Here is a 115,343-nt window from a genome sequence, read left to right on the forward strand (position 1 = left end):
GTATCAATGGTTTGCACGGCTGCCATCATCGGGGCGGGAGCCATTAATGGCTCCCCTACAGCAGGGGGTCAGATATTCTGCCGTAGGGGCGGGATTTATTCCGCCCGTATCAATGGTTTGCACGGCCGCCGCCATCGGGGCGGGAGCCATTAATGGCTCCCCTACAGCAGGGGGGTCAGATATTCTGCCGTAGGGGCGGGATTTATTCCGCCCGTATCAATGGTTTGCACGGCCGCCGCCATCGGGGCGGGAGCCATTAATGGCTCCCCTACAGCAGGGGGTCAGATATTCTGCCGTAGGGGCGGGATTTATTCCGCCCGTATCAATGGTTTGCACGGCTGCCATCATCGGGGCGGGAGCCATTAATGGCTCCCCTACAGCAGGGGGGTCAGATATTCTGCCGTAGGGGCGGGATTTATTCCGCCCGTATCAATGGCTTGCACTGCCGCCATCATCGGGGCGGGAGCCATTAATGGCTCCCCTACGGCAGGGGGGCAGATATTCCGCCCGTATCAATGGCCTGCACCGCTGCCGCCATCGGGGCGGCAGCCATTAATGGCTCCCCTACAGCAGGGGGGTCAGATATTCTGCCGTAGGGGCGGGATTTATTCCGCCCGTATCAATGGTTTGCACGGCCGCCGCCATCGGGGCGGCAGCCATTAATGGCCCCCGACACCAGGGGGCAGATATTCCCCTGTCGGGGCGACATTGATGCCGCCCGCCTTTCTGCGCTGCGCCAGAAACATGATCTCTTCTCCATAATAAATAAAACATCATTTCATTTTTATTGAATTAACATCCCATCATGCCTATTATTTGGTTATCCGCCCGTACAACAATTGCGGCAGCACGTTTAACCTGAATGAATCTGAGAGGCATCGACATGCAAGTTCGTCAAAGCATACACAGCGAGCACGCAAAACAGCTCGACACATCAGCATTACGTGATCAATTCCTTATCGACAACATCTTTGTTGCCGATAACTACACCATGACCTACAGCCATATCGACCGCATTATCATCGGCGGTGTTATGCCGCTGGCGAACAGCGTCACTATCGGTAGTGAAGTCGGTAAACAGCTGGGGGTCAGCTACTTCCTTGAACGTCGTGAACTCGGTGTGATTAATATCGGTGGACCCGGACTGATTGAAGTTGATGGCAAAACCTGGGAAATCGGCCATCAGCAGGCGCTGTATGTCGGTATGGGCGCGCAATCGGTGGTGTTTAAAAGCGCCAGTGCCGCGCAACCGGCAAAATTTTATTACAACAGCGCCCCCGCACACACCCACTATCCCGATACCAAAATCACCCTCGAAGAAGCGGTCACCGCTACCCTGGGCGATGCCGCCACCAGCAACCGCCGCACCATTAACAAGTTTATCGTGCCGGATGTGCTGCCAACCTGTCAGCTGACCATGGGTCTGACCAAACTGGATGAAGGCAGTCTGTGGAATACCATGCCGTGCCATACCCATGAGCGCCGGATGGAAGTCTATTTCTACTTTGATATGGATCATGACACTGCGGTGTTCCATATGATGGGGCAACCACAGGAGACCCGCCATTTACTGGTCCATAACGAACAGGCGGTCATCTCCCCAAGCTGGTCAATTCATGCCGGCGTCGGCACCAAACGTTATACCTTTATCTGGGGCATGGTCGGCGAAAATCAGGTATTTGATGATATGGACCACGTAAAAGTGAGCGAGTTACGTTAACCCCCGCGACCAGTGAATGCTGGTGAGATGGTTGAAGACAAAGAGAGCGAATATGATCCTTAATGCATTTAATCTGGAAGGCAAAGTAGCGCTGATCACCGGCTGTAATACCGGTTTAGGTCAGGGAATGGCCATCGGTCTCGCGGAAGCGGGCTGCGATATTATTGGCGTCAACCGCAGCGGTGCCGATGATACCCCAGCCCGGGTGGAAGCCCTCGGCCGCCGTTTTCATGCTATTGATGCCGACCTGATGGACAGCGCCAGCGTACCGCAGGTGGTGTCACAGGCGGTAGCCGCCTTTGGCCGCATCGATATTCTGGTGAATAACGCCGGTATTATCCGTCGTGCCGATGCGCTGGAATTCAGCGAGCAGGACTGGGATGACGTGATGAACATTAACAGTAAAACGGTGTTCTTCCTGTCACAGGCGGTGGCGCGTCAGTTCATTAAACAGGGTCAGGGTGGGAAAATCATTAATATCGCCTCAATGCTCTCTTACCAGGGCGGGATCCGCGTGCCCTCTTATACCGCCTCCAAAAGTGCGGTAATGGGGTTAACCCGCCTGATGGCCAATGAATGGGCGCCGTATAACATTAATGTTAACGCTATCGCTCCCGGCTATATGGCCACCAACAATACAGAACAGTTACGCCAGGATGGCGACCGCAGCCAGGAGATCCTCGGACGTATCCCGGCCGCCCGCTGGGGCAAACCAGAAGATATGAAAGGTCCGGTGGTGTTTCTCGCCTCACCAGCGTCCGACTATGTTAATGGTTATACCCTGGCCGTGGATGGTGGCTGGCTGGCGCGCTAGGCACGTTTGCGATGGGCAGCCTGCTGCTGCCCATCGCTTTAACGCGGGCAAAAAATTCATCCTTAGTTACAGCGTCACATATTTAATCTACTGGTTATATCCCCTATACTGGATGCATTGACAGTTATGCAGCCAGGTTACCCCGATGACGGCCGAAGGCCATATTATTTTTGCCATCGCCAGCGCGATTTTTGCCAAGCGTGCCGAGCTGACGCCAGAACTGGCGGGCGGCGACTGGTGGCATATTGTGCCGGCCGCGCTGCTTACCTGCCTGCTGCCGGATATTGACCATCCTAAATCCGTGCTGGGACAGCGCCTGAAATGGATCTCGCTACCGGTGGCGCGCGCCTTTGGCCATCGCGGATTCACCCACAGTCTGCTGGCGGTGCTGGCCGGACTGGCGCTGTTTCAGATTAATGTTCCTGCGGACGGGCCGCTGCCGGCGGATGCGCTGCAGGGTATGGTGCTGGGCTATCTCAGTCATATTGTCGCCGATATGCTGACTCCGGCCGGCGTGCCGCTGTTATGGCCATGCCGCTGGCGTTTTCGCCTGCCGATCCTTAATAGTCAGAAAGGCAATCAACTGGAGCGCGCGCTATGCATGACACTGGTGGCCTGTTCAATGTGGTTCTCACCGCAAACGCCGCATTTTGGTGCAAATGGCTGGCCTGCCCAGCTCATTAATTCGGTGCAAAGCCATATCGGCCGGGCAATAAATAAACAACCTGTACAATAAAAAGACAAATAACATCATAAGGTTATAATCAATTCCTTTTGAATATAATGCTGCACCATCATCAACTGCTAACATGCGTCACGATAATGGTTTTTACGCGATTCAAAATATCGCTTTATAGCCTGCATGCAGAATACCCAACTGCCAGGCCTTTCACCGGAGAAATGGGATGAATTTGCCCCTGATTCTGAATATCGTGGCGTTTGTCGCCCTGCTATTACTTCTGGCGCGTACCCGCCGTACAAACTGGAGTTTGTCAAAAAAAGTCCTTACTGGCCTGCTGCTTGGCGTGGTGTTTGGCCTCGCGCTGCAACTGATCTATGGCGAAAACTCTGCCGTAGTGAAAGAGTCGATCGGCTGGTTCAACATCGTCGGAAATGGCTATGTGCAATTACTGCAGATGATCGTAATGCCGCTGGTATTCGCTTCGATTCTCAGTGCCGTCGCCCGCCTGCATAACGCGTCCTCGCTGGGAAAAATCAGCGTACTGACCATTGGCGTATTGCTGTTTACTACCGCCATTGCCGCACTGGTTGGCGTGTTTGTCACCCAGCTGTTTGGCCTGACCGCCGAAGGCCTGGTGCAGGGCGCGCAGGAAAGCGCGCGCCTCGCCGCCATTCAGAGTAACTATGTTGGCAAAGTGGCGGATTTAACCGTGCCACAGCTGCTGCTCTCCTTTGTCCCGAAGAATCCGTTTGCCGATCTGACCGGCGCCAACCCGACCTCAATTATTAGCGTGGTTATTTTCGCCGCCTTCCTTGGCGTTGCCGCACTGCAGCTGTTAAAAGATGATCAGGTAAAAGGCCAGCGGGTGCTGACAGCAATCGACACCCTGCAGTCGTGGGTGATGAAGCTGGTACGTCTGATTATGAAACTGACTCCCTATGGCGTACTGGCATTGATGACGAAAGTTGTCGCCGGTTCTAACCTGCAGGACATCATTAAACTGGGGGGCTTTGTCGTGGCCTCTTACCTCGGGCTGGCGATAATGTTCGCGGTTCATGCTCTGCTGCTGTCGGTCAATGGCATCAATCCGCTGCGCTTCTTCCGTAAAGCCTGGCCGGTGCTCACTTTCGCCTTTACCAGCCGCTCCAGCGCCGCCAGCATTCCGCTAAGTGTGGAAACGCAAACCCGTCGTTTAGGGGTACCGGAATCTGTCGCCAGTTTCTCTGCCTCTTTTGGCGCCACTATTGGCCAGAATGGCTGTGCCGGCCTCTACCCAACCATGCTGGCAGTGATGGTTGCGCCAACCATGGGTATTAATCCGCTGGATCCGTTATGGATCGCTACCCTGGTCGGTATCGTCACCCTGAGCTCGGCCGGTGTCGCCGGTGTCGGCGGTGGGGCGACCTTTGCTGCGCTGATTGTGCTGCCGGCGATGGGACTGCCGGTGACCCTGGTGGCGCTGCTGATCTCCATTGAGCCGCTGATCGATATGGGCCGCACCGCACTGAACGTCAATGGTTCGATGACCGCCGGTTCGCTGACCAGTCGCTGGCTAAACCTGACCGATAAGAAAATACTGAATAGCGACCAGCACGCTGAACTGTCTCATCAGTAATCGATTAAAGGCCGGGAATTCCGGCCTTTTCCTTTCCCGGTAATAATTCCTTACAGCCTTCCTCTCCCCTCGCATCCTGATTATTCACCGCCATTTGCCGCATATCCCTACAAGTTACCGGCGTATCTCTCTCACTGTTCTATAGTTAAGGATGCCTAATCACGACATCAACGGGAGCAAGATAAAATGTCGAAAGAAACAGATAACAAGGAGCTGAGCCATAATGCACCGGCAACAGGCCCTGAGTCGGCAAAACCCGGACTTGATTCTCTGGCACCTGAAGATGGTTCACATCAGCCAACAGCCGAACCCAGCGCCCCCGGCAAACAGCCGACGGCGCCAGGTAGCCTGAAATCGCCTGATACGCATAATGCAAAACTCGATCAGCTTGACGCCCATCGGAAAGGCGGTGAAAACTTTCCGCTGACCACCAACCAGGGCACGCGCATTGCTAACGACCAAAATTCGTTGCGCGCCGGGACGCGCGGTCCGACGCTGCTGGAAGATTTTATCCTGCGCGAGAAAATCACCCATTTTGACCACGAGCGCATCCCCGAACGTATTGTGCATGCCCGTGGCTCCGCCGCTCATGGCTACTTTCAACCCTACCGCGCCATGACCGATATCACTAAAGCGGACTTTCTGCGCGATCCTGACACCGTGACGCCGGTATTTGTGCGCTTCTCTACCGTACAGGGCGGTGCCGGTTCAGCCGATACCGTGCGTGATATTCGCGGTTTCGCCACCAAATTCTATACCCAGGAAGGGGTATTTGACCTGGTAGGAAATAACACCCCGGTATTCTTTATTCAGGATGCGCATAAGTTCCCCGATTTTGTCCATGCGGTGAAACCGGAGCCCCACAATGAAATTCCCCAGGGCGCCAGTGCGCACGACACTTTCTGGGATTACGTCTCGCTGCAGCCGGAAACCCTGCACAATGTCATCTGGGCGATGTCCGATCGGGGTATTCCTCGCAGTTACCGCACCATGGAGGGCTTTGGCATTCACACCTTCCGCATGATAAACGCCGAAGGTAAAGGCACTTTTGTCCGTTTCCACTGGAAACCAGTGGCAGGTAAAGCCTCGCTGCTATGGGATGAGTCGCAGAAACTCACCGGTCGTGATCCCGATTTTCATCGCCGCGATCTCTGGGAAGCGATTGAAGCCGGTGATTTCCCGGAATATGAACTGGGTGTGCAGCTGGTAGCGGAAGAGGATGAATTTAAGTTCGATTTTGACCTGTTGGATGCCACCAAACTGATCCCGGAAGAGCTGGTGCCGGTAGAGCTGATTGGCAAAATGGTGCTGAACCGCAACCCGGATAACTTTTTCGCCGAAACCGAGCAGGTGGCCTTCCATCCGGGCCATATTGTCCCCGGTCTTGATTTCTCCAACGATCCCCTCCTTCAGGGACGTCTGTTCTCCTATACCGATACCCAGATTAGCCGCCTCGGCGGACCAAACTTCCATGAAATCCCGATTAACCGCCCGGTCTGCCCGTACCATAATTTCCAGCGCGGCGGTATGCATCGACAGGATATCGATACCAATCCGGCAAATTATGAGCCGAACTCTATCAACGATAACTGGCCGCGCGAAACGCCGCCGGCGCCGCATCGCGGTGGTTTTGAAAGTTACCAGGAACGCATTGAAGGGCATAAAGTGCGTGAACGCAGCCCGTCCTTTGGTGAATACTATTCGCAGCCGCGCCTGTTCTGGCTCAGCCAGACCCCGGTGGAGCAACAACATATTATTGATGCTTTCTCCTTTGAACTGAGCAAGCTGTCGCGGGCCTATATCCGCGAGCGGGTAGTTGATCATCTGGTACGTATCGATATTTCGCTGGCCCATGCGGTGGCGGAAAACCTGGGCATTGCGCTGTCAGATGAAAAATTACATACCGCGCCGCCGAAGGACGTCAATGGTCTGAAAAAAGATGCCAGCCTGAGTCTTTACGCCGTACCAAGCGGCAATATCAAGGGACGGCAGGTGGCTTTGCTGGTTAGTGACGGCGTTAAATCGGCAGATGTGCTGGCAATCCTGCAGGAACTGAAGGCCAGGGGGGTGCACGCCAAACTGCTGGCCTCCCATATGGGCCAGGTGCGCGCTGATGATGCTTCGGTGCTGGCGGTAGATGCCACTTTTAGTGGTCTGCCTTCACTGACTTTTGATGCGGTAATTGTGCCTGATGGCAATATTGACGCGCTGTTGCTGAGTGGCGATGCCCGTTATTACCTGCTGGAAGCCTATAAGCACCTGAAGGTGATCGGCCTGAGCGGTGACGCGCGACGTTTTAAAGCGCAGTTCGGCCTCGCCGATGATGAGCAGGAGGAAGGAATCATTGAAGACAGCAAAGCGGAAGGGGTATTTATGAGCGAGTTTTTCTCCGCCCTCGCCGCCCACCGTATCTGGTCTCGCAGCCAGAAAGCGCTGACGGTTCCGGCTTAGTCCGGGCGCAGCTCTGCTACCTGTGGCCGGTTAATCCGGCCATTTTTTCGCCTGCCGATCCCGCTGAAAACTGCACGATGCCGGTGGATAATGGCGGAACAGTCAGAATAACGTTAAGCGCTGTAAGCATTGAATAACAGGCATCAGTAACACCTTGTGTTTTTTGCGCTGCGGGATAATGTGAGCTCAGTATATGCAGGAGTCGTTATATGAAAAAGATCATCGCTTCATTACTGGCCTTAACGTTAATCAGCCCGCTGGTCGCCAGCGCCAATCCAGGCGGCTGGGGCCCCGGTGGTCCGGGACCTGGCTGGCACGGCGGTCACGGCGGACCAGGCCCGTTAAACTTTCTGCCCTCTGCCGCTGAAGCAGTATTGATTGGTGGCTTAACCTACTATCTGCTGAACGGTAGTTACTACCAGCGTCAGGGTGACACCTATGTGGTGGTGGATCGCCCACCGGTGGATCGTTCCCCGGCGCCGATGCACGCGCTGGATTACAATGGCGAACGCTTCTATGTCGCGGATGGCCACTACTATCGCCGCGATATTTCCGGCGACTATCTTGAAGTACCGCGTCCACCGGGATTATAACCGGCAAAAACCTCGGGAGCAGTATCGCTCCCGGGGTTACCATCTGCCTCCGGGTCAAATTATCCGGACATCCCTGTCATCCTCCAGTGTTACACCACTCAGCATATCTTCCCGACCACCGCGTAGTAAGACTCGACACCGCTGACGTCAACCGTGAAGTTTTTATAGCCGCTGCTACTGGTTGTCGTGCCCAACAGGCCACCACCCGCTGCCGCTGACCTGTATGCTCCGACACACACACCGGATACCGCCTGCCCGTCCCGGGTAACCCTGAAGCGGTAAGTTGCCGTTACCGGGGCGATGGTGGTATTACTGACAAATTGCCACTCCAGACTCAGCGGCGACTGGGCTGCCGGGTTCACGGTAATCTGCACCGATAACGGATCCGGAGCCTTTTCGGTACTGGTTGCGGGTTGGGTGACGATGACAGTGGCGCTACCTGCGCTAGCGAATGTCAGCACTCCGCCGCTGTCCACCGCCACGACATTACTGTCACTGGAGCTGAACACCTTATCCGCCGTGTTACCGCCGTTAATGGCCAATGTCTGCGGCCCGGCCCCCACGGTGACACTGATATCCCCCGGCCCCTGCAACGGTTGCGGAGTGGCCAGGTCTACCGTGACTGTGATGGTCGTCTGCTGCCCCATAAAGTTGCTGCTCTGTTGCTCGCCAACATTGATTATCACCGAACCCGCCGCGAACGCGGTAAGGTTGCCCGCGTTGTCCACACGAACTTTTGCCGTGTCCTGCGAACTGAAGAACCGGCTACCGCCATTTCCGCCGCTGATACTAATTTGCGCCGTTTGTCCCACGGTCATTTGCACATCCTGAGCCACTAACGGCGTACCGGCAACGCGGAAGATATTCACCGGAATGGATAACGGAACAGGTGCTTTATGGCTGCTGGTCGCCTGCTCGTTAACGATGAGGGTTGCTTCTCCGACATTGTGGAACGTCATCTTACCTTCAGCGTTGATGCTCACCACATCGCTGTTATCAGAGGTAAAGGTTCTGGTACCGCCGTTACCGCCGCCGATAGTCAGTGTTCGTGGGGCATCACCATAGTACGCATCAATATATTCCGGGCCGCTTAACTGCGTGGCATCGTTCAGCTCTACCGCCACCGAAAATGAAGTCTGCTGTGCGAGATAGTTGGTGCTCGGCTGCTGTGTCACCGTAATGGGCGCGGCCCCGGTGGCGGACGCGATCAGCTGACCGTTATTATCCACACTGACGATGGCGGCGGCAGAGGAACGATAGCTTAACGCCCCGTCATTGCCGCCCTGCAAAGTAATCTGCCGGGTGTCGCCGACTTTCAGTTGCAGATCCGGCGCCGACAGCGGTGAACCGGCAATCGCTTTCACTTCAACCGGGATCTTCAACTCATCCGGCGCCTCCTGCTGCTCCGTGGCCTGCTGGCTGACGCTAATGGTAGCCTGACCCGCGTTGATAAAAGAAACTTCACCCGCGGCATTTACCCCGGCCACCGCGGGATTATCAGAAGCGTAATTTAGCGTCCCGCCGTTACCCCCGCCGATGACCAGCAGCTGCGAAGGCGCCAGATAATCCGCAGTCAGCTTGTCAGGTCCGGTTAGCTGTGTGGCCTGCTGGCGTTCAACCCGCACCTGCAGCGTGACAGATTGCGCCAGGTAATGTTCGCCTGCCGCCTCGGTAACGGTGATTTGTACCCCCGCGTCGCCGCTAACACGGTGCGCGGTCACCCTACCCTGATCATCGACAGTCACCAGCGTCGAATCTGCGGAACGGTAGCTTAGGGTACCGCCATTACCGCCACTGACGCTGAGCGGCTGCGATTGATTAACTTTCAGCTGCATATCCTGCACCGTTAGCGCATTCCCCGCCGCTGGCGTCACTTTGACCGCAATATGCAAATCGCCCGGCGCATTTTCCGTCTCCGTCGGCGGCTGACTCACAATGACGCTGGCGCTGCCGACGTTACCAAAGGTCAGTTCGCCGTGGGAATCGACAGCAACCACATCGGGATGAGTTGACCGGTATAATTTATTGCCACTGTTACCGCCGCTGATGGCTAAACGCAGTGGCGGGTTGCCGTAGCTGACCTGCACGCTGTCCGGCCCCTGTAATGCGGAGACATTCTGACGCGCCAGTTCAAGGGTCAACTCCTCTGAAGCATCGCCGTCTTCCAGCGCGACCTTAACCTGCCAGAAGCCGCTACCAAATTCCGCCGGAGCGGCCAGTTCCATCACGGAAATACCCGCGTCACTGGTTACTGAGTGTCCCGCTGGCTGGCCATTGCTGCTCCAGTTGAGACGGCGCCCGCCAATCCCCAGCTGGCTGGGCTCAGTTAAGCTGGCGATTAGCCGCAACGGCCCGCTGCCGACTGTCACCGGCGAGGTATTGCTGGCGCTGTTAAGCGCCAGTGTCGGCTGCGCGATGCTCACGCTAAAGCTCAGGGATTGCTGCTCATTGCGGTCCGGCGCGCTGGCGTCGGTTGCACGTAAGGTCGCGATCACATCGTCGCGGCCTGCGTGAGTGATATTTTCATAGAGTACCTGTGCGGTGCCGCTCGCATCGGTACGCGACTGACTAACCGCCAGCTTACCGGGCCCGTTCGCATCCTGACGCCACCAGACGGTACGATCGGCCAGTGGCCGTCCCTGTTCATCCCGCGCCCGCACAGTGAATAACAGGCTGCCTGCGCTACCCGGCGTGAATTTCACCTCATGCTGGCCGACAGCCACGCCCCCTTGCTGTGGTACGAATTCCAGCGCATCCAGCCGCTGTACCGGCCCGGCAATTTGCGCCTCTGCCGGCGCACCTTTAAAGTGACTAACGCTGACTGGCGTCACCTGGAACACCAGGGTTTTATCAAGATCGGCGGCAGTCACCGTGTAACGATCGCCCTGCGCCACAGGCTGCGTCATATCATCAGCGTGGAACCAGCGCTGTAGCGTCGCCCCCTCCTTTTCACCGCCATTGGCATGATAGGTATAACGGCCGGTTAATTCGCTGCCGATCAGCGCACTGCCGTCAATCGCCACATCGCTGGCTGAAGGGGCGAAATCGCCTGGCAATACGGTTAAACGATAACTGGCGTTGCTGACCGGCAGGTGGTCAGAGGCGCTGACAAAGGTCGCGGCTGAGATGGTCGCCTCGCCGATAGTTAGCGGCGTTACGCGGCCACTGGCGCTATCCACGCGTGCCACCGATGCGTCACTGCTGTGGTAACGGGTAACGGCCGCCGCGGTGCCTTTCACCGCATGCGTAAAGGGAGCGCTACCCGCTTTGGCGCGCATCACGGATGGGTCAAAGTAGATTTGCCAGCTCTTCGGCTGCTCTTTATAAGCCAGAACCACCCGGTTGTTACGCTGCACAAAATCGGTACGTGACTGCATCAGAGATGGCATGGCGCTGGCGCGCGCGGGATCCAGCATTTCGGCCAGCGTACGGCCAAACTCCCAATGTAAATCCAGCCCGACTTTAACGTCATGCTGCCGGTTACTAACGAAACTCTGCTCTTCGTGGAGACTGAGTAGCGGAATCGGCTGCCAGGTCACCCCGACGTTTACCCCGTACGGGTTTTTGCTGGCTTGTTTACGACTGCCATACACATCGACTTTGTCGCCATACCACTGGAACAGGCCAGCTTTGACGGCAAAATGGTCATCAGGCGCCGCCTGCAGGTTAATATCCCAGCCGCGCGCCGCGCGCTCATAGAGATCGTAACGCAGGCTGTCGCTAAACGGCGCCTCGTCACTCTGGCGCCAGCCGCTGACGGGGGTGTAGTAATTCACCGAGGTATGGATCCGCTGGCTGTCCAGCTCCAGTCCCACCCCCAGCCGGCGGTGCTGACGCGTCAGATCCTGGTCATAGAACATATTGCCGCCAAACATCAGATCGGGACTGAGCAGATGACGCCAGCCCAGCCCCAGATTGATGGTATTGCTGTCGCCCCAGCGATGAGCGCTGAACTGGGTAAATAGCGTATCGTCCTCGCCGTTATAGAGGGGCAGCAGGTAATCGAGGCCAGCATCACTCGTCCGCTGCTTCAGCCCGGCGTCCAGCGTTACGCGTGCACGGCCGCCGGCATAATTAAGCCAGGACTCTATTTCGGCCGTCGCCGCCTGATTAACCATGCTGTTCGCCTGATTCAGCGCCGAGTCACTGGCCCCCTGCCGCTGTGCCGATTGCCAGAAGCCATTCATCCACTGGCGCAACTTCCCGGCGCGCGGTGAAGCCTCCAGCGACTCGTCATTCATTTTCGGCGTGGGGACAATCACCCACTGACCACGTAAGTCCGCCAGTTGCGCGGCGGTTTTTACTGGTTGGTTAAGATTGACCAGCTGAGAAACGGAGAGCTTGTAGCGCCAGGCAAATGACTGCACCTCTTCCGTTTTCGCTATCTGTACTAAATCCACGGCCGGATAAAGATGGGTGGTGGCATTCACATCCGGCAACAGCAGCCATTCGTTCAGCTGCAAATCATAACGCCGGGCCATCTGCTGCTGCCAGTCCGCCAGATCGGCGATCTCTAACGCCAGATCATGCTGTAACGCCTGCCAGCTGTTATCCTGCGGTTTTGGCATCAGGACATAATGTTTATCCTGCGTCGCACGCGCGGTTTTCTTTTCCGCCGCGTCAGCCGCGCGACTGCTCGCTGGCAACGAAATAATAATAATTAATAATAATATCCATTGTATCAGCGCCAATCCCTTATGCGGGTTCTGCTGCTGTTTGCGGAAAGTGTTATGTGCCGTCATCATGCGCTTAATCACCAATCAGAAAATAAAATTCAAACTGGTGAAAGATTAATCATCCGGCGAATGGCATGCTATGCATGGGACGGTATATTTCCCTGATCTTTCCCTGATAATAATATCAACTCTGTCAGCATACAGGTTGAAATGTCAAGAAGCGTAATGATTAAATCACTTAACGATTGCGCCGGTAACGTCTATTTATTACTGCACATTAATATCCAGTTATCATTCATCATAATTAGCCAGGATTTCGCATTGAGCTTTTTAAACAACATCATTATCGGTTCACCTTTCGCGCTAAATACCACGTTCTGGCTACCCAATTTATCCGCTGGCGAAATATCAACGGAAGCCACCCGACCACTAACCACATTATTATTTTGCGTGACCTGATTCAGCGTCAGGGTACGTCTGATGATGGTGGTTTGCTGATTTTCATCGCGCTTCAGACCATACAGACTGATTTTGTTGCTGTCCGGCCACCAGCTGATACTGCCATTCAATGTGTAGCGCTGATGATTGTCGTCGATAAACTGGCCATCGCTAATGGTACTGGTACAGGGCGTCTGCGGGACGCTGGCTCTCAGATACTGATGATAAAAGATAAACGCCAGCACCAACCCGGTTAGCGCACAACCGATTAATACAGCGAGAGATTTTGATACTGACATTGATTATTGACCTTCACAATTTCACTCTTACATCTGGCAATCCAGATTCCGGGACCGTTTTCAGCAATGTAGATATGGCGCAGCGTGTTATCCGGCATGCCCAGCAGCATTTGTAGCATATCAGGCGCCAACAACTGGTTACGGCTGGCGTGGATCGCCACGCCCTGCACCACACGCTCGGCCGGGAAATTTTCCGCTTTCGGCAGCCACAGCATCACCAGTAGCGGCGGCAACACCAGCAGCAGCGGTGCGAGCAGCCACCACCACCGGCGGCTGCCCGCCAGCGGCCTGGTGGGCGGTATATCATCACTGACCGGCAGCACGGCAACCTGCTGCGCTGGCGCATTCAGGTGGCTGGCGGCATCCATCGCAGCATCGGTTGTGACATCCTCTGCGGGTGGCTCGTGACCCTGCGCCGGCAGCTCTGCGTCGGGCGCCGGGACTGGCGCTAACGGCTCTTCATCCGGCCGCAAATAAATGATGCCGTAGCGTGGTAAGGTTTTAATTACCGTCCCCGGCAGGTTAGCTTTTTGCAATTTACGTCGTAGCATTTTGACCAGCTGGTGGTAGCTGGATTCGCCGACAATGGTGCCGTTATTAAGCCAGATCTGCTGCAGGATATTCTCTTTACTTCCCTTCCCCTCGAGCACGATTTCCAGCAGCTTTTTTTCGCTCGGAGACAGGTAAATATCCTCACAATCACCTGCTTTTAAGCAGGAAAGTTCAGGATAAAAATCCACCTGAGAGGATAAGGCAATGCGTTTTGCGATCACAAACTATTCCTATAAACAGGAGTTTTGGCAGATAACGAGGTTAACAGTAAATAAGAATATTAATAAGTAAGCTAATCATTAGAAGTGGTCTAAATACCGCACCTCTCAGGATAACTTCAGGAAGTTATAATAACCCAGCGCTGTTTTTACCTGCTCCCTCATATAACACTCATAACTTTATCATGATAAAAAATATTTATCTCCTGCCGCAATTGTAAATCAGCCACAACAGAGAATAAAGTTGTGCTGAATAGAGAGATTTCTCGCAAATTAAAAATCAATGCCGCTGGCGGAAAAGGATAAAAAAAGTCCGGAACAGTGTGCGTTCCGGACTTTTATAACTTACAGGCAACCCATGGCTGCGCGTTAACTGACTGGCATAAAGGCTATCGGTTGATAACTGACCTGCCCGTCGTCGCCTGGCTGGCGATTACTGCGCAGCTTGTGGATCGGTGTCGTAATCTTTACAGCTCTGGAAGCCGTAATTCATTACGCGACCGGTATCGTTGTAGCTGACAAAATAGGTTTGTACCTTACCGTCACGCTGGCCGAGCACATAAGTCTGACAGGTGCCGCGGGCATGCACCATGGTGATCTCAGTAGAAGGAGCACCGGCAACCTGGCGGACCTGCTCACGGGTCATGCCCTTTTTCACATCCTGCACCACCGGTTTGGTGACGTAGCTTTCCGCACGATCATAGGCGGTACAACCTGACAACACAGCCAGAGCCACAGCAGCACCAATAAATCCCGTTACTTTAGTCATCATGTTATTCCTCATTTATTATCCATGTGAGCTTAAGTCTGGGATATAAATGCTGATTTATCAAATTTATGGCCGCGTTTAGTCAATTTTAGGACTCCGCTGATACAGCCTTTCGCCGTTGCATCACTTTTGCCAGGAAAAGTGTGGGAATCGTCTGCGACATTCGTATAATGCTGCAATGAGAATGAACGCTCACACTCAAAATTTAACGACCCGCAGCCTGCCGCCGGCAGGCCCATATTGGTTCCCGGGAGGTAATGATGGATCCACAACCGAGTGCGCGGGATCTCCGGCATCGTCAGCGCCAGGATGAAATTATCACCGCGGCGCGCCGCTGCTTTCGCCAGTACGGCTTTCATGCCGCCAGCATGGCGCAACTCGCCAGTGAAGCGCAGCTCAGCGTCGGGCAGATCTACCGCTACTTCATCAATAAAGACGCCATTATCGAAGAGATAGTGAAGCGCATCATCGATCAACGGATGGTGGAAATCAGCAACAGCACCCATACGCCCAAGTTGCCCGCGTTGCTGGCGTGGCGCAAGGTGGCCGACGAAAACGACGAGGCGCTAATGCTGGAAGTCGCGGCGGAAGCCACGCGCAACCCGCGCGTCGCCAGCATGCTGGCAGAGGCGGACAACCGCACCTTTAATCACGCGCTGCAAACCCTGCAGCAGGAACACCCGCAGTTTAGCGAGGAAAAAATCCGCGCCTGCGTGGAAGTATTAGCGGTGATGGTCGAAGGCACCGCTTTTCGTCGTCTGACGCCACAGAAAGCGTCAGCGGAACGGCTCTATCTGATTTATCAACAATTACTTAAACAACTATTAGAGACAGAGGATAAATGACACCTGCACATGCCAATCGCATCGCCTATGCGATTACACTCGGCCTGCTGGCGGCGCTTGGCCCGTTATGTACTGACCTGTATTTACCCGCGCTGCCCGAGCTGGCGCGCGACCTGCATACCTCCACCGCCACCGCCCAGCTCAGCCTGACCGCTGGCCTGCTGGGGCTTGGCGCCGGTCAGCTGATTTTTGGCCCGATGAGTGATAAATATGGCCGTATTCGCCCGTTATTACTGTCGCTGGTACTGATGTTGATCGCCTCGATCGGCTGTGCTCTGGCCCAGGATATCCATCAGTTGCTGATGGCGCGCCTGTTTCAGGGGCTGTCCGGCGCTGGCGGCGCGGTACTGTCACGGGCCATTGCCCGCGATATGTATAACGGTCATGACCTGACGCGCTTTTTTGCGCTGCTGATGCTGGTCAATGGGTTAGCGCCGATCGGCGCGCCGGTTCTCGGCGGCGTGATGATGACGTTCCTCGACTGGCGCGGGCTATTTATGGTGCTGGCGTTAATTGCCCTGCTGCTGCTGGTGCTGTCGCGCGTCAAACTGCAGGAGACGCTGCCGCAGCCGAAGCGTAATCAGGGCAGCCTGTTCTCAGCATGGGCGGCGCTGGGCCAGGTGATCCGCCACCGTCGCTTTATGGGGTTCTGCCTGACGCAGGGCTTTATGATGGCCGGTATGTTTGCCTATATCGGCGCCTCGCCATTTGTATTGCAGGAGCTGTATGGCATGTCGCCGCAGGGATTCAGCCTGTGCTTCGCCGCCAATGGCGTCGGTCTGATTATCGCTTCGCAAATCAGCGCCCGCCTCTGCCCGCTGTGGGGTGAATATCGGGTGTTGAAAGGCGGGCTGGTGCTGGCGTTTATCGCCTCTGGCTGTCTGTTGCTGGCGGGTATCAGCGGCGCGCCGCTGCCGGTCGTGTTAGTGGCTCTGTTCTTCTGTGTCGCCAGTAATGCGATTATCGCCACGACCGCATCATCGCTGGCGATGCAGAGCCAGGGTCATCGTGCCGGCAGCGCCTCGGCGGTGATTGGCGTCACCATGTTTAGCCTCGGAGGGATCAGCGTACCGGTAACCGGTATTGGCGGCACCTCGGTGCTGACCATGACGATGACCATCTTTAGTTGTTATCTGCTGGCGATCATCATGTTTACTCTGCTGGCGAAAAAACCGAAAACTGCCTGATTTAACAGCGTTTGACGCGAAACACCACCGATTGTTTCTTGTCGTTTGGCGTTATGCGCGTTAGCTTAACAGAATACGATTTCGCAACTGGCCATCAGGCAACTGACTTGAGGAGAGGTTCATGGCACTGCAGCAAGAAATTATCGCAGCACTTGGCGTTAAGCCGGTAATCGACGCACAGCAGGAGATCCGCACCAGCGTTGAATTTCTGAAGTCCTATCTGAAGACCTATCCGTTTATTAAATCCTTAGTGTTGGGTTTAAGCGGCGGTCAGGACTCGACGCTGACCGGCAAACTGTGTCAGACCGCGATTAGCGAACTGCGTGAAGAGAGTGGCGATCGGGGTTATCAGTTTATCGCGGTGCGTTTACCCTATGGCGTACAGGCGGATGAACAGGATTGCCAGGACGCCATCGACTTTATCCAGCCCGATCGCGTGTTGACGGTGAATATTAAAGAAGCGGTGCTGGCCAGCGAGAAAGCGTTGCTGGATGCCGGCGTGACTCTGTCCGATTATATTCGCGGCAATGAAAAAGCGCGTGAAAGGATGAAGGCGCAGTACAGTATCGCCGGGATGAACGCTGGTGTGGTGGTCGGGACCGACCACGCGGCAGAAGCCGTCACCGGTTTCTTTACCAAGTACGGCGATGGCGGCACGGATATCAACCCGATTTTCCGCCTGAATAAAGGCCAGGGGAAAATGCTGCTGAAAACCCTCGGTTGCCCGGAACATCTTTACCTGAAACACCCGACCGCCGACCTTGAAGACGACCGCCCGGGTCTGCAGGATGAAGTGGCGCTGGGTGTGACCTACCAGCTGATCGATCGGTATCTGGAAGGCAAAACGGTAGATGAAGGCAGCGCCAAAATTATCGAAGGCTGGTATCTGAAAACCGAGCACAAACGTCGTCCACCGATTACAGTGTTTGACGATTTCTGGAAAAAATAACCCCCCGCTCATCGCCGGGCGGCCATGCGCCGCCCGTTTTTTAACGGAATATCATGTCATCTGCATCGCAACGCGCAACGCTGATGGGACTGCTGGCGATTGTGCTCTGGAGTACTTCAGTCGGTATGATCCGCAGTATCAGCGAACTTTTGGGCGCCACCGGCGGCGCGGCCCTGCTGTATAGCACCAGCGCACTGTTTCTCTGCGTTGCGCGCGGCGTGCCGAAAATCCGTCAGTTCCCGCCGGTCTATCTCTGGTTTGGCGGCCTGCTGTTTGTCAGCTACGAAATCTGTCTGGCGCTGGCGATTGGTTTAGCCAACAGCCGTAGCCAGTCGCTGGAACTCGGCATGATCAACTATCTGTGGCCCTGCCTGACTATTCTGCTCGCCATCCCACTGAATCAGCAGCAGTATCGCCCGTGGCTGTGGCCAGGTCTGGCGCTGTCGCTGCTGGGGATTATCTGGGTGATGAAAGGCGACAGTGCCTGGACGCCGACTCTGTTGTGGCACAATATTCTGTCCAACCCGCTGGCTTACGGCCTGGCCTTTACCGCCGCGCTGTTGTGGGGGCTGTATAACAATATCACCAAACGTTATGCCGGTGGCAAAAGCGGCGTTACGCTGTTTTTTATTGTCACCGCGCTGGTGCTGTGGCTGAAGTTTGCCCTCACTCAGACGCCCGTGCCGCTGCAATTTTCACCACGCGCGCTGATCGAGGTGCTGTTTATGGGGGCATCAACTGCCATTGCCTATTCGGCATGGAACAGCGGTATTCAGCACGGGAATCTGACGCTGCTGGCCACCGCGTCCTACTTCACTCCGGTGCTTTCCACCCTGCTGGCGGCGTTGTGGCTACAGCTTACCCCCTCAGTAAGTTTCTGGCAGGGGGTGGCGATGGTGACCAGCGGCTCGCTGATTTGCTGGCTGGCGACACGCAATCTGCCGTAAGCGGTAAACGTTAACCATTTTCTTCTATCCCGTCGCGGTTCTGTTCTCCCGTTGGGAAAGCATTAATGCCGCCCGTACCAATGGTTTGCACTGCTGCCGCCATCGGACGGGAGCCATTAATGGTTCCCCTACAGCAGGGTTTCAGATATCCCCCTGCAGGGACGGCATTTATGCCACCATTACGTTGGTGGAGATTGGGATTCAAGAATGGCCTGCACATCATTAACCATCACGGCCAGCTTCGGGCCAACCTCATTCATCAGAAAATCCAGCGTCAGAAAATCAGCAATACCACCACAGTTAAATGCGACAACACGGCCACTATCCCGCAGACGTAATGGAACGCCCACCGCTCTGATATGAGGATGCCAGGTGCGATCATTGATGCAAAAACCCTGTTCCGCATAAAGGCTAAGATTATCCTCTATTTGCTGATGAATAATCGCCGCATCGGGAATGGTCGGCAGCAGTTCATTGAGCAGCTTGTCGCGCTGCGGTTTATCAAGTCCGGCCAGATAAGCGTTACCCATGGCAGTACGTTCAATAGGTGACACCGAGCCAATATCCTGACGTAGAGAGAGGTGATCCTGCGCACCTTCCATCGCAACTTGCACCATAGTCCCCCCCTGACGAATGCCAATGCCAACTGGCGTGCGGGCACTCACTGCAAGTTCGAGCATCAGTGGCCGGGCAACATGACTGACCATATCGGATGCCATCGCAAGATAACCCAGCGACAGACAGGCATTTCCTAAACGATACTTGCCATATTCCGGTAAATACTCCATGTAGTTTAATTGTTCCAGCGTATAACAAAGACGCGAAACCACTGCATTTGATAAACCTGAAAGTTTGGCCAAATCAGTAGTTCCCAGTGTTGACCCATTAGTCAGGAAACGCAGCAGTGACAACCCCCGAGCCAGTGCCGAAATAAATTGGCGGTCAACAGACTCATCATTTAACTCTATCTCGGGCGATACCTGAGATCGCTTCCTCATTCGATGTCTCCTTCATTAATCAGTAGCCCTGCATAAAGCACTTTTCGCCGGGATATATTTAGGGTTAATTTACCATGTCATGCAGTGCCGCAGCCAATTATCAGCAACGGCACAGGGTTTAATCATCAGACTGCTGATGAACAAACAACTGACCCTTTTCGCCGATCAGTACAAAAATCAGCGCCAGGATGCTGCTAACAAGGAATCCAACTGCCAGCGGCATCACCGTGCCATTAAATGCCATGCCAATTGCTCCCCCTGCAAGACCACCAATAATGGTTTGTAAGAACCCCAATACTGATGATGCGGTACCGGATATATGCCCCAGTGAGACCATCGCCAGGGCGTTGAAATTGGCGGTTATCAAACCAAACTGCAGCATCGTCAGCGTATAAAACAGCACGAACGCAGCGAAGGGTAAATCGCCCAACAGCGTGGCAATAACCCAAATTAAACTGACGAGAATAAAACCCATCATGGCGCCATGAGACAAGCGCGTCATGCCATAGCGGCGCACCATTTTTGCATTAAGCCACGATGAGGCAGCCATCACCAGGGCGAAGGCGGCGAACACCAGCGGAAACCCGTTGCCCAGTTGATAGATACCCGTAAGAATCTGCTGTGATGAATTAATAAAGCCGTAAAGTGCGCCAAGCAGAAAAGATACCGCCAGTGCATAGCAGACAGAAGCCCGGTGGGTTAGCACGATAATAAATGCCGCGCTGATATCACTGAATTTAAGCGTTCGGCGCTTGATGATCGGCAGAGTTTCAGGCAGATACCTCATCACTAAAAAGGTGACGCCCAGTGCATAGACCGCAATAGCGGCAAAGATTATCCGCCATTCGCCCAGTACCAGGAGCAATTGCCCGACTCCGGGGGCGATAACCGGGACAATCATAAATACCATCATCACCAGAGAGAGGATTTCCGCCATTTTCCGCCCACCATAGGCGTCACGAATTATCGACAGCGTGATCACACGGGATGCCGCTGCGCCTATCCCCTGGATAAAACGGAACAGCAACAGCAGGGTAAAATCTGGCGAGATCATTATCACCAGAGCACTTAAAATATAGATAACCATTCCGGCGATTAGCGGATATTTACGACCAAAACGGTCGGATAGCGGGCCGAAGAATAACTGTGCGATCCCCATCCCCAACAAATAAGCAGTAATCACCCATTGACGTTGATTTTCATTGGTGACATTCAGGCTTTCACCTATTTGCTGTAGTCCGGGCAGCATAATGTCAATGGAAACCGCATTAATGGCGATAAGGAGTGCCATGATGACAATAAATGTTTTTCGCGCGGGAAGAGATAAGTTATCTGAATAATGTTCTTTTATTGCCATATTCATTCTGGCGTTCTCTTAAAAGGATATCGCCAGGAGACGCGAATAATACGCGACGCCCGGCGTTATTTTTGCTGTGACGACTCCACCATTATTGGCGATAGCGACGCTGTAACCAATAACTGGCTAGTGCAGTTAATACCATGGTCGTTGCCATTAAAATAAATGAGGCCGCGGCGCCGAAAGGCCAGTTACCCAACTGGAACTGATCGTAAACCAATGGCGCCATGGTCTTAAACTGAGGACCTCCCAGCAGAACCGGTGTGGCATAAGCATTCATTGCCATAATGAACACCATTATTGTTCCGGTAACAATACCCGGTAATGATAATGGCCAGATAACACGCCAGAAGGTCTTCCACGGGCCCGCCCCCAGACTCAGTGCAGCTTCATCTATCGACCGGTCAATGCTTTCCAGCACACTTTGTAACGTCAATACCATAAACGGCAGATTAATGGATATCAGCCCGGCCACGACCGCCCCTTCGGAATACATCATTTCCAGTGGTTGAACTATCACTCCCAGCGACATAAGGATGCTGTTTAGCATGCCTTTATTCCCCAGCAAGGTCATCCAGCCTGCCGCTCTCACCGCATTGCCGACAAAAAGAGGTAATACAATCAGCAGAATCAATAAATTTTTAAAACGTGAGCGAGTGCGCGCCAACACAAATGCCAGCGGAAAGCCGACAATAAGACAGGCTATCGTGCACCAAAGCGCTACCCTTAAGGTACGAAAAAGCACGGTTCGGTAATAAGGGTCAGCAATAAACTTAATATAATTTTCACCCGAGAGTACGGCATCAATTAAACCGTTTGGCGAATAATGCTCAAGGCTGTAACGAAACAAAATCAAACCCGGAATTAATAACCCGGCCAGTACAATTAACGTTGCCGGGCCGATAAGAATACTGACCGAAAATGTCTGGCTTCGGCTCTTCTTACGGACCTTATTACTGTCGAGTACATTTTCTACCGTCATTGCTGAAACTCCAGTCTGTTAATCCCCGATCTGTGAGATGGGTTTATTTATGCTTTAAAAACTTTGTCCCACCAATCGCGCAGCGGCATCTCATTTTCGGTCAGATAAGCGTAATCAAGATCGAGCAGTGCTTCTAACTCCTGGGTGCTAAAACCAATACGTTTATTTAATTCTTCCAGAATATTGGCATTGGTCACTGTCGGCGGATAACCCAATGTCGTGGCAAAACCATTTTGCACGGCTGGGTCCAGTGATGCATTGAGAAAATCCCAGGCGCCATCTTTATTTGGTGCGTTTTTCGGTACACACCATCCCAGGACAAACTTAAGGGCACCTTCTGCCGGGGTGGAGGACTCCACATTAATACCCGCGTTTTTCCACTGTACTGCGCGCGCTTTCCACATAATGCCAATAGAAATTTCTTCAGACTTGAGCGCCTGAGCAAAGGCTTCGTTACTTGGATAGATGCGTACTCCCGCCTTCCGCAACTCCATCAGCAATTTCTTACCCGGTTCAAGGTCATTGAGTTTGCCGCCAGCCGCCAGCGAAGCGGCAGACATGACGTAATGATGCTGGATATCAATCAGGCCAAGCTTATTACCATGTTTGGCATTCAGTACATCTTTATAACTTTGCGGCTTTTCCACCAGTTTAGGGTTATAGAGCGGGACTGCGGCAGTAAAGCCGGTGGCAACGCCAAAGGGGTAGCGCATAGAAGGCAGCAAATTCACCGCATTAGGTAATCGATCATAATCGATTTTTGCCAGCACGCCGGCCTGGCTCATTTGATACCAGAAAAGTGCCGGTAATGCCTGGACATCGGTAGTACCGCGCGGTAAGCGAGAGCCGGCCACCACTTTACTTCGGCGATCAAGATCTGTACCAATATCATGGACGCTGGACCAGCCCGCGGGATTGAAAATTGGCTTCTCAATATACTCATTAATCAGACGTTCATAATCTCCGCCTGAAGTCCCCACCACAATGCGACCACGGGATTTGGCCCAGGCCGGCATGGTTGAGAGAAAGGCCGTAGCGGCAGCGACCTGCAGCACACGACGACGGCTAATGCTGGTATCGAGACTCTTGTTGCTCATTCTTTACACCCCATGTTAAAAGTTACCCCCTGGCCGGGAGAAGGGAGCAGCATTAAGATGCGCTGCGATCCGGATCTGAAAATACACGGGCCGATGCGGCGGACCAGCCGACAAAAACTTTGTCACCGATTTGCGGTATGCCCGCCTCAGCGCGATTGGGAATTTGTGCAATGACCTGTTCATCGCCGGCAAGTTGGATATGGATATCCAGTAGCCCCCCTAAGTAGGAGACAAAAGAGACCTCCCCCGGGAAAACATTTTCCAATCCTTCAGGAGGACGGCTGTCAACAATGATGCGTTCCGGACGCAGTGACAGCAGGGCCGGACCAAACAGCACTTTTTCCAGTTCGGCGCACTGAATTTGCAGACCACCGCGAGTTAAAAACTGGCCGGCGTCCCTGGCGGTGCCATGCAGAAATGAGCTACGACCCACAAAACTGGCGACGAAACTGTCCGTGGGACGCTCATAGAGATCGCGTTGTGTGCCAACCTGGCGGACTTCGCCATCACGCATCACCACCAGCCGGTCAGCCATCGTCAACGCTTCTTCCTGATCGTGGGTAACCATCACTGTCGTAATGCCCATTTTGCGTTGCAGTTCCCGTATCTCAACCCGGACTTCAAGACGCAACTTAGCATCCAGGTTGGAAAGCGGTTCATCAAGCAGCAGCACATCGGGGCGGAACACCAGCGCGCGCGCCAGCGCCACGCGCTGTTGCTGTCCGCCTGACATTTGCCTTGGCATCCGGTCCCCCATCCCGCCGAGACGGACCAAACGCAGCGCTTCTTCTACCTTTGGCGCGATATCACTTTTGCTGATATGGCGCATTTCCAGGCCAAATGCGACATTTTGCGCCACGCTAAGATGAGGAAATAATGCATAATTCTGGAAAACCAATCCGGTATCCCGTTTCCATGGCGGCAGATTGGTCATATCACGCCCACCGATATGTACAGATCCCTCGGTAGGTTCAACAAAACCCGCGATCATGCGCATGGTGGTTGTTTTGCCACAACCTGAAGGCCCAAGTAGTGCAACGAACTCACCATCCTCTACCGACAGTGAAAGATTGCGCGTTGCATAGAAATCGCCATAACGTTTTGTAATGCTGCTTAAATCTAACTGTGCCATTGTATTAAACCACCCGACTAATTTTCACATAACGGTCAGTCACCAGCATCGCAACAGCCACGACCAGAATCTGTAAAACAGATACGGCAGCGATAGTCGGATCCAGTTTCCACTGAAGATACTGCAAGGTTGCAATTGGCAACGTGGTACTGCCTGGCCCAATAAGAAACAGGCTCATTTCAAGATTGGTAAATGAGTTTACGAAACTAAACATCCCGGCCGCGACAATACCCGGTAAAATTGCTGGCAACGTAATACGGCGAAACGTCACCCAGCGGTTGGCGCCTAAGTTCTGTGCAGCTTCTTCAATGCGCGTATCGAACCCACTTAGCGCAGTAGCAACCAGGCGAACAGTCCAGGGGATTACTATCAATACATGACCAAAAATAAGCCCGCCCATTGATCCAATGACCGGAATCCTGCCGTCAGTGGCGATTTCAATCTGTACCTGAAATACATAAAATGCCGTACCAAGCACCACGCCGGGTACCAGAAGGGGTAACAGCAACAGATTATTCAACAATCCACGCCCGATAAATTTGTAACGAATCAGACACATAGCAGCTGGAACCCCAACAATCAGACCGATAAATGTCGCAATCAGGCCAACCTGAAGACTTAATATAAAACCGTCCATGAACTGCTGATTATTTGCAATTTCAGCGTACCAGCGAAAGGAGTATCCTTCCGGCGGGAAGGAGGGGATTTCCTGCTGATAAAAAGAAAGCCAGGCGACAAAAATTAACGGTGTTAATATATAGAGCAGACTAATGGCAGCCATAAGATTTAACATCCAGCGCCCTGTTCTGCGCCGATTAAAAAACACCTTACGCGAAGCTTTACTATTGGAATCTGAGCTATAACCGTTCGGTACATGGGTCTGTCTTGCTGTATTCATCCGACTGATATCCCCTTTCAATAAAAACCCTGTATTAGTTGCAGGCTGACGAACCATCATCTGCAGGCAAGCTATTCCTTTCTGTTGGTCTCAGGTTAAGATATTTACGACACCATCCTGACGTTATTTTTTTGAAAAAAGCATTACGTTCAACACACATCGTTACAATGCGTAAAACCAGCTCCTTCACTATTCCCTGCCCGCAGATACTCCACTGCCCCCTGCTCAGGATGGCCATGCTGGTCATTAAATCCACCTCCATTTAGTTCACGGTACTCGGCGCTCTCATCAGACTCTGCCGGGTAGCTGAATACAACAATTCAAGATGTGGAATTAATTTCCGCATACTTTTAAAACGCAATCAAGCTTTTTCCTGAGTAATGAGATATAAAAATCTTATGCACCACAATGACGCTTCACTATCAATCTGGTGCGCATTTATGGTGCAAGACGTTGGCAGGGATTTTGTCAGGGTTTAACAAACTGACACGCAAAAAAAAATACACATATCACATGCAGCCATTGAGATATGTAATATCATGATGCAATTGATTTATAATATAGAACTTGTAGGAAAACGGCTTTTATATTTATTGCTAAATGAAAAACACCCTAATATATTACTCATCACGAAAATAATCAGGCGCTATCTTCTTATAGTCAACTTTATTCGGCATCGTAGGCAGAAGCGCATTTTGGCGAATATCGAGTGTACCCAAACTGGCAGTATTTTCCACTCGCTATCCGCATCTGATCATTCATCTCTGAGTATCTGAAAGATATGCAAACCTTGTCAGAGATGAAATCGACGTTGATCATAGATTGTGGTTTTATGCAAAGATGCCGGTTCCGGTTTTTATTCTTCGTCCATAAAATGAACATCAGTTCCAGGGCATTTAGTCCCGTTTCAGGCCAGAATATTCGCCTGGCTGATTTGAACAATATTATGGCTATTTTGTGCAATGACGCCGGTAGCTGCCATCGGGTAAAGTGACGCTATTGCTGGTCATAATCTTCTCTGCCACTACGCTGGCCAGCACGATCTCACTTTTATTCCGGAGGATTTATGCAGCTGGACCTTACCCACTTTCCTGTTGTCTGGATGAAACTGGCTGAATCAGCAGAGGCATCCGCAGCTGAATCGCCATTTAGCGCGTTTGAATCTCTGCTCGACCGCCAGACACCTTTTGTTTTCATCAATGATGAAGGTCTTGATGTTAAACCACATAATCACTCGAAGGAGGAGATGCAGAGGGTCGCGCAATGGCGAAAAGATCATCGACAGGCATTAAAGCGCTATGTCAGCGGTGCTATTTATATTGAGCCAGATAGTCACAAGCGGCTGGCCGTGACAGATTTTGCCATAACCTATGAAAAATTTTGGGGATATGAGATGTTTGTCGTTGCCAGCCGGGAAGAGGCGCTTGCGCTGGCGAATAAACTGCTGTCACTCGCCGGCAGCGTTTAACTACTCTGGCGAAATATAAAATAAACAAAAGGACAGTAAGTCCTTTTGTTTTCTGTCAATAATCAGAATGAATAGTTCAGCGCAACCCAGTAACGTCGTCCATCTTCAGTGTAACCAAAATCATCATAGCGAATTTTTTTATCGAGAAGATTTGACACGCCAGTTTTAATATCTATGTTTTTGGATACCAGGTAATCGGCGCCAAGATCAAACATAGTATAAGCTGGTGCTTCCACCGGGAGAATCGTCGCCATAGTGCCACCGACATTATCACTATCCTTTCCGCGAATATTCATAGTGAACCATGTTTTTAATTTTTCACTATACTGATAATTTAGTGTGCTGTTAAATTGATTTTTCGGCAATTTTGTTAATGGCTTACCTTCATTCTCCCCTGACTGTTGCTTAGAATAAGTATATGTATAGTTATTGGTAATATCAATCTTATCTGTTATCGGGAAAGCAAGCGTCGCCTCCACTCCCCGCGTCACGGCCTTACCAATATTCTGATAGGTTAATGGGTAACCACCATAAATATTGGGTACCGATTCACACTGACTTTCCGGGCAGGAGATGGTGCTAATTTTATCCTTAAACTGATTGTTAAATAAGGTTAGCCCTGCCGTCAGCCCCTCGTCATTGTTGTACAAAATACCAATTTCCTGAGTAAGGGATTTTTCAGGTTTCAGTGCGGCGTTACCATAGACATTCCCCAGATAAGAAACGGTACCAAAATTGGGCGAGGTTTCGGTGATATCTGGCGCCTTAAAACCACTACTTACTCCACCTTTCAACGTCCAGTTATCTGCCAGCCCCCAGACGCCATAAACCCTTGGACTCCAGTGATTGCCAAATTGGTTATCATTATCGAACCTCACTCCAGAGGTCAGAGTGAAGTCTTCGGTTGCCATCCAGCTATCTTCAATAAAAAGGGATTTCTCGGTCCTCTCTATATCCGTAAGGCTGGATAGCTGGTTCGAAACACCATCATGCAGTTTTTTAAAACTCAATTCACCGCCAAAAGTTAAAATATGGCTGCCAATGTTTGATGAAAGTGAGGACCGCATATTCAGATTCTTTAGCCAGATATCCTGTGAGGCGATAGTGTAATCTTCACTCTGGATATAAGATTCGGTTTTCCCAATATCCCAGTAACCGATATGATTTATCGAGAAACGGTTAACTTCAGCTTTTTTTCTGTAATCCGAAGGGCAACCTGAGTAATAAGTGCATTCCGGACTAATTGACTTATCTACCGTCGATGTAATGTCCTGCTGCGTATGGTTGGCGGTAAAACTCACTTCCTGCTTATCATTAGGCGTAAAGGCGATTTTTCCGGTTATATTATCTCTTTTACTGCCACGGTATCCGTTGTAGATATCATCTTCATCGCGTTTGGAATAGTTACCGTAAGCCTGCATCGAAAGGACTTTATCAATTAACGGACCGGTGACAAAAAAGTCATTCTGAAAAATATCCCCGGAGGCATGATGTTCCTGCATGGTATAATTAGTGCCAACAGTTCCCTGCCAGTTATTGGCATTCTTACGGGTGATAATATTAATCACACCGCCAATCGCATCAGAACCGTAAAGTGAGGACATCGGTCCACGGATAACTTCAATATGATCAATGGCTGAGGCGGGTGGGATCCAGGCATTCATTTGCCCATAACCATCAAATAAACGACTGCTATCTCTGGAGTCAATCCGCATGCCATCAATCAGGTACAGCGTATATTCCGATCCCATTCCGCGAATGTTTATTTCTTTATGATCGCCACCGATAGTGGTGGTGACGCCGGACGTCCCGGTAAGCAGATCGGCAATATCACGGTAAGGTTTTTTGTTGATTTCTTCATGCGAGACGGAGGTAACAGAGGCCGGAGCCTTGTCGGTGGACTTATCCACACCACTTGCACTGGCTGAAACAATTAAAGTGTCATCTTTTTTTTCTGCGTCATTAGCAATACCGCTGCCGCTAGTCGACGCGGCAACAGCATAAGTTCCGATAATCAGTGAGGTGACGGCTCCCAGCCGTAAGGCTAACGATAAATTTGCTAAGCCTTTTTTTTTATACGATATGCTTTCTGACATGATAATGATACTCATTAACTATTAAAGTGCAAATAATGTAAATTTATCTGCAAGCTTTAACATTGTTCATTTCTGCCAGAATGATTCTCATTTCGGCCAAAACACCCTTCATACCCCGCCGTGGCTGAATTGCGAAATAAACTGACAGTTTTTCGCAATGTCGCACCAACTTCGTGAAGTTAGACTGGCGCTCGCAATAATTCTAAAGCCGGACCGGAGTCCGTTTTAGTTAACAGCCAGACCGGCTATTTACGAGGAATAACTATGTTTTCAGGCGCGACATGTAGCCATTTACTGCGGCTCTTTTTATCTGCAACACGGGGAACACCCGACAACGGTGAGCATGTATGAATATCCCTAATCACCGCCAGATGAAACCTGTTGCAATCAGCATCATCGGGCTTATCGTAATCTTCAGTCTATTATACGTCTGGCGAAACGCGCGCAGCGCCAACGCTGAACATCAGCCCATGCCCCCGATCCCCGTCTCGACTGTCCGTGCAGAACGCCGCAATGTGGCAGAAGAGTTGCAAGCGGTAGGCAGCCTGCAGGCAGTGCGCGAAGTACTATTAGCGCCCGATACCGCCGGACGCGTCACGGGTATTAACTTCCATGCTGGCGAGTTTGTTAAAGAAGGTGAGGTGCTGGTTCAGCTCTATGATGCCCCTGAACAGGCAGACCGGGCCGCAGCCATGGCGAAAGCGAACCTCGCCCAATTGCAGTTGCAGCGGACGCAAAAGTTGGTGCCCACGGGAGCTGAATCGCGTGAACAACTCGATCAACGCAAAGCGGAAGCCGATCAGGCCATTGCAGCAGTGCGGCAACTTGACGCCCGCATTCAACAAAAAAGCATTCAGGCTTCATTTTCCGGGCAGCTGGGTATCCGTCGCATCAATCCCGGACAGTATTTGAATGCCGGAGATGCCATCGCCACCCTCACCCAGCTTGATCCGCTGTATGTCAATTTCACGCTGCCGCAACAGGAATTGTCGCAGATCACGACAGGTGCGCCAGTGCAAGTGTCAGTGGATGCCATGCCAGGCCAGTTTTTTACCGCCAAAGTCAGTGCCATTGAGCCGCGCATCGACAACGAAACCCGCAACGTGACCATCCAGGCGTTGCTGCCTAATCCCAATGGGCTGTTAAAGTCCGGTATGTACGTAACAACCCGGTTGGCGCTGCCTGCTACCCATAACACTATCGTCCTGCCGCTTACCGCCATCGAGACCTCAGCCTCCGGCGATAGTGTCATCCTGGTGCAAAATTCTGATACGCAGGGGATCGGCAAAACAGTGGCCGTTCCGGTGATGACGGGCCGTCGGCTGGGTGAAAACGTGATGGTTACACAAGGTGTGCAGCCTGGAGATATTGTGGTTACCGCTGGTCAGAACCGTCTACCGCCCGGCGCAACCGTGAAAATCAGCAGCACCGTTCCATTGTCTGGCGGGATGTCAGTACCGGCGGCTGATACTTCCTCCATCATGGCTAAGTAAGGATATGACACGATGAATTTCACCGATGTTTTTATTCGCCGTCCTATTCTTGCACTGGTAGTGAGCCTGCTGATCCTGCTGATGGGTATCACCGCCGTGTCACTGTTACCTGTACGTCAATATCCTTATCTTGAAAATGCAACCATCAGCATCAGTACCACGCTGCCTGGCGCTACCCAGGACGTGATGCAGGGTTTTGTGACCACGCCAATCGCCCAATCCATCGCCACAGCCAGCGGTATTGAGTACCTCAGTTCTACTACCACCCAGGGTAAGAGCGAGATTAAAGCCCGCCTGGTACTCAACGCTAACGCTGACCGCGCCATGACGGAAATCCTCGCCAAAGTGCAGCAGGTTAAGTATCAGTTACCCACGGGAGTCACCGATCCGGTTATCAGCAAGCTGACAGAGGGCAGTACCGGGGTGCAATACGTCGCGTTCTACAGCAAAACGCTATCTATCCCGCAGGTAACTGATTTCGCAACACGTGTTGCACAACCGATGTTTACCGGCATCCCCGGCGTTTCCTCCGCCAATATTCTGAGCGGTCAGAATCTGGCGATGCGTATCTGGATCGACCCGGTGCGACTGGCTGCGCGCCATCTGTCGGCTGGCGATATTGCCGCCGCGCTGCGCGCAAATAATGTACAGTCAGCCCCCGGGCAACTTAAAAGCACGCTGACTGTGACCAACATCAGTGCCGCAACCGATCTGCGCGATGTCGCGGACTTCCGAAAAATGGTGATCAAATCCAGTGCCGAAGGCGGCGTGGTGCGGCTTTCTGATATTGCCACCGTGGAAATCGGTGGTCAAAACTACAACAGCGCCTCGTTTGCCACCGGCGTGCCGGCGATATTTATCGAAATTCAGCCGACACCGGATGGCAACCCTATTGATATTGTCCGCAAGGCTCAGGCATTGATTCCTGAGATCCGTGAAATGGCTCCCCCGGGGCTAACCGTCGCCCCCAACTATAATGTCGCAACCTTTGTAAACGCTTCAATTGAGGAGGTGAAGCACACACTGGTTGAGGCCATATTGATCGTCATTGTGGTGATTTTCCTGTTCCTTGGCACCTTCCGCGCGGTGATTATTCCTGTCGTCACTATCCCGCTTTCCCTGGTGGGTACCGCTGCCCTGATGCTGGCCTGTGGCTTCTCGATCAATCTGCTGACGTTATTGGCGATGGTGCTGGCCATCGGTTTAGTGGTGGACGATGCCATCGTCGTGGTAGAGAACATCCATCGCCATATCGAAGAGGGCCTGACACCGGTACGCGCGGCTTTACTGGGTGCAAGGGAGATCGTCGGACCGGTAATTGCCATGACTATCACCCTGGCGGCAGTCTATGCGCCGATTGGCATGATGGGTGGGCTGACCGGGGCGCTGTTTAAGGAATTTGCATTCACGCTGGCGGGTTCAGTGATTGTCTCAGGCGTGGTGGCGTTAACACTTTCGCCGGTGATGAGTTCGATGTTACTTAACGCCAGGCAGAGCGAGGGGAAACTGGCAAAAATTGTCGAACACTATATGGAGGGAGTGACGGCGCGGTACTCCCGGCTTCTGGCCCGCACCCTTGCCGCACGTGGTGCGGTGCTACTGACCGGCGGCGTAGTGCTGGCCGCCATTGTGGTGTTGTTCAGCGGCACGCGCCACGAACTGGCGCCAATGGAAGATCAGGGCATCGTACTTGCCATTACTAAGGCACCACAATACGCGGGCGTGAACTATAGCGTGCATTATGCCGAACAGATCGAGAAAGTGTTTGAGTCGATCCCGGAGTTTGACAGCAGCTTCATCCATATAGGCGATTATAGCGGCGGCCAGAATAAAATGATCGGCGGCGCGATCCTCAAGGATTGGTCCGAGCGTAAAAGGTCAGCCACTGAAATCCAGGGACAAATCCAGGCCGCTGGCGGCGCGATTGATGGCGAAACGGTCACCGCTGTTCAGATGCCGCCTCTGCCAGGTTCCAGCGGCGGCTTGCCGGTGCAGATGGTATTACGCTCGCCAGATGACTTCAAAACGCTGTATGAGACCGGTGAAAAACTCAAGAATGCAGCTTATGCCAGCGGGCTGTTCCTCTATGTGCAGAATGATTTGTCATACGATGGGACGCAGGCACATATCAGCATCGACAATGTCCGAGCCAGCGAAATGGGCGTCTCCATGCAATCCATCGCCGATACGCTGGCGGTGCTGGTCGGCGAAAATTATGTTAATCGCTTTAATTTTCACGACCGTTCTTATGACGTGATCCCGCAGGTGCGTGGCAGTGATCGCATGACGCCGGAAGATCTGGGGCGTTTCTACGTTAAAGCAACTTCCGGCACACTGGTCCCGCTGTCGACGGTGACGCATGTCAGGATACGCCCGCAGGCCAACCAGCTCACCCAATTCGGACAGATGAACTCCACCACGCTGGAAATGCTGCCAGCGCCAGGCGTGAGTATGGGCGAAGCCATAGCGTTCCTGCAGGCCCAGACATTGCCACCCGGAACCAGTGTGGACTGGCTGAGCGACAGTCGTCAGTTTGTGCAGGAAGGGAATCGCCTGATGGTATCATTTGGTTTCGCGCTGGTGGTCATTTTTCTGGTACTGGCCGCGCAGTTTGAAAGCTTGCGTGATCCGCTGGTGATTCTGGTCACCGTGCCACTCGCCGTCTGCGGTGCACTGGTACCGCTATGGCTGGGCTACGCAACGCTTAATATCTATACGCAAATCGGACTGGTCACCCTGATCGGACTGATTTCCAAGCACGGCATCCTGATGGTCACGTTCGCCAACCATATCCAGCATCATGAGAATCTGAGTCGTATCAAAGCGATTGAGAAAGCGGCAGCGGTGCGAATGCGCCCCATTCTGATGACGACAGCGGCGATGGTTGCCGGGCTCTTACCACTGCTATTTGCCGACGGCGCAGGTTCGGCCAGTCGTTTCTCGATCGGTATTGTGGTGGTCATGGGCATGTTAGTCGGCACCTTCTTCACTTTGTTTGTGCTGCCGACCATCTATAGCTTTATCGCCAGGGATCACCGGATGGCGGCAGAAAGCCCCCTCACCCGCGAACTTGCCACCGCGGAGGCTCCCAATGTTGAACTCTAAGCCCTCTTCGCCCTGTGCCAACGCCACAGACACTCACCAGCCACGCACGCTGTATTCGCGACTGCTTACACCGGTTCTGTCCATCGCCGTCACGATTTTCGTTACTGGTTGCGCAAGTGGTCCCGCTTATCACGCTCCGGTTTTGCCGGAAACCGCAGGCGGCCCTTTTGTCAGCAAGTCGCCACAATCGGACACCACCACTCCGCTGCCAGCAGACTGGTGGAGGCTATACAACGATACTACGCTTAATAAGCTGGTTCCTGAGGCGCTTAAAGCCAATACCAATCTGCGTGTAGCGCTGGCAAATCTTGACCGTACGCGAGCTATTTATGGTGAAGCGCGCGGCGGCTTACTCCCTGCTACTCATCTGTCGGGCGGGACAGGATATGGCCGGGATCAAACCAGCTGGACCGGGACTGGCCAGGCCCCAACACAATGGAGTAACAGTGGCGGACTTGGTATCTCTTACGAGCTTGACCTGTTTGGTCGGGTCAGACGCGATATCGAAGCCGCGCGCGCTGACACCGATGCTGTTACCGCCGCCTGGCAAACCGCCAGAGTGGTGGTGGTCGCAGAGACAACAAGGGCCTACGTTGACGCCTGTAGTTACGGCGAATCCATCGACGTCGCTCGCTCTTCAATAGAGCAGGCCCGACACAGTTTCAACCTTATCAGCAGTCTGGCATTGGCAGGTTCCGCATCACATCTGGATGTCGAAAGAGCTGGCGTAACCCTGGCTCAGGCCGAAGCCGCCTTACCACCATTGCAAAGCCAACGGGATGTCGCGCTATTTGAACTGGCGGCGATCATGGGCCGTACGCCTTCACAAGTCCCGGCGGCGGCAAAGGCGTGCAATAAAGCGCCTGAGCCAGCGGCGGCGTTACCCATCGGCGACGGCACCGCGCTGCTGCGCCGGAGGCCTGATATCCGACAGGCTGAACGCCAACTGGCAGCCGACACCGCCCGTATCGGTGTGGCTATTGCCGATCTCTATCCGCGCGTAACACTTGGCGCTACAGGAAACTACCTGCAAAACGACTATCTGAAAGGCGATCGCAGCTGGTCTTTTTCTCTCGGCCCGCTGATTTCGTGGAGTTTCCCCAATACGGTGGCGGCCCGCAGTCGTATCGCCCAGGCCAGGGCACAAAGTGCAGCATCGTTAGCCAGCTTCGATGGCACCGTACTTAATGCGCTGAAGGAGTCAGAGCAGGCATTGAGCACTTATAGCATGATGATGCAACAACGTAAGGCGTTGCTGGAAGCACGGAACCGTGCCGAAATCGCATTTCTACTGGCGGAACAGCGTTACCAGGCCGGGTCCATCAGCTATCTCGATGTGATCGTCGCACAAAACAGCCTTACTGATACGAAATCGCAGGTCGCCACGGCTGACCAGCGGCTAGGTTCCGCCCGAGTGAGCGTGTTTAAGGCGCTGGGCGGCGGATGGGAAGAGACGAGTTCATCTTATTAAACCGGATACCGGCGCAAGGAAATTTATCCTTCGTTGCGTCGGTTTCCCTCAATAACAATCAGCAACAACATCCAGAAACTGAAAGGAACCAGATACGCGCTGGTTGCTGGATCGGATTCACAGGTAAGTAAAATGCCAACTTTTAACGTATCCCGGCTGAATACGGGTAAGCTTAAGCCCACTGTAGCGAGACGATCTGTCCTGACAGCTCTGCAGCAGGTTGCACCACGTTGCCTTGATGCACGCCAGTTGTATCGTATCCTCAATTCACAATTTGAGCGGCTGGCACAAGCTACGATCTATCGGGTATTGAATGATTTGTGGGGTGCCGGCTTGCTGATCCGCACGGAAGGCACCCGAGGCCGTGCTCTCTTTGCATTCAAGCCTGACCGACAAGACCATCAGAAAGATACCCTGCGTTGTCACTGTGGTGAAAAACTGGTTTTTATCGAGGACGGGGTGTTACGCGATCGACTGCTGTTTCTTGCCAGTCGGGAGGGGTTTAAACAGGACAGCAGCGCTGTGTTTACTATCACCATCATTTGTGCGCAATGTCCACATGCCTGAGAATTAACAGTCAGGCAGTTTAAAACCACCTGACTGTTGATAATAGGGATTATGCGATTGCCCGCACCACGCCACCGTCAACCCGCAGCGCCGCGCCTGTCGTGGCTGATGCCTGCTCGCTACAGATATAGGTAATCATGGCGGCTACCTCATCGGGTGTGGAGAAACGTTGAAGTATCGAAGAGGGTCGGGCTGTCGCAAAGAACGCTTGCTCAATGGATGCGGCATCGACACCACGGCTGGCCGCCATCTCCGCGACCATGGCGCCAACCCCTTCCGAAGCGGTGGGGCCAGGCAACACACTATTTACCGTTACGCCCGTACCCGCAAGCGTTTCCGCAAGCCCACGCGCCACGGCAAGCTGTGCTGTTTTGGTCATGCCGTAGTGGATCATTTCAGCGGGGATCTGCAACGCTGATTCGCTCGAAACAAATACGATGCGTCCCCAGTTGCGTGAACGCATGTTCTGTACATAATGACGTGAAAGCCGAACCCCGCTTAAGACATTAACCTCAAAAAAACGCAGCCAATCGGCGTCAGAGATCTGTTCAAAAGGGCTGACCTCAAAGATACCCAAATTGTTAACTAACACGTCGATATCCGGCAACGTGGTTATCAACGCATCGCAACCTGCGCCACAACTCAGGTCGGCGGCGATTCCGCTGATGGCGATGTCAGGGAATTCAGCTTTTAGTGCTGCCACGGCACTATCGACACGCGTTTGCGTCCGCCCATTAATCGTAACAGACGCCCCTTCAGCAGCCAGGGCACGAGCGGTTGCCAGACCGATACCGGCCGTTGACCCTGTCACAAGTACGCGTTTTTCTCTTAATCCAAGATCCATAAACTTTCCCCGCTGTATTGGCTAAATATCCAATCTACCGCTCTCTGGCTGATGCGGATAGCGATAACCGGCCAGAACATTATCTGATCCAGACGAATTCGCTTAATCCGGCTAACGGTGAGAACGCCGAACGGGTTATCCCCTCAAAAGGCGTATTAATCAGCAAGAATAATACCAGGAACATGATCATATTCACTGGCGGCTGCGCTACTCATCCGTTCAAAAAGGTATTTCGCTGGTGGCTTGCCGACGGTTTTGCGAAACATGGTGATAAAACCACTGGCGTTCTCGTAGCCAAGCTCCAGCGCTACCGTCTGCACACTCACCCCTTTCATAAGAAGCTGCAGGGAAAGGATGACATGCAGCTGCCGACGCCAGCGACCAAAACTCATGCCAATTTCCTGTAACAGCAGCCTGCTCATACTCCGCTCGCTCATGCCAATACGGCAGGACCATTCGCCCAGAGAGGTTTTTTCAGTGGGGTTAGCCAAAAGCATTTCTGAGAGTCGACGGAGCCGATGATCATGCGGCATTGGCAGATGGAGATCTTCCACCGGGGCAGCGGATAGCTCATCCAGTAAAGTTGCGACCAGCCGGCCTTCCCGGCCATCTTGCTCGTATAGCGCAGGTAAACCCGCCACTTTAAGTAGTAACTCGCGTAATAACGGTGATACCGAAATAGTACAGCAACTTTTTGGCAGGTCTGGTGCCGCTTCCGGTTCAACAAACAGGCAATAACATTCTGTTTCTCCGGAACCTCGCGCCGAGTGCGGCAAATCGCCCGGTATCCAAACTGCACATTGCGGCGGAACAATCCACACCCCATCTTCAATTATACAATTCAGCATACCGCGCACCGAATAAATCAATTGGGCTTTACGGTGCTGGTGCTTGTCCTGCTCCCAATCCTTAGACGCCATTGAAGCACTCAGTACTGCCACCGGTCGGAGAATACTGTCGACATCATAAAGCTCAACCGAATCTCGGGTGGATACTTGTGGCATTATTTTTTGCACCTCAGAGGACAAGACATTCGCAGTGGCTGTAATGAAAACCATTATGATTATATTTCGCAATAACGTCCAGTATCGTCACATTGATTACGCTTCATCTGGAATGCTGCCATCTGATGGGCGGGTAACCTCTCAAAAACGTGGGGTAGTGATGCAGATTGCGACAGGTACAGACCTCGCAGCGGTCATGGTCTTCCTTTTCGCCGCCTCAAATTAATTGGTGCCCAACCTGACAAAGCTACTGCAGAGTGGCATGCTCTTCCCTGTCTGGCGCCCGGATGGTTTCTTTTCTCACGGCCAGGTTGCCTGCCGGTGAGAATAACGTCGGTTGACGGGCGAATGAGGATACAGATTAAGTTCTTCTGTCGTCAGATCGGTCATTTTCATGATATTCACTGGTGGCAGCGCTTCATAACGAGAAAATAAATGTACGTCGGAGAAACCGATAGCTATCAACGGCAATTTTGCCGCTGTTATTGTTAGTCAGGCAGGTGCTGCTGGCACGCAATAGGAATTCACTGTCCGGAGCAGACCGGGTGCCTCAGGATGTACACTCCCCCTGAGGCAGCCGCCGCTCAGCTTAGCGACTCATGGTCATATTCAGGGCATCTATCGAGGTTTGTAGTCCGGCCTCAACACTCATGGTCAGGTCTTCCATCTCCAGCGAGACATAACCGTCATAGCCAGTCATGCGCAGAACAGAGAAAAATTCCTTCCACCATTGCAAATCCTGACCGCAGCCAACAGCGACATAATTCCACGTACGCGATTTGGTGGCAGTGACCGGTTGATATTCCATTAATCCATCAATATCGGCCAGACCCCGTTCAATTCGGGCATCTTTACCATGCACATGATAGATCGCGCCTTCAAGTTTGCGCACGGCGGCAATCGGATCGGCGCCCATCGCAATCAGGTGCGAAGGATCGAGATTCATACCAATCATGTCACCCACGGCGTTGCGCAGTCGCAGCAGTGTGGCAGGGTTATACACCAGCTGGCTTGGGAATTCCTCAATAGCGATTTTTTCGATACCATGTTGTTTCGCATGCGCAACGAACGTCTTCCACCAGGGAATGGCGACCTCGTTCCACTGATAATCAATCACGCCAGGCATATAATCTGGCCAGGAGACTGTCGAGGTGATCCAATTGGGTACTTTATCTTCCGGACCGCCACCTGGCAGCCCACTCATCATTACAATCTTCTTCACCCCCAGCTTGCCAGCCAGCTCAATCGCCTGATAGCTACTGCGCGTATGCTTCTCGCCCAGTACACCAGGCGCAAGCGGATTACCGGAACAGTTCAGCGCGACAATTTCAATATCCCGCTGATGCAATTCGGCACGAAATCTGGCCAATTTATCAGCGGAGGCCAGCAATTCTTCAGTTTTTACATGCGGGCAGGGAGACCAGCCTCCGGCCGTCATCTCAACGCCAGAAATACCATAGTTTTTTACTTTATCCAGCATCTCAGGAAACGGTAGATCTGCTAATACATCAGTACATAATGCAAGTTTCATAATACATCCTTCATTAATTTTATTTAATCCGGTTACCGTTTATGGCGACTATTGCTTTGCAAACTGTTCAATAAATTCTGTTTTATCTTTAGCCCTGGCGAGCAAAGTCGTTTTCACTTCATCGCCCAGCAGATCGGCAATCTCTGCCACAACCTGAATGTGTTCATCATATTTCGCCGCCACGGCGATAACGATAAAAGCCACCTTGCCATCCCCCCAACTGACACCATCAGGGAATTGAAATATCTGAAAACCTGTCCGGATAATCAGTCCAATGTCTTCTTTCGCGCAATGCGGCAAAGCAATACCAGCACCAAGCCAGGTCGATACGCTTTGCTCGCGGCGTATCATCGCCTGGAAAAAACTTTGCTGTACATAACCGCTCTGTATCAGGGCATCAGCGGCAATCTGTATTGCCGCCGTTTTATTTACTGCCTGGCACCGCAGAAAAATATTATCTTCTGACAAATTCAACATGGTTTTCTCCTGTTCGCGTATGGGATAACATGATGACCTTAGTGCTTGGATAAAACATTATCTGATACATCGTTATGAGTAGAGTGCCGGACGTGAAGGAATAGTGACGTTATGTTTTAAACCATCCTGCAGTGAAGCCAGTCCGGCATCACAGACCAGGGCGACGATATAACCATCCCAGGATGAGGGACCCGATATTTCTCTACCATTGTTGATACAATCAACAAAATTTTGTACTTCCCGATCATAGGCGGTGGCAAAACGCTCCATACAGGATGCTGCGATGTGCCTGCTGGCGCCCGCTAAGGAACGGGTTACCGTTAATGCCTGCTCAGTCAATGCAGTAATGGCATTTTCTCCGATCACCTCACAGCGAATGTCATAACCATAATTGCAGTTGACAAATAATTCATCATCTATACGCACCCCCGATTCCGTTTCAAATATGATAATAAGCGGATCCTGTAAATGCGCGCAGGCGCGGCTGGTTTTTTTTCGTGGTTTATCAACCCGAACTGAGACAATATTTTCGTTTAGCAGAAAGCGAATAATATCAATCTCGTGGGTAGCCGAATCATTTACGGCCATTTCAAGAGTATAGTTTTCAGGCACCGAGGGGTTACGGTGCGCGCAATGCATCAATAAAATCTCGCCTAATTCACCTTTATCGATAGTTTCTTTCAATGCCAGGTAGCCCGGGTCGAAACGGCGCATAAAACCTAGCTGCAGCAGCCGTTTACCATACTTCGCTTCGGCCTGAATAATTTCTCTTGATTCCGCCGCCGTCGGCGTCAGGGGTTTTTCGCAGAACACAGGTTTTCCGGCATTAAATGCCGCCAGAATTTGCTCTTTATGTGCCGGTCCGATCGAACAAATAAAAACAGCATCGACCAGTTCAGAATTAATCATCTGACTGGCATCATAGAAGGCTGTCGCGCCATATTCTTCAGCGACAGCATTAGCCACAGCCTGATTGATATCACATACGGCAGTAACATTTGCATTGGCGATAACATCACGGAACCGTTTAAGATGATCCCGTCCAATCATGCCCAGACCTATTAATCCGATATTCACAGTCATTTTCTTGCCCTCGCAAAATTATTTTAAAAACGAAATTTATTCTCTATCTGTTCCAGTGTCATTCCACGGGTTTCAGGTAAATATTTAATTAGTAGTATCAGCATTATTACGTTAGTCACCGCAAAAAATCCAAATGTCATTCCACCGCCATAATGGTTGAGCAACCATGGAAATATCAACTGAATGATAAAATCAAAAATCCACAATCCACATACGGCAATCCCCATACCCAGACCACGCATTTTCAGTGGATAGATTTCTGCCAGCATCAGCCAGAATACCGGAGCTATCCATCCCTGCATAAAGACTAAAAAAAGGAGCATCAGTGCCAGAATAATATAACTTGCGCCAGAAAAATCGCCATGAAGTCCCGCCACCCCATTAATGGTCTCGGTATGAAAGAAGCATTTAAATGATAAACCGATCAATACCAGACTGATGGTGACCCCTGCCTGACCGGTAAAAAACATTTTTCGGCGCGAATGTTTGCCGATAAGCGCCATTCCCAGTATTGTTGCAAGGATCGAGACTATGCCATTCGCCACAGCCCCGGTGACAGCCGCAGCATCGCCCAGACCGGTAGATTTTAGTACCGTCGGGGCATAATACATAATGGTATTAACTCCTGTGACACGGGTTGCAAGAACAATCATCAAACCGATGAGAATAAGCTGAATCACCCATTTTTTCTTCAACTCAGAAAAAATATTCAGTTTCTCCGCATCCATTTTAATGATTTGTTTAATTTCTTTGATTTCATGATCGACTTCTTCTGGCAGACGCAATGTCTTCAGCACTTTTATCGCTTTATCAGTCTCCCCCCGGCGCATAAAAAAGCGTGGCGACTCCGGCATCATCAACATGCCGATCCACAACAGGGCTCCAGGTAGCGCCGGCAGTGCTAGCATTATCCGCCAGCTATGAGACATATCAGGATACAGGTTAACAATCGCCGCATTAACCGAATAGGCAAGAAACTGTCCGGTGACAATCATCAACTCATTCACCGTCACCAGTCGTTCACGCTGATCGGCTCTGGCAAGTTCAGAAATATAGATAGGAACCGTGACAGAGGCACAGCCTACCGCCAGTCCCAGCATAAAACGCGCGACAATCATTGAGGGAACATCCCATGCAATCGCGGTGCCCAGTGCCCCAAAGATAAATATTGCCGCCACCCAAAGAAGATTTTTCCGCCGCCCCTGTTTATCAGAGAGATACCCGCCAAATAATGATCCTATCGCAGCGCCAAATAACAAAAAAGAAGTAATCATTCCTTCCTGAGCTGGGCTGAGATTAAAATCGTACTTCATGAAAATTAGCGCACCAGAGATAACTCCGGTGTCATAACCGAAACACAAACCACCTATAGTCGATATGGTGGTGATCAACTTCATTCGCTGAGGATTCTGCAGGTTAGTTTTACTATACATATCTGGCTATCCATCTGGTTGTAAGGGTAAAGGAACATGGCGCTTTAGCCGTTATGCGTTGTATTCGTCCTTATTGAGATGCCTGGAATTTTTACTTGTAGCGATATAATCAGAAACCTAATTAACAGATATTTTTTATGGCTAGTTAATTACTTCTCTAGCCGCCCGGTAAAAATCCGGTTTTTATGAACAAGCCAACAGCTGAAATAAAGTTGTCATCTGCTGTTGTGGCAAAGATATAGCAATACGAAACGAAAATACCACACATGGATAAATTAGAAATTTCACACCGTGGCATGGATCAAAAATTTAACAAAAATACACTCAATTTAGTGACAAACATCTCAACTTCATTTAAAAACATTGACAAAGCAAGAATGGAGATATTCAAAAAAATAGCTAAAAAACACGTTTCACCAAAAAAAACCAACCATTCCATAATAAATAAAAGTCATATTTAATAATGAGTTAAAAGATAAATGTACTCTGTGATACACAGCGAAATGAGAGCAAATGCCAATGTTTACACCATCCATACCCGTCGCCGTGATAGGGCATTTTGATGATAAAAATTAACTAAGAGGAAATGTTATGGTTAGTCTGCGGAAAAAAATAACCCGGCCGTAAATTGGAACGAATTTTGCAATTCTGCAACTGATAGTCGATGATATTTCGCTAGTGTGTTTTTTATACACCATAAAATGTGATGGTGATCAAATTTGTGCTTGCGCTGGTTTGTAACATAACAACAATCGGGAGATTAACCTGCATGGAAATCATAAAGAAACTAAAAATCAGTGTGTTATAGTTTATAAAAAAGCAAATTTGATGACTACGTCAGGCCGCAATGATGCAAGAATACGATCACATTACTGGAGACATCATGCTTACATACTGTGTTAATGAACATCCTGATTCTGTCGGTTTTGAGAATGGCTACCGCCCCAGACTTATGTTTATTTGTAAAGCTGAGGGGGAAGAAGCCGCAATACCCCGTGTGATGCACAAGCATGATGAGCGGTTCGAGCTAATGTTTATTGTTAAAGGAAGTGGCACTTACAATATTGACGGGCGCGGCTATCAGATTAAGCAGGGTGATCTGATGTTGTTCAATGTGGGCATTCTGCACGATGAAAACCCGCATCCCAGCGATGATCTTCTGATCTTCAGTTGTGGCGTTGAACAACTTAAGTTTGAAGGATTACCCACAAATTTTCTCTGCCCACGGTCACAGGTAGCCGTAATGCCTGCGGGTGATTTTTATGAGGAAATTTGTCATATTTTTTATCAGATGTGGCACCATGTAAGCAGTGAAAGGCCTTATGCAGCGGAAATTGGTAATAGTTTATTGAGTGTACTGCTCCTGCTTTGCCGTAATATCTGGATTGAAAATAAGCAACTTTGTGAGACTCCAGCGGTATTACTTGGCCAGCGCATCAAGGATTTTATAGACGAGCATTATAAAGATGATATCGCACTGACATCGATCACTACGGCGCTTAATATAAATCGTTTTTACCTTGCACATGTTTTTAAATCGTATTCCGGATACTCACCAAAACAGTATCAGACCAGAAGAAGAATCGGTGAAGCGCAGTCTTTGCTATTAAGCACCCGTTTAGGAGTAACTGAGGTTGCTAATGCAGTAGGCTATGACAATGTGAATAATTTCCATCGTATATTTCAGAATATGATCGGCATTCCACCTGCACGCTATAAAAAGTTCTGGCTGACAGGTTACATAAAGAACTAAATTTATTTAGCCTGTAAACTAGCAAAAATCGATACCAGCCTTATTTATAAGGCTGTGGAATTCTATTATTTTAAGGATCTGAAATGAATATTAACAAGTCATTACTGGATTACAAAAAAAATTCAGCTGAACGTTTTGCGAAAAAGAATAACGACCAAAAGTCAGAGTTATATGGTGGCGACCATGCAGAGTAACGGCCAATATAATGCCCGCTATGTTTATAGCTTATGTTGTATCGCCACACTCGGCGGTGTGATGTTCGGTTATTCCACCGGGGTTATCTCTGGCACCGTGGATTCGATTAAAACTTATTTCCAGCTGGATCCATCACAAACCGGCTGGGTAGTTTCCAGTATTTTCGTTGGCTGTATTTTAGGTTCGCTGGCCGCAGGCCGGCTGGCTGATAAATATGGTCGTAAACCGGTATTGCTTTTGGCCACGCTGGCTTTTGCACTGTCAGCGGTCGGCTCGACTTTTGCCAACTCATTTACCATTTTTTCCGCAGCTCGCATCATTGCCGGACTGGGTATCGGCCTTGCCGGCACAGTTGCTCCAATGTACATGGGAGAAATTTCCCCGGCCAGGATCAGAGGGAAAGCATCGGGAATATTTAATCTTTCTCTGGTTGGCTCCCAGACCACAGTATTTCTGGTCAATTATTTGATTGGCCGCGGGATGTCGGAAGTCTGGCTGGTAGATGAAGGCTGGCGCTGGATGATGGGAGCGCAATTTGTGCCAGTCTTGCTGATGCTGTTTTGTACCCTGATTCTGCCAGAATCGCCGCAATGGTGTATCAATAACCAGCGTGTTGACCAGGGAATACGGGTACTGAAAAAAATCTATCCTGCTCTCAATCCGAATGAGGCAGAGCAGATTTTCTCTGTGCGTAAGGAAACCGGTGATTCCGCCAGTGGACATGGCAAGCTCGGCTATATTCTGCGCACCCCGGTATTACGTTACGCGCTAATTGTCGGCTGTAGTATTGCCATATTGCAGCAATTTACCGGTGCCAGTATCGTGATGTACTACGCACCGCTGATCCTGCAGACCGGCGAGATGAGCAAAGATACCGTGTTATTCCAGACTATCTTTATCGGTTTGCTCAACGCTATGGGCTCTTTTATCGCCATGAACCTGTTTGACCGTTTTGGCCGACTGCCGGTGATGAAAGCAGGTACTGTTGGTTCAATAGTCGCTCTGTTGCTGCTTTCCTGGAGTATGCTCAACCAGCAAAATGGGTATCTCGCCATTTTCTCCGCACTGATATTTATGGTGACCTTCGCTATCAGTTGGGGTGCCGGGTGCTGGGTGCTGATTTCTGAAATTTTCCCACCGCGAATTAAGGGGTATGCCATGGGCATCGCCGTAAGTTTGATGTGGATATTTAATTTCCTGGTGACCCAGTTCTTCCCCATGCTCAATGAGATTCCATCGTTGCAACAGGCATTTCATGGTGCATTCTCCTTCTGGATTTTTGCGGCGCTTAATCTGTTTTGCCTGTTTTTTCTTATTCGTTTCGTACCGGAAACCCGCGGCGTCGCGCTCGATGATATCGAACAGCTACTCGCCCACCGGTTGAGTAAACACCCCTCAGATACCCCCGCTACTGTGGCTTCGCCAGTAGCCCCCAACAGAGTCAGAGGTAAATCATGATTAAAGCACTGCATGGCATTTCCACCCACTATTGTAATGTGGTAACCGAGGCACGAATCGCGGCGGAGACCGGTTACGATGGGTTGGAATTTCTACACTATAAATTGCTGCGCTATCTTGCTAACGGTGGCAGCACCAACGCGCTTAAAAAAGTGGTCAGTGGATATGGATTGCAAACAGCCTGCCTCAATGCGTTGATCGATATTGAGCGCCATCAAAGTGTTGAAAAACAAACGATGCTTAGCGAAGCATTACAACTGACGCAGATTGCAGCTGAACTTGAGTGTCCCACGATTCAGATTCTTGCGCAGCATGGTATAGACCATCTGCCTGAGGCACAGATCCTCGACATCATGACGGAGAATATCTCGACCATCGCCGATATCGGCCAGCAATATGGTGTCCGCTATCAAATTGAAGTCATTGCACATACCAAATTTAATACCATGGAACAGGCGCTGGAAGTCATACGCCGGATTGGCAAACCTAATGTCGGTCTGGTTATCGACTTCTGGCATCTCTATGCCACCGGTAAAACCCGCCCGGAAGATGTTGCCGCACTCGATCCGGCATTAATTTTTGGTGTTCATTTTTGCGATGGACGTAAACCTGTGGCTGACGAAAAATGGCAAGAGACCGTGCTGCGCGCGTATATGCCTGGTGAGGGCAATATTGATATCCAGGCCTGGACCGATGCCGTTAAATCGACCGGTTTTGATGGTGTCTGGTCAGCTGAACTCTTTAGCCCGACATGTTGGGAGATGGATCATTTGACCCTGGCGCGTCAGGTTATAGAGAATATGAGCAGCTATACCGGCTGACCGTGGTGATGCCGGTAAGTTGGCAGTTTACTTACCGGCTCGCCAGAAAACCCTGCATTATGCAGGGTTGGTTGCTACAGGAACTGAGATTTTAAATTATATTCAGTTTACCAGAGCTGAAAGTGAATCCAGTGCCTCTTTATAACTTATATCTTTTCTGAACAAGCCCGCGGTTCCAAGGACAAAGTACTCCACTTTACCGGCCAGTCGCGCAACAACCTGTGGTGAAATGGCGCCGTCTATCGCTATCCGGGTCTGATACCCTTTTCTGCGGATCAACTCATGAATACGATCGATCTTATCAACTGAACCATCAATAAACGCCTGGCCGGCATATCCTGGATTGACCGACATAACCAGCACCACATCAGTCACATCCAGAATTTCTTCCAGAGCAGATACCGGCGTGCCAGGATTAAGCGCCACGCCAGACTTCGCGCCAGCGTGACGAATATTTGACAGGGTGCGATGGAGATGGGCGGGCGCTTCGGCATGAACGTAAATAATCTCACAGCCCAACCGGGCAAAGGACTCAATATACGGGTCCGGATTTGACAACATCAGATGAACATCGTAGGGAATTTTAGCCAGCTTTGAAATGGCCTTAATATCTTCCAGACCAAGGGCAAAATTAGGCACGAAGTGTCCGTCCATCACATCCAGATGGAACATATCTGCCCCACCCTTTTCAAGCGCATCAATTTCTTCGGCAAGCCGCGAGAAGTCGATACACATCATCGAGGGGCAGAACTTAGCCATGATGCACCTCATTTTCCAGAGCGGTAATCATGTCGATACGGGTCTGATGACGTTCCCCCTGAAATGCGGCGTTCAGCCATTCATCAACGATCATTTTTGCCAGTTCACTACCCACAACCCGCGACCCAAACGCGAGGATATTGGTATTGTTGTGCTCACGCGAGAGCTTAGCAGAGTATGGCTCACTACAAACCACCGCCCTGATACCGGGCACTTTATTGGCAGTAATGGAGATACCCACACCTGAACCGCAGATCAGGATGCCCAGCTCAGCCTCACCGCTACTGACTGATTCTGCAACCGCTTTACCGTAAATCGGATAGTTAGTACGCTCGGTGCTGTTCGCTCCTTTATCAATGACCTGGATGCCCTTGCTCTCCAGGTGGTGAATGATTTCTGGTTTCAGTAGCAGACCAACATGATCACAACCAACAGCAATTTTCATTTTTCTCTCCACGGGTAATAGCCAGATTCGATAAGCCATGTGCTGGTTTCAACGTTTGGCGTGCGTTATGACCACTGGTCTGATTTATCAACAGCAAACGCTTCACACCTCTTATCGCTTATGTGAAGTTATGGTCAGCCAATATGGCTTTAGCCCTAACGCCACTGTCTCTCACGCCCATTATATTCACATATTTATATTTATGTGTGAAGTTTTTTGTTGATATTAAAAAATGCAAAGTCAGCAATATCACTAAAAAAACAAATAACACAATGATTTAAAACAAAAATTTACAACAGAAAAAACCAGATAAAACTTCACCCTTTCCAGTGATATCACAACAAATTCACACCATGTGAAGTTGACCCCTGTAAAGTATTAAGTGAATATGGATGCCAGACTGATTAACCATGAGAGTACAAAATGACCGATTTTTTTCCTGAACAGGAAGGCGAGAGTGTGCTGGCAACGGGGGCGAAGATCCGTATGTCCCTTTCGTCACTCAACAACAAAGAACGAAGTATTGCCGACTGGCTGCTGATTAAAGGAAATCTGTCGCAGGGAATCAGTATCAGGGAAGCGGCAACAGCGCTAGGTGTTTCTGAACCGATGATAGTCAAAGTTGCCAAGAAGCTGGGTTACTCAGGCTTCCGTGAGCTACGCAGCGCCTTGCTGGCTTACTTTGATGTTCTTCCGTTTGAAAAAGAAGAAGAAATCTCTGAGCATGATAACCTTTCTGTCGTAATGGAGAAGGTATTTACCAACTCCATTCAGGCTCTGAAGGAAGCACAATCTGTAGCAGATGTGAATGTCATCAATCAGGCGGCCAGCCTGCTACATCAGGCGCAGCACGTGGTGTTACTCGGGGTCGGCGGCTCGGCCTCTGTCTGTCAGGATTTCGAACATAAATTGCTGAGGATAGGGATTCACAGCCATACTTACAGTGATTTTCACCTTATGCTGATGGTGGCCTGCCAGCTTGGCGAAGGGGACGTGATGGTAGTCATCTCCCAGTCAGGCGATACGCGGGAATTGCTAAATGCCGTGGAAATAGCCCGCAAACGTGGGGTTCGCATTATCTGTATCACTAATGACGACCGCTCACCGCTTTCACAATCATCCGATCTTTCCATTTTCAGCCCGGCCAGAAGCGGGCCACTCCTTGGACAAAATGCCGTCGCGCGCGTTATTCAGTTAAACCTGCTGGACACGCTGTTTATTGCACTTATATTGCAAGATTATCAAACACTTAATCAAAACCTTCAGCGAGGAATTAGTGTCGTGGAACCTCTGCATGCTAAAAATAAATCGTAGACCTGCTGCGGGCTGCTCAGACAGCCCAGTCATTCATGAAATAAATTAAATTCGTTAATGACCATTAATCCCTGAAGATACAAAAATAAAATAACAATATGTTTTTAAACAATTTTATTTTTTAATTACTCATAACATGATCTTCATCACACCATAATACTTCACATAATATTATTTTTATGTAAAGTTATGCGACATAAGGTTTTACTTGCTAACTGATTTTTTTCTCAATCACGGCAGGTAAATCCACTACAGCTCATGTGATGAAGGGGATTCAGAAATGGTTATGCGGTTGATTTCGAGTAACAACAGTGAAATACAGAAAATGTCAGCGACTCAGCTTAAGGAGTCAATTTTCGCCTCAGAAGGCCGGGTGATTATGGGGCAGCAGCATGTAATGCTGAATACGGGGCTGATTGATGGCGTAACCAATGCTGAAATTCAGGCTGCTTTTGGGGCAGATATGGTAATGCTGAACGGCTATGACACCATCAACCCGCAGAAAAACCGGGGCCTGACCCAAATGAGCCATGGCGTTCTGGCCGATAAGCCCTACAGCATTGAACAGATAAAACAATGGGCGGGGATCCCGGTAGGTATCTACCTGGAATGTCCGGCTGTTGACGGCCAGGTAGCAGGTGACCGATATGTGGTGATCAATGCCGGACGTATCGCCAGTGAAGAGAATCTGATTCGTATCCGTGAAACCGGCGCAAACTTTGTGGTCCTGGGCGGCAACCCGTCTTCCGGCACCACACTCAGCACCATCACAGAAGCAACCCGACTGGCTAAGAAGGTTCTGGGGGATGAGGTACTGATCTGTGCGGGTAAGTGGGAAGATGGCACACTGGAGAAAGTCCTTGCCGACCCGTTAAGCAGTCGTCCGTCAACCGAGATTATCCGTGAGCTGATTGATGCCGGCGCCGATGTTATTACCTTACCTGCACCAGGTTCGCGACACGGCATTACCGTGGATCACGTCAGGGAATGCGTTGAGTTTACCCATACGTATAAACCCGGAACCCTGGCCCTCTCATTTCTGAACAGTTCTGTCGAAGGTGCCGATCCGGATACTATCCGCCTTATCGCTTTGATGATGAAGCAGACCGGTGCAGATATTCATGCCATCGGTGACGGCGGCTATGCCGGTACCGCCATGCCGGAAAATATTTACCAGCTGGCGATCTCCATTAAAGGTAAACGTCACACAATAAAACGCATGGCCGGACGTAACCGTTAATCAAATTTTTTTCGCCCGTAATCATTTATTGCGGGCACACCCCCATATAAACCTTATATAAAAACAGGATTCATTATGGATACTGAAAAAACAGCTCAGCAAATTCTGGCTTCGATAGGTGGGGAGGCCAATATAAGCAGTCTGGTACATTGCGCCACCAGGTTGCGTTTTAAACTTAAAGATACCAGCAGCGCAGACAAAGCTATTACAACGGATATTGACGGTGTTATCAGTGTTGTTGAAAGTGGCGGACAATATCAGGTCATTATCGGAAACCGCGTCAGTGAAGTATTTAACGCCATTCAGAGCCTGCTACAACATTCTGATGAAACAGCAAATAACAACACGCGGGAAACGTCTCAAAGCGAACAGAAAGAAACGTTATTTTCCAGAACGGTTGATATTATTTCTGGTATTTTCACCCCCTTCCTTGGCGCGCTTGCTGCCTCAGGTATCCTCAAAGGGATGCTGCTGATGCTAAGCTCACTTGGCTGGATGTCAAAAGAAAGTGGTGCTTATGTTATCTGGTTCGCTGCGGCTGATAGTATTTTCTATTTTCTTCCGATCGCCATTGCCATCACTTCAGCGAAAAAATTTGCTGCAAATATCTTTGTGGCACTTTCCGTAGCAGGGGCTCTGGTCTACCCGACACTGATTGCAATGTTTAATGATAAGGCTGCACTGGACTTCTTCGCTATCCCGGTGATACTGATGCGCTATACCTCGTCGGTTATCCCGATCATCTTTTCTGTATGGTTGCTCTCGCTGCTTGAACGTTTCCTCAATCGTATTCTGCATGACAGCATTCGCAACTTTATCAATCCGCTTATCTGTCTGATGGTTATTGTCCCTGTCACCCTGATAGCGATTGGTCCGCTGGGTACCTGGCTCAGTCTTGGGCTGGCGCAAGGCTATGAATATATTTATAACCTAAGTCCGATGGTGGCGGGTGTTGTGACCGGTATTGGCTGGCAATATCTGGTGATATTTGGGCTGCATTGGGCTTTTGTTCCGATTATGTACAACAATATCTCGGTTCATGGCTACGATACGCTGAAGCCGCTATTTGCCCCGTCAAACTTTGCCCAGGCAGGTGCAGCGTTTGGTGTCTTTCTCAAAACGAAGAACCCGAAGATCAAGCAAATTGCCGGCCCTGCTACCGTTACCGGTCTGTTCGGTATTGTTGAACCGATTATTTATGGTATCAGCCTGCGTTATAAGAAACCGTTCCTGTGGGCAACGATTGGCGGGGGCATTGGTGGAGGCATCTGCGGTTTCATCGGTGCGACTTCATTAGCCCCTGGCATTCCAGGACTGGCGTCTTTGCCTATTTTTTATGGCCCTGCCTTTACTGGATTTATTTTCTCCATTATTTTTTCATTTATTTTCACGGCGGTTATGACCTATACATTTGGCTTTAATGACAATATGGAAAAAGAAATGTTGTCTGATAATAAAAACAAAAAAGAAAACCAAATAAATAATCAACCAAAACTGTCTCACTAAATAACAGATTACCCCCCCTCTCTTTAAATAAAGAGAGGGATGGCATGTTGTACCTGAATGTTACCTTTTAAATTATTCGGAAAGCATCATGAAAAAAACAAATAAACACCAGCACCTTTTTCCTATTATTATAATGTCAACATTACTCTCTGCTGGCACATCAGCTGCAGAAAACCAGCAAAATACCTGGAGTAATCGCGTACTCGGTTATGATAAACCGGTAACGGAGCCTTTGCTGGGTGATATGTGGGGAGTAAGGCGTGATCTGAAAGAACATGGATTTACTTTTCGTCTGGCTTATCTTACTGAAAGTGCATATAACCTCGCTGGCGGTTATAACAAGGACAAACATTATGCTTTTGTCGATGATACCGCGCTGACTTTTACTCAGGATCTGGAAATGTATACCGGGATTCCTGATGCCAAAATCGATGGCAATATCGTCAACCGCAATCATGATGATGACCTGACGTCAGAACGTCTGATCGATAGCCGTATACCGCGTAATGACCAGGCGCAGGAAGCGGCAAATGGTGGGCAATCGGTTACGCGACTTGGCTGGCTTACCTTCAGCCGAACCTTTCTCGACAGAAAACTCAGCTGGCGAACAGGGCTGATAAATAAAAATCAGGACTTTGACCTTATTGTTAACTGTGATTTCCAGTTAATCAGCCTGTGCGGCGGCAAATCGGCCAAGTCCGGTCTGTGGTATAACTGGAACGTACATACATGGGGAACGGCTTTTCAGTATAAAATCACGCCTGAAGTGACATTCAAAACCGGCATTCTGGAATATAACCCAACCGCCAACCAGAGAAGTCATGCCTGGAGCTGGTCAACAACAGGCAGTAAAGGTGTTCTTCTTCCGGTAGAACTTCTCTGGCGAACCACGAAAATAAACGGCTTATCGGGTGCGTATAATATCGGCGTTTTATTCACCAATGGTGAACGAACGGATCTTTATGAAGGACGCAGCCAGGAAAGCGGTGTCAACGATCCGGACGGATATAAAACCCATGATAACTCATGGTATCTCTATTCATCGGTTAATCAGCAACTGACGACTGTCGGCAACGATAGGAATCGCGGACTGAGTTTTTCTAACAGCTTCGGGCTGGCCGACCAAAGAACCATGTATTTTAAATATGTTAACTCAAGCGCCCTACGCTATCGCGGCCTGTTCGAATCCAGACCTGATGATATGCTGGCCTTCGGCGTAACCTGGATCGAACCCAGCGAGCATTTTATACGCCGGCAAAATGAAAAAAACCTGGTTAACGGCATTAGTGATACCAGTAATTCTTTATGGGCGCCGGTACCACAGCGCAGCCTGTCTTACTCGCTTTACTACAGAATCCAGGCCACGCCATGGCTGGCGATACAGCCCGAACTACAGTACTGGTACCATCCTTCAGGATTAACCGAAACACAGGACGCGTTAGTGGGAGCAATCAAGACTACGATAACCTTCTGAGCCATGTGGTGTGCTTCTGGAAAGCTGCGTTGAACAACTGGAATTGCTGAAAATCTGCGACATCAGTTATTCCAGCTCGTGCCGTGATGATATCCGTCCGTATCGCCACCTTCAGGTCCGGGGCCAATTGAGATCCCGGTTAATGGCAGCTGCGATGACTGGTGCTATGGGCTAACCCACCGCACCAGCCTTCGCGCCATGTTTGGTGGTGAAGAGGTGCATTCTATCTGGCACGATGGGGATAAATACGTACTGGAATGGGAGTGCGGAGATCTGTATATCCGCCCCGGGCTGGATTTACGCACCCGCGAAATGGTTATTATTGCCTCCTGCGCGACGCTGGGTACGACCGGCATTCCTGCCGTCATATTTTTTACTGCCGGGCAGTGTTCACCATTACAGGGAAAAAATTGCTACCATCGGATGTACTGATCAACGGAAAACTGGTCATTGCGGGGTAGACTTGATAAATTGCTCCAGCATCTCTTTCAGCATCTGTGCTTCCGCAGTGCCATAGGCATTTTCCATTTTTCCCTGATTCGCCGTAACCAGACTATTCTGATCCCGCAAAACGCTGCGTCCTTTGTCGCTGATATACAGGCGTACTTTGCGACGATCGATTTCATCCGGGACTCGATATACCAGCGCTTCAGCTACCATTTTGTCCAGCATCTTGGTCAGTGTTGGCATATTCTGCATCAATTCTTCAGATAACTGGCGCATCGTCGGCCCATCAAAATCAGAGATAAATTTTAGTGCACGCCAGTGCTCAAGTGTTATCCCGTCCATAGACAACTGCCGGTTTACATGCCGGTTGGCCTGTACCAGTAAATGGGCGAGATATTCATTGAGCGGTTTGTCCGACATCTGGTTGCATCATTAAATAGGGGGGAGACTGGCGGAAATGTTAGCACTACATCTGTTTTAAATCATCCAAAGAAAGCAGTTTCGCCATCAGAAGTTTGCACGTTTCTTGCATTAAATCTCCATCCTCATCGTGAGTTAACGTCATGCAAACACAGACTGATTTAACAAATGATAATGCCTTGCTCTGGTTACGCGCACGCCCTGTAGCGTCGGGTGGCAGATACTCGCGAATGACAAACACCGGAAAAACCGTAACAGATATAAGGCCAGCAAAACCATTGCGCATCGGGTTACTGGTGCCCTTTCATGGCTCGGATGCTATCTGGGGCCCCTCCTGTCAGTACAGTGCTGTACTGGCTGCCGCAGAGATAAACCGCAGTTCTGAGCTTCAAATCGAACTATTTGCCGCAGATGCCGGTGGCGATCCACAGCAGGTGGTCGCCCGAAGCTGGCAGCTGTTCAAAGAACATCAGGTTGATGTGCTGGTAGGTGTTCACCTTTCGAGCGTACGCGTCGCCCTGCGTGAAGCCTTCGCGGGGATTATTCCGTATGTATTTGCTCCGTTGTATGAAGGCGGTGAGAACACGCCGGGCGTCTATGCCATAGGAGAAACCCCACACCAGCAGTTCCCCGCAGCAATATACTGGATGATGAAAAATCTTAAAGCTCAGCGATGGTTTATTGTCGGCAATGATTACATCTGGCCAAGAGCCTCTCATGATGCTGTCAGAAACATCATTCAGCGCAATAATGGGGAAATTGTTGGGGAGGATTATCTCGGCTTAGGTCAGACCAATATCGGGCAGGTCATTAATAATATTAAAAAATCCAACCCGGACATTGTCTTTGTTTCACTGGTCGGAACTGACTGTGTGCTATTTAATCGGGCCTTTGCTAAATCGGGTTTATCGGGTCGTGTGCTGCGCCTGTCCGGTTCTATCGAGGAGAATATCCTGATGGGCATTGGTTCCGGACACAATCATAATCTTTATTGTGCCGCCAGTTACTTCAACTCACTGGATACCGCCGAAAACCGCCACTTTATGAATCAATATCGTGCAGCCTTTGGTCAACATGCACCAGTACAGAGCGTGTTGAGTCAGTCTTGTTACGAAGCCATCCATTTTTTCTCAGCACTGGTCAAACGCGCAGGTGGATTATCTCTTTCTTCACTAAATTCAGCTTATGAAGGTCTGCGCTATCAAAGTGTGCGCGGACACCAGCAGGTGGTTCAGGGTTGTCTGACACCGACCATCTATCTGGCGAAGGCCCGAGACCTGCATTTTGAGATTGTCCAGGCACTGCCTCCTTTGCCTGGATGATATAATTACAAATATTATATTTGAAAAGTGAAATATAACTTGGTAAATTTTTCTCTCAGGGTGCTGAAGCCCGTCACTTGCATGGGAGAAGAAAAATACGATGGCAATTTCACGGCGTTCTTTACTAAAAAGTAGTATGGCTACCCTTGCGGTAGCACCATTTATAAGCCTGACCGGACGGACTCTGGCGGCGGAGCCAATAAAAGTTGCGGCCATTTTTGATCAGTCTGGTGGGCTGGATATTTACGGTCTTCCCACTATGCAATGTGTTGAACAGGCAGTGGATGACCTGAATGATCAGGGGGGACTGCTTGGACGTCCGGTAGAACTGATTAAATATGATCCGCAATCCAATATTCAGTACTACACCCAGTTTGCAACTCAGGCGGCGACACGCGATCGCGTTGCGGTGGTTTTTGGCGGCATTACCAGCGCCTCACGTGAAGCTATCCGCCCTATTCTCCATCGTTATCAGACTCCTTACTTCTATCCTTCGCTGTACGAAGGCGGAGTTTGTGACAGAAACTGTTTCGCCGTCGGTACCACACCGGCTCAAACGGTATCGCGCATTATTCCTTATGCCATTAAAAATTTTGGCAAGAAAATCTATATCATTGCGGCCGATTACAATTTTGGTCATATCTCCAGTGACTGGGTAAAAAAATATACTCAGGATGCTGGTGGCACAGTGGTTGCTAACGATTATTTTCCCCTCGACGTCACCGAGTTCGGTGCAACGATCAAAAAAATCCAGAATGAAAAACCTGACATCGTTTACTCACTACTGGTCGGTGGCAATCATATCTCGTTTTTCCGCCAATGGGCGGCGGCGGGTATGGCCGGGAAGATCCCAATTGTGTCGAGTGATTTTGGCGCAGGAAACGAAAATAAAATTCTCAACCCGGCAGAAAGTGAAGGCATTATCGCAGCCTATGCCTACTTCCAGGAGCTGGACACCCCCAAAAATCAGCAGTTCCTGCAAAGAATGACGAAAAAATTTGGCGCTAAAACACCTTATCTGAATGAAACCGCCATCAATGGGTGGTACGCGGTTATGCACTGGGCGAATGGCATTCGGGCTGCCAATTCCATTGAACGGATGGCATTTATTGACGCAATAGAGAAAGGTTCATCGGTGGATGGACCTGGCGGTATTTCCCTGCTGGATCACCAAACCCATCATTGCACTGTCGATATCCACCTCGGAAAAGTTCATGACGGTGCATGGCAAGTGCTTGAGTCATATCCGCAGCAAACACCGGCAGATACAGCGGCAGTGTGTAATCTGGTCGCCAATCCCAATGACAATAAACAGTATGTTATCAAGGCCGGGGCATAATTATGGCTCAGGTTAAAAGCTATATCTTGCCGCAATATGGGGCGCAGGTTGAAAAAGTTGAGCACCCCCTCCCTGAACTGGGTCCACAAGATGTTTTATTGCGTGTGACACATGCAGGAGTATGCCATTCCGATATCTATATTCAGGACGGCTATCAGGATTTAGGGAATGGGCAGCGAATTAATTTCGCTGATTCCTCCATGCCGATTCCTCTGGTGATGGGGCATGAAATTGTTGGTGACGTGGTAGCTGTCGGCGACAACGCCAGTGCGGCATTAATTGGTCAGCGGCGGCTGGTTTATCCCTGGCTTGGCTGCGGGAGCTGTATCGCCTGTGACGCAGGGACGGAAAATCACTGTGAGAATGGCCGCTCGCTCGGCATCTTTCGTCACGGTGGTTATGCCGACTACGTAGTTGTACCCGCAGCGAAGTATCTGGTTGATATAGGTGATCTGGATCCGGCATGGTCATCCACTCTTGCCTGCTCAGGTCTGACAGTATTTAGCGCGCTTAAACAGTTGCAACCGCTGAAGGCTGGCGGCGCTGTTGCCATTATTGGTGCCGGAGGTCTCGGCCTTAATGCCGTCGGCATCGCGAAAGAATTAGGTTTTGCCAACATTATTGTCTGCGATATTTCAGATGACCGACTGGAGGCAGCAAAGGATTTAGGGGCGACTCAGATTCTTAATACCCGCCATGCGGGCAGTTCTTCACTGCAAGCGCTGGCCGACAATAAACTGCTTGGTGTAGTCGATACTGTCGGGCTGCCACAAACGCTACAGCTGGCTATTGATAGTTGTGCGAAAGGTGCGCGCATTGTGTTAGTCGGACTGCAAGGGGGATCGATCAATGTTGGGCTGCCGGTGCTGCCATTTAAAGCGCTATCAATCATCGGAACTTACACCGGGTCTTTGGCCGAACTTCAGGATCTGATTACTCTCGCGCGCAAAGGTAATCTGAAATCACTGCCCATCACCGAAAAACCACTCAGCTGTCTGTGCGAGACCTTAAACGATCTGCGCAAAGGCAATGTGGTTGGCCGTGTGGTTCTTAATCCCTGAGGAGGTATTACCGTGGATTATTTTCTGCTGACATTGATCCAGCTTATCGACTCGGTTGGCGAGCTCCTTTTAATCTCAATCGGCCTCGCTGTTATTTTCGGCATGATGAAAGTTATCAACCTTGCCCACGGAGAATTTATTATGCTGGGAGGGTTTGCGGCTATTTATGCTACCAGGGCTGGAATTAATGTCTGGATTGCCATACTGGTGGTGGCTCCTCTGGCTGTTGGTCTGTTTGGCATGATCCTTGAGCGCTTAATTATCCGGCATTTGTATGGGCGGATGATTGACACGATGCTGGCGACCTGGGGATTAAGTCTGCTGTTAACCGGGCTGGCTACCACGCTATTTGGTAACAGCGTTCAGGGTATATCTGCACCATTGGGTAGTGTCTCTTTTGCCGGATACAGTATCAGTCTTTACAGTCAGATGATGGTGCTGATTGGTCTGGTGATAGTGAGTAGTGGCTATCTGGTGATGCGTTACACCCGCATGGGACTTATTGCCCGAGCCGCCATGCAGAACCCGGAAATGGCGGCTTCGCTGGGTATCAACCGGTCGCGTACTTACGCTTACACATTTGGTGTCGGGGCCGCCCTAAGTGGTCTTGCCGGCGCTCTGCTGGCGCCACTGTCAGGTGTGGTTCCCACCATGGGCGCGGCCTATATCGCCAAAGCCTTTATTACAGTGATCACCGGCGGCGCCAGCATTATCACTGGTGTTTCACTCAGTTCAACATTACTCGGAAGCATCGGTTCGATAACTACCTTCCTGAGCAATCCTATTTTTGGTGATATAGCCCTGCTGCTCGCAGCATTGATCTTGTTACGGCTGCTCCCTACCGGCATTACCGGCAAGATTTTACGGAGGGCAGCATGAAAATTTCAGCGACCTTATCCTGCAATATAATTGCTATCGTACTTGGCTGCCTGGCACTGATAGTGCTACCCAATGCTCTGGATCTTTATTCGTTGATTAATGCCAGTGTGTATATCAGTCTGGCGTTGTTTGCGCTGAGTATGGCTTTAATCTGGGGACATGGCGGGCTTCTTTGCTTTGGCCAGTCGATGTTTTTCGGTCTCGGTGCCTATGGCTACGCGGTAGCGGGTATCAATTTGACTGATTCTACCTGGGCGATCCCTATCGGAGTGCTTGCGCCAATGCTTTTCGCCATCATTCTTGGTTATTTTATTTTTTATGGCCGCCTTAGTGATATTTACTTTGGCGTTATCACCCTTACCGCCACCCTGATTCTGTTCAAACTGGCTAACAGTTCATCGGGCGATGCCTGGCATATTGGTGAAGCACAACTCGGTGGGTTTAATGGTATGCCGAATATCCCACCGCTAAATATGCCATTTTCTCCTGCCGACCCTCTTTCGCCGCAAGCGGCATTTATATTTGCCGTAGTGGTATTAGTGCTGGGTTATGTGTTGAGTAAATGGTTGATCGGTTCACGTTTTGGGCGGGTTATTGCTGCAGTTCGTGAGAATGAAGTACGTGCAGAACTGCTGGGCTATGACTCCAGGCTGGTGAAATTAATTACTTTTGCTATAGGTGCGGGGATTGCAGGTATGGCTGGTGTGCTATTTGCCACCTCGGTATTTGTCAGTCCCACGGTTTTCAGCTTATCGAACAGTGCTCAGGTTCTGATTTGGGTGGTTGTCGGCGGCATTGGGACACTCGCCGGGCCGATGATCGCCTGCGTACTGCTACAAATTTTAAGCGCATGGCTGGGAACCACTGGGGTAATCGATCCTAACATTGTACTGGGTGGCGTACTGACCCTGTTTGTGTTGCTTATCCCTCAGGGTCTGCTGCCCTGGTTGATCAAACATCTGCCCGAAACCCTCCGTCCCGGTAAAGTGAAAACGGCGGTGACGCATGAATAATCCCATATTGCTGGAAGCCCGTGATGTCAGTGTACATTTTGGCGGCGTCAGGGCGCTGGATAATATTAATTTCACGCTACGGAGGAGGGAGTTACGTTGCCTGATTGGTTCCAATGGCGCCGGTAAATCCACTTTTTTTCGCTGCCTGACGGGTAGCCAGCGTCCGACAAGCGGCTCGGTTACTTTTAATGGCAATTTACTGACCGGCGAACAACGGTTTCAAATTGCGCGCAAAGGTATCGGTATCAAGACCCAGGTACCTAACCTGTTTGAAGGACTCTCCGTACGCGAAAATATCTGGCTGGCACTGCGCGAAGTCACACACCGCGGTGCGCGCAATGATAAAACCGATATTGCCATGGAACGCGTTGGCATTACGCGCCTGTCTGGCAGCATGGTCGGGAAACTTGCCCATGGTCAACGGCAACTGGTTGAACTGGCGATGGTGATCGCCAGTGAGCCCTCGCTGGTGTTACTTGATGAACCTGCGGCGGGCATGACCAGTGAGGAAGTTTATTGCCTGGCGGAGATCATCCTGGAAATCAATCAACAACAGGCACTGGTGGTAGTTGAGCATGATATGAACTTTATCCGGCATATTGGCAAACAGGTCACCGTGTTCCACCAGGGAAAAATTCTTGCAGAAGACCATGTCGAGGGGATCCTCAGTCATGCAGGCGTAATGGAGGTCTATCTTGGCAAATCCTGGGCAAAATGAACTATTGACGGTCCGCCATCTCCACTCCGGCTATGGCAATATTCCGATCTTGTTTGGTATTAATCTGACTTTGTTTAACGGGGAACTTGTCGGTGTCCTCGGTCATAACGGCATGGGGAAGACTACGTTGCTGAAAGCATTGATGGGATTACTTCCCGCCACGCAGGGCACCATTACTCTGGCCGGACAGGACATCACCCATTTACCCACTGAAGCCCGGGCAAGAATGGGGATGGGCATTGTGCCTCAGGGCAGACAAATTTTTTCCAGCCTCAGTGTAATGGAAAACTTGCGTATGGGTGCGATCCATCTCTCCCCGGCAGAAGCCCACCAGAAAATCGACGCTGTCATTGAAGAACTGCCTCGCCTGAAACCCATACTCACCCGTCAGGGTGGGGTGCTTAGCGGTGGAGAGCAACAGATACTGGCGCTTGGCCGCTGCCTGTGCGCAGAACCACAGCTCATTTTACTCGATGAACCCACCGAAGGGATACAGCCATCCATTTGCGATGAAATTGCTGAATCACTGCAAAGGCTGGCCGGACGTTATGGCCTGACGGTGATTCTGGTAGAACAAGATCTCTCTTTTATTCACCAGCTGGCGGACCGCGTATTTTCGTTACGTAAAGGCACGCTGGGCGAGGCAATTTCCTCCGAAAAACTCTCTGATCCCAAATGGATTGCTGAATTTAATGGCTTAATCGTTTAAAGGATCAACCAACAGGAGCTGTCAATGTTAACAATTACTGCAGTGATCAAAGTTAAAGACGGTTATACCGAAGTGATGTCGAATGCCCTGAAAGAAGTGACATTGCATGTGGAAGAGCATGAGCCGGCAACCATTGGTTTTTTTGTCAGCCAGGATCTGGCTAATCCATGTGTATTTACCACCTATGAGCGTTTTGTCGATCAGGACGCCATGGATACCCATAATAATTCGCCGGTGGTTGCCCGCTTCTTTGATATCGCCAAACCCATTCTGGATGGTGAGGTTCTTTTGGTTAAAGCACGCGAGGTTACCATAAAATGACGCTTGATTCTGCGCAGCAACTTCTGGAAAGCACCCGTAAATTTATCTCTGCACCTCATAAGATGTTCATTAACGGTGACTGGGTCGGGGCAATCAACGGGGACTTTCTTGAGGTTATCAATCCTGCGAATGGTAACCCCCTGACCCGGGTTCCAGCCGGCACATCAGAGGATATTGCAGTTGCGGTCAAAGCAGCGCGTATTGCTTTTGAGCAGGGTGAATGGGCTGATATGACACCGGCCAGCCGCAGTAAACTGCTATGGAAACTGGCCGATCTGATCGAAGCAAATGCGGATGAGATTGCGCAGATCGAATCACTGGACAATGGCAAACCGGTTAACGATGCGCGTTGGGGTGATATCGCATTTTCCTACGAATTACTGCGCTATATGGCGGGATGGTGTACCAAGATTTGCGGGCAAACTATCCCGCTATCAGCCGCTGCCCCCTTCCATGCCTACACGCTGAGAACCCCGGTTGGCGTATGCGGACAAATTGTGCCGTGGAATTTCTCATTTATGATGGCGGTATGGAAGATAGCACCAGCCTTAGCCGCAGGCTGTACCATTGTCCTGAAACCCGCAGAGCAAACGCCGCTTACCGCCCTGCGTCTGGCTGAACTGATAGCCGAGGCAGGATTTCCTCGCGGGGTGGTTAATGTGGTGACCGGCTATGGCGAACACGCAGGTGCAGCATTAGCTGCCCATCCTGATGTTGATAAAATTGCTTTTACTGGCTCCACCGAAGTGGGTAAAAAAATTCTTACCGCCGCTGGCGACAACCTTAAAAAGGTGTCGCTGGAGCTGGGCGGAAAATCACCGATGATCGTATTTAAAGATGCTGATCTGGCGAAAGCTGCGCTGGCCATCGCCTCAGGTATCTTCTATAACACGGGCCAGACCTGTACCGCGGGTACGCGTTTATATGTCCATGATGCGATAGCCGATGAGCTGCTGGCCGCTCTGGTACAGCAGGCGCAGCAGCTGAAAATCGGACCGGGCCTGTCAACTGACACGCAAATGGGCCCACTTGTTTCCAAAGAACAGCAACAACGCGTCTGCGACTATATCACTCTTGGCTTGCAGGAAGGCGCCACCTTACTCACTGGCGGCAAATGCTGGGGGAAAGAAGGTTTTTATGTTGAGCCCACTATTCTTGATAACACCACCATTAATATGCGCGTGGTGCAGGAAGAGATCTTTGGACCGGTACTGTGCGTAACGCGTTTTTCCGATGAACAGGAGAATGACATTATTTCTCAGGCTAACGCCACGCCTTACGGTTTAGCTGCCAGCATTTTCACTCAGGATGTCAGCCGCGCTCATCTGGTGGCAAAACGACTGAAAGCAGGTACTATCGGCATTAACACTCATCATGTTATTGACCCGGCCCTGCCATTTGGCGGATTTAAACAGTCAGGCTGGGGACGGGAGATGGGCTGGGAAGCCATAGAACTTTACACTGAAATAAGATCGGTTGGGGTAGCATTGTAGATGCTTTAATAATTGCACCCTGTCGTCCATGATGATAGCCGGGGCTTTCACTAAAAGCGGGGGGCGAAAATCCCCCTGTTATAAAAGATTAATCAGACAATGAGATCAATGCATAACTACTTCATTTGCACAGGCTGTTGCGCGCCATTGCGAAAGCTTTGGTTAATGCCATCAAACAGCGCGACTTCATCAGAGATCAACCCGCCATTAATCCTGTCCACGCCCGATTCAACGCTTCCGGCATCCACCACCGGCGTGTAATATTTTACGTAAAGAGAGATAGCTGTATAAAGAATGGCGCCCCCCTTCTCTATATTTACCCGCCTGCACAGGGGGTGGATAAAAATTAACTGGATAAACCTATATGTCGCAAATTCATGACCGTCTTGACTGGAATCTGTTGCGGACTTTTCTCGCGATCGTACAGGAGGGTAGTATCAGCCGTGCGGCCATCCGCCTGCATCTGACACAACCTGCGGTAAGTTTGGCACTGAAACGGCTGGAAGACCGGCTGAATGAAAGCCTGATTGCACGCAATGGTTCAAATTTCACCCTAACTTCAGCCGGTGAATTAGTCTACCAGGAGGCGCTGGTTATTTATGGCAGCATTGCCCGCTTATCGCTGGCGGTACAGGATATTCCACACAATCTGAGTGGCGTGGTGCGTTTAGCTCTGGTATCAGGTGTGAATAGCGATATTCTGGATACGATGCTGACGGAATTTCATACGCATCATCCACGCGTAACTTTTGAGATCACTACTGGCTCAAGTTCTGATGTACAACATGCATTACTGCATTATCAGGTTGCTCTGGGTATCTGTCTTAAGCATAAAAACGTGCCGAAACTGGCCGATACTCCCCTGCTTCATCAGAACTATTTTCTTTATTGTGGCAAACCACACCCTCTGTATGGCCAGCGCCATTTAACAGTAGAAGATTTGCATAATGAGGATTTTGTCTCTTTTGCCAGTGAGCAACTGGATGGGGTACTGGCGCCGCTGGCATTATTTCGTGCGCAACATGCTTTCGAAGGGATGATTATTGGCACCAGCCCCAATCTGGATGAGGTCAGGCGCATGATTCGTTCCGGGCTGGGAATTGGCGCTTTGCCGGAACATGTGGTGAGGGAGGAAGCGGAAGCGGGACATCTGTGGAAACTACCGCCTTATGAAGGGATAGGCCGCATGACGCTGTATCTGATGTGGAATGAGGCGCTGAAATTCAATAAAGCTGAAGAGGCATTTCTTACCCATCTCCAGGATGCCTTGCGGCTGGCGGGCTATTAAGCCCGCCGACAGAATCTAAACCCGCAGGCGGTGATCAATCACTTCAGCGATACACTCTATTTCTAACGCGACTCCCCACAACGACACGCAAACCGTGGTACGCGCCGGCGGCGCATGGCCCAGCATCTCGGCATAAACGCGATTGTAAGGTTCCAGCTGTGCCGGATCGGTAAGATAGCCGTTAACTTTAACCACATGATCAAAATCTGAGCCTGCGGCCTGCAAAACAGTCTCAAGGTTGCGTAATGTCTGACGCACCTGCTGTTCAAAAGTCTCAGGCTGAATATGCTGGCCGGGAATTACCGGTATCTGGCCGGCAGTAAACACCAAATTGCCGCTTATCACCGCCTGTGAGTACGGCCCTACCGGTAAATTACTGCCGGCAGCCGCAGTTAATCGCTTCATTATGCTTTCCTTCGTCAGACAACATTCTGTCGTGCTGACAGCACGACAGAGAAAAGAGTCGCTTGTGGGTCTCAGGCAACACTATTTTCACACCCTGTATGAGCCGGTTGCGTCGCTTTCAGATCGCGTTTGAAGGTTTCAGTCAGCAGTAGCAGGGCTAATAACGAAACCAGTGCCGACCCCATCATATACCAGCCCACCGAAGAACCTTTACCGGTCCAGGAGAGTAATGCGGTAGTGATAATTGGCGTGGTGGCGCTGCCCAACAGACCAGAGAGCATATAGGATACCGACAATCCGGAGTAACGGACCCGGGTGCCAAACAGTTCGGCGAGGAAAGTAGCAATAGGACCGTAGTTCGCGGCAAAAGCAGTCATCAACAGGCCATAGCCGAGGAATACCAGTGGCAGTTCGCGTGTATCCATCAGCCAGAACATCGGGAAAGCCACCACTGCTTCAGCAATGATCCCGCCAATAATCACCGGCTTACGACCAATACGGTCTGATAACGCGCCGAAAGCCGGCAGTAATACAATACAGAGCGCACAGGAAACCATCACCACTGTCAGCATAATGGAACGACTAAAACCCAGCGTCTGTGTTCCGTAAGTCAGGCCAAAAGCGACAATAATATTAAATGACGCGCCGGTAGACATGGTGGCGATACCGCCAAGCAGTACCTGTTTCCAGTACTTACGCAGGATTTCGGCCAGCGGCATTTTGACCTCAGGTTCGCTTTTCTGTGTCTGTTTAAACACCGGTGTTTCATGGATATTGAGACGGATATACAGACCAATCGCAATCAGCAATGCGCTGGCAAGGAAAGGTATGCGCCACCCCCAGGAGAGCAGGTCCTCCGCTGGGAAAAAGGCAGCAATTGCCAGAAAAGCCAGATTTGCCAGCAAGGTGCCTACCGGAACACCAATCTGCACCCATGAACCAAACAGACCACGCTTACCCGCCGGGGCATGTTCTACCGCCATCAATACCGCACCCCCCCACTCGCCACCAAGCGCCAGCCCCTGGATCAGTCGTAAAGTCAGCAATAGCACCGGTGCCCATACGCCAATGGCAGCGTAATCGGGCAACAGACCAATCGCAAAGGTGGAGATCCCCATCGCCAGTAACGACACCAACAGCATCGACTTGCGGCCCAGTTTGTCGCCAAAATGACCGAACAGCGCTGCACCGACGATACGCGCACCATAGGCGGACGCAAAGGTGCCGAAGGCCAGTAGCGTACCAATTAACGCATCGAATGCCGGAAAGAAGATTTTATTAAATACCAGCGCAGAAGCCGTGGCGAAGATAAACAGGTCATACCATTCAACGGTAGTACCAATCACGCTGGCGACCGCAATCTTACGCATATTGACCTCAGGGGCGACATCTGCGCTCGCCGCCTGGATATTAATGGAACTATTCATACATTAACTCTCCGCAATGATGGATTGAGCGGGTGCTATAACCCTGATGTTTGCCCGCAAAAATGTCAGTGTCTAAAGTCGATAAATCTCAGCCAGACTTTCTCCCTGCCTCAGTCGTTCTATGATCAGCGGTTCCTGTTGCTGAATATGCCGCGCTGGTTGCAGATACATTTCCATCCGGTGCGCCGGCAGAGCCAGCACGCCGTTTTCATCCGCCAGAACGATATCGCCGGGATTAACCGTGACGCCGCCGCAAATCACTGGCTGATTGACCGAACCACCTCGCTTACCGCGCTTGGTGGTCAGCGGTGAACGCCCTTTGCACCATACCGGGAAGTTATCTGCACAAATCGCCGACAGATCGGTGATGTAGCCATCAAGGATCACTGCCACGATCCCCACCTGTTGCGCGGCCGCCGTCATCACCGCTCCCCAGCAGGCATGGCGATCGTCATTAACGCGTTCGATTACCAGTACATCGCCTGGGCGGGCAGCCGCCAGTGCTAACGGCAGGCTATAACCATCATCTTCAGGCAGCGACACCGTTACCGCTGCGCCGCAACACCGCATGGCGGGCAACACGCATTGCAGTTGGCTGCTCATAAAACCGTCGCTGATCATATGCCCCAGCGTTGCGGTTTCGACTTGTAACAGCTGGCTAATCAGGTGTTCATTAAAGGTATTCACAAACAGACCTCATCGCTTAGCGGCTGAATTGGATCCAGGTGGATTTCGGATCGGTATACTTATCCAGCGCATGAACTGATTTATCGCGGCCAAATCCGGACTGTTTGCGTCCACCAAACGGTACGGTAATAGCGCCATCGGCGTAGCAATTGACCCAAACCATACCCGCTTGTAAGCGACGCGCGACGCGGTGGGCACGGCTGAGATCATCGGTCCAGACGCCAGCCCCCAGCCCATAGATAGAGTCATTCGCCAGGTCCAGCGCCTCCTCTTCGCTGTTGAAACGGCATACCGACAACACCGGCCCAAAGATCTCCTGGCGCATCGCGATATTGCTGTTATCACATTCAAGGATCACCGGATTGAGGAAAAAACCGTTTTCGCGTTCGCTGACCGCCGGGAAAGGCGTCAGGCATTGCGCACCACTCTGCTGTGCTGTCGCAATACCGTCTAAAACCCGCTGATACTGTGTTTTATCAACCATTGCGCCAACCCGCGTCGAAGGATCCAGCGGGTTCCCCGGCAGATAGTTCTGTGCTTCACGCAGCAGTAATGCGATAAAGCGATCGTAAATTGACGCTTCAACATATAAACGCGATCCGGCGATACAGACTTCCCCCTGATTGATAAAGATTGCTGCCGCTGCCACTGCTGCTGCCTGCTCCAGCTGATGACAATCAGCAAAGACCAGATGGGGCGATTTCCCCCCGCACTCCAGCCATACCCGCTTCAGGTTAGAATCGGCGGCATAACGCATAAAATGCTTGCCGATGGCGGTGGAGCCGGTAAATGCCAGGCAATCAACCTCCATATGTAATCCCAGCGCACGTCCGGCGATCTCTCCGCGTCCGGTCACGACCTGAAATACCCCGTCGGGAATGCCAGCCTGCTGCACCAGCCCGGCAAGCTTCAGCATGCTCAGGCTGGACTGCTCTGCCGGTTTAATAATCACGCTGTTACCCGCCGCCAGTGCCGGTGCTAATTTCCAGCAGCCGATCATCAGCGGGAAATTCCATGGCACCACGCCGGCGACCACGCCGACCGGTTCGCGCACCACGGTTGCCAGCACATCATCAGACGTTGGCAGCACTTCATCATTGGTGGTTTCGATCGCCGCAGCATAAAAGCGTACACAGCGCACCGACTCCGGCAGGTCAAACGCCAGGCTGTCGCCGATCGGCTTACCCATCGACAGCGTCTCCAGTAGCGCCAGCGTTTCAATATTCTCTTCCATCAGCTGCGCGAGGCGCTCGAGCCTGGCCCGGCGTTGTTGCGGAGCAAGGCGAGACCAGACGCCGCTGTTAAATGTCCGGCGCGCAATCTGTACCGCGCGATCAACGTCTGCCTCGCTACAATCAGCAATATCAACCAGATTTTTTCCGGTTGCCGGATTGACGCTGGCGATAACGGCTGAGTTCTCAGCCTGGCAATAGCCATTACCAATCCAGGCGCGTCCTTCAATAACCAGTTTTGCTGCGGCCTGCTGCCAGTCATAAAATGTCTTGCTCGTCATAGCTATCCCCTATTGTTTCGCCAGCGCCTGCTGTTGAATTTTGCTCAGTAATTCCCCCGGGGCGATGCCGTCAGCGTCATAACGCAGCTCAAGGATCACCGGGCGGCGTTTTTCCTCAGCAAAGGCTAACGCCTGCCGGAAAGCCTCGGCAAAATCACGCGAATCATCAATAACTTTGCCCCAACCCTGATAAGCAGATGCCAGTTGTGCGAACTGCGGATTGGTAAAGCGCAGAGCGATCTCACGCGCAGGGAAATCACGCTCCTGGTGAGCGCGGATGGTGCCCCACATACCGTTATTGAATACCAGCACCACCACCCCCAGTTCATATTGCAGCGCGACACCCAGCTCCTGCATATTCATCTGGAAGCAGCCGTCGCCGGCAAAACAGATTGCGGGGCTATTTGGGTTTTCCAGTTTGTAGGAGATTGCCGCCGGTAAGCCATATCCCATCGAGCCCACTGTCGGGGCCAGTGAACTGCCCAGCCCGGCAAACGGAATATAGCGGTGCGGGTAAAGGGCATAATTACCCGCTCCTACCGTGATGCATCCCTGACCGTCCAGAATATTGCCGACGGTATAAGCGACATGATCAAGGCTTAACTTGCCTGGTGAAGGCAGCGGTTTTAAGGTATTCAGCCAGGCTTTGCGCGCCTGCAAACGTAATGAACGCCAGACCGGCTGGCTGGCAGGTATCAGGCTGGCGAGCGACGCAGCAAAAGCGTTAACGCTGGCATTGATAGCCAGTTCAGGGCGATAGACGCGACCCAGTTCTTCAGGATCGGGGTAGATATGAACTAATGTCTGCTGTGGATTGGGTGACTGAATCCAGCTATAGCCTTCACTGGTGGCTTCGCCCATTCGGGTGCCGACGGCAATAATCAGGTCACTATTGCACAGCTGCTGACGTAGCTCGTCAGGCATGCCAAAGCCAACATGACCGACAAATTGTTCATCGCGCTGGTCATAACATTCAAGACGACGCCATGCGACGCCGACTGGCAGATCAAAACGATGCGCAAACGCCTGCAACTGCTGTTGTGCCTCAGCGGTCCAGCGACTGCCGCCAACTAACAGGAACGGGCGTTGTGCCTGTTGCAGCCGGGAGGACAGTTCAGCAAGCTGCGACGGGCCGGGCCAGGTTTCCAGACGCGGACGAATTTTCACTATCTTCGCATCTGACTCGCCCCACAGCACATTCTCAGGTAGCGCCAGCACCACCGGTCCGGGTCGGCCACTGGTGGCGACAGCGTATGCACGGGCGACATACTCCGGGATACGAGCGGTATCATCGATTTGCGCCACCCACTTTGCCATCTGACCAAACATCCGACGATAGTCGATCTCCTGGAATGCTTCGCGCTCAAGGAAATCGTTGCCCACCTGACCGATAAACAGAATCATCGGCGTCGAATCCTGAAAAGCAGTATGCACACCGATAGAAGCATTAGTGGCGCCTGGCCCGCGGGTCACCATACAAATACCGGGTTCACCGGTCATTTTCCCATAGGCTTCTGCCATATAGGCGGCGCCGCTTTCCTGACGGCACACTATCGGCTGGATCTGGTCGCTATGCTCATTGAAGGCGTCAATACACGGAAGAAAGCTCTCTCCCGGCACCAGAAATACCCTCTTCGCCCCCTGCTGGCGTAGCTGTTCCAGTATAATCTGGCCGCCATTACGGCAAGGTTGAGATGATATCGTCATTGTTTACTCCAATGTGGTAAATAATTTTTTCCATTTCACTTCCCGCTATTTAATGCCTACCAGGCCTGAGGGCTTCTTTTTCAAAATGCAAACCCTGCAATTAACTTCACCCATAAAAAATACCGCCGGGAATTTTATTTAAAAACTTTTTACTTGTTACCCCCTGGCTTTAATAGTCATCATCAAAACCAATCTCATCAGCAGCCGACCTTTCACTCAGAATTTAAATTTTCATCGTGATTTAATTATCAACCTTATTGACTAACAGATTCGTTCCGATAGGGGAATTAGTCAATTTTAACGATTTAATGTGCGGTATAATTTCTATTTATGAAAAGCAAGTGGAGTATTCACCAAATTAATGCACCAACCTTAAAGAATCACCAAAGAGGTGCAGTGATTGCACCACAACAAATCACAATCATGCTTTTATATATCTCAACCAGACACAAAAAAGTTTGTGTAATTATTTTACCAGCCAGAATAATCATTTTAAAAAAATAAAAACGGCGATTGACCCACCAGTAGTCTGGCAGTCAATCGATTAAGGAAAGGAAAATGGTTACCGGGATAGTGCGGGACATAATGAAAGATTATCTTGCTCGTCAACTGAGCAAGGTAATCGTCATCAGCTTATTAACCTTTACTGTCAGGCGACGTTGCGTTGCGCAATACGTAGCAATACCGCATTCAGCAGTACATCACATCCTTTTGCCACATGCTCCGGCAGAGCTGACTCACTCTCGTTATGGCTGATGCCGCCAGCACAAGGGATAAAGACCATCGTGGTTGGGCAGTGTTTGGCGATGTTAATCGCATCATGCCCGGCGCCGCTGATGATATGCTGCCAGCTGTAGCCCAGTTCCTGCACTGCCGTACGTACGGTTGAGATACAACCGGTATCAAAAGGTGTTGCCGGGCTTAGCCAGTGGCGATCAATACGAAGCGTTAAGCCACGGGCTGCGGCGATATCTGTCAGCTGTCGGCGGACATCCGCTTCCATTTCTGCCAGCAGCTGATCATCTGGGTTACGCAGGTCCACGGTGAAATTCACCAGAGCGGGGATGGTATTGCGTGACGAGCCGGGAATATCCAGCTGGCCAACGGTAATCATCCCGTCGGAAAATTTTTTGCACAGGGTACTATCCAGCGAGCTCAGCATCTCTCCGACACCGAACATAGGATCAACGCGTGATTTCATTGGTGTTGTACCGGCATGCGCTGCCACACCCGACACGGCAATATCCAGCCAGCAAATTGCCTGCCCACCGGTCACCACGCCAATGGTGATGCCTTGATCTTCCAGTATCGGCCCCTGCTCAATATGTGCTTCATAATAGGCATTAAAAGTGCGCGCCAGCGCTCTGCTTCCGACATGACCAATGCTGGCCAGGGATTGCCGAATACTGATGCCATCGCGATCGCTTATCTCCAGCGCCTTTTCCAAATCTAAGTCTTTAGTAAATACTGCCGAGCCGAGCATTGCCGGAGTAAATCGCGCGCCCTCCTCATTGGTCCAGGAGACAACTTCCAGTGGCTGTTCAGTGGTGATATTTTCTTCATTAAGGATGCGTATCACTTCCAGCCCGGCTAATACACCGTAAATTCCATCAAAACGCCCGCCCTTCGGCTGCGTATCGAGATGGCTACCGATCACTATCGGGTTAGCATCGGGATTTTCCCCTTCACGACGAGCAAACAGATTGCCAATCGCATCAAAATGAATGCTCATCCCGGCATCCATGCACCACTGAATAAATAATTCCCGCCCCAGTTTATCTTCTTCTGATAATGCCAGGCGGGTATTACCTCCTGCAGCAGTTGCGCCAATTTTTGCCATTTCCATCAGGCTATTCCACAGACGCTCACTATTTACTTTCAACATAAAATTCCTCTTAAACCAACCTGTCATTTCGTCAATAGTGCTATTTAAAGTCATTAACGATCTTATCCCCCGTACATTCCCCGCGGTCAATAAAAGGTTTTTAATAGGTGATATTAACCAAATTAATAACATTCTCACCGATAAGTTTTTTATATGAAACATTTGGTGCCAGGCAATAAAATCTCAGCCAATAAAAGTGCGGCGCCAGAAGTTTACAATTAACCTGAAAGACAGCGCTGGAACACCCCTTGTATTCAGCTGTTCAAATTAACCATGCCACGAAAATAAGGTATCCGGGATTCATTCGTTATCTAATCCCCGTCCTGAACGAAGTTGGAGGAGGAAAGGCCCGGCAGGAAAGTAGCACAGCGGCAAAACTACATGACTCAGATACTGGCACATGAAAATCAAACCTGAAGCAGCGCCGCCAATTTGACCCAGTTAATTCTGCTTACGTTGGCTATTTTCTGAGGATGTCCATACCAGTAAGGAAAGTGTTCAGATTCAGGTTAAGAGTCCGTGAACTCTGTCATTTCATTCAGCCGTTTTACCACTCCCTTGAAAGAACCCCTTTACAGAGTGCGGCTGAATATAGTGCAGGATACCCTCCCCCGGCACTCCCCTCACCACAAGGTATTTGTTCAGTCATTGTCTTCACCCTGCCAGACCGCGAGATTCATAGAGATACGTTTTTCATATGAATAAGAAACCTGACTGCAAGAGATGAAGATCTGTGGCAAAAAAACCTCCACTTTCTGTTTATTATCAATTAGATAAATGGAACGCCATTTTCACCTGTTATTTTTTTGCGGAAATTAATTCCGCGATTGCATTTTCCGGGGGTTGACTTGATATATGATTATGTGGAAATAATTTCCTCAGTTTGTTGGGCATATACTTTTGCACTTCTAAAGGTGAGGACGCGATGAGTTACAGAATTGGTGTTGATGTAGGCGGAACGTTTACCGATTTCGCACTGTTTAACGATGAAACCCGGAAAATTGAGTTTTTAAAACTGCTGACCACCCCTGCGGACCCTTCGCTGGCGGTGCTTGATGGCATCGAACAACTGGCTGAAATTGCCGGTATCGCCGTCGGCGAAATCACGGATGTACGTCATGCGACGACCATTGCGACAAACACTATTATCCAACGTAACGGCCCCAAAACGGCGATGATCACCACTGCCGGTTTTCGTGATGTTCAAATTATTGGCCGTCAGCGCCGTGCGGAAATCTACGATACCAATGTCGATCGCCCAGTACCCGTAGTACGTCGCAAGCATACCTGGGAAGTTCCGGAACGGATGCTATTTGATGGCAGTGTCCATAAACCGCTGGACGAGGAAGCGGTAAAACGTGTGGCCGCCGAAATGCTGGCTGAAGGCATTGAAACAGTCGGTATCTGCTTTCTGCACAGCTACGCCAATCCAGCTCATGAACAACAAGTTGCGGACATTTTACACAAAGTTGCCCCCTCGATCTCTGTAACACTGTCATCAGAAATATCACCGGTATTACGCGAATATGAGCGCGGCAGCACAACCATTCTGAATGCTTATGTTGTACCGCCGGTACGACGCTATGTTGAGCGTCTGGTGAATGGCTTACGGGAACGCGGCTATAAAGGTGAGTTGCTAATTATGCAGTCCAATGGCGGTATTGCCACGCCGGAGATTGTGAAGAAGTTCCCAATTCGTATTGTAGAATCGGGCCCGGCAGCAGGTGTGCTCACCGCCGCACGCTATACCGAAGCCGCAGGCAGCGACATTCTGTCGTTTGATATGGGCGGCACTACGGCCAAAGTGTGCCTTATTGAAGAAGGTAAGCCTTTTCTCGCCGGTCAGTTCGAAGTGGATATGGTCAATCTCAAGCCAAACAGCGGCTTGCCAATTGATATCCCGGCCATCGATTTAGTGGAAATTGGTAGTGGCGGCGGCAGTATTGCCCGCGTCGAAATGGGCTCGATTAAAGTCGGTCCGGAAAGTGCAAGCAGCGTGCCGGGACCAATATGCTATGGCCGCGGTGGCGAGCGTCCTACGGTAACCGATGCTGATGTTATTTTGGGCTATATCAACCCGGACTATTTTCTTGGCGGCAAGATGTCCCTTGATCATGAAGGCGCTGGGCGGGGCATTCAGAGACATATTGGTGACATACTTAATATCGATACGGCAGCAGCAGCCTGGGGTATTTTCGAGGTGGTAACAGCCCAGATGGCGGAGGCCGCGCGGGTAGTTTCTGTTGGGCGCGGTAAAGATCCTCGTGATTTTGCCTTTATTCCGTTTGGCGGCGCCGGTCCGGTACATGGCGGACGTATTGCCCGTATGTTGGGTTGTCCGCGCATTGTTTTCCCAAGTGGCGCTGGCGTGCAATCTGCTGTTGGTCTGTTAATGGGTGATGTCCGTTTTGATCTGGCACGAACCTTAATTGTCGAAGTCAGCGACAGTAATATGCATCAATTAAAAGAGACTATCAGCTTACTGGCTGACGAAGCACGTGGCCAGATTGCGGGCGGCTCCTTTGATGGCCATGAGGTGCATTTCTCCTACAGCGCCGATATGCGTTTTGTTGGTCAGGGATATGAAATTAATGTCGAACTGCCGTCAGAAAATCCGGCTGCCGGCGTGGTTCGTGAAGCCTTCTTCCAGGCCTATGGCAAAACTTATGGCGAAAGAACCTTTTCACGCGATGAGGGCGTCGAATTTGCCAAACTGCATCTCAGTGCCCGGGTCGAACTGCCAAAACTCACCTTCCCGGAAATCTCATTCTCCGAGTCCAGTGCCGAACAGGCCTTTAAAAATACCCGGCCGGTGTATTTCCCTGAAACCAATGGTTTTACCGACTGTCCGGTTTATGACCGCTACCTGCTGAAAGCAGGTGACCATTTCTCCGGCCCCGCACTTGTTGAGGAACAAGAGTCAACCATTGTGATTTTACCTGACAGCGTCGCCAGAGTTGATGCCTCCGGCAATATTATCGTTGACCTTCACTGAGACAGACACTGAGAATAAGGAAAATACCATGAGTAATTCAGCAAAAATCGATCCGGTTACTTTTTCTGTTATCTGGGGTGGTCTGCTGACCATTGCGGCCGAGATGGGGGTAACCCTGAGCCGTACCGCCTATTCAGTGGCCGTACGCGAAGGTACTGACTTCTCAACGGCGGTTTTCAATCCTGACGGTCATCTTATCGCTCAGGGTGACTACAGTCCCGGTCACCTTGGCTCAATGGCCTTTGCGGTAAACAGAATGCTGGCCAACTTCCCTCGTGAAACCCTGAGCGAAGGTGATGCCATTATCTGTAATGACCCGGCGATTGGTTCCGGCCATTTGCCAGATATTTATATGGTCTCCCCCGCTTTTCTTGATGGAGAACTACTGGGTTTCGCCGTCAATATCGCCCACCAAATTGATATCGGTGGTGCAGCAAGTGGTTCGCAAAGTGTCGCGGGTTTGTTCGACAACTATCAGGAAGGTCTGCGCATTATGCCAACCCGGCTCTATCATGCGGGTGAACCGAACGCGGATGTTTTCCGGATGATTGAGTCAAACGTGCGCGTTTCCGATGTGCTGGGCGATATCCGTGCCCAATACGCCTCTAACATGGGCGCAGCACGTCGCCTGCGTGAGCTCGGACAGCGTTATGGCGCAGATACTTTGCGCGCCTGTATGTACGAAATTCTGGCACGCAGTAAAGAAGCGATGCGCGAAGCCTTGAGCAAGCTGAAACCTGGGGTCTACGTCTATGAAGACTGTATGGATGACGTTGGACCCGATACCGACCCGGTAGTATTTAAGGTCACGGTGACGATTACCGGCGATAGCATTAATGTTGACTGGGATGGCAGCGGGCCGCAACGCGATGCCGGGATGAACAGCTATCTGACCTACACTACCGCTTACTCTATTGCCGCGGTGAAAAGTGTCACGCTACCGAACCTGCCACAAAACCAGGGTATCATCAATACGGTCACGGTCACTGCGCCGGAAGGCTGTTTCCTTAATCCGCGCCGTCCGGCACCTTGCGGTGGTCGCGCAGTCAATTCACCTCGTATTTATGAAGTGGTGATGGCTGCACTGTCTCAGGCTGTACCGGAACATAGCCTCGCTGCAGGATCGCATATGTTTAACCCGATACTGGGTGGCCTTGATCCAAAAACGGGTCAGCCGTTTGTCTGCTGGGAGCTGACGATGGGCGGCGTTGGAGCCCGCGCCAATAAAGACGGGCTGGAAGCAACCTCATTCCCGGCAAACGCCAGCAATGTGCCAATTGAAGTGCAGGAAAGCCGCCGTCCGGTGCTGTTTGAATATTTCGGTCTGATCCCCGACTCGGCCGGCGGCGGAACCTTCCGCGGCGGTTTTGGTGTTCGTCGCGACCTGCGCCTGACAGTAGATAATGTCAAAATCTTTAACCTCGGCGATCGGGTTAAATATGCGCCATTCGGTTTGTTTGGTGGTCTTAGTGGTAGTAAAGGCGTCACGCTGGTGAATGCTGATACAGATAATGCCTATGAGCTTAACTCGAAAGGAACTTATACCTTGTCTGACGGTGATTTACTGAGCTGGCGTACTTCGGGTGCCGGTGGTTATGGTAAGGCGTTTGAGCGTGAACCATGGCGTGTGGTGCGGGATGTGGAAGAACAACTGGTGACACCTGCCGCCGCACGTGAAATCTATGGTGTTGTGATTGATCCGGACACGCTGGCTTATGATGATAGTGCGACGCAGCAGCTGCGTAAAACAGCCAGCTAATCGTACGAGGTCGCATTAATCTACAACCGCCACATGGGTTACACATCTGACCAGCCACATGGGTAACACATTTATGTCGGGTCGATCCGGATGATACTCTGCTCAACTCTGTCGTGGTAAGCAAGTATCATCCGGTCGAACAGGATGGCGTCCAGTTCGTCATCCACCTCTCCCCCCTTACGTACTCTCGCCGCAGCGTCTCACTCAGGAACAACCCTCCACCGATGTTTATCCCTCCGTTCAGTGCCCCCTGAACTTTCCTGGTACTCCCCATCCGGCACTTTACCGTCCCGGATGGGTAACAAGAGGCCCCATACCAATGAAGGAGGCGGCCCGCCATGCGCCTCATGTGGTCTCTCCCCGTTATCCGTACGCAGTACCTCCATCAGGGTCCAGATATTCTGCCGCCCGTATCAATAGCTTGCACGGTTGTCGCCATCGGGACGGGAGCCATAAATGGCTCCCCTACAGCAGGGGTTCAGATATTCCTTCCGTATCAATGGCTTGTACTGCTGCCACTATCGGGACGGGAGCCATTTCAGATATTCTTCTGTAGGGGCGGGATTTATTCCGCCCGTATCAATGGTTTGCACGGCTACCGCCATCGGGGCGGGAGCCATTAATGGCTCCCCTACAGCAGGGGTTCAGATATTCCTTCCGTATCAATGGCTTGCACGGCTGCCGCTATCGGGACGGGAGCCATTAATGGCTCCCCTACATCCGGGTTTCAGATATTCTGCCGCCGGTATCAATGGCTTGCACTACTGCCGCCATCGGGACGGGGGCAATTTCAGATATTCTTCTGTTGTAGGGGCGGCATTTATGCCGCCCGACATTTATGCCGCCCGGCAACGGATGCTATACTGGACAAATAGCCAGTTAATGGAGTGTTCCGTGGTAAAACCTGTTTTCAGCCACCGTCTTGAGTTCGAAGCGGCAGCCATCTATCAATATCCCGACCATCTGCGTCACTGGCTGGATCAGCTACCCAATCTGCCCGGTGTCTATCTGTTCCACGGTGAAAGTGAACTGATGCCGCTATATATCGGCAAAAGCGTTAATCTTCGTACGCGCATTATGTCTCACTTGCGCAATAGCGCGGAAGCCCGAATGCTGCGCCAGGCGCGACGGATTAGCTGGATCACCACTGCCGGAGAACTGGGGGCGCTGCTGCTGGAAGCACAGATGATTAAAACCCAACAGCCGCTATTTAATAAACGGTTACGTAAAAACCGTCAGCTCTGCTCGTTGCAGCTCAGCGACAGCCAGCCGACGGTGGTCTACGCCAGGGAGCTCGATTTCTCCCGTTCGCCCAACCTGTTTGGCCTCTATGCCAGCCGCCGCGCGGCGCTGGAAACCTTAAAAAAAATTGCCGACCAACAGCGCCTTTGCTATGGCTTATTAGGTCTGGAGAGTCTCAGCAAAGGGCGCGGTTGCTTTCGCGTCAGCCTCGGTCGTTGTGCCGGCGCCTGTTGTGGCAAAGAGAGTGACGAAACCCATCAGCAGCGCTTGCTGGCGGCGCTGGAACAGGTGCGGGTACGGTGCTGGCCCTATAACGGGGCGATCGGTTTAGTTGAGCAGGGAGTGGCGGAAACCCAGATCCATATTATCGATCACTGGTTTTATCTGGGTTCGGTGAGTGATATCACTGAGGCGGCGGCGCTGAACGTGACGCCGCAGGGGTTCGATCAGGACGGCTATAAAATTCTCTGTCGTCCGCTACTCAGCGGCAACTATCCGATTATCCCGCTGATCACCACGTAAAACCGCCGATGTTGCCCACTGCCTGACAGGCTATGTGGGCAACACCGGCGGTTTCAAATTTTACCAACGCTTATACTGTAATCTTATTCCGCTGGCGCATCGGATGGTGGCATATCGCCTTTCGCACCACCTTCATCTGGTGGCAGCATCTTACCCTGATGTTGCGGTTTTTCAGTGAGACGTTTCTCAAAATTGGCGTTGTACTGTTTCTTCTGATCTGCGGTCAGTACGTTATACAGCTTGTTCTGCGTTTCCATCATCGCTACCGCCCGCTCTTTGGCATCGGCAGTCATTGTCGCGGCCTGAGCTTCGGCTTTGCTCTTATCAAAGCTGTCGGAGGCGATAATCGCATGGGTGGCGCGGCGCTCTTCCAGTGAAGGGCGTTTCATATCTTTATGCGCATCACGCATGATAGTGCGGATCTGCTCTTTCTGCGCATCCGTCAGATTCAGACCTTTAAACATGTCATGCATACCACCACGCATCGGCGGTTTATGCATTGGTTTTTCCATGCCTGCCGGCGCTGGTGTCAGGTTGTCGGCCGCAGCATGAACGATATTAGCTGCACCCAGGGCCAGAGTTGTTGCAATAAAAAGGGATGTTAATTTACGCATAATATTGTCCTTACTTTTCAGTTTCATGACGACAGCCTGTGTCGCGAGTTCGAAATCAAGTTTAGGCCGTTGAACGTCAAGTACTCAGAGCGTTGGTAAAGCCCTGAAAGCATAAAAGACAGTAAACAAACAATCATGAAGAGAATAAGAAGATTATGGTGAAGAATTGCTAAGGAATATGAATTTAGCGAGGTTTTAGCAGGGATTATGGAGGAGTGTAACGCTTTACGCAGCATTAGGGAAAGATTATGTCAGTGGATTTGCATCGGGGAACCATGCCATTAAACCGCGGGAGCCATTAATGGCTCCCCTTCAGGGTAAGAGTGATACCACCCGGTGTTAATGCCGCTCGCTTAAGGTCTGATTATGCGCATTATCTTCCACCAGCATTAATCCTGCGCGCAGGCCGGTAGCGACCGACGGATTAGGGAACAACACATACTCCTGCGCTTGCTGGACGTAGTAGCGCTTATCGCCATCCTCCGCCAGTAAAGTGCCCTGCGGGAAAGCGGTAAAATTAAGCGTATCGGCACTCATATGCAACTTAAATGCCGCTGACAGCCGGGTAATTTGCTGTGACACCCGGTAGCGGCGCGGCGCTTCGCCAACCGACGGCAGCGGTTCGCCAAATAACACCGCCGCCAGCGCCTGGCGGGCGGCGGCAAACTGCGTCAGGTCGTTATGGCCAAAAGGCTGCGCTTTGCCTAACTCCAGCGTACAGCTGGCGGCATTAAAGTGTTCACAACTGTAGTGGGTAAAGGTGCCGCCTGGCGCACGATGAAATACCAGCGCCTCCAGTCCGGCCGCGCCCAGCCACTGCATAAAGTTTTCCGGCCATGGGCGCTGATTTAACGGCAGCACGCCGAAACGCGGATGCCAGGAGCCGCGAATCGCGGTATGCAGATCGATATGCCAGCAGACTTCAAGATTATCCCCGGCCTGCCAGAAGGTTTCCATCGCCTGTTCCAGACGCCAGGCGCGTCGCGCTTCCGGGCAGTCTTCATACTGCTGCCAGCGACCACCAAACAAACGGTTGAGATCACAACGCAGATAGCGTTTATTCTGCCGTAATGCCGCCGGGTTGCCGAGGATCACCAGCAGACGCGGCACCAGCGCTTTTTCGCCGCTGAGCAGCTGTATCAGTAACTGATTAAGGATCTCTACCGGCGCGGTTTCATTGCCGTGAATACCGGCAGAAATCACGATCGCGCGTCGCGTCGCCTGATGCGGCGTAAACTCAATAATACCCTCATCCCACCATTGCCAGCGCAGATGCGTCGTTTCGCCCGTCAGTTGCGGTGGCGTTTCACCTGACAGCGTTTGCTGTAAAAAATCCTGCATTCGTACTCCATGGTAAATTCAGGTATCCGGATAAACAGGGTCGCGGGCTGCCGCTTGCATGGCAGCCACAGCGCCCTTTGGCGCTATCCGTGATTACTTCTGAAAATCGTAAACATTGCCTAAGTCTAGCAGCTTAGTCAGCTCATCGAGCGCTTCACGCCCTTCAGTGAGCAATTGTGGGTCGGCGAGGTCATCCTGCGACAGACGGTCGCGGTAATAGCGGTCGACCCAGCGATTGAGAGTGGTGAACAGCCGGTCATTCATCATCACTGCCGGATTCACCGCTGCCTGCTCCTGCGCGTTAAGCACCACGCGCAAACGTAAACAAGCCGGGCCACCACCGTTACACATACTCTCGCGCAAGTCGAACACTTTCACTTCGCCGATCGGGCCATCGTCGGCCACCAGTTGATTCAGATAGCGCCAGACACCGGCATGCTGGCGCGCCTCTTCCGGCAATACCAGCAGCATGCCGCCGTGCTCGCGGCTGAGTAACTGACTGTTAAACAGATAGGTACTCACCGCATCGCTGACCGATACCTGACTGTCCGGCACTTCAATCGCGCAAAAATCCGGGACTTTCTGCGCCAGCTGCGCCAGCAGTTGCGGCTGATGCAGGAATGCGTGCTGATGGCAGAACAGTACCTGCTGATTACTGACGGCAATCACATCGTTGTGGAACACGCCCTGGTCGATAACCGCCGGATTCTGCTGGGCGAAAAGGGTTGCCCCGCTATCCAACTGGTGCAGACGCGCCACCGCCTCGCTGGCCTCGCGCGTCTGCCGTGCCGGATAACGCGCCGGGATCAAACCGCTGCTGGCCTCTTCGCGCCCGTAAACAAATAGCTGCAGGCCCGCCTCGCCATAGTGCGCACCCAGCCGGTTATGGTTGGCCGCCCCTTCATCACCAAACATGGCCACCTGCGGCAACGCCTGATGGACGGAAAAATAGTCCCGATCACGGAAGATGGCGCTGAGCAACGCCCCGGTGGTGGGCGCTTCCATTGCGCGATGAAACTTGTTGTTCAGATTCGCGACGGTGAAATGCACCCGCCGATCGGCGCTGTCTGCCGACGGTGATACCGTTGCGGCGTTCGCCACCCACATCGCCGACGCCGAACTGGCGGCAGAGAGTAGCTGTGGCGCCTGTTGCGCCGCCTTAGCCAGCACCTGTGCATCACTGCCGCTAAACCCCAGCTGGCGTAGCGCCGCAAGATTCGGCCGTTCATGGGGCGGGATCACCCCCTGCGCAAAACCAAGATCGGCCAGCGCTTTCATCTTCAGCAGCCCCTGTTTTGCCGCCAGCCGGGGATTCGACTGCTGATGCTGGTTGCGCGTCGAGGCTTCATTACCAAATGACAGCCCGGCGTAGTGGTGGGTTAATCCCACCAGACCATCAAAATTGACTTCGCGGGCATTCATTTCTGCTCTCCTGTGGCGCTGAAATCCAGGCCGGGCGATAAGCTGGCCGGCAGCGATAGCTGCGGGCTCTCCAGCGAGGCCATCGGCCATGCGCAATAATCGGCAGCATACCAGGCGCTGGCGCGATGATTCCCCGAAGCGCCAATGCCGCCAAATGGCGCGCTGCTGGAGGCGCCGGTCAGCGGTTTGTTCCAGTTAACGATCCCGGCGCGCGCCTCAATCAGCAGCCGATCGAATTTCTCGCGCTGCGGCGAGATCAGTCCGCAAGAGAGGCCGTAGCGGGTTTGGTTCGCCAGACGAATCGCCTGGTCATAATCGTCGTAACGGATCACCGTCAGCAACGGGCCAAACACCTCTTCATCCGGCAGGTTACTGATGTTAGTCACATCAATAATCCCCGGCGTCAGGATCGCGCTATCGCGCTGCGGCCATTGCATGGCCAGCAATACTTTGCCGCCGGCGGCCACCCGTGCCTGCCACTCGTTGTAGATATGCTCTGCCGCCTGCAGCGAAATCACGCTGCCCATAAACGGCTGAATCTCATCATTCCAGCGGCCAACGCGCAGCCGCCCCGCCACACTGGCTAAACGCGCGAGGAAAGCATCGCCGCTGGCGCCACGCCTGACCAGCAGACGGCGCGCGCAGGTGCAGCGCTGCCCGGCGGTAATAAATGCCGACTGAATGGCAATATGCACGGCAGCGTCGATATCATCAGGATCTTCAACAATCAGCGCATTATTGCCGCCCATCTCCAGCGCCAGCATTTTTTCCGGCTGGCCGGCGAACTGACGATGCAGCTGATAGCCGGTATTGGCGCTGCCGGTAAAAAGCAGGCCATCAATCTGTTTATCCTGCGCCAGCGCCTGGCCGGTCTCACGCCCGCCCTGCAGCAAATTCAGCACGCCACCGGGCACACCGGCGCTGAGCCACAGCCGCACGGTTTTCTCGGCGGTCAGCGGCGTCAGTTCGCTGGGTTTAAATACCACGGTATTACCGGCCAGCAGCGCCGGCACAATATGCCCGTTTGGCAGATGCCCGGGGAAATTGTAGGGACCAAATACCGCCATGACGCCATGCGGACGATGACGCAGAGCGCTCTCTCCCTGTTGTTGCTCGCCGGTACGGGCATGAAATGCGCTGACCGAGATCGCCACTTTATTGATCATCGCCTGCACTTCAGTTTGTGCTTCCCAGCGCGGCTTACCGGTTTCCTGAGCAATAGAAGCGGTCAGCTCATCTTTATGCTGCTCCAGCAGTGCGGCGAATTTTTCGGCGATCTTCTGACGCTCGGCGAACGGGCGGCGGGCCCAGCCGGGAAAGGCGGCGCGCGCTGCTTCACAGGCGGCCACCACCTGACCGGCGCTGGCGGTTTTCCCCTGCCATAACAACTTACCGTCAACCGGGTCGAACTTAATGGCGTTCTCGCCGCCGCCGGTGATCCATTGTCCATTAATACAGTGCGTCATGCTTTTTTCTCCTCGGCAAACAGTTTCACCACGCGCAGGTTGTCGCCGCTCTGGCATGCCATAATCTGTGCGGTCTCGCGGTTAATGGTAATGGCGGCGCTCTTTGGATCGGCGCGCAGCAGCATCACGCGGAAATTACGGTAATCCGTGTTGGCGACCAGGCACAGCGGCAAACTCTCATCCGGCGCGCGTTCGCTGAGGGTGACCGGCAACAGGCGGCTTTTACGAATCGCACGCACCTGGTCAATATGGCATTCCAGCGTCGGGCCGCCGTCGAAAATATCGACATAGTTCTGGAAACGAAAGCCCTCCGCCTCCAGCACCGCCCGCGCCGGCGCGGTTTGCGGATGCACCTGACCGATCACCGCCTGCGCTTCGGGCGACAGATAGTGGATATACAGCGGATGCTTCGGCATCAGTTCAGCAATAAAGGATTTCTGTCCGGTACCGCTGAGAAAGTCGGCATCGGTAAACGCCATGGAGAAAAAACGGCTGCCGACGCTGTCCCAGAAGGGGGAGTGTCCGTTTTCATCACTGACGCCGCGCATCTCAGCCACCACCCGATCCATAAAGCGATCGCGGAATTCGGCCATAAACAGAAAGCGCGACTTCGACAGCAGGTAACCATTTTTGCCGTCACGATAGTCAGGATCGAGAAACAGCGTACAGAGCTCGCTGCTGCCGGTATGATCATTACTCAGTGACAGAGTGGGCAGATTGTTATACACGTTCAGTTCTTTCGAGGCATGCACCTGGGTACCTACATGAAAGTTATACCAGGGATCCTGCAGCCCGACCGCTACCTCGATCGCACAAATGCCGACGGCCTGATTGTTGTCGCTGTCGGCGAGAACAAACACGTATCCCTGTTCCGCACGCGGCAAAGCATCCTGCCAGGTTTGGATTGAACGTTCGATCCGCGCCGACAGCGTTTGGCTGTCGGCAGGCAACGAGGTCAGACCGCCACCGGTTTTACCCGCCAGCGCCAGTAGTTGCGGCAGATCGTCACGTTCAACGGGACGAATAAACCTCATACATTTGCTCCTTTAACAACCACTTCACAGGCACGCTCAAAGCGCGCCAGCCCCTGTTTGACTTCCTGCTCGCTAATCACCAGCGACGGCGCAAAACGCACCACGCTGGCGCCGGCGATCAATACCATCACCCCCTGCTCAGCGGCAGCCAGATTGAACTGTTTGGCTTTGCCGCTGTAATCATCATTCAGCACGCAGCCAATCAGCAGCCCCAGACCGCGGATCTCTTTAAACAAGTGCAACCGCTGATTGATGGCGTTCAGTCCGTCGATAAACCAGCGATGACGCAGGCCAACGCCGTCCATCACATCCGGACGGTTGATCAACTCAATCACTTTACCGGCTACCGCCCCCGCCAGCGGATTACCGCCATAGGTCGTGCCGTGGGTACCCACGCCCATCACCGCCGCCAGTTTTTCCGTCGTCAGCATCGCGCCAATCGGGAAGCCGCCGCCCAGCGCCTTGGCGGTGGTCAGCACATCCGGCGTGACGCCATAGTGCATATAGGCATACAGCGAACCGGTACGGCCAACGCCGGTTTGCACTTCATCAAAAATCAGCAGTGCATGGTGCTTATCACAGAGCGCGCGCAGACCGCGCAAAAAAGCCGGCTCGGCAGGCACCACGCCGCCCTCCCCCTGAATCGGTTCAACAATCACCGCGCAGGTATCATCATTAATCAGCGCGGCAGCCGAATCCAGGTCATTAAATACCGCATGGCCAATCGCTTCCGGCAAAGGCGCGAAATCTTTCGAGTAGGCAGGTTGCCCGCCGGCAGAGACCGTAAATAGCGTGCGGCCATGAAAGGCGTTATTAAATGCGACGATGCCGCTCTTGTGTGCGCCAGCATGATCGTGGGCATATTTACGCGCCAGTTTCAGCGCCGCCTCATTGGCTTCCGCGCCGGAGTTACAGAAGAATACCCGCTCCGCAAACGTGGCATCGATCAACTGTTTCGCCAGCCGCAAAATCGGTTCATTGGTGTAGCCGTTGCCGGTATGCCACAGACGCGCCGCCTGTTGTTGTAGCGCCAGCTGTAATTCAGGATGCGCATGACCCAGCGCGTTCACCGCAATACCACCCGCAAAGTCGATATAATCTTTATTATTTTGATCCCACAGCGTTGACCCCTCAGCCCTGACCGGCACAAAGCTGGCAGGTGCATAGGTTGGCACCATCCATTGATCAAAGTTCTCACGTGATACTGACTGTTGCATAGCGGCCTCACTGCTCACCAGGTGAATTAAAAGTTTAAACAATGTTAACGAAATGATTCATCACAGCTCTACTGTAAATTGCACGCATCGTGCCAGCCAGCGCTAAAAATGCATAAATCGATCTATGACACTAAATATCAACAACTTACATTCGATCTCTATGCATAGTTAATGCATAAAAAGTGAATAACAATCCGAAAAGACGCCCGGCGCGGAACATAAAGAAGAGAAATTATGCATTGGCAAAATAAAATATGGCTTTTGTGATCGATGATGGGATTTGGTTTTATTAAGGTGCAGCACATGCACCCTAATGGCCCACAGGGCCCCATAATAGTGCAACTGGCGCACCTTCTGTTATAGGTTAAATCCAAATAACTGTGTCTGTTATTGCCTCGTTGTCCATGTTTGACTATGCGTTCTTCTACACTTGTAGTGACTGAATCTGCCTTCAGTCGCTACTTTCTGCTTTTGGAAATATCGTGATGACATTAACGAGGTGCCTATGTTCGGTTTAGACGCATTCGAACTGGCAAGAATACAATTCGCCTTTACCGTCTCCTTCCATATTATCTTTCCGGCAATCACTATCGGGCTGGCCAGTTTCCTGATGGTGCTGGAAGGACTATGGCTGAAAACCCAGGATGACGCCTGGCGCGATTTGTACCATTTCTGGCTAAAAATCTTTGCCGTTAATTTCGGTATGGGGGTGGTATCAGGACTGGTAATGGCTTACCAGTTCGGTACCAACTGGAGCGGTTTCTCGGCCTTTGCCGGCAGTATTACCGGTCCACTGCTCACCTACGAGGTACTGACCGCATTCTTTCTCGAAGCTGGCTTCCTCGGCGTGATGATGTTTGGCTGGAACCGGGTGGGGCCGGGGCTGCATTTCTTCGCCACCTGTATGGTGGCACTCGGCACACTGATGTCCACCTTCTGGATTCTGGCATCAAACAGTTTTATGCATACGCCGCAAGGTTTTGCGATCGTCAATAATCAGCTCATTCCGGTCGACTGGCTAAAAGTGGTATTTAACCCCTCCTTTCCTTACCGCCTGCTGCATATGTCGACCGCGGCCTTCCTCGCCAGCACCTTTTTCGTCGGCGCCTCCGCGGCCTGGCATCTGCTGCGCGGCAATAAAAGCCCGGCGGTGAAACGCATGTTTTCCATGGCGATGTGGATGGCATTAATCGTGGCGCCGATTCAGGCCGGTATTGGCGATGCCCATGGCTTAAACACCCTGCAATACCAGCCAGCCAAAATCGCGGCGATTGAAGGCCACTGGCAAAATAATAATCGCGATCCTTCGCCGCTGATCCTGTTCGGCTGGCCGGATATGCAGGCGGAAGAGACCAAATATGCGCTCGAAGTTCCCTATCTCGGTAGCCTGATTCTGACCCACAGTCTCGACAAACAGATCCCGGCGCTAAACAGTTTCCCGGCAACCGATCGACCGAACTCGACCATTGTCTTCTGGTCCTTCCGCATGATGGTGGCGCTGGGCCTGCTGATGATCGCCGTCGGCGTCTGCAGCTTGTGGCTGCGCATCCGGCGGCGCCTGTATGACCAGCGCTGGTTTCACCGTTTTGTCCTGCTAATGGGGCCATCCGGTCTGCTGGCGATCCTCGCCGGCTGGTTTACCACCGAAATCGGCCGCCAGCCCTGGGTGGTATATGGCCTGCTGCGTACCCGTGATGCGGTCTCGGCCCATGGCGCCCTGCAAATGTCAGTCAGCCTGCTGGTATTTATTCTGGTGTACAGCTCGGTATTTGGCGTCGGTCTGATCTATCTGCTGAAACTGGTCGCCCGGGGGCCGCAACCTTATCAGGAGCATGCCCCTGAAGGTGGGCCGGGTACCCCGCGCACACCGGCACGCCCGTTATCCGCCGCCGATGACACTTTTGACCTGCCGCAGAGGAAACAGTAATGGGTATCGATCTTGCTCTGATTTGGTTCATCATCATCGTTTTCAGCATCCTGATGTATGTGGTTATGGATGGCTTCGACCTCGGTATCGGTCTGCTCTATCCACTGGTGCCCGACACCGGTGACCGCGATGTGATGATGAACACTGTCGCCCCGGTATGGGATGGCAACGAAACCTGGCTGGTGATGGGAGGGGCCGGACTGTTTGGCGCCTTCCCTCTCGCCTACGCGGTGATCCTCGATGCGCTGACCATTCCGCTGACCATTATGCTGATCGGTCTGATATTTCGCGGCGTCGCCTTTGAATTTCGCTTTAAAGCCACGCCGGCACACCGCCGGTTCTGGGATAAGTCATTTATTGCCGGCTCTTTTGTCGCCACCTTTGCGCAGGGTGTGGTGCTGGGTGCCTTTCTGAATGGTTTTTCTGTCACCGGACGCCAGTGGAGCGGCGCGGCATTTGACTGGCTGACACCCTTCAGTCTGTTCTGTGGCGTGGGGTTAGTTGTCGCCTATGGGCTGCTGGGTTGCAGCTGGCTGATTATTAAAACCGAAGGGGAATTACTGTTACGTATGCGTAAAATGGCGCGCCCGTTGCTACTGGCGCTGCTGGTGATCATGGCGATCGTCAGTGGCTGGACGCCACTCAGCCATCCGGCAATTTCGGAACGTTGGTTCAGTTTACCTAATCTGTTGTTCTTCTTACCGGTACCGCTGCTGGTGCTGCTGGTATCCTGGGGTTTGTGGCATAGCGCCTGGAACCGCAATGCGCATTACACCCCTTTTATGCTGACGCTGGGTCTTATCTTTCTCGGTTTCAGTGGACTCGGCATCAGTATCTGGCCGAACCTGATCCCGCCGGACATCAGCTTCCGGGCTGCCGCCGCGCCGCCGCAAAGCCAGGGTTTTATGCTGGTTGGAGCGCTGTTTATTATCCCACTTATCCTGGTATATAGCTTATGGAGTTATTATGTATTCCGCGGCAAGGTTAAACCAGAGCATGGTTATCACTGAGGAAACGCAATGACATTTATCCAGCGAATGACGCGTCAAGGCGTTAAGCAGCCATGGTGGCGACGGCTGTACTGGCTGCTGATTATCTGGTGCGGCAGCGTACTGGCGCTGTTTATTATTGCCAGCCTGTTGCGCTTATTAATGAGTAGCGCCGGACTGAAGCTTCATTAAATTTAATCATTCCTGCCAGAGGCGGTGATATTCTCACCGCCTGTTTATTCTTAACGTAAAGTAATAATTAGCCAACTACTGACAACGCACTGTATTACTTAGTCAGTTATCACTTATAAATTCCCCTTGTTATTCACCACAACGATTTATTTTCGGCAAGAAACATTTGTAACTATAGAAATAAGAAAACAGCCTTAAGGCGGTGAATTATATTTTTGTTACTGAACATTGAGGGTGAAAACTTGCATAATTTAAAAACTTATAAATGATGTAAATGAAATGTAATTAACGCGCAAAAACTGGTCATTAAAGCCAGGTTAACAGTAGCTTAACGCGTCACAATCCGCCAAAGAGCAGTAAAGCTATAATAAGAAAAATCGATAACCATAGTAAAAAAATGATTTTAACCATCGCAATTTTCGATAAATGCCATTCTTTTACATTTAGTTACAGTTATGTTCTTATTGTAAATTTATTATTTGTGACATTTTCTACCGGGTCGCAAATGCGCGTCACAATAAAAATAATTTACAGGATACTTTAATGATGAAGCATAACGTAATTGCAGTGGTATTACCTCTGCTGCTGGGTCTGGGATCTGCCCATGCCGCAGAGATTTATAATAAAGATGGCAATAAGCTGGTACTTGACGGCAAAGTGAATGCCGGTCATCTCTTCTCCAGCGATACCAGCAACGATGGTGACGCTACCTATATCCGTTTAGGATTTAAAGGTGAAACGCAAATCACCGACCAGCTGACCGGCTATGGCCGCTGGCAGTACAACTTCCAGGGTAATAACTCTGAAGGTTCTGACGCCGAAAGTGGCAACAAAACCCGCCTGGGCTTTGCCGGTTTGAAATACGCTAACTTCGGTTCATTCGATTACGGCCGTAACTACGGCCTGATCTATGACGCACTGGCCTCTACCGATATGCTGCCAAAATTCGGCGGCGATTCAGGCTATACCGACGGCTTCCTCTCTGGCCGTTCAACCGGCGTCGCCACCTACCGCAATACCAGCTTCTTTGGTCTGGTGAAAGGTCTGGACTTTGCCCTGCAGTATGAAGGCAAAAACGATCGTAGCGGCAACACCGATGCAGTACGTCGTTCTAACGGCGACGGCTATGCGCTTTCCGCCGCCTACAATCTTGATTTCGGCCTGACCTTTACCGGTGCTTTCGCCAGCATCGACCGCACTGAAACGCAGAATGCCGCGGCACGCGGTGAAGGCGATCGCGCGCAGTCATGGGCGACATCGATTAAATATGATGCGAACCAGGTTTATCTGGCGACCATGTATGGCGAAACGCTGAATGCCACCCCGATCAGCGGTGGCTTTGCCAACAAAGCACAAAACTTCGAAGCCCTGGCGCAGTATCAGTTCCTTAACGGCCTGCGTCCGTCCCTGGCCTATGTCTCGTCGAAAGGCAAAGATATCGAAGGCATTGGTAGCGCGGATATTTTCAAATACGTTGCCGTGGGCACCTACTACTACTTCAACAAAAACATGGTGTTCTACGCAGAGTACAAAATCAACCTGCTGAAGGATGACAATGCACTCGGCCTGGCTAACGACGACGTTACCGGCGTAGGTCTGACTTACCAGTTCTGAGTTAACGCACCCTCACTGGCGGCGGCATTGTTGTGTCGACAAGCCGCCTGAAGCAAACAGGGCAGTTCATCATGAACTGCCCTTCTCTTTGCCGAATCGCTTAGCGCAGACGAAACTGCGCATCAGGACGAATCGCATCCGGCAGCTGCGTTTCGTTATTCATCTCACGCAGATTGATTTCAATATTTGTGCACATCGCATCCATCGGCAGATGATTGCTGGCGAAGCCGAAAGGTGTCTCCAGCTCTTCAGCCAGCGTATCCAGCGAAAGGAAGGTATAGGAGATAAACACCGATACCAGCGGCGTCATATAATGCAGATCCGGCACCAGGGCAAAGGGCAGCAGGCTGCAAAACAGATACACCGTACGATGCAATAGCAAGCCATAGGCAAACGGCACCGGCATACTGGCCAGCCGTTCACAGCCCCCCAGCACCTGCGTCAGCTGATTGAGGCTCTGATCCATGCTGACATACACCATATCAGAGACATTACCCTGACGGCGCTGGGCGGCCAGCCACTGCGAAAGCTGCAACTCAATAAAATTGGTCGGCGCACGGCGCTGCAGCACCTTTTCCGCTTCGCCGCCGAGGTAGCGGGTTAAATCTGCGCGCGGGTCGCTGCCACGCAGTTGGTGCTTCATGCTGTAACAAAAGGCCAGCAGCAGAGTGGTCACCTGCGGCACTTCATGGGGACAGATGGCCAGCGCCTGACGCTGAATGGTGCGACAGGCAATCAGCAAATTCCCCCACAACTGACGCGCTTCGGTAAAACGGGCATAACAAACGCTGTTGCGAAAACCAAGAAAAATAGCGATCGACACGCCGAGCAGACTAAAAGGCGCCAGGGTTAATTTCACGCCAAGCGACTCATACCAGCCAAGGCAGAAAATAGCGATAATCGACATCGCCAGATTAAGGGTAAGACGGAACAGAATGCCGGGCAGCACTGAGCCGTGCCAGGCAAACAGGCGGAGAAACCAATGACGATGGGGGCGGATGATCATGATGTGCAGGTGTTAATAATTTTCGCCGATTGTGGCAAAAACATTATCCGCTGGAAAGCACTTTTTTGTGATATTGGTCACATTTGGTTGCGAGCTGTAACCGGCGCCATTGCCAGCATCCTTAGCCATAAAAATAATGATTATGCCAGTGGATATCGCCGCTGAGGCCCGCGGCTACGGCGCCATCAGATCGTAGCGATTAGCGCCAGCGCCCTGCAATGTCATCGGTGGCGATAACTTCAGCGTGATCCAGTTTGAGGTGACGCGCTGTTGCCTGCTGTCTTCCAGCGTCACCGACAGCCGGTACTCATTGCTGGCCTCCGGGGAACTGTCCCATTGCGGCATAATCAGCGACCAGCCTTGCGGGCTGGTGTTATTGGCCGGCGGCGTCAGACTCAGCGCCTGGGTATCTCCCTGCCAGCTGACGCGCGCAATGCTATTGGCGGCGCGAATCTGCAATTTCAGCGGTAAGGTTTCCCCCGGCTGCAGCTGCCACGGCGGTGTGGCAAGAAACACCGACAGGGTCTTACGCTGTCGGAACTCCAGCACCGGTGTATTGTTACGCTCCACCACATCATAGCGGCTACCGCGCAACGAACGCGCCCCGGCGACATTGTCCGCCGACAGCTGTTTGCTTAGCGCCACGCCAATACGATAATTCACCTTCATGCCAAACTGATCCTGTGACTCCCCCCCTTCCCCCTCTTTATGGGACGCGGTAAAGCTCAGCAGCGGTACCGGGGTATAATTCACTCCGACAGTGACCGCCACCGGGTTATGGTAGCTGCTGCCGCTGTTAAACAGATCAACATTATCGCCGAGGTACTGCTCATAAGTTAGCGAGGCGCCGAGCTGGCGGTAAAAGGGTAAATAACCCTGGGTAGTGATGTCATAGCCGCGCGCCAGCCTGATCTGCGAACTGCTACTGGCATTACGCCAGCCGGAGAGTGGATGGTAATAGTTTGCTGAAAAACGCAGGAAATCGCCCCAGGCTTCGGTGCCCACCCCGGCGCGTTGCAAACCGCTGTCAAACTGGCGATCGACAAAGGTGTTATAGCCCAGCAACCAGTGACCGGCGAACCAGCGCTGACCGAGGCCGACATTACCGACCGCCCCCCGATCGGTTTGCGATACCCCGAGCTGAGTAAAGGTTAAATACTGATATTTATCCTGCCATGGCGTCAGCAACTGCGCGCTACTGCCATCCAGACTACCATCGATATCCATCTGCAGCGACAGGCTGGCGCTGCCATAAGGTGAAAGCAGACTTTGCCCGCGATCGGCCACCTGCTCAGCCACCTCACTGCGAAAATGGTTAAACGCCCACTGCCCCGCCTGTTTGCCTGGCGAATCGTCGCTCTCGCTGTTAAGACTGGCTTCGCCAATATCTTTGACAACCGTTGCCAGTTGCCTGGCAAAGGCATCGTTGCCGCCGCTGCTGTTGCCGAGTTCGGGCAGCTGGCGTTGCATGGCGCTAAAACGAGCGGGATCGTCGAAGGGATAGTCGGGAACTGGCGTAGCGGTTTGCAGGGCGTATGCGCCGGGCAGCGTTAGCCCGATGCCGCTCAGCATCAGTAAGGCGGAGAATATTTTTTTGCGCTGCCGTAATACCATTACACCTGCCGGTTAATCTGTCAGTTTCACTTATTTATGACCGCCATCACGGACCTGAGATAAAAAAGTAGACTTTAGCTTAACATACTGTTTACGAAATTTCGAAAACAGGGCAGGCAGAGACCAACAGGCCACGCATTATGCGTGGCCTGTCTGGCTGGATAAACGCCACCGCCAGTCACGACATAATCAATCCGCCATCGACATTAATGGTTTGTCCGGTGATATAGCGCGCATCATCGGACGCGAGGAACGCCACCAGTCCGGCGACATCCTGCGGTTCTCCGGCGCGTTTTAGCGGGATCCCCGCAACCCACTCCGCCATCAGTTCGCCTTTAGCGTAGTGTTTTTTCTCACTGCTAAGAATTTCGCCCCACACCCGGTCGTTATAGTCCCACATCTCACTGTTAATAATGCCCGGACAAAAAGCATTCACCGTGATATGCCACGGCGCCAGCTCATGGGCCAGACTCTGGGTAATGCCGATAACGCCCATTTTGCTGGCCGCATAGTGCGGTGTATAGATAAAGCCCTGACGCCCCTGACCAGAAGAGGTGTTAATCAGGCTGCCGCTCTGCTGTTTCACCATATATTTTGCCGCTTCGCGACAGCAGAGCCAGACGCCGGTGGTATTCACCGCAAGGATCCGTTCGAAATCCGCTTTGGGCATGCGATCAAAACTGTCGATGGTGATCACGCCGGCATTCTGTACCGATACGTCGATACTGCCGAACGTCTGCGCCGCCTGCTGATACATCGCCTGTACCTGTGACTCATCGGTCACATCCACCGGCAGCGCCAGAATCTCCACGCCATATCGCGCCTGCAGTTTTTGCGCGGTGGCAGAGACGCGTTCAGCATCATTGCTGACCATCACCAGTCTGGCGCCGTCCCGGGCGAAACGTTCGGCGATGCCGGCGCCAATGCCGCGACAGGCGCCGGTAATCACTACCGTTTTACCGCTAAAATCACGTTTCATCTTCTGCTCCTGTTATCGGTTGCTGGCCAGCTCTCAGCCGTGGCTTACTTCAGAGAGCGCTGCCGCCTGCTGCTTTTTTTCATGGCGACGCATTAACACCACCTTACTTTGTAAACGTTGCTGGAACTGGTCAATAACCACCGCCGTAACGATCACCAGACCTTTAATTACCATCTGCCAGAAGTCGCTGACTCCCATCATCACCATGCCGTCGGCAAGGAAGACGATAACAAAGGCGCCAATAATCGATCCTGACACTCGCCCACGCCCCCCCGCCAGCGCGGTGCCACCCAGCACCGTGGCGCCAATGGCGTCCATCTCAAACATATTGCCGGTCATCGGGTGGGCGGTTTGCAGCTGTGACGCCACCACCAGCCCGACCAGCGCGGCGCACAGCCCGGAGAAACCATAGACAAATACTTTCACCTTGATAATCGGCACCCCGGCCAGACGCGCCGCCGACTCATTGCCGCCAGTGGCATAGATATAGCGGCCCAGCGGGGTTTTACGCGTCAGATACAGCCCGAGCAGCAGGAAGCCGAGCATCAGCCAGATCGGGATATAAACCCCTAACACCGTACCGGAACCGAGAATCGCAAAACCGGTATTGCCCAGCGGCTCCATCCCCACCAGATTGGCGTAGGTACTGCCGTCGTTAAACAGCAGCGCCGCACCACGCGCCACATACATCATGCCAAGCGTACAGATAAAGGGCGCCACGCCAAGCCGGGTGATCACCGCGCCATTCACCAGCCCAATAATCACGCCAAAGATCGCCACCAGCAGAATCACTTCCGGGACATTGAGAAACAGAATATTGTCACCCCAGAGCGGAATACCATTGGTCAGCAGGGCGCCCGCCACCATGCCACAGATCCCGGCTACCGCGCCGACCGACAGATCAATGCCGCCGGTAAGGATGACCAGCGTCATGCCAATCGCCAGCAGGCCGGTAATCGCCACGTGCTGCGTCATAATCAGCAGATTGGAGGTAGTGAGGAAGTTCGGCACCATCACGCTAAAGAAACCAATCACGATTAACAGGGCGATAAAGGTGCGCGCTTTCAGTAAGTACATGTAGAGCAGATATTTTTGGTTCATCTTGCTATCCTCTGGCCCGGTCAGTCATGCGGCGTTGATGCGGCGATCAGTATTTCGCGCGTCGCGCCGGCACGCGGTAAATCGGCGGTAATTTTGCCGTCGGCCATCACCAGAATACGGTCGGCCAGCGCCATCACCTCATCCAGCTCTGACGAGGAGAACATCACCGCCAGCCCCTGGTGCGCCATGGAACCAATCAGATGATACACATCGGTTTTTGCTCCGACATCGATGCCCCGTGTCGGCTCATCCAGTAACACCACTTCCGGCCCGGTCATTAACGCCTTACCCAGCACCACTTTCTGCTGATTGCCGCCGCTGAGCGAGGTGATCGGCAGCTCGATATCGCTGACTTTAATCGCTAAGTGCTGGATCATCTGGTTAACCCGGCTCTCCTCCTGCTGCGGCCGCAATCGCGCCAGCGCGCGATGAAAAGCACGCAGGCTGACATCGGAAAGGGTCATATTGGTTTTGATCGACATCAGCTGAATGATCCCTTCGCCCTGACGATCTTCCGGCACCAGCGCAATACCGCGCTTGAGCCGCTGCTGGAAGTTGCATTTATCCAGCGATTGTCCGTTAAGCGTCACGCTGCCGCTCTGGCACGCCATCAGACCTATCAGCCCTTTAAACAGTTCGGTACGTCCGGCGCCCAGCAGGCCATAAATGCCGACCACTTCGCCTTTGCGCAGGCTAAAACTGACGTCATTCAGCTTATAGCCGCCATTCTGGTGCAGCGCCGTCAGGCCATTCACTGCCAGTACCGTTTCGCCCTGGCGGGCTGGCGAGTAATCAAAATGCTTTTTCTTATCCCCCACCATCTGTTCGATAATCCACGGCACGCTGGCATCGCGGACTTCGCGTTCGCTGATAAAACGGCCATCGCGGAAAATGGTGATGTGATCGCCGATTTCCATCAGCTCTTCCAGCCGGTGGGAGATATAGATAATGGTGACGCCGCGCCGCTTCAGCTGAGCAATCACATTAAACAGCACTCTGACTTCCGACTGGCTGAGCGCCGACGTCGGCTCATCCATAATCAGAACCCGGGTGTCTTTTGACAGCGCGCGGGCAATCTCCACCAGTTGCTGATGGCCAATCCCCAAATCCCCCAGCGAAGTGTATGGATCAACATCCAGTTCCAGCCGCTCCAGCAGCGCTTTGGCCAGCTGATACTGATATTTCTCATTGATACGGCCGTGCTGGAAAAACTCGTTGCCGATAAAAATGTTGTCCATCACATTCATATTGGGAAACAGGTTCAGCTCCTGGAAAATAATGCTGATCCCATGCTTTTCCGCCTGCTGGGTGGAGTGGAGAGTAACCGGTTCGCCATCCAGAAAGATCTGCCCGGAAGAAGGGGTCTCCACCCCGGCCAGCATCTTCATCATGGTGGACTTCCCGGCGCCGTTTTCGCCAATCAGGACGTTGACCTTATTGCGATAGACGCGGTAGTTAACCTGGTCAAGCGCCGTCACGCCGGGATAAATACGCGACACATTTTGCGTCTCAATAATTACCTCGGGCAGTTGCACCACGCTATCCAGCGCCTCAGTTTGCATGTGGGCCATTATTCACTCCTCACTGACGCGTTACCCGCGCCGGGGTAATATCCGGAACGGTTTGCGGAATGTCCCAACTGCTGAATACGCCAACCACTTCCAGCTTATCGCCGACCTTCGGCTGTAGCGCTTTCATCTGATCGGAAGCCTGGTTATTGATCGCCCGGCCATAGTCGCCAAACAGCACCTGATCGTTAAAGTCCTGATAGCTGGCCCCCTGGTAAGCATCACGCAGGGCGGTACCACGAATAATCGGTCCGATTTGCACCACTGCACTGACACCGCTGACATCTTTAATCGTCATTTTGCCGCTGCGCGAACCGGTATTGACATCCTCTACCGCGCCCTGGACTAATACCGCAAACACGCAGGGGTTTTCCGCCTGGGCACGATAACCAAACTTCGCGCAGGCGCTGTCGAAATCCTTCGCCGCCGTCAGATTTTTCATCAGCTCGTCCAGCGGCTTCGCCTCGCTGGCCAGCTGCGGCACAATTTTTTGCTGGAACACCTGGTGAACATCCGCCATTTTGGCATTCGGCGGACTTTTTAACTCAGCCAGCTGCTGGCGGGAGACGATACGGCAGCCCGCTAACGTCAGTACGGCAATCATCAGCCAGAGACCTCTGGACATCATTTTCTCCTTTGCGCCCGCCAGGCGGGCGCGACAGCGGCGTCTGAAGCGTTAAGACTTATAATTGAAGTCCTGCACCTTGCTGGCATTCTCCGGGGTGATCAGGATGCCGCGGAACATCACGCGCTGTTTATCGGGTTTAGTGCCTTTCTGCAGATAATTATCGAGATCGGTCACTCCCTGCGCGGCGATCGCCTGCGCCTGCAGCATAACCGTGGCCTTCAGGCTGCCGGCTTTTACCGCTTCGCGCTCATCGTTGCTGCCGTCGATACCGACCACAATCACATCATTGCGACCGGCGGCTTTCAGGGCGGCAATCGCGCCGAGGGCCACCGGACCGTTGCCGCAGATCACCCCTTTTACATCCGGATGCGCCTGCAGAATACTGTCCATAATGCGCTTACCATCGATCAGCGTACCTTTCGCATCCTGGCGCGCCACGCTCTGCATATCTGAGTACTGATCAAGCACCTGGTGGAAGGATTTCGAGCGTGTCACACAGTTGTTATCTGCAAGGTTACAGGTGAGTTCGGCATACTTACCCTTCTCACCCATCTTCTCGACAAAGACGTTGGCGACATCTGAACCCGCCTGGAAGTTATTGTGGGTAATTTGCACCAGCGCCACATCGTCGACCGGGATCTCCCGGTTGATCAGCACCACCGGAATACCGGCGTCTTTGGCTTTTTTGATCGCCGCCACGCTGGCGGTGGAGTCGGCGTTATCCAGCACGATGCCCTGCACTTTTTTACCAATTGCGGCATCAATCAGTTCACTCTGCTTCTTGACATCTTCTCCGTGGGAAAGCACCGAGGTTTTATAACCCAGCGCCTGCGCCTTCAGATTGGCGCCTTTGGCTTCGGAGGCGTAGTACGGGTTATCGAGTGAGTTAACCATAATCATTATGGTGCCTTTCTCCGCCGCCCAGGCTGCGGTGGAGAAACTACAGGCCGTGGCAACAGCTAATAGCAATAAACGCGTTTTCATGATGATGTTCTCTCTATGTATTATTATATGCAGGTGTACAAAGCCGTGGCCGGGCGGGACTCGTGCCGCACCGGGGATTACCAAATCGTAAAACCGCCATCGATCATCAGATCGGCGCCGGTGATCATGTCGCTGCCGTTGCTGGCAAAAAACAGCACGGCGGCGGCGATCTCATCGGTATAGGCGAAACGACCCAGCGGGATTAATTGCTTCATCGCTTCCCCTTTTTCACCGCGCCAGGCCTTTTCGCCCATCGGCGTCAGCACCACGGTCGGTGACAGGGTATTGACGTTGATTTTGTGGCGGGCGAACTCTTTCGCCATTACTTTGGTCATGCCCAACAGCCCGGCCTTCGCCGAGGTGTAAGCGACATGGTTATCAATGGCAATCGAGGCGGCCTGTGAGGCGATATTAATAATCTTGCCGCCGTTACCGGCCTGAATCATCTGTTTCGCCGCCGCCTGCGAGCAGAGAAAGGGTCCGGTAAGGTTTACCGCCAGCTGCTTTTCCCATTCAGCAAAGTCGGTCTCCAGTACCGGCTGCAGCATCACATAACCGGCGCAGTTAACCAGAATATCGAGATGGCCATAGTGCGCGACCACCTGCTGAAAGGCTGCCGTCACCGAAGCCGGTTGCGTCACGTCACACTCGACAAACTGCACGCGGGCGGCATCAAACCGGGCGGCGACCTGCGCCACTTTTTGCTGTTCGAACGCCGGGTACAGCAGCGCGAGGCTGGCGCCCTTCTCCAGTAGCATCTGGTTACTGGCCATGGCGATCCCACCCAGTCCACCCGTCACTACGGCAACTTTGCCGCTCAGATCCAGATTGGTATCGACGCCATAACGCAGATTTACATCGTATTCATTACTCATCGCCCGGCTCTCCTTACGAAACGGCGTGGTGTATAGCAGGAGTGGCGGCTGGCAGCGACGCCGCCCGGATACCCCCGGCGCCGCGCCGCTGAACAGCACAGAATAGTCAGCAAAATAAAGCGTTTAACTTCACGCTGCCGCTTATCATTTTGCTGGTCATTGACTTTCGAATAAAAATATACGCTATCGATTGTTAACAAGATGTGGCACAGATCAAAGTTCAAATAAAAAGCAGGTGAACACATAAGCACATGATTTATCAGCACACTGATTATATTGACCGCAGAGTATATGGATAAATTTGACTTAACACTGTGATAAATCGACTCTATTTCCTACATATCATTTTCGAATGAAAATTATATGTTAACTATCGTCACCTCGCTTTCACCAACCGTCAGCGTTAATATTTATGGCAGCAAAGGTGTCTGAACCGGTCCTGAGCACGACAATCAGGAAAAGGGAGTATTTCGATTGAAAAGCAAAAGTGAACAGCTGGCGGATATGCAGCAACGCCGCGATAAGATCCTTGAGATGATCCGCGAGGACGGCACCGTTACGGTTAAGATGCTGACTGAAGCCTTTAATCTGACCGAAGCCACCATCCGTACTGACCTGCGGCAACTGCAAAAAGAGGGGCACGTGCAACGCTATCATGGCGGCGCCACGCTAATCACCGGTAAGCAAAATACCGGCGCACTGCTGCTGGAAAGGCAAATACATCTTGATGCCAAAGATGCCATCGGGCGTCTGGCGGCAAAGCATATTGAAAATGGCGATACGGTGATTTTCGATTCCGGCACCACGACCACCGCAATCGCTAATCATATGAGCCATATTCGAAAACTTTCGGTTATCACTACCGCAGTGAATATCGCCCTGAAGCTCGGTGGCGAACCGGGCATTAATATCCTGCTGACCGGCGGCACCTTTAAATTCCCCACGCTCTCGACCTCCGGGGAAAAAGCCGCCGGTTTTTTTCAGAACGTGCTGGCAGAAAAACTGTTTCTCGCCACCGCCTGCATCTCGCCGCGCCTCGGGCTGAGCTACCCGAGTGAAACCGATATTAAAGTGAAAACCGCGATGATGAAATCGGCCAACACCGTCTATGTGGTGGCCGACTCGAGTAAAATCGATAAGGTCTCAATGTTCGCGATGCCCTGCGACTGGAGCAATATCCACTATCTGATCACCGATAGCGGTATTTCACAGCTGTCGATCAACGCCTTTGAAGCGCTGGGCGTCAAGGTGCTGGTGGCCGAATGATGCGGCGCACGGTACAGCGAAACCACCTCGCCGACGATCAATAAGCTTGGTGATTGCGGTTGCTGTTGCGCCACGCAGCTGGCCAGCTGGTGTAAACGCGTGATCATCACCCGCTGATCGTGCCGGGTGCCGCGCTCGATAATCGCCACCGGCGTTTCGCCATTACGGCCATGGGCAATGAGCTGCTGGCTTAACGCCTCACACCAGGTCAGCCCCATATAAAATACCAGCGTCTGATGCTGATCCTGCAGACTTTGCCAGTCCAGCTGCGGCTTGCCATCCCGCCCGTGGCCGGTAATAAAGCGCACCGACTGCGCCATTCCGCGATGGGTTAATGGAATACCCGTCGCCGCCGCACAGCCGGTGGCGGCAGTAATCCCCGGCACCACATAACAGGGGATCCCTGCCTGCTGCGCCCACGCCATTTCCTCGCCTCCACGCCCAAAAATAAACGGGTCGCCGCCCTTCAGACGGATCACCTGCTGCCCGGCGCGGGCTAAATCGACCAGCAACTGATTAATCTGCGATTGCTTCATACCGTGAAAACCGGGGGTCTTACCGACATCAATACAGAGCGCATCGGCTGGCACCAGCGCCATAATTTCACCGCTCACCAGACGATCGTAAACCACCACCTGCGCACGCTCAATCAGCCGCAGCGCTTTTACCGTTAGCAGTTCCACATCGCCCGGTCCGGCGCCGACCAGCCAGATCGCGCCCGGTTGCGCGCCGCGCAAAGCACCATTCAGTAACTTATCCAGAGAAGAGAGCGCCACTGTCATTTGATACCTCATCATTGCGGTTGCGTTGCCGCGGAGCGGGCAATAAGCTGTTTTAATTCAGGAATACAGGAGCCGCAGTGAGTGCCGCAGCCTAATTTTTTGCCCAGCGCCGCAGCGCTGGCGCAGCCGTCAGCAATGGCGGTGATAATTTGCTGTTCACCGATACCCAGGCAGCTGCAGATAGTCTTGCCGTGACCGGCGCCGCTGGCGGCGCGTCCCGCCAGTAAGGCATGGCGCGCCGCGGCGGTTTGCGGCGGCTGCTCAAAGGCGCCAGCCACCACGGCGCTATCAATCTCCGGCCGCCGGCCATCCGCATAAAATGCCAGCACCAGTTCCCCCGCCTGCCAGCCCAGCAGTCGATAAAAAGCGCCGTCACCGCGGGCAAATTGCAGTGTCAGGTCGCTGAGATCGCACTGCTGCGCCAGCCAGCGCTGTGGGTCGCCCTCTCCCGCCAGAGCGTATTGCGTCGCCGCCGGATGAGGGATGCGTGCCCACCAGACGCCGTGAGAAATGGTGACGTTGTCACGTAAAAACAACATTCCCTGCCAGTCGCTATGCCAGCGGCGCAGGCGTACCGCGGTCTGCTTACTCTCCGGCTGGCCCGAATCCGGGTCACACTGCGGCGCCACCAGTCGATCGACATTACCTTCAGCGGTGAATTGTCGTGTCCAGTGCATCGGAACAAACACACTGCCACGCTGTTGTCCGTCGCAACAGTGCGCGCGCGCCACCATCCAGCCGCTGGCCGACTGCACGCGCACTAAATCCCCGGCGCTGATCTGATGCTGTTGCGCATCCTGCGGATGGATTTCGACAAAGGGTTCGCTGTAGTGCTGCATCAGCCGCGGCACGCTGCCGGTACGCGTCATGGTATGCCACTGGTCGCGAATACGTCCGCTGTTCAGCAGCAGCGGCCAGCTGGCGCTGAGTTGTGCCGCGGGGAGCCGTGGCGTAATCGCCAGCAGCCGCGCTTTGCCGTCAGCATGGAAAAAAAGACGATCGCTAAACAACCGGGCGCAACCCTGCGGATATTGCGCGTTAACCGGCCACTGTACAGGTTGCAGCCGATCCCACTGCTGGTCAGTAAGGGTTGCCAGCCCGCTGATATCAAATGCGCGCGTGCCCTGATTCTCAAAGCCGGACAGCGCCGCATGTTCACGGAAAATCTGCGCCGGATGCTGCCAGTCAAATGCCGCGCCGTAGCCCATGCGCTGCGCCACCCCGGCAATCATCCACCAGTCGGGTCTGGCTTCACCGGCGGGCGGCACAAAGGCGCGCTGACGCGATATACGCCGTTCGGAATTGGTGACGGTGCCATTCTTCTCCCCCCAGCCCTGCGCAGGCAGCAGAATATCGGCATACGCCGTGGTATCCGTCTGCTGACAAACATCAGAGACAATCACCAGTTCGCAGCGCGCCAGCGCCTGCGCCACCCGATGACCATCCGGCAGCGACACCGCCGGATTGGTGCCCATAATCCACACCGCTTTCACCTCACCGCGTTCAATCGCCTGAAACAGCTCAACGGCCTGCAGTCCCGGCTGCTGCGCTACCCGATCGCTACGCCAGAAACGCTGCAGACGATCGATATCCTGCGGCACAAAACTCATATGCGCGGCCAGCTGATTCGCCAGACCGCCCACCTCGCGCCCGCCCATCGCATTGGGCTGGCCGGTCAGGGAAAACGGTCCGCTGCCGGCACGACCAATTTTGCCGCTCAGCAGATGGGCATTAATTATCGCGTTACATTTATCACTGCCGCTGGTCGACTGATTGATACCCATGCAATACAGCGTCAGCACTCGCGGGCTGACGATAAATTGCTGATAAAAGGCTTCGACCTGCGCCACCTCAAGCTGGCAAAACGCCGCTACCCGGTTACTGTCCCAGGGCGCCGCCGCCGCCAGCGCCTCCTCAACACCGCTGAGATGCGTCAGCATACTGTGGTCGACTGCCTGATGTTGCGCCAGCCAGTGCAGCAGGCCGTTAAATAGCGCGCCATCGCTGCCGGGACGCAAAGGTAAATGCAGATCGGCGAGGTCACAGGTGGCGGTGCGGCGCGGATCGATGACCACCACCCGCAACCCCGGATGCTGTTGTCTGGCGGCGACCAGTCGCTGATACGCCACCGGATGCGCCCAGGCGGTATTGGAGCCCACCAGCACCACCAGGTCGCTATGGGCGAAATCGTCATAGCAACAGGGCACGGCATCGGCGCCAAAGGCGCGTTTGTAGCCCACAACCGCCGACGCCATACAGAGCCGGGAATTAGTATCGATGTTGCCGGCGCCAATAAACCCTTTCATCAGTTTGTTGGCGGCGTAGTAATCCTCGGTCAGCAACTGACCGGAGGCGTAAAATGCCACCGCCCCCGGCCCGTGGCGCGCAATGACCTGTTGCAGCCCGTCGGCGACGCGATCCAGCGCCTGGTCCCAGCTAATGCGCTGGCCGTTATGCTGCGGCCACAGCAGACGCCCCTGCTGACCGAGCGTTTCCCCCAGCGCCGCGCCCTTCACGCATAAACGGCCATAATTCGCCGGATGCTGCGTATCGCCCGCCACCTGCACCTTGCCGTCGGCCAGTGTGCTTAGCCTGACGCCACAACCCACGCCACAGTAGGGACAGGTACTGTTCATGATGCCACCGCAATCGCCATCTCAGCCGTCGCCAGCGGCGTACTGGCGACCAGCACCATGCCGTTTTCCAGTTTCACCGGCCAGCAGCGCAGCTGCAGATCGGGCTGATCCAGGCTCTGACCATCGCGCAGACGGAAGCGTTGTTTATACAGCGGCGAAACCACCATCGCTTCGCCGCCCGTATCGCCGAGGATACCGCGCGACATCACGCTGGCGTTGCTGCCCGGCTCAAGATCATCAAGGGCAAAAATCTGCTCGCCAAAGCGGAACAGCGCGATGCGCTGGCGGCCAAGACGCGCGCCAATCCCGGCCTGCGCCGGAATATCCTGCAGCTGACAGAGCGCGCTCCAGGCTTCTGCCGGCAATTCCGTCTGTGGCACCGGGAGGCGGGAGGCGGGACGCATCTGTCCGCGTTCCTGCTCACGCAGTAGCGTCTCATCAGCCGAACCATCGTTAACCGTGGTACGAAACAGCGCCAGGCGATCGGGATTCGCCAGCGTGGTTTGCCATTCACACTGATAAGCATCGACCACCCGCTGCATCTCCTGCTCCAGCTCGCTGGCAATCCCCAGGCGGTCCTCGATCACCACGGCGCGCAGATAGTCGAGGCCGCCGGCCATATTATCCATCCACACGCTGGTACGCTGCAAACGCTCAGCGGTACGCACGTAAAACATCAGCAGGCGATCGACATAACGCAGTAGCGTAGGCGCGTCGAGATCGCTGGCAAACAGATCCGCATGACGGGGTTTCATGCCGCCATTGCCACAGACATATAAATTCCAGCCTTTATCGGTGGCAATCACGCCGATATCTTTGCTCTGCGCTTCAGCGCATTCACGGGTACAGCCGGATACCGCCATTTTGATTTTGTGCGGCGCACGCAGCCCTTTGTAACGATTTTCCAGCTGAACGGCGAAGCCGGTGGAGTCCTGGACGCCATAACGACACCAGCTGGAACCGACGCAGGATTTTACCGTACGCAGCGATTTACCGTAGGCGTGACCGGTTTCAAATCCGGCGGCAATCAGCGCCTGCCAGATTTCCGGTAGTTGATCGAGACGCGCGCCAAACAGATCGATGCGCTGGCCGCCGGTGATTTTGCTGTACAGGTTGTAGCGGCGGGCAATCTGGCCGATAGCAATCAGCCCCTCCGGCGTCACTTCACCGGCCGGCATACGCGGCACCACCGAGTAGCTGCCATCTTTCTGGATATTGGCGAAGTAGCGGTCGTTGGTGTCCTGCAGCGGCAGGTGTTGCGGTTTCAGCAGATACTCATTCCAGCAGGAGGCGAGCAGCGACGCCACCAGCGGCTTACAAATTTCACAGCCGTGACCGCGACCATGCTGCGCCAGCAGTTGATCGAAAGTTTTAATCTGATTAACGCGTATCAGGTGGTGCAACTCCTGCCGCGACCAGGCGAAGTGCTCGCAGATATCCTTCTTCACCTCGACGCCGAGGTTCGCCAGCTGGTACTCCATCACCTGTTTCACCAGCGCCGCACAGCCGCCACAGCCGGTGGCCGCTTTGGTACAGCCCCTGACCGCCGCCATATCGCCAGCGCCGTTCGCCACCGCCGTGCAGATATCATGCTTACTGACGTTATGACAGGAGCAGATCTGCGCGCTGTCCGGTAACGCCGCCACGCCCAACGCTTTTACCGGCGCACCGCCAGTTTGCGGCAGGATCAGGCTCTCCGGCGCCGCCGGTAACGCCATATCATTCAGCATCATTTGCAGCAGCGTACTGTACTCACTGCTGTCGCCCACCAGTACGCCGCCGAGCAGTTTTTTACCGTCTGCCGATACCACAATCTTTTTGTAAATCTCCTGTGGTCCGTTAGTCCAGTGATAGCTCTGGCAACCCGGCGTACGGCCATGGGCATCGCCGAGCGAGGCCACCTCCACACCCAGCAGTTTCAGTTTGGTGCTCATATCGGCGCCGGTAAAAGCCGCGGCTTCCCCCGCCAGGTTAGCCGCCAGCACGCGCGCCATCTGGTAGCCAGGCGCCACCAGACCAAAGATCTGCCCCTGCCACAGGGCGCATTCGCCGATGGCATAAATCGCGCTGTCCGAAGTGACGCAGCGGTCATCAATGTCGATGCCGCCACGCGGCCCGAGGGTCAGCCCGGCATCACGCGCCAGCTGGTCACGCGGACGGATACCGGCCGAGAACAGCACCAAATCGCTGGTCAGGCTATCGCCATCGGCAAAATTCAGCGTCATGCTGCCGTCGGCATGTTCGGTAATTTCGCGCGTCTCTTTGCCGGTATGCACGCGCACGCCAAGAGCTTCGATTTTCCGCCGCAGCATCTGCGCACCGCCGTCATCCAGCTGCACCGCCATCAGCCGTGGCGCAAACTCGACGACATGGGTTTCCAGACCCAGTTGTTTCAGCGCGTTGGCCGCTTCCAGCCCTAACAGACCACCGCCGATCACCACCCCACGCGTTGCCTGCTGCGCGCGTGCGGCAATGGCGTCCAAATCGTCCAGCGTACGGTAAACAAAGCAGTTCGCTGATTTACCGCCCGGGATCGGCGGTACAAATGGCCAGGAGCCGGTCGCCAGTACCAGTTTGTCCCATGCCATTTCATGACCGCTGGCATCGCGAATACATTTACGCTGGCGATCTATCGCCACCACTTCGCGGTGACTGTGCAGTTCAATAGCGTGTTGTGCAAAAAAGTTCGCGCTGACCAGCGACAGATCTGCATGGCTGCTGCCGGCAAAATAGTCAGAAAGATGCACGCGGTCATAGGCAGCATGGCGCTCTTCACCGTACACCACCACCTGATAGTGATGATGCAACTCGCGCTGCACCAGTTGTTCGAGAAAATGATGACCGACCATACCGTGGCCAATCACGACTAATACAGGTTTGCTCATCACATTGTTCCCTGCAGCCAGCGGCTGCCTGTAGTTATCTTCAGCATCAAACAGCGCGGCAGCTGACACTGCCTGCGCGCGGTGTAATTTTTTCATCAGCGTCGCCGCCTGCGTGGTATCGCCATACAGCAATACGCCGCTTAACTTGCCGTCGCGCAGCGACAGGCGGCGGTAGTGGCCACTGATCGGGTCAAAACTGATTAGCGACTGGCTGTGGGCATCGTCACGCAGATCGCCGGCGCTGAAGACCTCAATGCCGGTGACTTTAAGCCGGACGGCGTTTTCCTGCGGCTGAAAATCGGCCAGCGGCTCGCCGGCCAGCTGATGCGCCAGAATCTGCGCCTGCTGCAGACAGGGCGCCAGCAGACCAAAGGTTTCACCGTTAATTTCACAGCACTCACCCAGTGCATAAACGCCCGGCTGGCGGGTTTGCAACTGGCCATTAACCTGAATACCGCGATCGCAGGCAAGACCGGCCGCACGCGCCACGCCCCGCTCAGGGACCACGCCAGCGGCGATCACCACCCGCTGCGCCGGCAGTTGCCGGCCAGTGGATAAAGTGACACTGTCACCATGAATGGCGCTAATTTGCTGGCCGAGCCAGCAGCGGATACCGCGTTGCTGTAATGAGTCGAGCAGCAGTGTGCCCGCCTGCGCATCCAGCTGGCGATCCAACAGCCACGGCTGGCGATGGACCAGCGCCACCTCGCGGCCACGCAGCCGTAACGCCGCCGCGGCCTCGATACCCAACACGCCGCCACCGAGCACCACCACCGGGCCGTGGCTGCTGAGTATCTGTTCCACATCCGCCTGCGTACGAAAACCGCTGACATGGGGAGCGTTGATCCCGGCAATCGACGGCATCAGCGGCGTCGAGCCGGTGGCAAACACCAGACGCTGCCAGTGCAGGCGGCGTCTGGTGGTGACCAGCTGCCGGCGGGCAATATCCACCGACTGCACCGCTTCCCCCATCAGCAGAGTGACGCCATGATCGGCATACCACTGCGGCGTATGCAGCAGCGTGGCGGCAAACGGTTTTTCTCCGCTTAACACCGGCGACAACATAATGCGGTTGTAATTGCCCAGCGCCTCGCGCCCAATCACCGTGATGCGATAGCGTTCCGGCGCCAGCTGCAGCAGCGTTTCCACCATACGCATACCGGCCATGCCATTACCGACCACCAGCAGATGTTCGACCATCGCCCGCTCCTTATGCCGCTGTTGCCTGTTTCTCATAGAGGAAATGCAACACCTGCTGACGCAGCTGGTGATAGCGCGGCTCTTCAGCCAGCGCCACGCGCGAGCGCGGACGTGGCAGGTCGACAGACAAAATCTCGCCCACTCTGGCCGCGGGTCCGTTGGTCATCATCAGTACCCGATCGGAAAGCAGCACCGCTTCGTCGACATCATGGGTAATCAGCACAATTGTGGTATTCAGCTTTTGCTGAATACGCATCACCGCATCCTGCAAATGGGCGCGGGTTAGCGCATCGAGCGCGCCGAAGGGTTCATCCATCAGCAGCACCCGCGGTTTCATCGCCAGCGCCCGGGCGATACCGACGCGCTGCTTCATACCGCCGGAGATTTCACCCGGACGTTTATGCAGTGCATGGCCCATCTGCACCAGTTCCAGGTTGTGCTCGATCCATGCACGCATTTCCGCTTTACTCATACTGGCGCGAAACACCTGGTTAACCGCCAGTGCCACGTTGTCATAGGTGGTCAGCCACGGCAGCAGCGAATGGTTCTGAAACACCACCGCCCGCTCCGGGCCAGGGCCGGTAATTTCACGGTTATCGCACAGCAGTACGCCGCTACTCGGGCGGGTTAATCCGGCGATCAGATTCAGCAGCGTTGACTTGCCACAGCCGGAATGGCCGATCAGACTGACGGTTTCGCCTTCGCTGATATTGAAGCTGACGTCATCAAGGGCGAGATACTCACCGCTGTCGGTGTCAAAACGCTGACTGACGTTCTGTACCTGAATAATCGAATTCATCATGTTCTCTCCCAGCTAAAACGACGAGCCAGCAGCATCAGCGCCTGCTCCAGCAACAGTCCCACCACCCCGATAATCACAATCGCGATCAGGATGTTTTCCACATTCAGGTTGTTCCACTCATTCCAGATCCAGAAACCGATCCCCAGCCCCCCGGTCAGCATCTCGGCCGCGACAATCACCAGCCAGGCAATACCGATCGACAGCCGCACACCGGTCAGCACCGCCGGCAACACCGCCGGAAACAGGATTTTGCGCATCACCGTCCATTCGGAAAGATTCAGCACCCGCGCCACATTGAGGTAGTCCTGCGGGATGCGCAGCACGCCTTCGGCGGTATTGATAATCATCGGCCAGATAGAGCAGATAAAAATGGTCCAGCTGGAGGCCGGTTCTGCACGCTGAAACAGCAGCAGGCCGATCGGCAACCATGCCAGCGGGCTGACCGGACGCAGTAAGGCAATAATCGGGTTCAGCATGCGCGCCAGGAAGGTAAAGCGCCCCAACAGAAAACCAGCCGGGATCCCCACCAGCGCCGCCATGCCAAAGCCAATCGCCACCCGTTGCAGCGACGCCAGCACATTCCAGCCAATCCCCTGATCGTTAGGGCCAGCGTTATAGAAAGGATCGGCGAACAGCACCAACGCCGCCTGCCAGGTACTCCACGGCGTCGGAAAGCCATGACTGTTCAGCGCGGCAATCTGCCACACCGCCAGCAGTAACAGCAGGCCGCAGCACGGCGGGATCACCCGCTGCAACAGGGGACGCAGCCGCCGGGAGGATAATTTTACCGCCGGTTTTGCCGCCGGTTTTAACGCAATAATTTCGGCTTCAGGCGCTGCACTGTTCGTATGCAACACCACCACGCGCGCTTCACTTTTCATCTCACTACTCCTCAATGTTTAATCGCGAAACTGGCGGCATACTGCGCCGGATTACTGCCGTCCCAGACTTTGCCGTCTATTAGCGTGCTGCTGCGCATCTCACTGCCCGGCAACGCCACATTGCCCACGGCGCTGGCCGCCTGGCGGTAGATATCGATACGGTTAACCTGGCGGGCGACCGCAAGGTAGTCCGGCTCCTGTTTCAGCATTCCCCAGCGTTGCTGCTGGGTCAGGAACCACATGCCGTCGGAGAGATAGGGAAAGCTGACCGCGCCGTCATGGAAGAAGCGCATGGCGTGCTGATCCTGCCAGCGTTTGCCAAGGCCATCGTCATACTGGCCAAGCATCCGGCCTTCAATGGTGTCCGGTTTGGTGTTAAGCCAGGCGCGTCCGGCAATGGTTTGCGCCGTTTCGCGCCGGTTGTCGTCAGAGGCATCGATCCAGCGCGCCGCTTCCAGTACTGCAGCGGTCAGCGCCCGGGCGCTATTGGGATTCTCCTGTACCCAGGCGGCACGGGTGCCCAGTACTTTTTCCGGATGATCCGGCCAGATTTGCTGGGTAGTCGCGGCGGTAAAGCCGACATTTTCCCCGATCGCGCGCTGGTTCCATGGTTCGCCGACGCAGTAACCGCTCATATTGCCGATCTTCATATTCATCACCATCTGCGGTGGCGGGACCACCACGGTGCGGACATCGTCAAACGGATTGATACCGGCGTTAGCCAGCCAGTAGTAGAGCCACATAGCGTGAGTGCCGGTTGGAAAGGTATGGGCGAAGGTGTAGGTGCCCGGCGCTTTTGCCGCCACCGCCTGCTTTAGCGTCGCGGCATCGGTAACCTTCATCTCTTTTAGCTGATTCGACAGCGTAATCGCCTGGCCATTGTTGTTCAGCGTCATCAGGTTGGCCATATCATGCTGTGGCCCGGCCACCCCCAGTTGCAGGCCGTACAGCAGTCCATACAAGAGATGTGCGGCATCCAGTTCGCCGGAAGTGAGTTTGTCACGCACGGCCGCCCAGCTGGCCTCTTTGCTCGGCAAAATGCTGATGCCGTATTTTTTATCGAAACCTTTCACTGTTGCCATAATCACCGGCGCACAGTCTGTGAGCGGAATAAACCCGACGTGTATCTCGGTTTTTTCCGGCGCATCCGATCCGGCGGCCCAGACGCTATTCATTAAACCTGGCAGCAGATAACTGCCGCCAAGTACCGCGCTCCCGGCAAGAAATCGACGTCGTGACAGCGGAAAAAGGTCTTTGCTCATCATTGGCTTCCTGGAAAAAAGAAATAAAAAAAGGCGTCCTCCGACATGCTCGAAAGCATGCGGCAGGACGCCTTTATCCAAAGCACTCGCTCCACCGCCATTGGCGCAGCAAATGCATTATTTGTATATGAAGTGTTGCAAATCATGTGCCAGAGTTGCCGTCAGGCAATAACCCGGACATTTACAGTGGCTTAGGTTAGCGGCGGTGGCCGGACGGCAGAATTGATCGCAGCACCGCGCACTATGCTGAAGCAGCAGACGCACAATTACTGTGCATTTTAACTATTCAGGCTTCTCTGCGAAGGCAGATGCGACAGATAACATCGCTATAGCGATATCTACTACACGTTTATTTTGATTCATTGCCATTTTGCGCAACATCTGCCACGCCTGCTCCTCGCTGCAGCCCTGATGCTTTATCAGCAACAGTTTCGCCTGATCGATCTGTTTGCGGTCGTTTAAGGTGGCGCGCATGCTCGCCAGCTCATCGGCCTGCGCCTGCAACCGTTGCGACTGCTGCTGAATCAGGGTTAATACCGAGCGTCCCAGCTGCGGAGTCACCCCCTCAGCATCAAGGGCGACACTGTGGCTGCCAATCCAGTCGGCGCCGGCGACATACAGGCTGTAACCCTGCTCACTGTTCATGGCCTGCAGCCGGGCGCCGGGATCGCTGACGTCATCAGCCTCCTGCGCGCGCCGGATAGTGTCACGGCAACACTGCATCAGGGTGGTTTCCAGACGGTCCTCCACCCCCTTCATGCCATCCAGCCTTTTACTCAGCAGCTGAAACCAGCGTAGCGCCCCCACGTCCCCGGTCTGGCTGCTCATACACGCCACCCGTCGCAGCCGTTCCACTTCCGGCTCGGCTTCGGCAATCGCGCACCACAACTGTAGGCTCTGCGCATCGGCGAACTGACTGAAGGTACTAAAGCAGCGCTGCTGGGCCTCAATCAGCGCCACAATCCGCGCACTCTGCGCGGCGGTAAACACCCCGGCAGCAAACCCGGCACAGCCGGTGGCGCGTTCCTGACCGGCCAGCTCTTTGCCCTGCATAAAACTGAACATGGCGATCAGCGCGCGCGACACTTGCGCATCGCTGGCGGCATCGGCAGCTTCAAATACCAGATTCATTAACTGGCGAATAATCTGGTTAAACCGTGTCATCGCCGTGTCATGGCTAACACTGAGCGCCCTGATCTGCTGACGTAGCGGCGCCAGTTCTCCCAGCCCATCTACTGCGGCGGCAATGCGCGCATACAGACGGCTATTGCCAGCCAGCGGGCTGGCCTGCGGACGCGGCAACAGCTGTAGCATGCTGGCTAATTCGCGGCTGACATCGCGCTCACGCTGTGGCAGCTCGTCAGCGAACAGTTTTCCTGCTGAGCAGAGCCAGATATTGGACGCGCCCCTTTCACGCTGCAGCACATGGATCAGCTGGCCAAGTTGACCTATCAGCTGCCCGGTGTGGAGCAGATTGCGCAGGCTGGCGATTTCACTTTGGCGTGATGCCAGTAAATAGTCGAGGGCAGACGGAGTGGCTGCAGTCATGAGTTCGCTCCCGGGCGTGTACAGACAGAGGCAAGTAAAGCAAGAGCCGTGCCGTTTAACCGCGGCACAACATAAATTTTACTTCTGTGGCGCAATCATCATAGGATTTTCTTATAACCGCAAAATGGTACTCAAGAGACCGGCAGAGAGCGCCGATATCTGGCAAAACCCTGTCTATTTCCGAGGTCTTTATGCTTTCAATAGTTCGGCGTTCATCAGTTCGACTTTCATCCATTCGCGCACGTATTCTGGCGATTACTATGGGGTGCGTGGTTATCGCACTGATTATCAACACCAGCATTAACTACTTTGTCGCACAGAAGTACAATCAGCAGGCGATTAGCAGCACACTGGATGCGGTGGTCAGCAGCCATAAAACCGCCATTGGCGACTGGATTAACAGTAAACTGACCATGATTGCCTCACTGCAATCGGTGGCATTAAGTGAAGATCCGCTACCGATGTTTAAACAGATTGCCAGTGCCGGCAGCTTTATTAATGTGTACGCCGGCTACGCCAATAAAACGGCAAAATTCTCATCCCCCGGCGGGATCCCCGCCGACTATAACCCAACGATACGCCCGTGGTATATCGATGCCATCAGGGTGGGAAAACCGATGGTTACCGCTCCCTATGTGGATATGGCGACCAATAAGCTGGTGGTCAGCTTTGTGGCGCCGGTCAACGGCAACGCTGCGGTTGTCGGTTCAGATGTGGCGATGGACAGTATCGTTGCCAATGTCAGTTCGATTCGGCCTACCCCGGCCAGTTCTGGTCTGTTAATCGACAAACAGGGCACCATTGTTACCACCAGCGACGCCAGTATGGCGTTAAAACCGGTGAAAAATCTGATACCAGACCTTGATGTCGCGGCGCTGATTCGCGCTGACCAGCCGTTACTGGCGCATATTGACGGGGTGCCAAAGCTGCTGCGTGCGCAGGCGGTTGCCGGCACCGACTGGTACCTGGTGGTGGCGCTGGATCAACAGGAAGCCACCGCCGGGATGAAGTCGTTGCTCGGCGCCTCGGCGCTGTCGCTGATACTGTTGGTGCTGGCGGCGGCATTAATGATCAGCCTGCTGATTGGTGCGTTGATGCGCCGGCTGCTGAATATCCGTGACGCCATGCTGGCGATCAGTTCTGGCGATGATGATTTAACCCAGCGTCTGCCGGAAAATGGTCACGATGAAGTCACGCAAATTGCCGTCGCGTTTAACGCCTTTATTGATAAGCTGGCGACAGTTATGGGACAGCTGCGCGACGCCAGCGCCTCTGTTCAGCTGGCGGCTAATGAGATCGCCACCGGCAATAAAGATCTCTCCGGCCGTACCGAACAGGCGGCGGCGAACTTACGTGAAACCGTCAGCTCCATTGATGCGATTGCCGCCTCCGTCGCCCACTCCACCCAGTCAGCCGCCGACGCTAACCAGCAGGTCGCCGCCGCCTCGGAAACCGCTCAGCGCGGAGGGAAAGTGGTCTCCAGCGTCATCAGCACCATGCATGATATTGAAAATGCCTCAGCCAAGATTGGCGACATTATTAGTGTGATCGATGGTATCGCCTTCCAGACCAATATTCTGGCGCTGAACGCCGCGGTGGAAGCCGCGCGCGCTGGCGAACAGGGGCGCGGATTCGCCGTGGTGGCGGGCGAAGTTCGCAGCCTTGCCCAGCGCAGCGCGCAGGCGGCGAAAGAGATTAAAACGCTGATTGATACCACCACCCAGAGTGTGGCAAGCGGCTCGAAGTATGTGCAGATGGCAGGCGAAACCATGGTGGATATTGTCACCAGCGTCGCCAGCGTCTCCGGCATTATGGCCGGCATCACCCAGGCCAGCGATCAGCAGATGCAGGGAATCCAGGGGGTCAACCAGGCGGTCGGTCGTCTTGAAGAGATGGTGCAGCAAAATGCCGAGCTGGTGGTTGAATCTGCCGCAGCGGCTGGCGCATTGCAATTTCAGGCCAATGAACTGGCGGCAACCGCAGGGCATTTCCGTCTGTAAACGCTGAATCCCTACCGTTTTTTGCTTACGGGCGGCAACCTTGCCGCCCGACAATAAGTATCAGTTTTTCTAATAAGATAACTTTCCGTGTCACTTTCCCCCTTCCGCTGCAGCTTTATTGTTGCCGAACGTCCAGCGCGACAAGCATAAATTCGTTTAATCAAAATGCGCGAAAATCGGCGGGCAGTCAGTACTAACCGCTTACTAAGTCGGCGAATTAACATGATAACGATTTGCATGCAATGGTTTTAAATCTCAAAAGTGTCAGGTAGACTGACCGCACTTTATGTTTATGTAAAAATAAGCAATTTTTGAGCCTGTCGCGCCCAATAATTTGGTGAAAAAATCGCCATAATTGCGCGTTTATGCGCCAATATGTCTGAAATTGTCCAGACTCCCTGATGATATTCACGAGGACCACTGTGAAAATTCGTATCGCGTTGACTCTGTTAGCTGTGCTTACCGTGGCCGGATGTAAGGCGCCGCCGCCACCTGTGACGGATGATACTCTGGTGAACAGCAACGTTGCGGGGGTGACGCTGGTCCACCGCCATGCGGTACAGGCGCCAAAAGAATTTACCCCGGTGAATGAAAGCTGGCGCGCGCTCTATAACGCCTCGGTGATGACCACGCCGGACTACAGCGGCAAAATTGTCCGTTACCTCGAGAACGGCAAACCCTTTGTGGTATTAGGGGAAGTAGAAAATCACTGGCTGGCGATTGCCGAAGAAGATCAGCAGCAGTTAATTGGTTATGTACCGCTAAAAGCGGGGGTAAAAAGCGAACGCTATGACGCCACGGTGCGCAGCGATCGTCCGCGTCCGCGTAAATCAACAAAACAGCAAGTTTGCGTGGATGTCGGTGGCGCCAGTAAAGCCTGCAGGAATAAAGACACAGCAACCTGGATCCTTGAATAGTTCAGGCTGCTTCGCAGGGCGCAGCGACGCGCCCAATTGCTTGTTAAACACGTGAAATCGCCTGATGGAACAGACGTTAAGCCAGGATTTACCACAGCCAATGACGCCGGAAATTGCTGCCCGCGAAACACCTTATGCGAGCGCCGAAAACCCACTTCTCGCCGCAGCCGCGCCTTTATTAAATGCGATTGTGCAAATTCGTCTGGCCGCAACCCATGATGACCCGGCCGGACTGCGCCACCAGCTGGTAGATGAAATTCGCCAGTTTGAAACCCGCTGTAAACAGCTGGACTTACCTTTTGAGATGATTATTGGTACCCGCTACTGCTTATGTAGCGTACTGGATGAAGCTGCGGCGCAAACGCCATGGGGTACGCGCGGTGTCTGGTCCGGCAATGGCCTGTTGGTCACTTTCCATAATGAGAGCTGGGGCGGCGAAAAATTTTTCCAGTTGTTGTCGCGTATTTCACAGTCGCCGCAACAACATTTATGGTTACTGGAAGTGATTCATTACTGCCTGCTACTGGGTTATGAGGGACGCTATCGCGGTACCGGGAATGGCCGCGCGCAGTGCGATGCCATTCGTTCACGGCTGGCGCAGCTGATTGCCAGCACCCGTAATACGCCGCAGCAGCCGCTGGCGGCGCAGGTGGTGGTACGCCCGCAGCAGAGCAATTTATGGCGT

General features: G+C 52.8%; 92 protein-coding genes (1 of these 92 running past the window's edge). 45 read left to right on the forward strand and 47 right to left on the reverse strand.

Annotation, left to right across the window (positions count from 1 at the left end; all coding sequences use genetic code 11):
* The first annotated feature begins 883 nt into the window (after positions 1–883).
* From kduI to JWF83_RS14685, 6 genes are all read left to right on the forward strand, one after another.
* A complete protein-coding gene (gene kduI, locus JWF83_RS14660) occupies positions 884–1,720 on the forward strand; it encodes a 5-dehydro-4-deoxy-D-glucuronate isomerase (RefSeq protein ID WP_413651051.1) in 837 nt (278 codons plus the stop codon).
* A gap of 52 nt (positions 1,721–1,772) precedes the next feature.
* Complete coding sequence (kduD, locus tag JWF83_RS14665) at positions 1,773–2,534, forward strand: 2-dehydro-3-deoxy-D-gluconate 5-dehydrogenase KduD (protein WP_413651052.1); 762 nt, start codon at positions 1,773–1,775, stop codon at positions 2,532–2,534.
* 145 nt (positions 2,535–2,679) lie between these two features.
* On the forward strand, positions 2,680–3,270 hold the full coding sequence (locus tag JWF83_RS14670) for a metal-dependent hydrolase (RefSeq protein ID WP_413651053.1): 591 nt from the start codon (positions 2,680–2,682) through the stop codon (positions 3,268–3,270).
* Between the two features lie 169 nt (positions 3,271–3,439).
* Entirely contained in the window at positions 3,440–4,831 is a 1,392-nt protein-coding gene (locus JWF83_RS14675; protein WP_413651054.1) for an L-cystine transporter, read from the forward strand.
* A 186-nt stretch (positions 4,832–5,017) separates the two neighbouring features.
* Positions 5,018–7,282, forward strand: a complete 2,265-nt coding sequence (gene katE / locus JWF83_RS14680; RefSeq protein ID WP_413651055.1) for a catalase HPII — start codon at positions 5,018–5,020, stop codon at positions 7,280–7,282.
* A 209-nt stretch (positions 7,283–7,491) separates the two neighbouring features.
* The gene (locus JWF83_RS14685; protein ID WP_413651056.1) at positions 7,492–7,875 is read left to right on the forward strand and encodes a DUF6515 family protein; all 384 of its coding nucleotides are present in this window, start codon (positions 7,492–7,494) and stop codon (positions 7,873–7,875) included.
* A 98-nt stretch (positions 7,876–7,973) separates the two neighbouring features.
* On the opposite strand, the gene JWF83_RS14690 is transcribed toward JWF83_RS14685, so the two are convergent.
* The 4 genes from JWF83_RS14690 to osmE all read right to left on the reverse strand — a co-directional run bounded on the left by JWF83_RS14690 (position 7,974) and on the right by osmE (position 14,827).
* The gene (locus JWF83_RS14690) at positions 7,974–12,620 is read right to left on the reverse strand and encodes an inverse autotransporter beta domain-containing protein (RefSeq protein WP_413651057.1); all 4,647 of its coding nucleotides are present in this window, start codon (positions 12,618–12,620) and stop codon (positions 7,974–7,976) included.
* A gap of 191 nt (positions 12,621–12,811) precedes the next feature.
* Entirely contained in the window at positions 12,812–13,288 is a 477-nt protein-coding gene (locus JWF83_RS14695) for a hypothetical protein (RefSeq protein ID WP_413651058.1), read from the reverse strand.
* Complete coding sequence (locus JWF83_RS14700; RefSeq protein WP_413651059.1) at positions 13,258–14,061, reverse strand: winged helix-turn-helix domain-containing protein; 804 nt, start codon at positions 14,059–14,061, stop codon at positions 13,258–13,260. Before JWF83_RS14700 ends, JWF83_RS14695 begins: the two co-directional genes overlap by 31 nt.
* Before the next feature lie 430 nt (positions 14,062–14,491).
* On the reverse strand, positions 14,492–14,827 hold the full coding sequence (gene osmE / locus JWF83_RS14705) for an osmotically-inducible lipoprotein OsmE (RefSeq protein ID WP_413651486.1): 336 nt from the start codon (positions 14,825–14,827) through the stop codon (positions 14,492–14,494).
* Positions 14,828–15,087: 260 nt separating this feature from the next.
* Between osmE and JWF83_RS14710 the strand changes: the two genes are divergently transcribed.
* The 4 genes from JWF83_RS14710 (at position 15,088) to yddG (ending at position 18,755) form a co-directional block, all read left to right on the forward strand.
* The gene (locus JWF83_RS14710) at positions 15,088–15,672 is read left to right on the forward strand and encodes a TetR/AcrR family transcriptional regulator (protein WP_413651487.1); all 585 of its coding nucleotides are present in this window, start codon (positions 15,088–15,090) and stop codon (positions 15,670–15,672) included.
* Complete coding sequence (locus JWF83_RS14715) at positions 15,669–16,859, forward strand: multidrug effflux MFS transporter (protein ID WP_413651060.1); 1,191 nt, start codon at positions 15,669–15,671, stop codon at positions 16,857–16,859. The genes JWF83_RS14710 and JWF83_RS14715 overlap by 4 nt, the downstream gene beginning before the upstream one ends.
* A 121-nt stretch (positions 16,860–16,980) precedes the next feature.
* Positions 16,981–17,808 carry an ammonia-dependent NAD(+) synthetase gene (gene nadE, locus JWF83_RS14720; protein ID WP_413651061.1) on the forward strand — a complete coding sequence of 276 codons (828 nt, stop codon included), beginning with the start codon at positions 16,981–16,983 and terminating at the stop codon, positions 17,806–17,808.
* A gap of 53 nt (positions 17,809–17,861) precedes the next feature.
* On the forward strand, positions 17,862–18,755 hold the full coding sequence (yddG, locus tag JWF83_RS14725; protein WP_413651062.1) for an aromatic amino acid DMT transporter YddG: 894 nt from the start codon (positions 17,862–17,864) through the stop codon (positions 18,753–18,755).
* 179 nt (positions 18,756–18,934) lie between these two features.
* On the opposite strand, the gene JWF83_RS14730 is transcribed toward yddG, so the two are convergent.
* From JWF83_RS14730 to JWF83_RS14755, 6 genes are all read right to left on the reverse strand, one after another.
* Positions 18,935–19,753, reverse strand: coding sequence for an IclR family transcriptional regulator (locus JWF83_RS14730; RefSeq protein WP_413651063.1), 819 nt, complete (start codon positions 19,751–19,753; stop codon positions 18,935–18,937).
* 118 nt (positions 19,754–19,871) lie between these two features.
* Positions 19,872–21,116: a multidrug effflux MFS transporter gene (locus tag JWF83_RS14735; protein ID WP_413651064.1), complete on the reverse strand. Its 1,245-nt coding sequence runs from the start codon at positions 21,114–21,116 to the stop codon at positions 19,872–19,874.
* 85 nt (positions 21,117–21,201) lie between these two features.
* Positions 21,202–22,092: an ABC transporter permease gene (locus JWF83_RS14740; protein ID WP_413651066.1), complete on the reverse strand. Its 891-nt coding sequence runs from the start codon at positions 22,090–22,092 to the stop codon at positions 21,202–21,204.
* A 47-nt stretch (positions 22,093–22,139) separates the two neighbouring features.
* Entirely contained in the window at positions 22,140–23,189 is a 1,050-nt protein-coding gene (locus tag JWF83_RS14745) for an ABC transporter substrate-binding protein (protein WP_413651067.1), read from the reverse strand.
* A gap of 52 nt (positions 23,190–23,241) precedes the next feature.
* Positions 23,242–24,321: an ABC transporter ATP-binding protein gene (locus JWF83_RS14750; protein ID WP_413651069.1), complete on the reverse strand. Its 1,080-nt coding sequence runs from the start codon at positions 24,319–24,321 to the stop codon at positions 23,242–23,244.
* A gap of 4 nt (positions 24,322–24,325) precedes the next feature.
* Positions 24,326–25,279, reverse strand: a complete 954-nt coding sequence (locus tag JWF83_RS14755; protein WP_413651070.1) for an ABC transporter permease — start codon at positions 25,277–25,279, stop codon at positions 24,326–24,328.
* Positions 25,280–26,285: 1,006 nt separating this feature from the next.
* Between JWF83_RS14755 and JWF83_RS14760 the strand changes: the two genes are divergently transcribed.
* Positions 26,286–26,687, forward strand: a complete 402-nt coding sequence (locus JWF83_RS14760) for a hypothetical protein (RefSeq protein ID WP_413651072.1) — start codon at positions 26,286–26,288, stop codon at positions 26,685–26,687.
* A 62-nt stretch (positions 26,688–26,749) separates the two neighbouring features.
* Here the strand turns inward: JWF83_RS14760 and JWF83_RS14765 are convergent, their stop codons facing one another.
* Positions 26,750–28,783 carry a TonB-dependent receptor domain-containing protein gene (locus tag JWF83_RS14765; protein WP_413651073.1) on the reverse strand — a complete coding sequence of 678 codons (2,034 nt, stop codon included), beginning with the start codon at positions 28,781–28,783 and terminating at the stop codon, positions 26,750–26,752.
* 347 nt (positions 28,784–29,130) lie between these two features.
* Between JWF83_RS14765 and JWF83_RS14770 the strand changes: the two genes are divergently transcribed.
* The 4 genes from JWF83_RS14770 (at position 29,131) to JWF83_RS14785 (ending at position 35,419) form a co-directional block, all read left to right on the forward strand.
* Entirely contained in the window at positions 29,131–30,276 is a 1,146-nt protein-coding gene (locus tag JWF83_RS14770) for an efflux RND transporter periplasmic adaptor subunit (protein ID WP_413651075.1), read from the forward strand.
* A 12-nt stretch (positions 30,277–30,288) separates the two neighbouring features.
* On the forward strand, positions 30,289–33,381 hold the full coding sequence (locus tag JWF83_RS14775) for an efflux RND transporter permease subunit (RefSeq protein ID WP_413651076.1): 3,093 nt from the start codon (positions 30,289–30,291) through the stop codon (positions 33,379–33,381).
* On the forward strand, positions 33,368–34,852 hold the full coding sequence (locus JWF83_RS14780) for an efflux transporter outer membrane subunit (protein WP_413651077.1): 1,485 nt from the start codon (positions 33,368–33,370) through the stop codon (positions 34,850–34,852). The genes JWF83_RS14775 and JWF83_RS14780 overlap by 14 nt, the downstream gene beginning before the upstream one ends.
* Positions 34,853–34,984: 132 nt before the next feature.
* Positions 34,985–35,419: a Fur family transcriptional regulator gene (locus JWF83_RS14785; protein WP_413651078.1), complete on the forward strand. Its 435-nt coding sequence runs from the start codon at positions 34,985–34,987 to the stop codon at positions 35,417–35,419.
* A 49-nt stretch (positions 35,420–35,468) separates the two neighbouring features.
* Here JWF83_RS14785 and JWF83_RS14790 read toward each other — a convergent pair whose 3' ends face one another.
* From JWF83_RS14790 to JWF83_RS14815, 6 genes are all read right to left on the reverse strand, one after another.
* A complete protein-coding gene (locus JWF83_RS14790) occupies positions 35,469–36,263 on the reverse strand; it encodes an SDR family NAD(P)-dependent oxidoreductase (RefSeq protein ID WP_413651079.1) in 795 nt (264 codons plus the stop codon).
* 155 nt (positions 36,264–36,418) lie between these two features.
* Entirely contained in the window at positions 36,419–37,267 is an 849-nt protein-coding gene (locus JWF83_RS14795) for an AraC family transcriptional regulator (RefSeq protein ID WP_413651488.1), read from the reverse strand.
* Positions 37,268–37,856: 589 nt separating this feature from the next.
* Entirely contained in the window at positions 37,857–38,798 is a 942-nt protein-coding gene (locus JWF83_RS14800) for a sugar phosphate isomerase/epimerase family protein (RefSeq protein ID WP_413651080.1), read from the reverse strand.
* Positions 38,799–38,846: 48 nt separating this feature from the next.
* Positions 38,847–39,275, reverse strand: coding sequence for a PTS sugar transporter subunit IIA (locus JWF83_RS14805; protein WP_413651082.1), 429 nt, complete (start codon positions 39,273–39,275; stop codon positions 38,847–38,849).
* 72 nt (positions 39,276–39,347) lie between these two features.
* Positions 39,348–40,358 (reverse strand): Gfo/Idh/MocA family protein, encoded by a 1,011-nt coding sequence (locus JWF83_RS14810; RefSeq protein ID WP_413651083.1) that lies wholly within the window; start codon positions 40,356–40,358, stop codon positions 39,348–39,350.
* Positions 40,359–40,381: 23 nt separating this feature from the next.
* Entirely contained in the window at positions 40,382–41,755 is a 1,374-nt protein-coding gene (locus JWF83_RS14815; protein WP_413651085.1) for a sugar porter family MFS transporter, read from the reverse strand.
* A gap of 302 nt (positions 41,756–42,057) precedes the next feature.
* Here JWF83_RS14815 and JWF83_RS14820 point away from each other — a divergent pair, with 302 nt between their 5' ends.
* The 4 genes from JWF83_RS14820 (at position 42,058) to JWF83_RS14835 (ending at position 46,018) form a co-directional block, all read left to right on the forward strand.
* The gene (locus JWF83_RS14820) at positions 42,058–42,252 is read left to right on the forward strand and encodes a hypothetical protein (protein WP_413651086.1); all 195 of its coding nucleotides are present in this window, start codon (positions 42,058–42,060) and stop codon (positions 42,250–42,252) included.
* 386 nt (positions 42,253–42,638) lie between these two features.
* Positions 42,639–43,544 carry an AraC family transcriptional regulator gene (locus JWF83_RS14825; RefSeq protein WP_413651087.1) on the forward strand — a complete coding sequence of 302 codons (906 nt, stop codon included), beginning with the start codon at positions 42,639–42,641 and terminating at the stop codon, positions 43,542–43,544.
* 183 nt (positions 43,545–43,727) lie between these two features.
* Positions 43,728–45,197 (forward strand): sugar porter family MFS transporter, encoded by a 1,470-nt coding sequence (locus tag JWF83_RS14830; RefSeq protein WP_413651088.1) that lies wholly within the window; start codon positions 43,728–43,730, stop codon positions 45,195–45,197.
* Positions 45,194–46,018, forward strand: coding sequence for a sugar phosphate isomerase/epimerase family protein (locus tag JWF83_RS14835; protein ID WP_413651089.1), 825 nt, complete (start codon positions 45,194–45,196; stop codon positions 46,016–46,018). Before JWF83_RS14830 ends, JWF83_RS14835 begins: the two co-directional genes overlap by 4 nt.
* A gap of 102 nt (positions 46,019–46,120) precedes the next feature.
* Here the strand turns inward: JWF83_RS14835 and rpe are convergent, their stop codons facing one another.
* Positions 46,121–46,777: a ribulose-phosphate 3-epimerase gene (gene rpe / locus JWF83_RS14840; RefSeq protein WP_413651090.1), complete on the reverse strand. Its 657-nt coding sequence runs from the start codon at positions 46,775–46,777 to the stop codon at positions 46,121–46,123.
* Positions 46,770–47,222 carry a ribose 5-phosphate isomerase B gene (gene rpiB, locus JWF83_RS14845; protein ID WP_413651091.1) on the reverse strand — a complete coding sequence of 151 codons (453 nt, stop codon included), beginning with the start codon at positions 47,220–47,222 and terminating at the stop codon, positions 46,770–46,772. Before rpiB ends, rpe begins: the two co-directional genes overlap by 8 nt.
* 423 nt (positions 47,223–47,645) lie before the next feature.
* Here rpiB and JWF83_RS14850 point away from each other — a divergent pair, with 423 nt between their 5' ends.
* The 4 genes from JWF83_RS14850 to JWF83_RS14865 all read left to right on the forward strand — a co-directional run bounded on the left by JWF83_RS14850 (position 47,646) and on the right by JWF83_RS14865 (position 52,756).
* Complete coding sequence (locus JWF83_RS14850; protein WP_413651092.1) at positions 47,646–48,536, forward strand: SIS domain-containing protein; 891 nt, start codon at positions 47,646–47,648, stop codon at positions 48,534–48,536.
* 325 nt (positions 48,537–48,861) lie between these two features.
* On the forward strand, positions 48,862–49,776 hold the full coding sequence (locus JWF83_RS14855; RefSeq protein ID WP_413651093.1) for a hypothetical protein: 915 nt from the start codon (positions 48,862–48,864) through the stop codon (positions 49,774–49,776).
* Between the two features lie 75 nt (positions 49,777–49,851).
* Positions 49,852–51,282 (forward strand): PTS transporter subunit EIIC, encoded by a 1,431-nt coding sequence (locus JWF83_RS14860; protein WP_413651094.1) that lies wholly within the window; start codon positions 49,852–49,854, stop codon positions 51,280–51,282.
* A gap of 88 nt (positions 51,283–51,370) precedes the next feature.
* A complete protein-coding gene (locus JWF83_RS14865) occupies positions 51,371–52,756 on the forward strand; it encodes a carbohydrate porin (RefSeq protein ID WP_413651096.1) in 1,386 nt (461 codons plus the stop codon).
* Positions 52,757–53,203: 447 nt separating this feature from the next.
* On the opposite strand, the gene JWF83_RS14870 is transcribed toward JWF83_RS14865, so the two are convergent.
* Complete coding sequence (locus JWF83_RS14870; RefSeq protein ID WP_413651097.1) at positions 53,204–53,623, reverse strand: MarR family winged helix-turn-helix transcriptional regulator; 420 nt, start codon at positions 53,621–53,623, stop codon at positions 53,204–53,206.
* A 143-nt stretch (positions 53,624–53,766) separates the two neighbouring features.
* Here JWF83_RS14870 and JWF83_RS14875 point away from each other — a divergent pair, with 143 nt between their 5' ends.
* The 10 genes from JWF83_RS14875 to JWF83_RS14920 all read left to right on the forward strand — a co-directional run bounded on the left by JWF83_RS14875 (position 53,767) and on the right by JWF83_RS14920 (position 63,766).
* Positions 53,767–54,945, forward strand: a complete 1,179-nt coding sequence (locus JWF83_RS14875) for a substrate-binding domain-containing protein (protein ID WP_413651098.1) — start codon at positions 53,767–53,769, stop codon at positions 54,943–54,945.
* A gap of 100 nt (positions 54,946–55,045) precedes the next feature.
* Positions 55,046–56,284 carry an ABC transporter substrate-binding protein gene (locus JWF83_RS14880; protein ID WP_413651100.1) on the forward strand — a complete coding sequence of 413 codons (1,239 nt, stop codon included), beginning with the start codon at positions 55,046–55,048 and terminating at the stop codon, positions 56,282–56,284.
* A 2-nt stretch (positions 56,285–56,286) separates the two neighbouring features.
* A complete protein-coding gene (locus JWF83_RS14885; RefSeq protein WP_413651102.1) occupies positions 56,287–57,345 on the forward strand; it encodes an alcohol dehydrogenase in 1,059 nt (352 codons plus the stop codon).
* Between the two features lie 12 nt (positions 57,346–57,357).
* On the forward strand, positions 57,358–58,224 hold the full coding sequence (locus JWF83_RS14890; RefSeq protein ID WP_413651103.1) for a branched-chain amino acid ABC transporter permease: 867 nt from the start codon (positions 57,358–57,360) through the stop codon (positions 58,222–58,224).
* On the forward strand, positions 58,221–59,237 hold the full coding sequence (locus JWF83_RS14895) for an ABC transporter permease subunit (RefSeq protein ID WP_413651104.1): 1,017 nt from the start codon (positions 58,221–58,223) through the stop codon (positions 59,235–59,237). The genes JWF83_RS14890 and JWF83_RS14895 overlap by 4 nt, the downstream gene beginning before the upstream one ends.
* Complete coding sequence (locus JWF83_RS14900; protein ID WP_413651105.1) at positions 59,230–59,955, forward strand: ATP-binding cassette domain-containing protein; 726 nt, start codon at positions 59,230–59,232, stop codon at positions 59,953–59,955. The genes JWF83_RS14895 and JWF83_RS14900 overlap by 8 nt, the downstream gene beginning before the upstream one ends.
* Positions 59,933–60,664 carry an ABC transporter ATP-binding protein gene (locus tag JWF83_RS14905; RefSeq protein ID WP_413651106.1) on the forward strand — a complete coding sequence of 244 codons (732 nt, stop codon included), beginning with the start codon at positions 59,933–59,935 and terminating at the stop codon, positions 60,662–60,664. The genes JWF83_RS14900 and JWF83_RS14905 overlap by 23 nt, the downstream gene beginning before the upstream one ends.
* Before the next feature lie 24 nt (positions 60,665–60,688).
* Positions 60,689–60,985 carry a putative quinol monooxygenase gene (locus JWF83_RS14910; protein ID WP_413651107.1) on the forward strand — a complete coding sequence of 99 codons (297 nt, stop codon included), beginning with the start codon at positions 60,689–60,691 and terminating at the stop codon, positions 60,983–60,985.
* Entirely contained in the window at positions 60,982–62,478 is a 1,497-nt protein-coding gene (locus tag JWF83_RS14915) for an aldehyde dehydrogenase family protein (protein ID WP_413651108.1), read from the forward strand. Before JWF83_RS14910 ends, JWF83_RS14915 begins: the two co-directional genes overlap by 4 nt.
* Before the next feature lie 364 nt (positions 62,479–62,842).
* A complete protein-coding gene (locus JWF83_RS14920) occupies positions 62,843–63,766 on the forward strand; it encodes a LysR family transcriptional regulator (RefSeq protein WP_413651110.1) in 924 nt (307 codons plus the stop codon).
* Positions 63,767–63,781: 15 nt separating this feature from the next.
* Here the strand turns inward: JWF83_RS14920 and JWF83_RS14925 are convergent, their stop codons facing one another.
* From JWF83_RS14925 to JWF83_RS14950, 6 genes are all read right to left on the reverse strand, one after another.
* Positions 63,782–64,171, reverse strand: a complete 390-nt coding sequence (locus JWF83_RS14925; RefSeq protein ID WP_413651111.1) for a RidA family protein — start codon at positions 64,169–64,171, stop codon at positions 63,782–63,784.
* Positions 64,172–64,242: 71 nt separating this feature from the next.
* Positions 64,243–65,598 (reverse strand): MFS transporter, encoded by a 1,356-nt coding sequence (locus tag JWF83_RS14930; RefSeq protein WP_413651113.1) that lies wholly within the window; start codon positions 65,596–65,598, stop codon positions 64,243–64,245.
* 72 nt (positions 65,599–65,670) lie between these two features.
* A complete protein-coding gene (locus JWF83_RS14935) occupies positions 65,671–66,285 on the reverse strand; it encodes an RraA family protein (RefSeq protein WP_413651114.1) in 615 nt (204 codons plus the stop codon).
* Between the two features lie 16 nt (positions 66,286–66,301).
* Positions 66,302–67,798, reverse strand: coding sequence for an aldehyde dehydrogenase (locus JWF83_RS14940; protein WP_413651115.1), 1,497 nt, complete (start codon positions 67,796–67,798; stop codon positions 66,302–66,304).
* Between the two features lie 9 nt (positions 67,799–67,807).
* Complete coding sequence (locus JWF83_RS14945; RefSeq protein ID WP_413651116.1) at positions 67,808–69,505, reverse strand: thiamine pyrophosphate-binding protein; 1,698 nt, start codon at positions 69,503–69,505, stop codon at positions 67,808–67,810.
* A 649-nt stretch (positions 69,506–70,154) separates the two neighbouring features.
* Complete coding sequence (locus JWF83_RS14950; protein WP_413651117.1) at positions 70,155–71,390, reverse strand: Zn-dependent hydrolase; 1,236 nt, start codon at positions 71,388–71,390, stop codon at positions 70,155–70,157.
* Positions 71,391–72,315: 925 nt separating this feature from the next.
* Here JWF83_RS14950 and JWF83_RS14955 point away from each other — a divergent pair.
* From JWF83_RS14955 to cho, 3 genes are all read left to right on the forward strand, one after another.
* The gene (locus JWF83_RS14955) at positions 72,316–74,385 is read left to right on the forward strand and encodes a hydantoinase/oxoprolinase family protein (RefSeq protein WP_413651118.1); all 2,070 of its coding nucleotides are present in this window, start codon (positions 72,316–72,318) and stop codon (positions 74,383–74,385) included.
* A 28-nt stretch (positions 74,386–74,413) separates the two neighbouring features.
* A complete protein-coding gene (locus JWF83_RS14960; RefSeq protein WP_413651119.1) occupies positions 74,414–76,144 on the forward strand; it encodes a hydantoinase B/oxoprolinase family protein in 1,731 nt (576 codons plus the stop codon).
* A gap of 882 nt (positions 76,145–77,026) precedes the next feature.
* Positions 77,027–77,908, forward strand: a complete 882-nt coding sequence (gene cho, locus JWF83_RS14965) for an excinuclease Cho (RefSeq protein ID WP_413651489.1) — start codon at positions 77,027–77,029, stop codon at positions 77,906–77,908.
* A gap of 83 nt (positions 77,909–77,991) precedes the next feature.
* On the opposite strand, the gene spy is transcribed toward cho, so the two are convergent.
* The 6 genes from spy to JWF83_RS14995 form a co-directional block, all read right to left on the reverse strand.
* Positions 77,992–78,522 (reverse strand): ATP-independent periplasmic protein-refolding chaperone Spy, encoded by a 531-nt coding sequence (gene spy / locus JWF83_RS14970; protein WP_413651120.1) that lies wholly within the window; start codon positions 78,520–78,522, stop codon positions 77,992–77,994.
* A 339-nt stretch (positions 78,523–78,861) separates the two neighbouring features.
* A complete protein-coding gene (gene astE, locus JWF83_RS14975) occupies positions 78,862–79,863 on the reverse strand; it encodes a succinylglutamate desuccinylase (RefSeq protein WP_413651122.1) in 1,002 nt (333 codons plus the stop codon).
* Between the two features lie 93 nt (positions 79,864–79,956).
* Complete coding sequence (astB, locus tag JWF83_RS14980) at positions 79,957–81,285, reverse strand: N-succinylarginine dihydrolase (protein ID WP_413651123.1); 1,329 nt, start codon at positions 81,283–81,285, stop codon at positions 79,957–79,959.
* Complete coding sequence (astD, locus tag JWF83_RS14985) at positions 81,282–82,751, reverse strand: succinylglutamate-semialdehyde dehydrogenase (protein ID WP_413651124.1); 1,470 nt, start codon at positions 82,749–82,751, stop codon at positions 81,282–81,284. The genes astB and astD overlap by 4 nt, the downstream gene beginning before the upstream one ends.
* The gene (gene astA, locus JWF83_RS14990) at positions 82,748–83,785 is read right to left on the reverse strand and encodes an arginine N-succinyltransferase (protein ID WP_413651126.1); all 1,038 of its coding nucleotides are present in this window, start codon (positions 83,783–83,785) and stop codon (positions 82,748–82,750) included. Before astA ends, astD begins: the two co-directional genes overlap by 4 nt.
* A complete protein-coding gene (locus JWF83_RS14995; RefSeq protein WP_413651127.1) occupies positions 83,782–85,002 on the reverse strand; it encodes an aspartate aminotransferase family protein in 1,221 nt (406 codons plus the stop codon). The genes astA and JWF83_RS14995 overlap by 4 nt, the downstream gene beginning before the upstream one ends.
* 505 nt (positions 85,003–85,507) lie before the next feature.
* Here JWF83_RS14995 and JWF83_RS15000 point away from each other — a divergent pair.
* The 4 genes from JWF83_RS15000 to JWF83_RS15015 all read left to right on the forward strand — a co-directional run bounded on the left by JWF83_RS15000 (position 85,508) and on the right by JWF83_RS15015 (position 89,724).
* On the forward strand, positions 85,508–86,929 hold the full coding sequence (locus JWF83_RS15000; RefSeq protein WP_413651129.1) for a cytochrome ubiquinol oxidase subunit I: 1,422 nt from the start codon (positions 85,508–85,510) through the stop codon (positions 86,927–86,929).
* The gene (cydB, locus tag JWF83_RS15005) at positions 86,929–87,939 is read left to right on the forward strand and encodes a cytochrome d ubiquinol oxidase subunit II (RefSeq protein WP_413651130.1); all 1,011 of its coding nucleotides are present in this window, start codon (positions 86,929–86,931) and stop codon (positions 87,937–87,939) included. The genes JWF83_RS15000 and cydB overlap by 1 nt, the downstream gene beginning before the upstream one ends.
* Before the next feature lie 9 nt (positions 87,940–87,948).
* Positions 87,949–88,110: a DUF2474 domain-containing protein gene (locus JWF83_RS15010; protein ID WP_413651131.1), complete on the forward strand. Its 162-nt coding sequence runs from the start codon at positions 87,949–87,951 to the stop codon at positions 88,108–88,110.
* 543 nt (positions 88,111–88,653) lie between these two features.
* Positions 88,654–89,724: a porin gene (locus tag JWF83_RS15015; RefSeq protein ID WP_413651132.1), complete on the forward strand. Its 1,071-nt coding sequence runs from the start codon at positions 88,654–88,656 to the stop codon at positions 89,722–89,724.
* Between the two features lie 100 nt (positions 89,725–89,824).
* Here JWF83_RS15015 and JWF83_RS15020 read toward each other — a convergent pair whose 3' ends face one another.
* Positions 89,825–90,730 (reverse strand): bestrophin family protein, encoded by a 906-nt coding sequence (locus JWF83_RS15020; protein WP_413651134.1) that lies wholly within the window; start codon positions 90,728–90,730, stop codon positions 89,825–89,827.
* Between JWF83_RS15020 and JWF83_RS15025 the strand changes: the two genes are divergently transcribed.
* The gene (locus tag JWF83_RS15025) at positions 90,707–90,895 is read left to right on the forward strand and encodes a hypothetical protein (RefSeq protein ID WP_413651136.1); all 189 of its coding nucleotides are present in this window, start codon (positions 90,707–90,709) and stop codon (positions 90,893–90,895) included. The genes JWF83_RS15020 and JWF83_RS15025 overlap by 24 nt on opposite strands.
* A 9-nt stretch (positions 90,896–90,904) precedes the next feature.
* On the opposite strand, the gene JWF83_RS15030 is transcribed toward JWF83_RS15025, so the two are convergent.
* The 7 genes from JWF83_RS15030 to JWF83_RS15060 all read right to left on the reverse strand — a co-directional run bounded on the left by JWF83_RS15030 (position 90,905) and on the right by JWF83_RS15060 (position 98,479).
* Positions 90,905–92,344 carry a YchO/YchP family invasin gene (locus JWF83_RS15030; RefSeq protein WP_413651137.1) on the reverse strand — a complete coding sequence of 480 codons (1,440 nt, stop codon included), beginning with the start codon at positions 92,342–92,344 and terminating at the stop codon, positions 90,905–90,907.
* Positions 92,345–92,522: 178 nt separating this feature from the next.
* Positions 92,523–93,323 carry a glucose 1-dehydrogenase gene (locus JWF83_RS15035; RefSeq protein ID WP_413651138.1) on the reverse strand — a complete coding sequence of 267 codons (801 nt, stop codon included), beginning with the start codon at positions 93,321–93,323 and terminating at the stop codon, positions 92,523–92,525.
* A 33-nt stretch (positions 93,324–93,356) separates the two neighbouring features.
* Positions 93,357–94,424, reverse strand: coding sequence for an ABC transporter permease (locus JWF83_RS15040; protein WP_413651139.1), 1,068 nt, complete (start codon positions 94,422–94,424; stop codon positions 93,357–93,359).
* Positions 94,425–94,444: 20 nt separating this feature from the next.
* Entirely contained in the window at positions 94,445–95,995 is a 1,551-nt protein-coding gene (locus tag JWF83_RS15045; RefSeq protein WP_413651140.1) for a sugar ABC transporter ATP-binding protein, read from the reverse strand.
* Between the two features lie 10 nt (positions 95,996–96,005).
* Complete coding sequence (locus tag JWF83_RS15050) at positions 96,006–96,617, reverse strand: DUF2291 family protein (RefSeq protein WP_413651490.1); 612 nt, start codon at positions 96,615–96,617, stop codon at positions 96,006–96,008.
* 51 nt (positions 96,618–96,668) lie between these two features.
* A complete protein-coding gene (locus JWF83_RS15055) occupies positions 96,669–97,604 on the reverse strand; it encodes a D-ribose ABC transporter substrate-binding protein (protein WP_413651141.1) in 936 nt (311 codons plus the stop codon).
* Between the two features lie 77 nt (positions 97,605–97,681).
* Positions 97,682–98,479, reverse strand: coding sequence for a GolD/DthD family dehydrogenase (locus JWF83_RS15060; RefSeq protein WP_413651142.1), 798 nt, complete (start codon positions 98,477–98,479; stop codon positions 97,682–97,684).
* A 474-nt stretch (positions 98,480–98,953) separates the two neighbouring features.
* On the opposite strand from JWF83_RS15060, the gene JWF83_RS15065 reads away from it, so the two are divergent.
* Positions 98,954–99,745: a DeoR/GlpR family DNA-binding transcription regulator gene (locus tag JWF83_RS15065; protein WP_413651143.1), complete on the forward strand. Its 792-nt coding sequence runs from the start codon at positions 98,954–98,956 to the stop codon at positions 99,743–99,745.
* On the opposite strand, the gene cobA is transcribed toward JWF83_RS15065, so the two are convergent.
* The 7 genes from cobA to JWF83_RS15100 form a co-directional block, all read right to left on the reverse strand.
* A complete protein-coding gene (gene cobA / locus JWF83_RS15070) occupies positions 99,661–100,527 on the reverse strand; it encodes a uroporphyrinogen-III C-methyltransferase (protein ID WP_413651491.1) in 867 nt (288 codons plus the stop codon). The two genes, JWF83_RS15065 and cobA, sit on opposite strands and share 85 nt — an antisense overlap.
* 11 nt (positions 100,528–100,538) lie before the next feature.
* A complete protein-coding gene (locus JWF83_RS15075) occupies positions 100,539–103,163 on the reverse strand; it encodes a molybdopterin-dependent oxidoreductase (RefSeq protein ID WP_413651144.1) in 2,625 nt (874 codons plus the stop codon).
* On the reverse strand, positions 103,160–107,248 hold the full coding sequence (nirB, locus tag JWF83_RS15080; RefSeq protein ID WP_413651145.1) for a nitrite reductase large subunit NirB: 4,089 nt from the start codon (positions 107,246–107,248) through the stop codon (positions 103,160–103,162). The genes JWF83_RS15075 and nirB overlap by 4 nt, the downstream gene beginning before the upstream one ends.
* Before the next feature lie 10 nt (positions 107,249–107,258).
* The gene (locus JWF83_RS15085; protein ID WP_413651492.1) at positions 107,259–108,047 is read right to left on the reverse strand and encodes an ABC transporter ATP-binding protein; all 789 of its coding nucleotides are present in this window, start codon (positions 108,045–108,047) and stop codon (positions 107,259–107,261) included.
* The gene (ntrB, locus tag JWF83_RS15090) at positions 108,047–108,931 is read right to left on the reverse strand and encodes a nitrate ABC transporter permease (protein WP_413651146.1); all 885 of its coding nucleotides are present in this window, start codon (positions 108,929–108,931) and stop codon (positions 108,047–108,049) included. The genes JWF83_RS15085 and ntrB overlap by 1 nt, the downstream gene beginning before the upstream one ends.
* An 11-nt stretch (positions 108,932–108,942) precedes the next feature.
* Complete coding sequence (locus JWF83_RS15095; RefSeq protein WP_413651493.1) at positions 108,943–110,193, reverse strand: CmpA/NrtA family ABC transporter substrate-binding protein; 1,251 nt, start codon at positions 110,191–110,193, stop codon at positions 108,943–108,945.
* A 282-nt stretch (positions 110,194–110,475) separates the two neighbouring features.
* Entirely contained in the window at positions 110,476–111,741 is a 1,266-nt protein-coding gene (locus tag JWF83_RS15100) for a nitrate- and nitrite sensing domain-containing protein (protein ID WP_413651148.1), read from the reverse strand.
* A 191-nt stretch (positions 111,742–111,932) separates the two neighbouring features.
* On the opposite strand from JWF83_RS15100, the gene JWF83_RS15105 reads away from it, so the two are divergent.
* The 3 genes from JWF83_RS15105 to icmH all read left to right on the forward strand — a co-directional run.
* Positions 111,933–113,741, forward strand: a complete 1,809-nt coding sequence (locus JWF83_RS15105) for a methyl-accepting chemotaxis protein (protein WP_413651149.1) — start codon at positions 111,933–111,935, stop codon at positions 113,739–113,741.
* 401 nt (positions 113,742–114,142) lie between these two features.
* Positions 114,143–114,658: an SH3 domain-containing protein gene (locus JWF83_RS15110; protein ID WP_413651150.1), complete on the forward strand. Its 516-nt coding sequence runs from the start codon at positions 114,143–114,145 to the stop codon at positions 114,656–114,658.
* A 100-nt stretch (positions 114,659–114,758) separates the two neighbouring features.
* On the forward strand, positions 114,759–115,343 hold the 5' end (the start) of the coding sequence (icmH, locus tag JWF83_RS15115; protein WP_413651494.1) for a type IVB secretion system protein IcmH/DotU. The gene runs 639 nt beyond the window's last position; the window shows 585 of its 1,224 coding nt (coding positions 1–585); the start codon lies at positions 114,759–114,761; its stop codon lies off the right edge, out of view.

It is taken from the genome of Pantoea sp. B65, assembly GCF_047308185.1.
GTDB lineage: Bacteria > Pseudomonadota > Gammaproteobacteria > Enterobacterales > Enterobacteriaceae > Erwinia.

Coding starts and splice junctions, on each gene's coding strand:
- JWF83_RS15085 (WP_413651492.1), bottom strand. CDS start 108,047: ATGAATTCGATTATTCAGGTACAGAACGTCAGTCAGCGTTTTGACACC.
- JWF83_RS15045 (WP_413651140.1), bottom strand. CDS start 95,995: ATGGCCCACATGCAAACTGAGGCGCTGGATAGCGTGGTGCAACTGCCC.
- JWF83_RS14940 (WP_413651115.1), bottom strand. CDS start 67,798: ATGACGAGCAAGACATTTTATGACTGGCAGCAGGCCGCAGCAAAACTG.
- spy (WP_413651120.1), bottom strand. CDS start 78,522: ATGCGTAAATTAACATCCCTTTTTATTGCAACAACTCTGGCCCTGGGT.
- JWF83_RS14930 (WP_413651113.1), bottom strand. CDS start 65,598: ATGAATAGTTCCATTAATATCCAGGCGGCGAGCGCAGATGTCGCCCCT.
- JWF83_RS14920 (WP_413651110.1), top strand. CDS start 62,843: ATGTCGCAAATTCATGACCGTCTTGACTGGAATCTGTTGCGGACTTTT.
- JWF83_RS15015 (WP_413651132.1), top strand. CDS start 88,654: ATGATGAAGCATAACGTAATTGCAGTGGTATTACCTCTGCTGCTGGGT.
- JWF83_RS14790 (WP_413651079.1), bottom strand. CDS start 36,263: ATGGATCTTGGATTAAGAGAAAAACGCGTACTTGTGACAGGGTCAACG.
- JWF83_RS14710 (WP_413651487.1), top strand. CDS start 15,088: ATGGATCCACAACCGAGTGCGCGGGATCTCCGGCATCGTCAGCGCCAG.
- nirB (WP_413651145.1), bottom strand. CDS start 107,248: ATGGTCGAACATCTGCTGGTGGTCGGTAATGGCATGGCCGGTATGCGT.
- astE (WP_413651122.1), bottom strand. CDS start 79,863: ATGCAGGATTTTTTACAGCAAACGCTGTCAGGTGAAACGCCACCGCAA.
- JWF83_RS14885 (WP_413651102.1), top strand. CDS start 56,287: ATGGCTCAGGTTAAAAGCTATATCTTGCCGCAATATGGGGCGCAGGTT.
- JWF83_RS14875 (WP_413651098.1), top strand. CDS start 53,767: ATGCAAACACAGACTGATTTAACAAATGATAATGCCTTGCTCTGGTTA.
- JWF83_RS15095 (WP_413651493.1), bottom strand. CDS start 110,193: ATGAGCAAAGACCTTTTTCCGCTGTCACGACGTCGATTTCTTGCCGGG.
- JWF83_RS15030 (WP_413651137.1), bottom strand. CDS start 92,344: ATGGTATTACGGCAGCGCAAAAAAATATTCTCCGCCTTACTGATGCTG.
- JWF83_RS15060 (WP_413651142.1), bottom strand. CDS start 98,479: ATGAGTAATGAATACGATGTAAATCTGCGTTATGGCGTCGATACCAAT.
- JWF83_RS14825 (WP_413651087.1), top strand. CDS start 42,639: ATGATGCAAGAATACGATCACATTACTGGAGACATCATGCTTACATAC.
- JWF83_RS14865 (WP_413651096.1), top strand. CDS start 51,371: ATGAAAAAAACAAATAAACACCAGCACCTTTTTCCTATTATTATAATG.
- JWF83_RS14775 (WP_413651076.1), top strand. CDS start 30,289: ATGAATTTCACCGATGTTTTTATTCGCCGTCCTATTCTTGCACTGGTA.
- JWF83_RS15105 (WP_413651149.1), top strand. CDS start 111,933: ATGCTTTCAATAGTTCGGCGTTCATCAGTTCGACTTTCATCCATTCGC.
- JWF83_RS14995 (WP_413651127.1), bottom strand. CDS start 85,002: ATGCAACAGTCAGTATCACGTGAGAACTTTGATCAATGGATGGTGCCA.
- JWF83_RS14870 (WP_413651097.1), bottom strand. CDS start 53,623: ATGTCGGACAAACCGCTCAATGAATATCTCGCCCATTTACTGGTACAG.
- kduI (WP_413651051.1), top strand. CDS start 884: ATGCAAGTTCGTCAAAGCATACACAGCGAGCACGCAAAACAGCTCGAC.
- JWF83_RS14755 (WP_413651070.1), bottom strand. CDS start 25,279: ATGATGGTTCGTCAGCCTGCAACTAATACAGGGTTTTTATTGAAAGGG.
- nadE (WP_413651061.1), top strand. CDS start 16,981: ATGGCACTGCAGCAAGAAATTATCGCAGCACTTGGCGTTAAGCCGGTA.
- JWF83_RS14675 (WP_413651054.1), top strand. CDS start 3,440: ATGAATTTGCCCCTGATTCTGAATATCGTGGCGTTTGTCGCCCTGCTA.
- JWF83_RS14690 (WP_413651057.1), bottom strand. CDS start 12,620: ATGATGACGGCACATAACACTTTCCGCAAACAGCAGCAGAACCCGCAT.
- JWF83_RS15075 (WP_413651144.1), bottom strand. CDS start 103,163: ATGAACAGTACCTGTCCCTACTGTGGCGTGGGTTGTGGCGTCAGGCTA.
- astD (WP_413651124.1), bottom strand. CDS start 82,751: ATGACGCACTGTATTAATGGACAATGGATCACCGGCGGCGGCGAGAAC.
- JWF83_RS14895 (WP_413651104.1), top strand. CDS start 58,221: ATGAAAATTTCAGCGACCTTATCCTGCAATATAATTGCTATCGTACTT.
- rpiB (WP_413651091.1), bottom strand. CDS start 47,222: ATGAAAATTGCTGTTGGTTGTGATCATGTTGGTCTGCTACTGAAACCA.
- rpe (WP_413651090.1), bottom strand. CDS start 46,777: ATGGCTAAGTTCTGCCCCTCGATGATGTGTATCGACTTCTCGCGGCTT.
- JWF83_RS14955 (WP_413651118.1), top strand. CDS start 72,316: ATGAGTTACAGAATTGGTGTTGATGTAGGCGGAACGTTTACCGATTTC.
- JWF83_RS15110 (WP_413651150.1), top strand. CDS start 114,143: ATGATATTCACGAGGACCACTGTGAAAATTCGTATCGCGTTGACTCTG.
- JWF83_RS14715 (WP_413651060.1), top strand. CDS start 15,669: ATGACACCTGCACATGCCAATCGCATCGCCTATGCGATTACACTCGGC.
- JWF83_RS14835 (WP_413651089.1), top strand. CDS start 45,194: ATGATTAAAGCACTGCATGGCATTTCCACCCACTATTGTAATGTGGTA.
- JWF83_RS14960 (WP_413651119.1), top strand. CDS start 74,414: ATGAGTAATTCAGCAAAAATCGATCCGGTTACTTTTTCTGTTATCTGG.
- JWF83_RS14740 (WP_413651066.1), bottom strand. CDS start 22,092: ATGACGGTAGAAAATGTACTCGACAGTAATAAGGTCCGTAAGAAGAGC.
- JWF83_RS14810 (WP_413651083.1), bottom strand. CDS start 40,358: ATGACTGTGAATATCGGATTAATAGGTCTGGGCATGATTGGACGGGAT.
- JWF83_RS14815 (WP_413651085.1), bottom strand. CDS start 41,755: ATGAAGTTGATCACCACCATATCGACTATAGGTGGTTTGTGTTTCGGT.
- kduD (WP_413651052.1), top strand. CDS start 1,773: ATGATCCTTAATGCATTTAATCTGGAAGGCAAAGTAGCGCTGATCACC.
- JWF83_RS14900 (WP_413651105.1), top strand. CDS start 59,230: ATGAATAATCCCATATTGCTGGAAGCCCGTGATGTCAGTGTACATTTT.
- JWF83_RS14730 (WP_413651063.1), bottom strand. CDS start 19,753: ATGAGGAAGCGATCTCAGGTATCGCCCGAGATAGAGTTAAATGATGAG.
- yddG (WP_413651062.1), top strand. CDS start 17,862: ATGTCATCTGCATCGCAACGCGCAACGCTGATGGGACTGCTGGCGATT.
- JWF83_RS14915 (WP_413651108.1), top strand. CDS start 60,982: ATGACGCTTGATTCTGCGCAGCAACTTCTGGAAAGCACCCGTAAATTT.
- JWF83_RS14820 (WP_413651086.1), top strand. CDS start 42,058: ATGGATAAATTAGAAATTTCACACCGTGGCATGGATCAAAAATTTAAC.
- JWF83_RS15020 (WP_413651134.1), bottom strand. CDS start 90,730: ATGATCATCCGCCCCCATCGTCATTGGTTTCTCCGCCTGTTTGCCTGG.
- JWF83_RS15100 (WP_413651148.1), bottom strand. CDS start 111,741: ATGACTGCAGCCACTCCGTCTGCCCTCGACTATTTACTGGCATCACGC.
- astB (WP_413651123.1), bottom strand. CDS start 81,285: ATGAATGCCCGCGAAGTCAATTTTGATGGTCTGGTGGGATTAACCCAC.
- JWF83_RS14855 (WP_413651093.1), top strand. CDS start 48,862: ATGTCAGCGACTCAGCTTAAGGAGTCAATTTTCGCCTCAGAAGGCCGG.
- JWF83_RS14750 (WP_413651069.1), bottom strand. CDS start 24,321: ATGGCACAGTTAGATTTAAGCAGCATTACAAAACGTTATGGCGATTTC.
- JWF83_RS14770 (WP_413651075.1), top strand. CDS start 29,131: ATGAATATCCCTAATCACCGCCAGATGAAACCTGTTGCAATCAGCATC.
- cobA (WP_413651491.1), bottom strand. CDS start 100,527: ATGACAGTGGCGCTCTCTTCTCTGGATAAGTTACTGAATGGTGCTTTG.
- JWF83_RS15055 (WP_413651141.1), bottom strand. CDS start 97,604: ATGAAAACGCGTTTATTGCTATTAGCTGTTGCCACGGCCTGTAGTTTC.
- JWF83_RS15050 (WP_413651490.1), bottom strand. CDS start 96,617: ATGTCCAGAGGTCTCTGGCTGATGATTGCCGTACTGACGTTAGCGGGC.
- JWF83_RS14910 (WP_413651107.1), top strand. CDS start 60,689: ATGTTAACAATTACTGCAGTGATCAAAGTTAAAGACGGTTATACCGAA.
- osmE (WP_413651486.1), bottom strand. CDS start 14,827: ATGACTAAAGTAACGGGATTTATTGGTGCTGCTGTGGCTCTGGCTGTG.
- JWF83_RS15035 (WP_413651138.1), bottom strand. CDS start 93,323: ATGAAACGTGATTTTAGCGGTAAAACGGTAGTGATTACCGGCGCCTGT.
- JWF83_RS14780 (WP_413651077.1), top strand. CDS start 33,368: ATGTTGAACTCTAAGCCCTCTTCGCCCTGTGCCAACGCCACAGACACT.
- astA (WP_413651126.1), bottom strand. CDS start 83,785: ATGAGGTTTATTCGTCCCGTTGAACGTGACGATCTGCCGCAACTACTG.
- JWF83_RS15010 (WP_413651131.1), top strand. CDS start 87,949: ATGACATTTATCCAGCGAATGACGCGTCAAGGCGTTAAGCAGCCATGG.
- JWF83_RS14785 (WP_413651078.1), top strand. CDS start 34,985: ATGCCAACTTTTAACGTATCCCGGCTGAATACGGGTAAGCTTAAGCCC.
- JWF83_RS14760 (WP_413651072.1), top strand. CDS start 26,286: ATGCAGCTGGACCTTACCCACTTTCCTGTTGTCTGGATGAAACTGGCT.
- JWF83_RS14745 (WP_413651067.1), bottom strand. CDS start 23,189: ATGAGCAACAAGAGTCTCGATACCAGCATTAGCCGTCGTCGTGTGCTG.
- JWF83_RS14950 (WP_413651117.1), bottom strand. CDS start 71,390: ATGTTGAAAGTAAATAGTGAGCGTCTGTGGAATAGCCTGATGGAAATG.
- JWF83_RS14765 (WP_413651073.1), bottom strand. CDS start 28,783: ATGTCAGAAAGCATATCGTATAAAAAAAAAGGCTTAGCAAATTTATCG.
- JWF83_RS15040 (WP_413651139.1), bottom strand. CDS start 94,424: ATGAACCAAAAATATCTGCTCTACATGTACTTACTGAAAGCGCGCACC.
- JWF83_RS14805 (WP_413651082.1), bottom strand. CDS start 39,275: ATGTTGAATTTGTCAGAAGATAATATTTTTCTGCGGTGCCAGGCAGTA.
- JWF83_RS14685 (WP_413651056.1), top strand. CDS start 7,492: ATGAAAAAGATCATCGCTTCATTACTGGCCTTAACGTTAATCAGCCCG.
- JWF83_RS15000 (WP_413651129.1), top strand. CDS start 85,508: ATGTTCGGTTTAGACGCATTCGAACTGGCAAGAATACAATTCGCCTTT.
- JWF83_RS14735 (WP_413651064.1), bottom strand. CDS start 21,116: ATGAATATGGCAATAAAAGAACATTATTCAGATAACTTATCTCTTCCC.
- JWF83_RS14800 (WP_413651080.1), bottom strand. CDS start 38,798: ATGAAACTTGCATTATGTACTGATGTATTAGCAGATCTACCGTTTCCT.
- JWF83_RS14880 (WP_413651100.1), top strand. CDS start 55,046: ATGGCAATTTCACGGCGTTCTTTACTAAAAAGTAGTATGGCTACCCTT.
- JWF83_RS14925 (WP_413651111.1), bottom strand. CDS start 64,171: ATGAAGCGATTAACTGCGGCTGCCGGCAGTAATTTACCGGTAGGGCCG.
- JWF83_RS14830 (WP_413651088.1), top strand. CDS start 43,728: ATGCAGAGTAACGGCCAATATAATGCCCGCTATGTTTATAGCTTATGT.
- JWF83_RS14670 (WP_413651053.1), top strand. CDS start 2,680: ATGACGGCCGAAGGCCATATTATTTTTGCCATCGCCAGCGCGATTTTT.
- JWF83_RS14795 (WP_413651488.1), bottom strand. CDS start 37,267: ATGCCACAAGTATCCACCCGAGATTCGGTTGAGCTTTATGATGTCGAC.
- JWF83_RS14695 (WP_413651058.1), bottom strand. CDS start 13,288: ATGTCAGTATCAAAATCTCTCGCTGTATTAATCGGTTGTGCGCTAACC.
- JWF83_RS14850 (WP_413651092.1), top strand. CDS start 47,646: ATGACCGATTTTTTTCCTGAACAGGAAGGCGAGAGTGTGCTGGCAACG.
- cho (WP_413651489.1), top strand. CDS start 77,027: ATGGAGTGTTCCGTGGTAAAACCTGTTTTCAGCCACCGTCTTGAGTTC.
- JWF83_RS15025 (WP_413651136.1), top strand. CDS start 90,707: ATGACGATGGGGGCGGATGATCATGATGTGCAGGTGTTAATAATTTTC.
- ntrB (WP_413651146.1), bottom strand. CDS start 108,931: ATGAAAAGTGAAGCGCGCGTGGTGGTGTTGCATACGAACAGTGCAGCG.
- katE (WP_413651055.1), top strand. CDS start 5,018: ATGTCGAAAGAAACAGATAACAAGGAGCTGAGCCATAATGCACCGGCA.
- cydB (WP_413651130.1), top strand. CDS start 86,929: ATGGGTATCGATCTTGCTCTGATTTGGTTCATCATCATCGTTTTCAGC.
- JWF83_RS14860 (WP_413651094.1), top strand. CDS start 49,852: ATGGATACTGAAAAAACAGCTCAGCAAATTCTGGCTTCGATAGGTGGG.
- JWF83_RS14945 (WP_413651116.1), bottom strand. CDS start 69,505: ATGACGATATCATCTCAACCTTGCCGTAATGGCGGCCAGATTATACTG.